The organism is Fodinibius sp. (assembly GCF_034521915.1).
Lineage (GTDB): Bacteria > Bacteroidota > Rhodothermia > Balneolales > Balneolaceae > Fodinibius.
In genome coordinates, this window is sequence record NZ_JAXHLU010000014.1 from 1 (window position 1) to 115,343 (window position 115,343).

The following is a 115,343-nucleotide window of genomic DNA, read 5'->3' on the forward strand; positions in this document are numbered from 1 at the left end:
AGCGAGGCGATACGCTTGAAGACCACCGGAGCATCGGCGCTGTTGGCCGTGCCGGCCACCATGTGCATGCCTGTTCCGGAGAAGTTGGAGTGCTTGGAGATCGGCACGCGCAAAAACTCCTTGTTGTCGTTGTCGGCCTGGCAAGATCACACCGGCGTCTTTCAGGGAGTTCACAATGCCGCGGGCGTCGATGCCGTTGGCCTCATCATCCTCGATGAACTGCTTGGTGACCTCGAAGGAGAGGGCCAGGATGCGACGCTTCAGCTCACCGGGGAAAGGGTTCCCGACATAATTGTTACGGGTGATCTTCCGGGTCGAGTTCGGAGGAAAGAAATTAAGGACCGCCCCGTTTTGTTCTACTTTCTGCGTATCAAAATAGGTTTTGATGCGGGCGCTGGCGGGTACAATTGCTTTTTTGGTAATTTGGTTGCTCATAGCTTGTGTTGTTAAAGAGATTTTAGTTGGGCCTTGCGGCCGTTTTGGCTTATTCCCGTAAGCAGTCTCCGTTCAGTGAGAGCTATGAGTAAAAAGAGTGGGTTATACCTCCACGGTTTCCTCAATGATGTTTTCGATTTGAGAGACGTGGCCGGTCTGCTGGGGAAGCGGGGCCGGAGTGACTACCGCCGCAGGCTCGTTGTCCCACAGGTATTCGCTTCCTTCCATCAGTCCCTGGAAGGCGTCCAGTCGGGCATGACGAACTTGATGAGTTCCATCACGCCTTGCACGCCCAGTCCCATCGCGAGACCACGGAGGTGTTTGTTTTTGGTGAACATGGTAAAGACCATGCCTAAAGTGAGGGGGAGGCCGACGCGGGCCGCTTGCTGGACAGTAGCCGAGCTTCCGCCAAGGATAGCGGGAACGGCCAGCCCATTAAGCTGCGCACCAATTGCCTGGCCGCCCACAATGTATCCGGCAGTGATAAGCTGTTGCTTAAATTCGCTTACCGCTTTTTCGGTTGTTAGTTGTTTTGCCATAGTTGCAGGTTTTGGGGTTGTTGGGTTTTCGATGATATCCAAGTGGGTTGGATTTTTTGCAAATATTCGTTGGGTCATAGGGTGGTGGGTTATGGGGATCAGTTGAGAATACCGCGTCCGTCGATGTTCAGGTTGGTTATGATATACACGTCTCCATATTGGAAGATGGGGCGTTTCCCGTCGTCGAAGTAGTGATAGTACTGGTGGTTGTCGCCTTTCTCGTCGCCGGGGTAGATGACCTTGTCGCTGGCGTACATGATGCGCTCGGCGTGGCCGACCGAAACCAATTCGGCCCCGGTGGGTGGAAACAGTTCATAGTCGTAGTCATCCGGCGGGAAATGGTGAAACTCCTCGTACATTCGGGTGGCTTCGTCGCTGTCAACCGCGCCTTTGAGCAGCTTCATGCGTTGGGTGGGGAAAGCGAACAGCGTGGTTCCGTCCCCGTCTATGATCATGGCTAGCTTCTGTTCTTCCGGTTCAATGCGCTGCATGAAGCCCTTGGCATCGATAAACTCCAGCTCGCCTACGGTTCCCGCATATACCAGGGGATCGCCAAATAAGGTTTTTAGCGGCCGTGGTAGGTTTTGTAGTTGTACATCATGGATGCTTTCAGAGCTATTTGGTCTGACTTCTTTAGCATCTCGATAAATACCGACTTCCCGAACGCGGACGGTTCCTTTTACGCCATAGGTGGGCGCGATGCGATTGAGCTCTTCGTAGAGCTCAGAGCGGTCGGAAAATTTGGTTTTTACGAGTTCGTTGACCACATCCTGGAGTTTGGTTACGGTGTCCTGGTTGGTTTTTAGGTTGGCCTGAGCTTGCTCTAATTCTTTCCGCGTTTGCTCGTGGGTTACTCTCTAATTCCTTCAGGGTTTTCTTCGAGCGGTCCAGCTCGGCGGTGATCTGCTGGATGCGGGTTTCGGCGGACTGTTGCCATCCTTTTTCGAGGGCAAGGAAGAGCTCGGCCAATTTATGCTTTGATGATCGGCAGCCAGCGCTGGGTTTTGTACATGCCCAGCCGCTGCTTTATTTGGTCGTAGGTGACCTCGACCCCGTCCGGGGTGGTCTTGCTTTTCTCGGCCTCCATGTCGATCTCGTAATGGGCGTAGAAATCAGACTCATTCGCAATAATGTTGCCTTTGTTGCCTGCCAGACTTCGCCCCGATTGGACGGGCTCGTCCATGGACCAACCGAATAATTCATTTAGCTGATCGCCCGCCATCTGCTTGATCGAGCTCCACTTAATCTTGTTATAGAAACTTCGGTTGGGCGCGTTCGGATCAGGGATGAGATTAAACAGCACCCGACCGTTGGCGTTGTTTTTGGGCACGTCGAGGGTGAGCTCGTGGCGGAACCGGGGGACGCGTTTGCCGTCCGGGGACAGGTTGTTTTCAATGGAACCGATCTCCCCGCTGTAGTCCAGCCAGCCGATGCGAATGAGTCCGTTCTCAAGGGCTTCGGACGCCCGAAGTAGGCAGCTCAGAATCAATGAGGGTTTGTTCTCGCTGGATGGCGGATTCCATGCGCTCGGTTCGTTTGGTCACATCCCCGCTTGCCTGGGCCAGCGAAGATTCCAGGCGCTGGGTCTCACTGAGCAGCGATTCGATGCGGGCCTTTAGCACCTTGGTTTGGGCTTTGGACTGGAAAAACTCTTTGACCCGGGGGTCGGAGTTGGTGGCGGCGACCATCTGCTCGTATTCCAGGGACTCTCCGTCGGAGTCAGCGGAGGTTTCTCGGCCGTCCCCGAAAAAGAGCTCGTCAATCCAGCTTTGTTTCTTGCTGACCAGCTCCAGGCGGTACTGATCGAAAGAGTCTTTCATCAAGTAGAAATGAATATTGACTTTGCGGTGCTGGTTGCCCTGGCGGAGCCCGCGCCCGTTGCGCTGCTGGATCTGTGAGGGGGTGTAGGGCACGTCCATGTGATGCAGGTCAGTGGTCCATTTTTGCAGGTTCATGCCTTCAGCAATCGACTGGTTGCCGATCAGCACCCGGTACTTGCCCACGTTGAAATCATCCTGCACCTGTTTTTTAAGGGCTTCCTTATCGTCGGAAGAAGAGATGAAATAATCTTCTCCTTTAGCGCCAGTGCCAATAATAGAGCCGTTAATAATGGCAATTTGATCTTTCGGGATTCCAGCTCCCGCCAGCTCCTCTTTGATCAGCTGATGGTAGCTTCCGCCTTTTTGGCCTTCCACCGATATCCAGTCGCAGAAGATAATTTGGTTGCGGAAGGTGGGAGCCGTTGGATTCTCGCGGTCGCTATATAGCGCCTCGACAATCATAACAGCCCGGTCAAAGATTTCCTCTTTCTTGTCGCTTCCGTCGGAGTGTTTTTCGCGTTGCTTCTCGATTTTGTTTAGTAAGAATTGTTTGCCCACCGGCGCCTCGTGGAGGTCGCCTTCGGTGGCTTCGATCTCTCCGGCAACTTCCTCAAAGTATCCCAGGGATTTGAGCTCCTTAATAAGTTTGTGGCGGGATTGGCCTTGGTAGGGGTTCGGGTTTTCTCTGGCAATTGGTCCTTTGGAAAAGAAATCTCCATAGATGCTTTCCGAGATACGTTCGGGGCCAGGATTTTCGCGGGTAGCGTAACTTTCCGCTACGTTTTGAGTCAGAGCCCCCAGCTTTAGGAATTTGCCGTCGACGCCCTTAAAACTGTTGTCATAGACGCGAAGGTCGGTCGCAATCTTGCTGCCGTCGCCGGTGATTACCAGGAAGTTGTCTTTGGTCTGGCACCCGCGCTGGCGCATGCAGTCGAGGATATTATCGGCCCGGAGGATAATATCATCAAAGAGCAGCTTGTGAATCTCGCTGGGCTCGATGACCTGCTGTTTGGTTTCGGCCTCGGGCCGCTTGAATTTTGGTTTGAGTGCTTGGGGATTGTCCTGGTTATCCGTAATGATTTCACCTGATTCGTCCCGAAGGTAGTCGGGATACTTCTCGTAGAACCCCACCAGCTGATCATAGCTTTTGATGTCCATGACTTCATCGATGATGGCCCGCATCTCCGGCAGGTTGTAATACCCGGCCACCACCCGCTCGGTTCGGTATTCGCCGTTGGTTTTTTTGACGATCTTCTCCTCCTCGCGGACGAACTGGTTGATGAAGTTGTCGAGGTTCGCAATCTGGTACTTCTCCAGCAGGTCCGGGGCGCACAGGTTGAGCATGTGCCATACCTCGACTGGGGAATTCACCACGGGTGTAGCGGTCAGGACAAACACGTTCTTGTAACCGACTTTTGAAAACAGCCACTTCGTTTTCTGGAGGGCATCTTCGGCTCGCTGAGACGGTTTGTTTGCCGCAATACCCAGCTTGGCGGCTTTGGCGCTGCCGAGGGCGTTTTTGTAGAAATGGGCCTCGTCAAAGAAGAGGGCGTCTACGCCGAGCTCATCAAAAAAGATATCCGTTTCCAGTCGCTGGGTGCTTGCTACACTGCGGAGCTTGGCCTCCCACTCTTCTTTCATTTTCTCCAGGCGGGTGACCATCGACTTTTTGGCCGTGGAGCTGAGGGCATCGTCTTCTTCGATCAACTCGTCAAAATTCTCGATCATTTGATCGAAGTATTCGACGCGCTCCGAATACATCTGCTGTTGCACGGCCGGGGAAAGGGGTAGACTCTTAAACGCATGGTCGGCGATAAAGATCGCGTCCCAGTGGTAGAGCTGGGCCATGGTCAGTTCCTTGTGGCGGTCGGGACCAGCCATTTTCATGTTGAGAATTTTGGCGTCCGGGAACAGCATCGAATATTCTTCGACCCATTTCTCCTGCACTTTCCCGGGCACCACAAACATCGGCTTGCGGCAGGCGCCCTGCTGGGCCAGCACCTGTGAGGTAATGATCGAGGCCAGCGTTTTCCCGGCGCCCACATCGTGGCAGTTAGCGCCCCGTCCGTTCCAGACTAACTTTTCAGCAACTGCGCGGTTGTGCTTATATACCGCAAAGTCCTTTACCCCGTAAAAGGTATCCGACATGCCGCGCACGCGGAGCGTATTGCCGTCAAACTGCGGGTTGATATGAGCGTTATACTCGTGGTTATACGCCTCTTCGATGAGCTCGCGCATTTCGGTGGACGCTTTGGTGCGCACCCAGTGGTTGAATTTTTGAGGCACCCGCGTTAGCATCTGGTCGTTATGGGTCCGCTGCTTGGCGCGGGATCGCTCGATCAGGGCGGTAAGGCCTTTCTGCTCGGCGTGTTTCAGGGTCATATTTGGGAGGACGTTGTCGTCCTCATCGTAGAAGACCAGCGGGAAGCTGGAGTCCTGGATATAATTATTAATAATCTTGCTGAAGGGCGTCTGTCCCCATCCCTGGTTCCAGTCATCTTGGGTTTCTTCTCCATTTTTAATGTACCGGCCGCCTTTGCGGAGTTTCATGTAGAAGCGATTGCCCAGCTCGGCTTTGTCCTTGACGAGTCCGATATGCACGTCCCGGTAGCCGAGCTCATCAGTAATCCACTGGACAAGCACTTTCGTGGGCAGATAGGTAAAAATATGGCGGGGATCCACGGTGATGCTGTAGGCGTCAATCCATTCGGGAAGGACCGCCTTGAGCGCCTGGATATTCTTTTCCAGCTGGTTGTCTTCGGCCAGCTCCAGCTTCTGGCGAACGTTGCCGGCCAGGTACTGGTAGCGAAACTCGTAGTTGGCTGACTCGGGGTTATAGAAGAAGTCCGGGTGCCCGGCGATCGCTTTGGTGAGCTCGCCCCGACTGGCCGTCCCCCCTTTGTAGGTAGACTGGTAGAAATCCAGCGTAAGGTCTTCGCCAATAGAGCGGCCGTACATAGCGATTTCGGCCAGGTCATCGGAGTCCGATACCGCCGGCACGTAATTGTCGTTGAACATCGAGTCGGCATCAATGATATCGGCGTAGACCAGCTCCGCGCTGATCGGGTCACGTTTCACAAAGGTCGTGAGTTTATACAGGCGGTTGTCATAGCGAAATACCGCGCGGATATCCTCGTCTTCATCGGGAATGCCGTAGGTGTCGATATGGGCCCGGAGCAGCTCCTTGAATTCCTCGCGGAGCGGCTCTTTTTGCCCGCTGTCTTGGGCTAGCGCGGTCACGAAATCATCATAGGTGTCGAGCATCCGGCAGGCCGAGGCTATTTTCTCTCGCAATCCTTCGCTCGCTTTGTCCTTGCTTCCTACAGCAAGAGGCTTAAAATAGTGTCGCTGTTTTTCATAGAAATTGTCTTCGTGGAAGATGATGTTCCCAGCATGATAATCCCGGGTAGTATTTAGTCGCACTCCTTCATCGGGGATCCGGTAGAACGGCGGCCGGTTTGGAAGTGGATAGGGGAACCCCAGATTATCTTCCAGCACGCGGGTAATCATCGCTTGGTCCACTTGGCCTTTTACGCCCATGCGCGTCAGAAACTGCATGTCGTGGCCCTGAATATGCTCCCCTAATACCTGCTCGGGATACTTTTGGAAGTAGGGATTGTAGTAGGCGCTGTATGATTCATCGTTATACTCGGTTGTTGAAACAGCCATGTCCTCATAGGCAAACAGCCGGTTGAGCTCGTTACTGGCGTCCGGATGGGTTTCTCCGTCAACATCGGGGTACTTCTGAAACAAAATAAGATCGGTCGTGACCAGCGTATCGGCATTGTCTTTAAAGGCGGTCGAGGGCAGCCGGTAGGCGCCCACAAATCGGGCTCGCTGGACCATGGCCTGCCGGATGGCCGGATCCTTTTTGTCCATGGTGCCCACCGAGGTGATGACGGCCATAAAGCCGCCCGGCTGGAGGGCGTCCAGGGATTTCAGGATAAAGTAGTCATGGATACGTGGATTCAGGTGGGCCAGCGGGTCGCGCTGGGTGTGAATTTTAATATCTCCAAAGGGGACGTTGCCCACTGCGCCGGTAAGATTATATAGCGATAGGTCGGTCTGAGCAAAGTTTTCGTGTTTAACTAACTGGTTGGGATAAAGCAATCTTGCAATGCGGGAGCTTACCGCAGATCGCTCAACCATCAGCATGCGGTAGTTATCGTGATTCGGAAGGAAACCCGCAAAATTGCCTACGCCTGCCCCGGGCTCTAAAATGTTGCCCGCTTTCACGCCCATGGCCTGGAGTTTGTCCCAGATGAGCCCGACCAGCTGGTAGGAAGTGTAGTGCTCGTTGAGCAGGCCGCGTTCGGTCCCGGTGCGATCTTCACCGTACCCAAGTCCGCCTGCTCCGGTATATTGGCGAAGGGTGTCCAGGTCAGATTCGGTAATCGCTCGATCTTCTTTTTCGAGGACCGCCAGGGCCGCTTCATTGGCCCGGCGACGCTCGGATTTTGAGAGTTTGATCGGAGCAAAATTTGTAAGCTGGAGGCCGGAAAAATCGCTTCCATATTCGGCTTCTCCCGCGCGATCTCTGGGCTGTTGGTATGATCGGTCGTCTTCTTTTTCAGGGGTTTGGGCTTTCTGTTGGGCCGCCGAGAAAATCTGGTCAAAATCGACGCCGATAATCTCCCCGTGCCCCCGAAATAGTTCCACAGCCTCATCGCGATGCTGCTGGGGAAACCGGTCGAGCGAAAAGGCCAGGGCCAGTTTCTTTACTGCCAGAGTGAAGGACTCTTGAAGTTCCTGAAGCTCGCTGGAAGGATTAGTGCGGGTAGTCAATTTGTTCGTTAGTTTCGTTGGATCTTCAAGAAGAGCATCTATTTTGTTAATAGCTTCCTTGTTTCCCTGGTCGGCTTGCCAGGCCAGATCGGTCAGCTGTTGCATTCGGTGGGTGTTCAGCGCGCCAGTTTTATACGGCTCGTGGGCTACTTGGGCGATTTGGGCCATCCGCGCGGTTTTCACCTGCACTTCGACGGGAATATCCCCGGCTGGACCCCCCATTACAATAAAGTGGTGTGCCCGGTAGCCGCCTACCGGCTGGGCGTATTTGTCCTCATGTTCAAAGATGGTTCCAATTGCACCTGACGAGATCTGCCGGGCCACCTGATCCAGTTCGGCTTGTCCAGCCAACACGATCATACACCCGGCCATATCGGTCAGACCTTGGGTATAAAGTTCGTTTGTATCAGCCTGCTTAATATCGGTTTTAATGCGTTTGCGACGGAGTTTATTGATGACCGAGTAGGGAGATTTCACGCGTCCCTTAACCGTGGCATCCGGTTGCAGGGCTTGGAGCTTCGCGATTACCTCATCGAGGGCTTGCTGGTAATCACCGCGCAGATCTATTAGTTGCTTGATTTCTTCGGTGAGTTTAACCTCTTCAACAGTTTCGGTGTCCCCGGCCCGCTGTGGGTTGGGATCGTCGGCGTTGGGGATGCCGTCCCCGTCAAAATCTCCAAAAATCCCGGGGTAATCATCAGTCGTAATATCTTCAAAAGGGGTAACAGTCGGATTGTCTCGCATAGGGTTAGCCCAGTATTTTGGTTAAAAAGGCATCCAGTTTAGCCTGACTTTCTTTGGCGGCTTCGAGGTCTACCGGTGGCCGGGTTTCTTCGTCAGATTGAATATTCTTCTTTGCCGGTTTTTCTTTAGTAGTCGTTTTCTTGGATTGCTTAACAGGAGTGGGTTTGTTTTTGGTAGTTGCTTTCTTTTTCGGCTTTGGCGCAGGTGAATCACCTGCAGTAGACTGCTTTTCCTTTTTAGCAAGCGCTCGTTCCTGTCGCTTGTATTCTTTGGCTCCCAGCACCACTTTGGCGTGATCTTGCTTGTAGATGCGGATTTCCAGGTCGCCGTACTTCTTCACCAGTTTTTTCCAGCACGCTTTCAGCCCGCCTTCTTTTCCTTCCGTGCAGGCTTGGTACTGGAGGTGGCCGTCCAGCAGCAGATCCATGATATATCGCTTTTTGGGGTAGTCGGCCGTATAGCGGATGGACAGGTGGGCGTTTTCAGATTCCCCGGAATGCTTGGGGGCGTAACACGGCATCTTGCTGCCAAACATGGAATTAATGCGTTTCCAGGAGCGGATTTTGTGGAGTTTGTCGAGCTCCTTTAGGGTAATCTTAAACGGCGTATCCACAGGGTTTTCGCGGTTGCCCTCGGAGTTATCTTCTGCTGATGGTTTGGTGGGTACCTGTCGATCATCCGCTGTAAACGGTACGGCAATGGACGTAAGCTCTCGGTACCGGTTTTTCTCGGTTTCGGCCCCGCCTTCTTTGGTGACCTTGATCTCGATATCACACTCGTGGGCGATGCTGGTATTTCCTTTGTACTGCCCGTCTTTGGTGGCATGGGAGACCATCACAAACATGATCCCGTTTTCGCGGCACCACTGGGCCAGCTCCACGGTTTCCTTCGCGTTGGCATCAATTACCGAAATGGAATCTAGGATGCAGGCGAAGGACTGATTCTTAAGTAGCACTTCTTTGAGGGACTGAATAGATTTCCACTTGGTAAAATGGAGGTTCTGGTGGGTGGCTCCGAGTCGCTTGACGCGGTCGACCAGGGTTTTACCAAAATGCTCTTCGGCGGGGATATATTCGATGCGGCCGTGGGCGGCCAGCGCGTCAGCCAGTCCCAGGCTCATCGTGGATTTACCGGCTCCTTTTTCGCCCCAGATAAAAACGACGGCATTTTTCTCGGGTTCGCCCAGAAGCTTTCCATAGGGTTGGGTAATTTTAATGCCTTTGATGTTAAGTTTTGCAAGCTGCTGGGCAGTCATTGATTCCATATTAGCCTTGTTTAGTTCGTTTAATTGCGATTCCAATTCCTATGATAGCGATGGTCCCTATGGCAATGAGAGCTGTTTTCGGGAAGGAGCTATTTCGGGTTACTTGGAGAGATTGTGGGTTTATTCCAAGCTTACTGATTAGCATCTGATCAGCTGTTCCACTTGGTTGTAGTCCTAATTTTTGCTGGGCTTGTTTGACCGCCTGTTGGGTTTCCGGGCCGAAGATGCCATCGACGCCATATTTGGGGAGGGCAATTCCCATAGCCTTTAAGTGCCGATTGCAGGTGCATAACCTGGGGACCTTTGTCGCCTATGTTGAGTGTCATTAATTAAGATCGGTTTCGATTGTAAAAGGTGAGTCCGGCAATGCCGATGGCGATGCCAACGGATAGCATACCGGCGTTTTTGAGGGCGGCCACAGGTTTGCTGGTTGCGATGGTTTCTTCAAGGCCGATGAAATCACTTACGGCTTGTAGGTCCAGGTATTCAAAGTACCGGTTAATGACCCCGGCATGTTGGCTATATACCCTGTTTAGTCCATCCTTATCGGTCGTAAGATCAGCCATGATGATGGCCGTGGTTGCCGCTTTTCCTTTCTTGCCGCTCAGCGTGCGGTCGGCAAGGCCAATGGCTTTGCGAAAGGCGTTTCGGCCGGTCTGGCGCAGGTAACTGCTGAGGTCGCCCATGCCATCATCGACAATTTGATAGTCGCGGCCTTCAATGAGCTCACGCATTCGGTTGTCCTTGTTGGTGTTGCCTGGTTGAGTAGTCTGTTTCATGCTATCTCGCAGACCGGGCATCAGAGGGCCGAGGAAGTACGCTCCGGCGCCGATGCCCACCAGCCACAGGGCTTTGGTAAGCGTGCTGTTGACGCCGCTGAATGCGTGTTGCGGGTTCGGTAAGCTAATATCATACCACGACTCAGTGGGCGGGGCATATACTCCGCTTTGTTGACCTTCCTCGATATCCAGATCCAGCGTCATAACCTTCGACATTGCCAGGGGTTTAGCCTCCGATATCGTAGCCTCCGTTACATTGCCGTGGTGCAGTTCAAAAATAACCGGATGATTGCGGTCCGGACGGAAAGAGCGCCCGAAGACCAGCCGCGTTTGCCCCCGACACCCATCCCACATGCTCGTAAGGATGCGGGATATAGCCAGCACCGTTCGGCTTTGGGGATCCAGGGCGGCCACAACCGCATCCGGACAGGAGATCAGCAGAAACGAGTTCCAGATGTTGCGGTACCGGTCAATTTCGATATCGACCGAAAATGGGGTCCCGGATTTCGGCAGCCCGCGCTCGGGATGCCTGCCAATAATGCGAACTTCCCCCGCCTCAGAGCTGATGATATTCCCGGTGATACCGGCGGATCCTAAGCCGTTGTCGCTATATGCAGAATGGGTCTGGGTCATTGCTGTTTTCGTCTGGTTATGATTCGAAATACGAGATATCCCCCGGCGATCCATCCCAGGGTTTTTTTGTTCCGCTCAAACCACTGGCGTAGCTCTTCGGTCGGTTGTTTGCCGGAGAGTCGCTCGCAGATAGATTGGTTTTCGGGGGCTTCAACCTCGGCGCCTTTGGGAACTTCCTGCAGCTGAATCGTTGGTTGCAGGTAGACGGTTTCCTCCGATAGCGAGGGGTTCGGATAGCGCCCGTTGGGAATATGCCCATCGATAAAGTGGGAAATGCCCACGGGATGGGCTGTAGTTTCAATAGCTTCTATCATATCAGGACTTCTTTTTGAGCAAGGTGTACATGATACCTCCGCCAACGGCGATCACACCGCCGATAAGTAAGATTGATGTCATGCTACTTCCGCCGGATTTTTGGGCTTGCATGAGCGCCATCTGTTGCTCGGGCGTCAGGCCGTTGCCTGACGGGTTGTTTTTTCCGCCATTGATAACCCCGTCCACGGTTACGGCCGTATCGGCCGCCGTGGTTAAAAAGCTGGACAAGTCATTCAACACACTGCCGAACTTGGTTTTCTTTGGCTCCGATTGCATGGGTGGGAGCGTGCTATTGGTCAGGTTATAACGGAACGGACGAGTGGTTTGCAGGAAATCGATTTGATCGAAAGCGTTGGTGCTCATTGTTGTACCTCTACGTGGATTTGGAGTTGGCTTTTTTCTTTTTGGCGATAAGCAGTATAGCTGCCCCGAGGATGGCCACGCCTCCGACAGCCGCCCCGGCAATCATGGCCGTACTGGCGGTCTGCTGTTTTTCGGCAGTGTCGGTCACGTTATGCTGAAGCGCCGTCATGAGCTGCTGTTTTTCCTGCTGGATTTTCTTCTTTTCAGCCAGCTTGCGATCGTGGGCCTTGCAGAGGGCTTGGGATTTTTCACGCTTGCGTCGGCACCGTTTTAGAGCTCCAAACATTTTGCCTTTGCAGCTTTGGTTGGCATACCGGCAGGGATCGTCCTGTTCCCAGCCTCCCAATCCACCAGCCGATCGTAGGTTGGTAGAGATGGTTAGTTGGTCGTCGGCCACTTGGATTGCTATAGGTTGCACGTAAGAGCTACTCATAAAATTATCAGTGGTTAAGGGCCCAGTAGCCGATCCCGCCAAGCGTGAGAACGCCGGCTGAGAGTCCGCCGTAGAGGAGCCATTTTTTGTGTTGGGATTGTTGTTGACCTGCCAGAAAACTGTTGTCCAGACTTCCGAACCGGTTCAGGTGATCAACGGCTGGTTGGCCGTGCTCTTGGATAACCTGAGCGTACTGCTTGAGGATCGCGTTATCTTTTTGGGAAAACGAAATAACATCCGACCGGACCCCTCGGGCCATCAGGTAATCTCGCCACTGGCCGCGCTGGATGCGTTCGTCCTTATCTTTGGCGCCAAACCATTTTGAAAACAGTGGTTTTCATGGTTACGCCCGTTTGCAGGGCTGTGGTTGCGGCCGTTGCCGCCGTAATTGGATCAATGCCCAGGTGATCCGGCATGCGGTTCGATCAGGTGTTTGGACTTTTTGATGAGGGTTTCATCAAATGCGAATCCGGGATATTTGGCGACAGTCGTATCAAAGGATTTCCATCCGCCCGGGGAGCGGAAAACCGTATAAATGTGATCGTAGGTTCGCCCCGTTCGGCTCACAATACGAAAGCCGGTTTGAATGCCCAGGGTTTGCAGCAGCGCCGCCGACAGGATCGCGTGGTCGTCACAGTCTCCGGCTTTTTGCCGCAGGGTGACATCCGGAGACTGAATGCGTTCAATATTCCAGGGGTCGCGGACGTAGTTGATGTTGCTCGTTATCCACTTGTAAATGGCTTCGGCAATTTGGTCTACATTTCGCAGGTCAGGCAGGCCTGTGCTTATATTCCTGGGAACCCTACGAGTGATTTTTAGTGCTAGCTCGCGGATGTCCTCGCGCCCGGTGTACTTGGTGACCAGCTGGGAAGCTAGTCCCAGGACGCCCTCAATACCAGGGTATGGTCGCCGGTGGGCAATAATAGGGTCGGCAGCACCTCCTTGGGGAGAGGATGCTGCCGCCTTTTTGCTCGTCACTGAATCGTCAGTAGTGACTGCTTGTCGGGAAGGGGTGATATGGGGATAGTGGCTGCTCAAGAGCGGTAGGTGATATAGTCGAGCAGGAGTTGCAGGCCGTGCTCGGGGTTGCGCGTTGTGATATCTTGCAGGCGTTTGGCCAATTTCGGGTCCAGATCGCCCAGGCTGATCAGCACGCCCGTAAATTGCCGGGAGCGGGTGATGGTCGTTATGGCCGGGCGGTCCAGGGTATCGTAGATGTTGTCCCGCAGGGTGGTAACGGGTTGTTGGGTAATGGCAGGCATAGGGATGGTCTAAGTTTTAGGTCCGTTGGACGTGACTAATTTTTGCAGCTGGATGATGACTTCCGTGAGGAGCATTTTTACCTGATTACTCACATTCATGCCGGTAAGCCGCAGCAGCTGTTGGCAAGCGAAAGGGGCAGGGATATAGGCAAGCGTATTTGCGTGTTGCCCTAATCCATCCACAAGGGGATATATCGTTTTTGCAATGCGTTCGGCTCCTATATCCCTGCTTATCGCTTCTTCGGAAAGTAGTTGGGCCATGCGTGTCCAGTCGCTGATCGTAATGGGGCGCCCATAGGACTGCATCAGTGCCAGCTGGGATTTGATGCGCTTGGCATAGCGGCCGTAGGGCTCCGGGCGGTCGCCCAGGTATTCGAGCGCCATTTTGAGTAGGGTGATGTGATCGGGATTCATGGCGGGGTTGTTCAACGTCGGTTATATGGTCATGGTTGATTCGGGATGGCCACCTGCATCAGGCGAAGTAAAGCTGCCGTTCAGGGTCGGCCCGTCGGTTTTGTTCAACAAGGTCTCCGGGATATCGGCCTTGTCGGCGGGAAGGTGCCGAGGAGTCTCCTCCCCGGCACCTTTGGATTGTTCGGCTTCTTCGTTGAGGTGGGCATCTTGTTGGGGTAGTGAAGAATTTGGTTGGTCCTGCATGCTGTTGGCTATCGAGGCTTTTAAAGCCTCGGCTTGCTCGGGGGTTAGCTGGCCTTGGCCGCCCTGTTGGGCAAAGAGCCCTGAGATGACGCTAAAAAACAGGGGCGCATTTTCTTCCAGCATATCCAGCATGCGGCTTCCGGCATCACGGCCACCGGCCCGCTGTTCCATCTCCATGCGGAATTTTACCTTTTCCAGTTCGCCGAGCTCTTTTTCGAGGGCTTTAAGGTTGCTACGTTGAATTTCTTTGAGGCGATCAATTTCGTTGCGGTGGGATTCTTTCAGGTCGGCCAGCTCTTTCTGGTGGGTAAGCAGGGTGGTGGTCTTATCTTCGGCCAGCTCCCGCTTGAGGGTCATGATTTCATCGACCTGCTGGCGAATCTTGCGGTCGGCGTCATGGAGCTCCCCTTCCAGCCGCAGAATGCGATTGCTGTAATAGCCTTCGTCGTTGGTTTGGCTGGAGCCCGTTGGTTGCCCGACGAAATCAGTGGCGGCTTCGGCCTGCTTGTTGGGATCGTCTATCCGGAAATTGATTTCGATGTCCTGGTCAGCTCCGGTATGCAGGGTGTAGATGCCCGGCTCCAGGCGACACATGGCCTTGGCCACCTTGAAGGGCGAACGGATGTTGAAGGGAATATCCTTTTCGACGTCGATGTGATCGTCGGTCCGACCGGTAATGCGGCCAAAGATGGGAATCCCGTCTCGCAGTTCCTGGAGGGTGGTGGCGTAGTCGCGGGGCTGGGTATCTATGTGGTTTGACAAAGGTTCAGGCATCGGGCCAGGCTTGGTTAATATGTCGTGATTGTATCAGTTGCGACAATCACCGATGCCAACGTAACACTATTTCAAATCAAGGGAAATACCCCGGGATGGGCTGGAATGGCCTGTAACGGGCTGCGATAGGATGGGACAAGATGGGATTAAAAGAGATGGGTAGAGAAAAAGTATGCTTGTTTATTATGAATTAATACCAATGTCATATTATATCACAATGTTATATCAATACCCTTTGACATAATATTGTGAAATAATATAGATTTTGGACTTTACCCCATTTTTCAAGAAAATAGAGCCATAGTCATAAAAATTTATACACATACCCTAGTTGATATAATTACAGTTAGGCACCTTTTTATAAAAAGATCTTGGCTTAGTCATTATTATTACATTTACAATACTTTCTTTTAATCAAGTGAAACCGGGTTTAAATAATGCCTTTTTTAATATATGGGATAATTGTAATACTTATTTCTGTAATAGTTTTTCAGGCAGACAAACTTAATAGACTTAATAAAAAAGTCGATCAGCAATTCGAAGATATTAAATCTGTACGGTCGGCTTTTAAAGAGTTAGAAAAAAAATTATTTAAAGAGAGCGATTTGGAGGGGTGGAGTATTCATTCTAAGATTTCTGCTATTGAAAGAGACAGTGATAGTATTGATGTAGAAAATTTAAATTATAAAAAATACACTTTTGGAAAAACTAAAGGAGATATCCCATTTAAAATCTTCTTTAATTTCGACAAAAGAAAATGGACAAGTTTAGCACGCATACCTAGACAGACGACCGGTTCCCTAAAAGTATATCTTTCACAGAGAAAAAGGTTGCAGAAATGTATTGATATTACAAATCATAAAATAAGAGAAGTTAATTTTGAGAATTTAAAAAAGATGGTAAAAACTAGAGATGAGATCATTGATGAGATGGAATATCTAGTTGAAAATAACCAAGACTTCTTTAAAAAAAGTTCTAGTAGGGAACCAAATCAAGAACTTATGGAAACAATGGTAGAAATAGATAAAAAAATAAGATATACAGTCTTAAGAGGTGAAAAATTGAATAAAAGGGAAATATTAAAAGCTTTTAAAAAGAGACTCGACATCGAATAGTAAATTTGAAATATAGGTGCCTAACCCGCGCTTTAACTCGGACACACCTCGCCAATTCTTTGCCAACCTTGGTTTTAAGACTCATCTTTCGTTAGTTGCCAAATCAACAACAGTCCGTGTGCCGGTTAAGCGCAATGTCGTTAGGTGTAACTAATTTTAGTCCTTATTAGCTCTTTTAATTCATTTTTTGTAATTATCAATAAATTTAAAAATAAACCCTATCATTATGAGACTATCGTTACTTATAATTTTTGTCGGACTTTTACTTTCAAATTGTTCAGACAACCCTTCCAAAAGTACGTTTGAACAAGTAAATGCTGAAATCTCAAATAGCAATTTAGATATCGCCAACTATTCTGAGGCTACCATTTATTACTTCGCTATTGATCAAGACTTTGCGGCGAAAGCAAATTGGTCTACTAAATCAACCGAAGAAAATGCTATCAAGTCTATGGATATTAAAAAGCTACCCCTCTCAGAAGTAGCAGGTTATAAGCCAGATAACAAAATCATTTTGTACTACTGGACTTCTAAAAATCCTCAGCAAAGTGAGATTAATCACATCTTAGTTAGCAAATAGCCAGCGACGCAGAACTCTTATTAGTTACACCTAACACGCGCATTAACGCGGACAGGCCTCGCCATTCCCTTGCCTCCCTTTCATTTATTAGTTAATCTTTCGTTTTATAATTAATTCAACACTGTTGCGCCTGCCGGTTATGCGCAATGTCGTTAGGCCTACTTAGTAAACTAAATACTCATGAAGCTACAATTTCTAATTTTGCTTTTTAGCTTGTTACTATTCCAAGCCTGTGCTACTCAGAGTATCGTCAAGAAAGGAGAAGTAACTGAGCTTGAGCAATTCTTAGAAAAGAATCGCAACTCCAACTTCCAACTCGTGCTCCAAAATGGAGAAACAGTTAAAACAAATAGTCTAAAAGTGACTTCAAATGACACTTTAGTTTGGTCAAATGGTAAATCTTCTATTCAACAAATACAGAAGGTTAAAGCTAAGAGAATTAAAATCGCGACAGTTGGAGTTCTTGCAGCAGGTCTTGGAACTATTTTGTTTACCTCTTTGCCACCACCTAATTGTAAGAGTGATAGCTGTACCGGTGAACAATTAGGACAGGCATATGGAAATATCCTTTATAAAACATTGGTTGGTTTGGCAACGGTTGGTGGAGTGTTATGGATAGAATCAAATAACCCACAACGCGTTTTTATCCTTAATAAAAAGTAGGCCTAACACGCGCATTAAGTGGGACGTGCCTCGCCGTTGGTTGCCAATTTCGATTTTGTCAGTTTCCACGGTATACTTTAAAAACAAATTCAACGCGACTTTGCACGCCCCTTATGCGCAATGTCGTTAGGTAGCTTCACAAATTTTAATTAAAAAGTTTCGAAGAATGGCTACAGCAGAAATCATCAAAGAGTTTTTTGAAGAGCGATTTAACAATACTTCTCATTTTTTCTATACAAAGATAAGCAGCTGTTGAAAAATGGTCAGTATAAAGAATACGCTGAGGAGCAAATAAATAAAGCCAAAAAAATATTTTGGTCTATCGCTTGGGCTGTATTCTTTTGCTCTTGGTATGGTATCATAAGTTTTATTGAATATGGCGCTCAACCCAATTGGTTTGATCTATTATTGGGAGTCTTTGCTTGGATAGCGCTTGTTGTTATTCTGCTTTATTCCGCAAGAGAATATTACACTATAAGAAGCTCAATGGAATTATTTATAAAACTGCTAGATAATCAAGAAAGGGAATCAGCTACCTAACCCGCGCTTTAACTCGGACGTGCCTCGCCGTTGATTGCTGGTTTTGGTTTAGCCAATTTCTGTAGTACATTTTGTTTTTAATTCAACACTAAACCGCACGCCGGTTAAGCGCAATGTCGTTAGCTGTAGCTTTTTAAATTTCAACAAATAAAATACAATGCCACTATTATCGAGAGTTATTATATCAGTCTCTATTCTTTTTTTCCTGTTAGCCAACCAAATATTTGCGCAAAATGGCTATATGAAATCCGACTCCGCATTTTCCGTTTACATGGACAATGCTGACCAGAAATTAGAGCAGTCAAACAGTGCTGATAGTCTACAGAATAAATATGCATCAATATATTTTAACTATTATTTGAAGAGTCCCAAATCGAGAAAGTAGGTATCAATGCAGGTTGGCAGTCATTTATGTTATGGGCAAATTCTGAATCAGTAACAGAAATTGATGAAGCAATTTCCAAGCTCCCCGCCAACTCTAAATTGTGGAAACAAATTTTTCTTTATGTGAGATCAGCCTATCGCAAAAGTGATGATAGAAATATGAATGACTTTATATCCCTTCTCCATGATTTGGAAGATCGCGTTGAGGGAACTACCAATAAATCAGCTGTACTATATTTCTTAGGTGAATATTACCTAGAGGATGATCAAAAAGACAAAGCAATTAGCTTATTTCAACAAATAGTTAATTTGGACGGGGAAGATTTCTATGTAAATAAAGCCCTTCGTTATATCCATGAAATGGAATCACTCAATATCGGACAACAAGCTCCAAGTTTTACAGCTCAAACCGTTACTGGCGATAGTTTATCTCTTGTTCAATTAAGTGGGAAAGTGATCATATTAGATTTTTGGGCTACGTGGTGTGGGCCATGTATCGCTGAAATACCTACGTTAAAATCGATTCAACAAAAATATAAAGATGATAATGTTGTACTTATCGGTATTGTTTTAAATAAAAATAAAGAGGAAATAAAAAAGTTCATCGAAGATAAGAAAATGACGTGGTCCCATGTTTTACAGCCAAAACATGAAAACGATATTATTACAAAAGCTTATGGTATCAACGGGATTCCAGATTCTTATGTCATTGGTAAAGATGGAAAAATTCATGCTAAGCATTTACGGGGGAAAGAACTCGAAAACAAAATAGAAGAATTGGTTGGTAAATAATAGCTACAGCTAACCCGCGCATTAACGCGGACACACCTCGCCAATCCTCTGCTACCCTTGGTTTTAAGACTTCTCTTTCGTTAGTTGCAAAATAAATAGAATTGCGTGTGCCGGTTATGCGCCAGGTCGTTAGGTACCTCAAATAACTATTAGCTTAATTAAATACTTCATCATGAAAAAAATAAGCCTCTTAACTTTCATCCTTTTCACATTAGCATCATCAACTTTTGCACAAACATCATTGTCTGCTGGACTAAATGCTACTGGTTCTATGAATGTGGGTTATTGGGGAGTCAGTGCAACTATCGAAGCACAACATCAATTAACACCCAGACTTAGTGCAGATATTAGTTTGAACGGATTTCATGATCTAGCTCCACATGAAGAACTACTGCCCAATGTCAAAGTCAGTGATTACCATCGTAGTGTTTATTCTGATCTAGGGCTAAATTTTAAACTCATAGATAGAAAAGTTGATTGGAGTATTGGCGCAGGTGGATCTTATCAAATAGGAAGCGAACAATATCTGCAGAGTGCTAGTTATTATGGCGAAGAACTCACTGACTACCACATTGAGAAAAATAATTTTTCAAGATTTGGAGTATTTGTGAAAAACACAATCGATTTTGGTCAATCAGTAAGTCTTAATATCATAGTTTACAGGTTCGAATTCTGGGGTGAATATATGAGCATTGGACCTTCATTTAGCATTAATTAAAAATTTGCGGTACCTAACCCGCGCATTAAGTGGGACGTGCCTCGCCGTTGGCTGCCGGTTTCGATTTTGTCAGTTTCCGTAGTACATTTTAAAACAAATTCAGCGCTGTTTTGCACGCCCCTTATGCGCAATGTCGTTAAGGTGTATTCAATAATTAATCTACTGTGAAGAAATTACTGACACTACTTACTATTATTACTATTGTTTTTTCGGGCTGTACATTACAGGAAGAATGTGAAGGAAACATTGTTGTAGAAAATCCTCTCCCAGATATAACAATTCACCTTGAGGATGGAGAGCATACAATTGACCTCTCTAATCCTCCGGTATTTGAACATACTGCAAATAAATCTCTTGGCTACTTTACCCAAATTATTGAAGGAGTAGATTATATCGACAGTAATATTAGAGAAGAAGGAGATAGTTTTATTCTCGTCTTAACTCCTCGAGAGCAAGGCATTGGAAGAATTCAGGTAGAAGCCGGTGATGGTTGCCTAAGCGATGTTACAGAAGAATTTCAAGTTACAGTTGAATAAAATACACCTAACCCGCGCATTAAGCGGACACACCTCGCCAATTCTTTGCCGCTCTTGGTTTTAAAGTTCATCTTTCGTTAGTTGCTAATTCAATATTCATGCGTGTGCAGCTTATGCGCAATGTCGTTAGCTGTAAACATGAGTAAATTGATTCATTATTTATGGGACCTTCAAAACCGATTCTCTGGCTTGTACTATTTACAATTTCATTCTTTTTGATTGATTATTACTTAATTGGAAACGAGAGAAGTTTTCTTTACCAAACTTTTTATTCAATACTAGTCGGAGTTTCCGGCTTGGCATTTATTTACGGTTTAGACAAATATTTAACTACTAATTCCAAATAATTAAAAAAATGTTTGGCATTCAACGACTCAAAGCAAAACATATCTCAAAATCCATCTTTGTATATGGTATATTTTTAATTTCTATCTACATTTTTGCAGAAAGCTTAAACACCAATACCTCTTGGAGAATAGGTTTCTCCGCAATTGGCTGTTTAGGATTCTTGGGTATTTCTTCAATTCATACAAATCATCTGTATAAATTGTATAAACAAAATGAGTTTTCAGCTGATTAATTTTTTTACCTAAACAAAATATAGTTTACAGCTAACCCGCGCATTAACGCGGACGCACCTCGCCAATTCTCTGCTGCTCTTGGTTTTAATATTCGTCTTTCGTTAGTTGCAAATTCAACATTCATTCGTGCGCAGGTTATGCGCAATGTCGTTAGGTTGCTTCAACTTAACTTCAGTTTCTTATTAAATTTTTACCCGATAATTCAATAAATATTTTGTAGCAATGGATTCTTCAACTTCGAAAACTCAAGTTATAAGTATGTCAGTTATCATACTTGCAATGTTAGTTGGTCTTGGATTTGAACATGTTGATTCGTTGCAAGACAATTTAATGGTGTTCACCATTTTTGCTGCCTTAGGATGGATTAATATTATTCATTATCGAACTGCCAATAATATAAGTCAGAGTGTAAGTGCTAACTCCAAAACAACTGAAGCAGATTGATTGAAACTGCCTTTACCAAATTATTTAGCAACCTAACCCGCGCATTAACGCGGACGCACCTCGCCTATTCTTTGCCGCTCTTGGTTTTACGACTCTTCTTTCGTTAGTTGCTAATTCAAGATCAATCCGTGCGCAGGTTATGCGCTACGTCGTTAGGTAGCCAACGTAAATAGTATTCAAGTTAGAGTTTTAGAAGTTCATGCAAACTTTTATATCAATTCTTCTTGGAAGTATAGCCATACTAAGCTTTTGGATATACAAAAGGTATCAAAAGAAAAAGAAGATAAGGCAATGGTTTAAGAATAATTGGGGAAAGCCAAAGAATAAAACCTACAATTGGGGACAGATTCGCAGTTATCATGATTATCTGAAAGAATCTTCCACGAATTACCAAATTGATGATGATACTTGGGATGATTTAAACTTAGCTGACATTTATAGCAAAATTGATCATACGATTACCCCCGTTGGACAGCAAGTATTATATGATATGCTTCGTTCGCCGATATTCGATGCCGAGGAATTAGAAAAGCGGAAACAATTTGTCGAAATATTCCGAGACGAAAGTTTTCGCGTTGAACTGCAATTGAAACTTAATGAACTAACTAATGCCCAAATTTGGCGTCTGCCGAATTTATTATTTAATGATCTTCCCCAAATACCGAAATGGTACAATGCGTTATTGCTTGTTCCTTGCCTGGTTCTTTGCTGTATCGGTTTAGGTTTTGTGAATCCTATTTTCTTTCTCGGCTTAGGTATTATCCCAGTGTTGAATATGATTGTTCAATATATCGTTGGTAAAAGAATTAGGCGATATACATTAGCATTGAGCGGTATTTCACCACTTTTAACTCAAGCCAAAGCAATTGGAGAATTAGATTCAAATTGCCAAAATCCTTTAGGTCTCATCGGAGATTCTTTGCGTAGCCAATCACAAAAGCTCTCTAAGTTAAACCGACGTGTTCATACATACCTTCACGAAGGAAACCATAATAGCTTGGGTGGACTGTTTTGGGATTACCTCAATATTCTATTGCTACTTAAAATTAACATGTTCACGCTTTCGGTAAAAAGTATTGCTCGGAATAAAGGCACTCTTAAAAAACTATATTACACTATTGGATACATAGATGCGATGTTAGCCATATCCTCCTTTAAATCAAGTCTTTCTGAATACTGCCATCCCAAGTTTGCCAATAGTAACACTCAGTTAAACTACAACGAAGCCTATCACCCGCTAATAGATCAACCCGTTGCTAACTCAATCAACATTAAACAAAAGGGAATTTTAATTACTGGATCTAACATGTCGGGCAAAACAACGTTCTTAAAAACTATCGGAATAAACCAGCTATTTGCCCAAACGTTAAACTTTTGTTTTGCAGATCAAGCCACACTATCGTTTTGTAACATTATTACTTCTATGCGACGTGAAGACAACCTACAGGAAGGAAAAAGCTTTTACTTGGGAGAAGTTGACAGAGTAAAGAAACTTATTGATTTGGCTTCTGATTCTGAGTATCGCAATCTGTTTTTATTAGATGAAATATTTCGTGGAACAAACACTATTGAACGGATTTCAGCATCGCTGGAAGTACTAAAATGGCTTAGGAATAAGTCTAATTTTGTGTTAGCCTCAACACATGATCTTGAACTTGTCGACTTGTTGGGAGAGGATTATGAGTTTTACCATTTTACAGAAACTGTTGATGGGCAAACCATGAACTTCGATTATAAAATTAAGGAAGGTCATTCATCCACAAGAAATGCCATTAAGTTATTAGCGATCAATAAATATCCTGACGAGATTGTAACGAATGCTTTGAAGGTAGCAGAAATGCTCGAAAAAGAAGGCACGGTAAATTTTACAGCAAATAGAAAATAAACTATATGGCTACCTAACCCGCGCATTAAGGGGACGCACCTCGCCAAGTCTTTGTCGCTCTTGGTTTTTAAGCTCTTCGTTCGTTATTTAACAATTCAACAATTTACGTGCGCACCTTATGCGCAATGTCGTTAGGTATTTAATTAAATTTCAAAAATGATATTTGATAGAAGAGCTTATATAAAACTTGCAAGGACAATCGAAAATACTTTAAGACATTCAGAAATTGATCAATTAGCTAAACTATATGAGCTAGAAGATTACATTGAAGGTGTAAATAAGACAGATAAATCAACTTCTCTCGTTGCAATAGTAGAATCGCGAGTCGATTCAATTTCACATGATTTTAATCTAAAAAATTTTATTGAGGATTATTTTTCTTATCTATCAGAATATCAGATTTCAAATAATCAGTATGTAGAGGAACTTAATAAATCTTTCTTGAATCATATGGCTATTCTGTAAAAGACGGCAAAATTCTTTGAGATAAATCCGGAACCAATTTCTGTAGTTGAAGAATTATCGGAAATTGAAAATAACCTTGATAGTCTGGGCTTCAATATTGCCTTAAATCACTATCAACAGGCAATTGATAACTACTCAAATTCAAACTATGAATCCTGTAATAGCCAAATAAGATCGTTTTTAGAAGATTTTTTTATTCAAATTACCAAAGTTAAAACTGGTGATGATTTTTCTGATCCAAATTCAGCGCTACAACATCTTAAAAACAAGGAAATAATCGATCCTGATGAATGGAATTTAGCTAGAAGTTTATATTCCATGTGTTGCTCTAACGGTTCACATAGAGGTCTAAGTAACAAAGAAGAGGCTTTATTTCGTCTTCATTTTAGCACCTCACTTGCACAGCTATTCATAAAAATATTAAATACCTAACCCGCGCATTAACGCGGACGCGCCTCGCCCTTCCCGCCGATTTTGAAGTTACTCAATTTCTATAGTACATTTTGTTTTTATTCAAGATTCTGGCGCACGCCGTTTATGCGCCAGGTCGTTAGGCCAACTTAATTCATAAATATTTATCTTATAAAAAATCATGAGGAAAAAGCTCAAGAAGTTATCAGAAAACTTATCTTATCCATCAGTTTTTATTCTTCTGCTAATTTCATTAATCGTATCAACAATTACCCAATACAATTATTTAGCATATGATGTGCTTGGATATACTAGTACATCATTTAATTATGATGCAATTAGTATTGCTTATGATGATGGACTGATTTGGGGCCTGCTAGTATTTTTAACAACTGGTCTTTTCCCATTTATCGCAATGCTAATAAAACCAACTGCAAAGGTTGTAAAAAGATCGACAATCGTATGGTATATTTTAGCAATTTTACTATTGCTATTTCTTTGGAATGGAAGTCGTCCTATGGACCTCAATCAGCAATCCCATTACCAAAAGTTAGAAAACAATACAGATGTAAATAGCTTTGAATTAGCCTCAACAAATAAATTTAGTTCAGACACATTAGACAAGAAAATTGGGATAACAGATGATGGTGCAAAAACTATGGGTTCTTCATTAGCATATATTTATTTATGTGAAAGAGATGAATTAATACCGAAAGATACTTTTGGTGATTTTATGTGGTCAATGGAAGAGATTCTCCACCAAAATCATTGGGAAAAGATTAAATCTCAGTATCAAGAATCACTTCATGAGAAAAAGCAATATTCTATTGCAAAAGATCGATGGATACTATTTGAAATTAATCAGGAAAGCTGTAACAGTCTCGAAAAAGCCATACCTACTTTAAAAGCAACAATGATAAATAAATGGGAAAGGGAAAACGATATTGACTAAAATAGTTGGCCTAACCCGCGCATTAACGCGGACGCACCTCGCCAATTCTTTGCCCCTCTTGGTTTTAAAGACTCTTCTTTCGTTAGTTGCTAATTCAATATTAGTCCGTGCGCAGGTTATGCGCAAGGTCGTTAGGCGTAAAATAGAACGCAATCAAATCAATGATTTATGCTCTTTGAATCTGACTTCCAATCAATATTTCTCCCAGCATTAATTGTAGTAGTGATATGTATTATTGGTTATAGCTTGTGGCAGAGAAAACAGAAAAATGAATTGGAAAAGGCAATTTCACTGCTAAAAGTCAACACTATTGCTGTAGGCCTTTTATCAATTTTATTATGGTTTTTGCTTCCTTCAACTCCTTCACTTAGTACTTTTGGGTTCCCCGAAACCGTAAAAGAAATACAATCTAATGAACAGCTGCTCAATTATTTACAAGAATATAATCAAGCTATCGTACGGACCACCCGAGTAGTCTATTGGTTTATTTTCATCTTTGTTTGGTGGTTCTTGGCTTCCGTCTATTCTTTTATAAAAGCACTAAGTAATCAACAAGGCAAAGAGTATTTTAAAAATGTGAAAGAGAAATTTTCCGCCTAACCCGCGCATTAAGCGGACGCACCTCGCCAATTGGTTGCCGCTCTTGGTTTTAAGGTTCCTCTTTCGTTAGTTGCTAATTCAACAGTAATCCGTGCGCAGCTTATGCGCCAGGTCGTTAGGTAGCTCGATTATAGAATTGAAGTATTAATGATCTAATTGCCAGTTTTTAAATGCAGTAATCTTAATTAAAATAAGTACAGATGTGGATCTATTATCTCCTAGAGCCAGCAACCTTACCTCTCCTTTTTGCAATCTGGATATTTTTTGATTCCCAACAACGGAATAATAATCGGGTCAAATGGACATTGGGAGCGTTTTTTCTTACCCCCTTTGTTGTACCCAATTACTTTGCAAAACGTAATCTAAAAGAAGGCGAAGTTAGAAAGGGTGGTAGAAATTGGCATCGGTGCAAGTATTTTACCTTGTATTGGACATTATTTATGGTACTGTTCACATTTTTTAGCCGATTAAGTGAGTTGCGTGTAATGCAACCAATTAGAGAGCAAGCTTTTGAATTGTTTGGCATTCTCATGCTCTGGATTATTCCTGCCGGCGTCGTTCTTCTTGTGGGAATTTTTCTAAAGAAACCTTCAAAAGTAGAAAAAGGACCAACCGGTTCTTTAGCATGAAAATAAAATCTAAAAGATCAAACCTACTCAAATTTACAGAGCTACCTAACCCGCGCATTAACGCGGACGTGCCTCGCCATCACTTGCCACATTTTTGGTTTTTTAACTTTCCGTTCATTATTTAAGTAATCAACATTACTTTGCACGCCGGTTATGCGCAATGTCGTTAGGTATAGTTAAACAAAACTAAAACTTTTCATGTCAATTATGAATACTTCATCAAGATTACTTTTTGCTCTAATCGTAGTTATTTTGCTCATCAGCTGTTCATCTTCTTCTACTTCTGGAGATAGTAAATTAGATCCGGGTACGTTCGTAGCTAAAACGACAGGTGCTATTGAAAATGAATTTGATGGGGAAGCTAAGTTCACTTTTCAAACTCTTAATGATTCGTTAAAACAATTCCGCTTGAGCTTAACTGGTGGAAAAAGAACCTCTTCAGCTGACAGTTCTTTTGCAAGTAATTATGGTCTCTTATTGGTTACGCCTATGACTTCTTCAAATACGTTGTACCTTGATAATTCTGATTCTAATAGTCTCTATGTGGTTCCAAATAGTTTAGAAATAATGTTTATTCGTTATGGTTCAATAAGCTATTCACAGAGCAAAGTGCTAATTTAATATCAGGAACACTAGAAGTAAGTAATTTACCTTCAGGTTCAGAAAAAGTATTGGTAGAAGGAGATTTTAAAGCACAAAAAACAGATGATCCGTTAAACTTTTGACACTATACCTAACCAGCGCATTAAGTGGGACGTGCCTCGCCAATTCTTGCCAACATCTCTTTTTATAGTTACAATTTCATTTGTAAACAATTTCAACACATTGGCGCACGCCCCTTATGCGCAATGTCGTTAGCACTCAAACTTCATTTCATCCAATGATCGCTAAAGTTACATCAATTATTCTAACTATTGTTTGCTGTGCCTGTTCTCCTATTTTTGGTCAATCCTCTCAGCAGGCTCCTGAAGATAACATAAATTGGTTCCTATCAGGTGGAATCGGTACTGGTACAAAATCACTTGCCCTAAATGCTGGTCTATATGTGTTTCCCTACAAAAGACTTGCCCTCGCAGCAAAATATAATCTGAGTTCAGAAGTCTACCTATGGGGGCGTCCAGATGCTTCAGAATCTAGCTATAGTTTCTTAATTGGATTAGCTGACAATAAATTTCAACCTCGCTTCATTCTCCTAGCAGGTTATAGTAGAGTTTTAGTTGTTCAAACCTATGAAACGGCCGATCAAGATGGGTCGTATTTTGAAAGCAAGGAGAGTATAACGAATGGCATTGGAGTAAACCTTAAAGCTGTATTATCAAAAGCTGACCATTTCGGACTTTCCGTAAATGCTTTTGGAAATTATAATCCAATTCAACCCTATGCAGGTATAACCATAAATCTAAATATTGGCCTACTCAGAGATTAGTTTGGTGCTAACCCGCGCATTAACTCGGACGGGCCTCGCCATCACTTGCCAGATTTTGGCTTTTTAGCTTTCCGTTCATTATTTATCTAATCAACATCTACTTTGCACGCCGGTTAAGCGCAAGGTCGTTAGGTAGCTTCACAAATTTTAATTAAAAAGTTTTCAAAGAATGGCTACATCAGAAATCATCAAAGAGTTTTTTGAAGAGCGATTTAACAATACTTCTCAATTTTTTCTATACAAAGATAAACAGCTTTTGAAAAATGGTCAGTATGAAGAGTACGCCAAGGAGCAAATAAATAAAGCTAAAAAAATATTTTGGTCTATCGCTTGGGCTGTATTCTTTTGCTCTTGGTATGGAATCATAAGTTTTATTGAATATGGCGCTCAACCTAATTGGTTTGATTTAATATTGGGGGTTTTTGCTTGGATAGCTCTTGTTGTCATTCTGCTTTATTCCGCAAGAGAATATTACACTATAAGAAGCTCAATGGAATTATTTATAAAACTGCTAGATAATCAAGAAAGTGAATCAGCTACCTAACCCGCGCATTAACGCGGACACACCTCGCCAATTCTTTGCCGCCCTTGGTTTTAAAACTCATCTTTCGTTAGTTGCTAAATAAAACAGAATTGCGTGTGCCGGTTATGCGCAAGGTCGTTATATTTCTTTCTTTTAACTAATTTCAAAATTATGCGACTTTTTCATCAATGGAGTAAATTCTTTGCAATATTAATCACATTATTGTTTGTATCTCTTGCCTCTGCATATGCTCAGGTGACGTTAGAAACAGGATTATCAATTGGTTTCAACAGGCATACCTTTAACGTTGATAACAGTAATGGAATTCTTCAACCAGGATTAGGTTTAGCCTCGACTTATGGACTTCCGATTATTTTAAGAAAGAATAATTGGGAATTACATACTGGTATTTTTGCGAATGACTTATCACAATCCTATTACTTTAATACATCCAGCAATAATTCTTTTGGCCAAAGATCTTTTTCAAGTGGTTTAGAAACCTACAAGATTCCTATTCATTTTGGTCGAAATGTAGAATGGACTGAAAAAGTCAGTCTATCACCACAAATAGGTTTCGCTTGGCTTACAAGTCGCCGAACTGGCTATTTAGGCAGTGTAGAAGGTAGCTATATCACGCCCTCTGAACGTATTGATTATTCTGCTGAAAATAGTTCTGTAAGTAAAAATAAGTTTTTTGCCGAAGCAGGTCTGGATGCTAATATTGCTTTGTATAGGAAAATAGATTTAACGATTGGTGCTCAATATTCCTTGGGGTTACAAAAGATTGAACAAATGGATGTTTCATATCAAATTAACCAGGGGCGTACTTACACTGGAACAGTTTATTCGAAAGGTTCGGGTTGGAAATTTAATGTTGGCATCAAATTTCCTTTAGCTGCATGGTAACACAAAATCATAGAAATATAACCCGCGCATTAACGCGGACGCGCCTCGCCTATTCTTTGCCAGCTTTTTGGTTTTTCAACTCTTCGTTCGTTATTTAGCAATCAACAATATTTTCGCGCGCTCCTTAAGCGCAATGTCGTTAGGTACACCAACTCAAAACTCAACTTTTATGAAGAAACTATTTTCATCACTGTTCATCTTTTTTCTAACAATTTCATCAAGTTTTGCCCAAACTTCGTTTTTTGGTGGTTTAAATGTTGCTGGTTCAACAAATGTAGGTTTTTGGGGACTTAATCCTACTGCAGAAGTTGAACAAAAAATCTTCGGAAATCTAAATGCAGATTTTAGATTAAATGGATTCGTTGATCTCGGCCCAAATGAAAATATTCCTGGAGTCAATACTAAAGATTATCATCGAAGTATTTATTCTGATCTAGGACTAAATTTTAAACTCATTGACAGAAAAGTTGATTGGAGTATTGGCGCTGGTGGATCTTATCGTATTGGTACTGAAAAGTTTGTAGATGAAGTTGGATACAATGGGAATACCTTAGTTCACTACGACACTAGAAAAATTAATTTTTCAGGTTTTGGCATTTTTGTAAAAAATACGATCGGATTTGGAAAAAATGTCAGTTTAAATCTGACTGTTTACAGATTCAATTTTTGGGGCGAATACATGAGTGTTGGTCCTTCATTTAAAATTAATTAAATCAGTTGGGTACCTAACCCGCCCATTAACGCGGACAGGCCTCGCCATCTGGTTGCCTCCCTTTCATTTATTAGTTAATCTTTCGTTTTATAATTAATTCGACGCTCCGGTGCCTGCTGGTTATGCGCCATGTCGTTGTATTTCTTTCAAAATTTAGAATTCATCAAATGCTTTCAAGACGATTACTACCAATATTTTGCTCATTGTTCTTGTTGATAGGATGTATTCAAAATTCGAATAATTCTCCTACAGTTACAGCAACAGTAACTGATCAAAACGGCAAAACCCTATCACATTTTAGTCTTCAATTAATTAAAGCTGCTAAAACATGGACGGGGAAACCTTATAAAGCTCAGGCAAACAAGGGTGATAACACTATAAACTTGCCTCTTCCTGAAGGACAACCCGTTGTTTTAAAATTTGCAGCTCCAGGATATCAACCTCTATATACTTTCATAAATCCAGTAAAAAATGATGTTGAAATTTCTGCGCAACTTGGTGCTCCAACAAAGGTTCCAAATACCCAGCCAAGAGTAGTCGGGGATTTTAATGATTTTGACTCACGATCTGGTAAATTAATGTTGAAAGATAATAATGGCATATGGAAAGCAGAGATTGAATCAAATAAAGATACACTCCGGTATGCCATAAATCGTTATATCATGGGTGGAAACATTACTGGCACATCAGGAGAGATAACTTTTCAGAAAGAAAGTCAAGGAGTTGAAACATCCTATGTTAACACCATAGTCAAATCATCAGATGATAGTCTTTTCCACATTCAATTTGATCCATCAGCTTATCAAGAAATTGTTAACTCTGCCAAACCGGAAGTCCAATTTTTAAATGATGTCCATAAAAGTGTGGAGGGAGTCGCTAACGTTTATACCCTCATGATTGAAGAATACTGGAATATGGTAACTAACCGAGGTTTAGCCCACATGAAGGGTGAAAAATCTTCTGATTATGATTATTCCGAATTCCTCGATAAAATCAACATAATTGAAGATGAATTCGCTGACAGTTCTGTTTCAAAAGCTATTGACATCGCAAAGTTTCGACTTCTAGAATCAGAGTCTATTTCAGTTTCAAAAGCGGAGTCTTTCCTACAAGAACTATCTCCTGATTCTCCTCTTTGGATTATGCATTTTCCCGTTTTAACAAGTGCAGTAAACCGAGCAGGATTAAAAGTAACATCGATGTTCTTACGAAGATTATAAATAAAACCCCCTTTGAGGCACTTCGAGGTGAAGCGTTATATAATCGCCTTCGCTATTATCATGAAAAAGATAAAAAAGAAGAGTGGCACTCAGATTTTACACAACTCGTATCAAACCATCCTGAACATTTTCGGACAGCCTATGTATACGACAGATACGCTCCTGAACAACCTATCAAAAAAGGGGAACCTCTTATATACGACAGCTTTAATGGATTGAAAGAGGGTGAAACAATTTCGTTATCTGAAATTAAAGAATCCTACCTTTTAATTGATTTTTGGGCAACTTGGTGCGGACCTTGTATAGAATCACTACCTGCATTGAAAGAAACATATCAAGAGTTCAGAGAATCTGACTTTGCCATACTAAGTATCTCTTTAGACGAAAATCCAGAACAAGTTGTAAGATTTCGCGAAAATGAAATGGCAATGCCCTGGTATCATGCTTATGAAAAGCGTGGAAGTAAAAAAGTGCGGGAAATGGGTATTGTTGGAATACCATATTATCTGCTATTGGGACCTGAGCGAAAAGTTATTACAAAAGACCAATCCAAGCTTAAGGGCGATAGTCTTGCAATAACTTTGCAAAAATATTTGACCCAATAACAGAACAAAAAAGAAATATAACCAGCGCTTCAAGTGTGACAGGCCTCGCCGTTGGTTGCTTGCAGAAAGTTTTATAACTAAAATTATACTACTAAATAATTCACATTAGTCCGCCTGTACCTTAAGCGCAATATCGTTATATGGCTAAGTACATATCAACGATGTTTTGCATAAGTATTGGTGTTATGACATTGTTGTGCGCAATTAACTTAATCATAAAAATAAGGTGGCATAATCAAAGTAATTGAAATCAGATGTGTTTATGTATGAAATCACGTTAATTGCTACCGCTCATAAAGAACGCGGCATTTGTAACTCGAATGAATTGTACAAAATTATTGAACAAATTAGTCCTGAAATAATTTTTGAAGAACTTACTTCCGACAAATTTACCACAATTTATGAAGGGTCGCACACTGGTAACCTAGAAACAAATACAATCAAACGGTATTTGCAAAAACATCCTATTGCTCATTTTCCGGTGGGCTTAGCCGTAAATGAATTAATTGACGTGCGTCGTTTTAAGAATGATGTTGATAAAATGACTTCCGTATTCAACCAATTCAATGAATACCAAGATTTATATAACCAACATGAAATATGGTCACAGCTATTAGGTTTTCCATATCTGAACAGCAACCGATGTGGAGAATTATTTGAACGATTGCATGCTTTAGAAGCGGATATAGTGAAAATGAAAAATCGTGAAAAATTGTCCCAAATGTTTAAAGACTGGTTGGATATTCAGGACAGACGAGAAAACGAGATAATTAAGAATATTTATAATTATAGCGACCAGAATAAGTACAATAAAGCATTAATTCTTGTAGGGGCAGCGCACAGAAAACCAATAATTGACAAATTGCCAACTTTTGAAAAGAAAAATAAATTAGCTCTTAACTGGAATCTCAATTATTTTGATTGATCTCCATACCACAAGGAAAATCGCCATATAACCCGCCTTTAGATTACTCCTAAGAAAAAATGACTTACTTTGGTGGTATAAAACCGCTACTGGACCCGCCGGGGTGACCTAGATAACCCGCTAGCTTTCGAGCTATCATGCGTATGAGTCCCCGGCGGACACCTAAAGAAAGCTGAATCTGCCGCCACCAACCTTCCGTTTGAAGGAATGTCTGCTAATTAAAAGTACCAGTCAATACCAAGTACTTTTAACATAGGATGTCGTTAGGTGGCTTTGTCAAATCTTACCGTTTAAAATAGCAGAGCTGCTAAAAATTGTTATCCCATTTAATGCTGATGTTGCTAACGTATCTTCACATGTGCCATTCCACGGCGTATCAGCCAGTGATTTAACGGAAAAGCAACTACGGTTTTACCCGATTCAGCTTTGATTGAATTATATTAGTGCTTCTAAAAACAATTTTAAAGTCAAATAGATCCCCCCTTAAATCAGGGGGGCATTTACAACCAACTCAACTAATAATAGGTTGGTTATATTTAGTTTTCGCTTTGCTCTGCTTCTTTTCCATTCTGGCCTTGTCTTTCTCCCATCTCGCGATCCAGTAAGTACATTCCAGAACCGTCTTCTCCAACTAATTTTAGTTTATCAATAATATCTTGCACCATCTCTTCTTCCTCTACCTGTTCATCAATAAACCAAAGTAATAAACTTTCGAGCGGATAATCGTCTTCCTCTCTGGCAAGCTTATACATCTTGTGGATACGTTTCGTAATATGCTGCTCCTGTTCAAGAGCCAATTCGAACGCTTTCCGCGGAGAATCAAATTGCACTTTTGGTTTTTCAATATCTTGTAATATTGGTCGCCCTTCTCTTTGAATCAGGTGATTATAGAACTTCATGGCATGTTCTATTTCCTCTTGCCACTGGGCTTTCAGCCAGCTTGCAAAGCCACTAAGGTTTTTTTCTTCAAACCACGCCGACATTGCCAAATAAGCATACGCCGACTGAAACTCTTCTTGAATCTGATTGTTTATTTCTTCTTCTATATTTGGCTTAATCATAGTATTAAGTATTTAATTTCAATTATTGGCTGATTTTTTTATCTGTTACCAACATACCATTATGCTACTAAATTGTCCCATATATACTTATTATTAAATACATTGTGCAACTCTATTGAAAAGGGCATGTTTAATCTCAGGCATTAAAAATGCCTACTTCCACTTCCAAAAGTCCAGCCACCTAATCTCGCCTTTAGATTACTCTTCTTGGTTTGATTTGTTATTTCGAATTGAACCCTTGCAGTTCATCCCTTCTATTTCAAAATTGGTTTCGGGCTAATTTTTGTGGTAACAGGTGACCACAGTAAACCGAAATCTAAATTTTACGACAGATGGAATACGATAAAGATAAAGTTGACGAGGTGGTACTGGCGCTTCTGTGGCTTACCATGTTTGAAGACAAATTTGGCACCCGAGCTTGGAAAGGGCACAGCTGGGAGCATCTGGATCGACTATATGAAAAGGGCTTTATTGACAATCCTAAATCGAAGGCTAAATCTGTAGTGATCACAGAAGAAGGCGAAAAGCGGTCAAAAGAGTTGTTCGATAAGTATTTTGGAATAGAATCGGAGTAAGTTGAACTCTTTTTAAGGCTGGTGTTGTATTGATTGGATATATTCAGCCTGGTTAGTTGTAATCCCTACCCAAGCTCCCAATCGATAGCTTTAAGTCGTTCGGCAACCCTTTTAATATCTTGAAGTACAGCATCATCTTCCGGGAGCTCACCAATAACAAGTTCCTTAAAAGTGCCGTTATAAACAGGTTTGATCTTATCCCAGGTTTCTTCCGGTTTGTCAAAAAGTAGGGCTGAGGCAGGATGCTCATACAGCCAGTCGTATTGATCGCCGTAACTTTCGATATCATCAGATCCGACTTTAAGCAGCATCTCATCCAGCTTTTGGCTTTCAAAGAAGTCTTGAATGGCGGGTTGCTTTAACAGCATGTGAATATCATAGGTATGCCGGACTTTATTTCCGAGATCCTCATACGGGTTTTCGGCATGTGAAAACCGGACCAGCGACATTATTTTTTCGCAAAAGGTCCGTTCGATTCGCAGGACTTTCACTGGGAAGGGGGCTAAGCCATATTTGGGGATTAATGCTTCCTGGCCTCTCGCTTTCATCATATCGGCAATAAAAGAATGAATTTCTACTTTTTCGTGAGGCTCGAAATGTCCCAGCCTTGAAACCTCAACAATGATTTTATCGCGGACCTGGCCATAAGCCTGGCCGTATTCATGTTTCGCATACTCGTAGGCTACTTTTCTGTTTTTCCCACGCTTCATGGTGATTCCCGGTAATTCCACTTCCTCTAAATCAGTATTATCGACTACTTTGCTAACGTCCCGGACTCTTTTGTCCATTTGGTTGTTGGAGAGCTCCGGATCTTCTAACACCACAAGATCTATATCCTCCGAAAACCGGTTGATCGCCTGGTAACATTTGGAAAGGGAGGTGCCTCCCTTAAATACGGCAACGTCTTTCATGTCGGAATGAAAGATGGCGTGAAGGGCATAGGTTACCCAGTAGTCTTTCTCGATATAGATTTCCCGAATATTCTTATGGTCGGCTGTAGCCCTTATGGCATCCCTAAAAATTTCGCTGTCTTCGTGTAGATTCATCTAAACAATATTCCAGTTTTGGGCTGTGGGCAAGCTACTGCTAAGACTACCGAACTCATAACTCGACAGGGGATTCAAGCTATTCTTCAATTTAGGGAAGGCGCTATTGAACTCCTGGTCGGTAAGCAAGGCTCCCAGCAGCGCACGCACGCGGGGTGGATATTGCAGGGCATAGGTAATCAGCTTATTTCTATCACGATCACTCAAATCACGTATGCGGCCTTGAAGTTGCCCGATAGCATTATCGATATCCAGGTCCGGGATTTTCTTGAAATCCTTTATGGCATCCAGGATCTCCAAGAAACGGATGTTTTCGTCCGTAGGATCCACATAGCTTTTGACCGATTTTACTTTCAGGTTATCGATCTCTGTATTGATCCTTTTTTTATTGCAGGCCAGGGTAATGGTTTTGGGAACCTGGGTCGTAAGCCCCATCCGATTGTACAGGGACAAGCCGGTGATATAAGCAATGCGATTGTCGCCTTCGTACATATAGGGTTTTAGCAGCTGCTCTTCATTAGGCTTTAAATCGCCAAACACCGACTTCTTGGGCTTGTAGAACAGCCCTTTGGAAATCCTTTTTACTACATCGTTGGATATCAACCGCTCGATGGCCTTGGTAGCAGCCACGTATTCGCTATTATCTATGCCAAGCTGGTCATATTTAAAGGTCGTTCCTTCGTCAAAGGAAGAAATTTTATCTTTTATTCGTTTTGCAGTACTCATAATGCTACGTGTTATGCTAATGGCCTTTCAACAGCTTGTATTAATATAGCATTTAATCGGTAGATATGTCAAGTTTTTTACGTTTTTTACTTGACATATTGGAATGTTATAGTTTGGCTATTTTAAAAGAGGGTAAACTTTTGGCTTAACGAGAGATGCCCGTAGATAAGGAGGTTAGGAGTAAAAGCGCATGGCTATTATTCGGTAAAAATATCAAATGCTAATTCTTCAACCTCTTCTTTTGTTAGTAGGTTAGCATCGCTACCTATTAAATTCTGATACTTAAACATTTTTGAATTCTTATTTGCCGTAATAAAATACTCCAATGAATTACGAGCAATAATATCGGGGATAGACTCCTTAGGATTAAAATGCTCTCCCCCTAATAAAAGTTTATTAGGAGATAGTGGAAGTAGTACTGCTTTTAGTTCGACAGTTTTATCTATAAAAGTTGTATATCCCTCTTCGCCAGCTATTTTAAATAATACAGGAGCATCTCCTTGAATTAATTCCTCATTTTCAAATTCAATTATGCGATAACTAAAATCTTCATAGATATCTTTTCTTACTTCTGGAGCAATTGTCTTCTTTAAAATATCTACATGACCTGATTTAACAAGAGACTTTATTTTTTCTTTTGAAAGCTCAGCACTCATTTTCTTCGCAATTTCGGGCAGAAAAGGTCTGACCTTATCTATCATCTCTCCAAGATTTGAAGAATACATTTTCAAGAGGAATCCTGCATTTTTCCTATCATACCCGGTATCTTGAACTAAACGATCGACTAACTCTTTATAGATATATGAGTCTGAATTAACAGCCTGCCTTTTTGCATAATTTAGAAATAAATCTTCATCTGTAATAAAATCGTTAAGTTGCCTGACCAACATTTCAGATATTTTTTGAAAGTTTAACCAAGGTGTCTGGTCCGTAACTTCAAGATGTGCAATAAGCTCAGGAATCAATGGTGCTTTAACAGTAGTAGGCGATTCTTCCCTAAGAAAATGTAATAATTCACCAAACTCCGACTCAGCGTCTGTGATTAGATCATCAGCAGTAGAATCATCCCCAAAAGTATAAAAGTCACCTTCTACACCAATATTTTTAATATTGGGATTAAATGGCTCTCCTTCTTTCCTAAAAACCCAAGTATAAATTTCTTCACCTTCAGAATGACTTGCAAACCCCTTTTGAAGGAACTGAGGAATAAAATGTTGTCGACTACCAGACATTTATACTTTAAATCTTTTCAGTATTTTAGGTTTGGCATTAAAAGATATTATCTGTTGATGAAAGTAAATTTGTTAATTTTCCTAGAAATCATCTCAATTGAAATATCTCTTTGTGCGACTCCCTCTTTAACTCTTTTATGATATGATGGGATTGTATGTTTCGCATTTATGACTCTTCATTAAACTTAAAATTAAAGTAGATATTTAATCCATTTTCCGGAGAAGACATCAAAAAAATCAGCTCTCAGAAACTTGTTTCAAAACTTGAACAGATTCGTTGGGTATGAAGGGATAAGATCTGCACATTATTCCAATCAATTTTTCAACAAGTTCTCCATTATTTTTAAAGCTATTTAAAGCCGGGAATACTTCTTTATATTTTTCTTCTAGAGAATGCCCGTTTTCTAACAAAAAATATTTAGGTAAAGAGACTTTTTTTCCATTCAAATATTCTACTTCCAATCTTTCTGACATATCTGAATTCTGAAAAGAATCTTGAAATTTACTTTCAACCCAACTACTTATTTCTTCCAAGCGTTGAACCGATTCTGTTCCTAATAAATACTGATTATAATGTTCAGCAAAGCCCAATTCATCCCTTACATTATGGGGATTACCCATTTCTAAGAATAAACTGACTAAATAAAATGGATCGAAAAAAAAGTTTTCTATGCTGTACCTATAGTTCTTGCCATGTACCAGGACATGATCTTTATTGTCATTGGTTTTATCCCAATCAATAATACCAAAACAGCTATTATTTCCCCCCTTTCTTAATTGATTAACTATATTAATTACCTCATTACAATTACCTTTACCAGAGGAATTTGAAACAAAGTATAACTTATTCTCAAGTTCCTTTTCTTGAATAAGTTTGTCGGCCAACATTTGATAATATTTTCTATCCGTTGGGCTTTCAACAAATACTTGTTTGTGATTTTTGTAGTCAATACTAAGGGTAGGTATATATTCTGTTAATAATGCAAGCGCATCATCCTTTTGTATTTTTTTTAAGCTCAGTCTCAGGTTCATTTGATAATTGATAAACTGATTCCTCAGGTGTTAAAGCTATTGTAGAGGGAGAATGGGTTGTCATTATAATTTTTATCCCATAATCCCTGACAAAAGTTTCATTTAATACATCAATTAATAGTTTCGACATTTCAGGATGTAAATGAGCATCTGGTTCATCTAAAACTATTAAATCGGGGTACTCAAGCTTTTCTTCGTAAAATTCACTTGTGAAAAGCTTAATAATCAAACCAATTATCACCTCCTCTCCTGATGATAAATCAGAAAATCTTATAGAGGTATCGCTTGATTTTTTTCGAAAAGTGAATTCAACTGTACTATCCGGAGAAAAATCCTCTAAACTTATCCCTTCGAAGTAATAATTAATTTCATGTTCTTCTAAAATCTGATTTATAATTTCCCAAGGTGGATTGTTTTGTTTAACAAATTCAGAATCTGATACAGCAGTTTTATCCCATCCATACTTCTTTCCCCTCAAGTATTCTATCTCATTTAGATATCTTCTTTTAGCATATGCGTAAAAAATATCTTGCAACCGAGAATTGAATAGATCATTAATATCAAAAAAACGTTCTGGCAGTGGTGTGTTTGTAAAGTAGGTTGGTTTAACTTCACTTAGTTTACAATCTCTTATTTGACAAATCTTCTTTAAAACTATTATTAGGTCCCTATATCTAGAAAATAATTTTTTAATTTCTTGGGTAATCCTATCATCAGTTTGATTATTTCTTAACCTTGCATGATTACTTTCTTTTATAACCTGTATTAAATAAGACTTGGAAAACTTCTCATCACACTCAGAGAAGAGTTCGATCAATGACTCAGCTTCTTGAATATCATCAAAACTAACACCTTCTTTTATAACTAAAGAAATTAGCTCTTTTGCATTATCTCCCAGTTCAGAAAATTTGTCTGAAAAAGGCTTCATTTGTTGACTCCAACGATCAGCTCCAACTCTAGGAGTATATGAAGAACTTATACCCTCAATTTGAATTGAAGAGATATTAGAACCTACCTGAAGCTTATTACCATCTTGTAAATTGTTCTGACTTTTATTTTCAAATAATTTTACGAGCTGGGTTTTACCACTTCCATTCTTACCGGTTATTACAGTAAATTCATTTAATTCATCACTTTCGAAACTTTTAAGTGATTTGTACTCTCCTTCAAATTTTATCCGCATTCTTGTAACTAACTTTTAATTATCAATTCCTAATTTACACTCTCTTCCACAATCCCAATCTCCTCCTCACTCAGTCCATAAAGCTCATAGACAAGTTGGTCTATTTCTTCCTCCATCTCACTGGTGTCAGCATCAGGATCTTTTTCTTTGGCCGTAAGAATTTGATCAACTTCACTTTTGATTTTTTTATAGGAACTACTTGCATTACTTACAGGAATTGGTAAATCTCTTATTTCATAGACGAGTAGCTTGGAAAGAATCTTTATGGCTATTAGACTGAAGATATATTATGGTAAAATGCAAATGAGCTTTGAATTTAAATTTCCAACAAATATTCAATTGGTATATCAGATGAGTCTTTATTCTTATACCATCAACTGAGTTTGTAAAAACAAAATCTTCATCCGAAATAGACGCTTGAATTCTTCCACCAGTGGTAATTTCTCTTACAACTATTACTCTGCTATCTTTGAATCCAATCTTCATCCAGTGGCCGACTTACCCAAGGTCCATAATGCTAAGGTATTTATCTTTAAAGTTAATCTCATATCTATCTATATCTCTGCCGCCAATTACTTTTAGATATGTATCATTTTCTTTTTCGTTACTATGAAAAATTTTATTTTTAGAAGCTGATGGTTTTTGTGGTGGAGTTCCTTTTCCTTTCTCATATACTTTGACGCCCCATACAACCTCTGCAATATCATCTAATCTTTTGGTATTATTTTGAATTTTCTTGATTAAACGAAGTTCAAAACGGGATAGATGAATAGGAAATATTTTATGTGATTCCTCAACAAAGTCTTTAGTTTCAAATTTCTTTACATCATCTATATTCTTAATATGGTTGACTATAAACTCTTGTGCGGGAATAGCTTTTTGATATAACAAGATTAATGTTTCAACTACGGCATCTTCAAATGTATTTTTGGGACACACTGTAACCTTTTTTATTCGTAACTCATTGAGAATAAATTCACGAAAACTCTGATCATATTTAGCCCCAATCCAACTTGTAAGTATAATAAAGCTACAGTATGAGTTAGTATTTAATATTGATTTAGATAGTTCAACAAAGATGGAAAAACTATTTATCTGATAGTCTGAGGTTTTAAATTTTTCCCGTAAAAAAGTATCCAGTTTACCAGTAAATAAAGTACCATAAGGCGGGTTCCCAATCACAGCATCAAAGCCGGTAAAATTCCCATCCTCGTCCAGTACTTCGGGGAACTCGAACCGCCATTCAAAGGCTTGATCGAAGAAGGTGGCATTTTCGAGTTCTTCGAGTTCGTCTTCAAGCTTGGCAATCTTTTTCTTGGTCTTTTTGATTTTCTTCTGCTCTTTCTTGCTCTTCTTATCGCCTTCAAACAGGTCCAGCTTGGCCTCTTCTTTGACCAGGAGTTCTCGCTGTTTCTTCAGCTTCTGTCGGACGGGATGCAGTTCTTTGAGTCCCACCGAAAAGCTTTCTTTGATAGAGTTAATCTGCTCTTTTAGTGCTCGCTTGTCCGCCTGGTCGCCGGTTTCCTTATAGCTGCGTACGGCCTGTTTGTATTCCTCAATCGTCAGATCATCGTTGTTGGCCAGAATTTGGGAAAGATCGGCATCCAGATCGAAGCGGCTTACCAGCGAGTTGCCCTGTTTGATGTTGATATCAATATTGGGCAGAACTTCCAGCTGTTGAAAGTCCGTACTTTCCTTGTAGTAGGCATGTTTGAGCAGCTCAATCCACAGGCGCAGGCGGCAAATATTGACCGAGTTGGGATTGATGTCCACCCCAAACAGGCAGTTTTCAATGAGGATATTCTTTTCCCGGAACAGGGCTTTCTGCAGGCGCTGGGTGTCGGGGCCGACCGTACGTTCAATGGTACCATTTTCTTTCCACTCCGAATGCACCCGGTATTCGAAAAAGGGATCTTGTCCCACCGCAATGCTAAGCTCGTCATTGTCCACGCTGATCTCCACATCCCGAATGCGGTGGTTATCCTCATCCACAAAAATGCGGAGATCACTTTTCACAGCTATCAACTCATTCAAGGCCGAAACCAAAAAGTGTCCGGATCCTACGGCCGGATCACAAATGGTGATACTATTTACAACCTCGTTGGCCTTATCGTACGGAACTTCATGGCGGGATATCTTGGCGGCTACATCATCAATGGTCTCGCATTCCCAATCATCGTAGGTCTCATTAAACTTTTGTACCACCGCCCGACGAATGGTTTCCCGGCACATATATTCGGTAATATAACCGGGCGTAAAAAACGAGCCATCTTTATAGCCATTGATCTTTTCAAAGATGCGTCCCAGTACCGAGGCGTTAATGAGTGTCTTGGCCTCTTTCTGGACTTCGGCCGTGCCTTCGGTATTAAAGTTGTAGGCATCGAGAAAGCGCAGCAGGTATTCGAGAGCAGATAGTTTTTCTCCCTTGAGGCGGTCCCCGTCACGGTTTCGGATTTTACTTCGGTTATACACCGGCATTTCAAGTCCGTCTTCCAAAGCTCGAGATACGGATGGCGTCTTGCCTCAATATCTGCTACATCAAACAACGAACTATTCAAGTAGGGGATATGCCCAAAATGCTTGTTGATGCGCTCGGAACGATCCTCCACAGGCACGGCCAATACCTGGAAAAAGAGTTTGTTGAGCCCATCATATTCTTTAATGTCGCGATGGCTTAAAAAGCGAAACCGATCATCTTCTCGGTGATATTTGTAGAGCTGGGCTTCCAGCAGTTTCAAAAAGAGAATACGGTTAATCCAGGTGATCAACAGCTGGATAGCCACATTAAATAGCTGCTCGTCTTCATCGTCTCCAAACTCTTTTCGATTCGGTAGCCGCGACAATACATTCAGACTTTTTAGCTGGGTGATGGTATTTTCAATCAGAGAAGCGTGCTGGCGCTTTTCCTCATCCAGCCGGGTAATATAATGGGTGCCTTTCTCTTTATATTCTTTGAGTCCCATGATATAGAGCAGCTCGCGGTAAAACGCCTTGTTGAGTTCATTGCTGTCGCTGGCAAAGGGTTGCTTTGAGCAGGTGCGTAGGCGTAAACAGTTTAAATACTGGAACTAACTTTTTCTGCTCGTCGCGACTGAGCTCATCCTTTTCCAGCAGTCTTCGATACCTGCTCCAGATCTAATTCTGCTGCCTTAATGTTTGCATCAAGCTCATCCACAAATTCCGAGAGATGATCATAGATAAACTGCGTGCGGGAGCTTACTTTTTGTCCCTGTTTCCACTCTTCATACCAGCCGGTCAGCTTCTTCGACTCATGAAAATGACGTTCAAAATCCTGGGCATCGAAGACATACCAGCTGTACACATCGGTAATGATGATGTGTTTGATATCTTCGTTGCCGTTATCGATACGTTCCCGAAGATAGTAGAGAATGGATTCGTGAAAAGCCTTACGGTTCAGATCTTCCCCGGTAATCATTTCCGAACTGTTGGACGGGCGCTTGGCTTCGATGATCACCCCAACATTCGACTTCCGGGTTTTGCCATTATGGATGGCCAAGTCCTGGCGCTCCTTGGTGTTGATGTAGTGGTCTTCCTCAAAATTGGTGTTGCTGAAGAAGGGTTTGATCAAATTCTTCAGGTGTTCCTCGGATTCGCCTTCCTCGACGGCATCATCGGCCTGATTCAATAGCTTCAACAGCCGCTGGCGAAAGGTTTCGAACTGGGTCTCGGTGATCGACTCTTGTAGAAATGCATTGTCAACAGCTCGTCTTGGGGATATCGTCTCTATCTGCATCAGTATATTGTTAAAAAACCAACTTTTTGTTTGACCTCATTCTAAGAACTGGGAGGGGAACAAGCAAAAAAGGTGGAGGAGATAATTCAAAAAGAACTTTTAATTTATTCAAACCAGATTAGACTAATAGCAAAATCATATAAATCTGAATAAAAACACTGTTCATACATTTGATATTCAGGAGCTCCCTCTCTTAAGTAAAACCAATCTTCAATATCTACTGGTTCTACCCCTGTATATTTACTATCTGCTTTTCTGTAAAATTCTCCTGCTACGGTAGTAGGAGGTAGTTCGCCGCCAACCTCGAATTTAAATTTTAGATAGGGGAAGTCATCGCTCTTGCAAAACCATTTAACTTCATTTTTACTGCTAAACACGGCTAGTATTTCATGGGTACCTATCTCTGCAAATCGAATGACAGCTGAGGTAAGACTTACTTGGAAATCATCTGAGACCTGTTCTATAATTTCAAGTGAGAATTCTCTTCCTCCCGTAAAGTCTCTTAACCTTTTTCGAGGCATTAAGAGAGAAGCAGCAAATACATCTGCTTCTTGCTCAATTCGTTCTGAATGTACTAAGGATAAATTGGATGGATGGGGAGATATTAAGCCTCGTTTTAATCCTTGTCTATGTGGTTCAATGAAATAATGTCCTAACTCATGAGCTAAAGTAAAACGTCCTCTTTTTGTAGTAGGCAGATTACCCTTTGTCTCGTTTAGGTGGATGTGAAACTGTGGTTGATCCCATATCAACATACCATCAAAATGATCTTCGTAATTACCAATGTGGAGGTTTAATTCTTCATCCTCGATGATCTTCAGAAGGTCTGTAACGTTCTCCTTATGAAAGTTTTCCGCTAGAGACTTAGTATGTTTGTCAATCAGTTGTTTAGTTTTCGGATTTATCTCCACCATTATTTTTATGTTTCTTCTTCATCTTTTCAATAATATGTTCTGGCAGTTCTTCAGACTTTCTGGCAGCCATTCTTAGGTCTGAATAGTCTTCCTTTAGATCCTTTGAAACTTGCAAATTAAGGGGTTTTCGCTCCCTTGAATTGTCTAGTATTTCAAAAGGATCCACCTGTTCATCTTTTGTATCTCTTTCGACTTCTGGATACAGTTTATTTAATCGTGATAACTCAATTTGTGTTCGGGGAAATAAATATCCAGTTGAACATAGCCATTCGGTTATATTTTCTAGTGTTATGTTGATTTTGTCTTTGGCCATTATCCTATCCTCTTATCTACAGCTTCAAAAGCCTCTTTTTTATAAACTCTGATTGAGCTTTGAGTAAGGTCTAAATCTTCCCGTAGTTTTTTTAATAATTCCCGCGGGAGCTTAAAACCCTCTTCCTCATAGGCACTATAGGTTAGAAAGATTATTTTATGTTTTTGTGTTAAATGTTCCAGTGCTTTATCAAGCCTTTTCTCTGCTTCCTGCAGAGCTTTCAACTCTTCTGTGGTGTAGCTTTTATCTTCATCAATAAGAGAGGTTCTTATTTTTTCATCTCCTTCATAGGGATAATCTTTTTTATTGTATGACCGCTTCAATTCATTCCGTGCAATTCTATACAGATATAGTATGAAGCATTCAGCGATATCTTTAACTCGGCACTTTGATTTAGAAAAGGTTGGGTATTTCCAGAATCGTTCAAATGTTCTGTTAGCAAGTTCAATAGCATCATCATCAGTGTAGTCCCACTTCCGACAAACAATAGTACATTTGTCGATTATATCAGCTCTGAAGCGAAAAGTTAAAGTAGTAAAAGCAGCTCTTGCCACTTCTTCATAGTCGGGATCTTCTTTGAATTTGACGAATTCAATCAAATCCTCCGTAGTCTCATTTTTTAACTCTTTCCAGTTCATTTCCTCCCTTGTATTTAACTATACCGAAAACCGTTAGTTAACGGTTTAGGTAATGTAAGTGAAAGCTCAACGTAAAAAATTTTGACTAATGAAATTATCCTTCAGGTATTATAAAACAAAAACATTAATAGTGACAATTTTGGCCTTGGCATTCGGAATTGATTTAGGCTTTGAAGTGATTCGGGGCTATCTACATCAGAGTGGTGAATTTGTACTTAGAGCTCCAACTAATACTGCAATAATCGCCAGTTTACTAGTTTTCTATGATAAGTATTTATGGAAATACCCATTACTCAATAAGCTCGTCAGAGTACCAAACCTAAATGGTAGATATACCGGATACATCGAGTACGAGAGAAATGGCAAGAAAAATAGAATGGATACGGTTGTAGAGGTTATTCAAACGGCATCTAAAATTCAGATAAATACTTATTTCAATAGTAAGAACCATGAAAATACTTATTCAAAAAGTCTTGTCGAGGATATAAAAGCAGAAAATGGACACTATGCTATTTACTTCTTCTACTTTAATTCTGGTACGAATATTAACGATTACCTGGATTGTCATGAGGGAGCAAATAAACTCAAGGTCCTTATGAATGGCAATGAACCCAGAAAATTAACTGGCAATTATTTTACAAACCGCCAAGAGCAAACAAGAGGCAAAATCGAAGTAAATTTTGAATCAACAGACCTAAAACACGAATTCTAAACGATATATAACCATGGCAAACTGCGCTGACTTATTATACGAATTTGATTCCACAATAAGGTTGACCAAAGCTAGAAAAGATAGCTTGAAAACTTCCCGTAACGATCTTCGGAAAAAAATACGCAAGTATTTTTCTGAAAAAAGATCGGATGAAATTACTCCCAAATTCTCCGGTCAAGGTTCAATGGAGACTGATACTATTGTAAACCCGATACCTCGGATAGAAGAGATCGATGGTGAAGAACAAACATTATATAAGTACGATATTGATGATGGTATTTATTTTATCGGGGATGAATCAGAAGAAGAAAGAAAAACTATTCAGACCCATCATAATTGGATCTGTGAGGCTGTAGATGGACATACTTCTCAAAACCCAATAGATAAAAATACTTGTGTTCGTGTTGTTTTTTCTGATGGGCATCATATTGACTTGCCTATTTACTATAAAAAAGATGGTACTCCGGAGCTTGCTCATAAGGCAAAAGGTTGGATTTTTAGTGATCCTAAAGAATTTATTGAGTGGTTTGAGGAACAGGTTGGTGACAATGAACAGCTTGTAAGGCTCATTAGATACTTAAAAGCGTGGTGTGACTATAGAGAGTTTAGTAACTCATCGATAAAGATGCCCAGTGGGTTTATTATGACAATTCTTGCGATTAATAATTACTACAGCCATGAACGTGATGATATTGCCTTAAAAGAGACTCTAATCAATATTCAGGCAGAGTTGTTTAGGGAATTTAAATGCGAGCGACCAACTACACCGAAGGGGGAAGACTTATTTGAGGATTATGCTCACAAAGAGTATTTCATGAACATGGTTGCGAATTTCATTAAACGCGCCAAGAAAGCACTTCGAGAGAAAAATCAAAAAGAAGCCTGCAAATACTGGCAGAAGATTTTCGGCGATAGGTTTTCATGCAGTAATGCTAAAGATGAAAACAAGAAGAGAAAATCGGGTACATTAGCAGCTGGGGCTGCCTCCTCAAACCCATGGGCAAAGTAAAATGGGAGAAGGATATTCTACTTTTGTTGATCAATTGGATTCCGCTACAGAGAAGTATCCTCAACTTAAGATAGTTTCTGAGAATGGAGAAAAGTTTCTCCGAGGAAATTTAGAGATTATAGATGAGGAGGGGAAACAGTGGGAGTTATATCAAGTGGAAATAAAATTTAAGGAGGGATTTCCTCATCGGTTCCCTAAAGTATTTGAAACAAGTGATAAAGTCCCCAAAATTGCCGATTGGCATATTTATAAGGATGAATCTTGTTGTATAGACGTAGACCCATCAGAAATAATTAAATGTAGAGACGGTATAACTTTAATAGGTTTTATAGATCATGAATTGTTGCCATATCTGTTTAATCAAACCCACCGAAGAGTTGAGGGATATTATGTTAATTCAGGTTATTCTCATGGTTGGATTGGAGTTTACGAGTTTTATTCTGGAAAACTTGAGACTGGTAATAATGTGCGAAAAACGCTGTCTTTAATTCAGTATATAGCAAATAATTCTAGGTTAAACCGCAGCAATAAATGCTTTTGTGGTAGTAACAACTTGTTTAGAAACTGCCATATGGAAGCGTTTGATGAGTTAAAGAAACTGGATCGAGTTACCTTATTGGAACACATGGAAATTATATATCAACAAAGCGGAATAAAAAATATTGATCGTTTTAAAAGTACTTATCATTTATAATTATTAGTCCTTCAAAATTATAGGCAGGGTCTTTATGCCAATCTGTTTAGCCACAAAATAGGTCGAATTCCCATCGATTATATCAAAAAGACCTTTTTCTGTTGCATTTGGTCTAATAGAAATAGGTTTTCGTCTGGGTATTATTCCCTGGTAGGCTTGTCTCATGTAGATAAATCCATTGGCAATTCCTTTTGGACGTTTTCTTGTCGGGCGAAGCCAGTTAATAGGTATGATGGCAGTAGCTTCATCCATATCGAAGAAACGATCTAGACGATTGGGATCCAGGCAGAACATACGCTGGTAATTCTGGAGGTACGTCCCAACTTGTCCCATATCGAGCCAACCGGTCAGCGGGACCTCAAAATCATCTTCATTTATATAATTCACCTGAATGAGTTGCCCCGTTTCATCTATAGATAGATGAAGTTCGTTGAAATCATGATACTGGCGATTGATTTCATCTACTTTTGCTGTCAGATGCTCAATTGATATAGATGATTTTGCCACCTTTTGTCCGGTAATAGCCATTTCATCTATACGGTTAGACGTTTTCGGCCATGGGGATTCTCCCTGAATAGTCTGAATGATTTTATCCACTTCCGACTTGCGGCATAGCTTAACGGCTGTCACGTCCGGTTACTTTCATTTCGACCGTAACTGCGCGACGGTTATCAGTTTGCGATAGCCACACCGGTAAAAGGTAGTGCGGGAAATGCGTCCCAGCTGCTCACACATGTAGCTGATTGTCTTCGCCAATGGTCATGAATTGTTCATTGTTGGATTGCATGTTGCCTGTCGAATTGGTTGGTATTTTTGAAGATTTTCAAAATTAGACATAGTCTTTCTTATTTTCTTAGACGGCCAGGGTTAAGTGTAGTAAAAACTATCGAGTTAAGTGTCTAAGAAATCGGCAAAGATTCATCTTAGATATCTTAGACCGATCTTAGACGTTCTTAGTCGTTTCTTACGTGGTTTTCTTACATATATTATTATTTACTAACTAACTATTATTATTATACTTATAGGGTGTTGATTTTGGTGAGAAATGGAACGGTTCTAAGAAAATAAGACGCTGTTTTTGAAATTCTTAGATAATCTTAGATTTTTCCAGTTTAGTAAGTTTAAAATGGTGGCAGATATTATTGGTGCTTGTATCGTATATCGGTCGTCGGCTGGTGGGCTTGTTCTTTCATCATGATTGTTCGCTTCTTCTCGTTTGCCAAAGGCCCGCAGCCAGGCTGGCGTTAGGTGTTTTCGGGGAATGCGGTAGCCGTGCCGACTTTCTTTAACGGTTCCTTTCATTGGATCCTCGTAGCTGTAATAATTCGTTTTGGCTTTTCCGTGTAGATGTCCAGAGCTTCGATTTCTTCCCGGACAATATCCTGGCTGATATACTCGCGTCCCTTGTTATAGTTGGTATACGCATCCCAGATGCCACTCCAGTACATCACGAGTCCATTTTTGCTGTTCCAGCCATAATAGCGTTTTGGGAGCTGGCCATTTTCATTGATGATTTCGATGTTAGCCAGGAATTGTTGTAGTGGTGTTTGCTGGATTTCGCGTTCGGCCGAATTTGCTAAAAACTCCACGCTATAGCGAAAGATTTCAGAGTTAATCGCGACTCTCTTTTATTAGGTTCTGCATCTGGTGCAGGTCCGGTTCGTTTACCTTGGCTTTTTCTTGAGCTGATTGTTCAACAAGTTCAGCGAACTGAACATCACTGGGCCGACAGACAAACAGGTCGACAGTAATAAGAGCTGCCATATTTTCGATTTGACGGTCTTTAATCTGGAAACGAACACCTTCCTGGTCACTTCTTCGTTCCAGTTCCTGTTCCACCGCTTCGGTCAGCAGACGTTTCGTCCAGAGCAGTTCGCTTTTGAACAGCTCACGGTTGAAATCATTAAACTTGTACAGCAGAGGACAGGAACAGGCGCTGCATTTCCTTTTTGTGAGTTATCGAACCACCAAAGGTTATCCACTGAGCCTCGTTTGTCTTTGGCATATTCGATCATGATACACCGCGAGCGGAAGTGATCTTCGGTCGGTTTATAGTTGGAGATAAACATCAGCTGCGACCGGACGGGGCTCCAGGCGTTCTTAGATCGATCATGTGAAGCACTTACCCCACGTTGCCGGAGTTCGTACCACATGTTAAATACCTGTGGCGTGATTTTGCCTTTACCGGGCACAAACTCATCCATAATTACCGGAATCTTGCTGTGGTTGGCCAACTTGTTCTCAGCAGATTTTAGCGTAGGGTTGGAATCCACGTCCGTAAACGATTGGCCAAAGAAATTGAGCATGATCTGTGAGAGCTGTCCTTTTCCCGTCGAGGGTTCCCCAAACAGGTACAGAAAGACCACATGTTTAAAGACGTCATAGACCTCATCAAAGAATAGAAACGAGAGCATGTAGGAGAAGATCAGATACCCTTCCGCCTTTTTCTCGGGCTGTTGTCCGGCGATGAGCTCTCCAAATTTATCGCGAACCGTGTCGGTGAAATAGTGGAGCTCTTTACCGGTAAAAAGATGATGTTCCTCATTACTGTAGAATCCATCGGCCGCCGGGGATAAATCTAACAGCGGTGATGGTTCAATGCGGCCCGGTTTTACGTAGAAGGTAGTGTCGGCAGCTACCATGGGGAATAGGCCGGATTCCCGGTCAGGAGCGATCATATACTGCGGTTGGTGAAGGTGATCGTCAGGTATCGTGATGAGGGCATTGCGCGTCAGATAGAACTTGTAGCCATGGTGCTCGACAAAGCCATAGTAGTTAAATTCATACACCGTTTGCGGCTGCCACCGGTTGCACAGGAAGCTCATAAAGAACAGGATCTCATCATCAGACTTAAACCGTGCCGATTGGTAAGAGTGCTTAAAGATCTGAATCTGAAAGGCTTTCTTTGACAGCAGGTCTTCCGGCTCCAGGACAAAAAGCTCGCTTTGGGTAAGGGTTCGCGTTTCCGGAGTCAGCCAGCTCACCTGGCATTCATACAGCGTCGAATCCCACTTTAAGGTCTCGGGATTGTAGCGGATAATCTTGGAATGTATCTCGATATCAAAGCTGCCTATTTTGCGACTGGTGCCATCAGTTTCATTGCGGTACCAACCAAAATCCAGGGGGTCGGAGCTGTCTACATATTCAAACGGTTCTTTTTGCGTATCAGAGGCGGCTGATGGTTCATACTCGGTTGGTTGTTGCCGGTTGTTTGGCGATAGGAGTGTTAGGGGCTCTTCCCGGGGTTTGCTGCTCATTTATTTGTCGTTGAGATATTAAAATTTTGTGTTCGCTCACATGGTTGAGCTTATAGAGATCGTTACCGTAGCCGTAGATAACCCACAGCTCATATCCTTCTACGATTTGGGTTTCGATCATTCGTACGGTTTCTTGTCGTTGTTTCCCTTCATGATCAATGAATGCAATACGATCACCGAGGGTATAGCGGGTGCGTATGGTGGCCATCGTTATGTGACTTGGTTAGTGGATAGTCGAATCCCTTTGGTTTTACTGAGGGCTTCTATGGAAAGGTCGAACTCCCTGGTAAGCTGGCAGGTCAATGTCTGCTCCGAAATACCTAATGCTTGCTCCATGTTGCATAAGCGATCGTCGGAAATGTAGTAGGGTTTCTTGAACCATTGACGAAAGGTATTGAGCTTTATTTTGGGGTAAAGAGTCCGACGAAACTCATCAATGGTGTCGTATTGATCGATTATTTCACCTTTGATGATACTTAGCCGCAGCCTGTTTATGTCATATTTGGTTATAGCTGGATGCACGGAAAAATTATCTTTTTAATATTGTTGGTTAGCAGTATTATAAGCGCGTTATAGGTAAGCACTACCGATACCGTCGGTGCTAATTTAGTGATGTGATAACAACGAAACAATATAAAAATGATGTAAAAACATCGTTATATTGCATAGAGAGAGTTTAAGTACGGCTAAAACAAATACTTAAGTAAGGACAAAAAAGTGAAAGAAATAGATGAAGGTTTACTCCAGGAAAATATTCAGCATTTACTGGAGGAATATTATGATGGAAATGTAACTGAAATGCAGCGCCAAACCGGAGCTAATCGTTCGGTCATATCTGAGCTAAAGAATGGTACGAAGAGTGAGGTTAACAGCTCTACATTACGTCATTTTGCGTTGGCAGGCATAAATATAAACTGGCTCTTGACCGGCGAAGGTCCTCATTTTGTGATAGGCAATGAGGATGAGCTCAAAACGGAATTGAAGCAAAAGCAGCTGCTTGAGAATAGGATGGAAGAGATCAAGGAGTTGGTGTCTAATATCGATCAGCAGTTGGAAGAACATCCGGAACTCAAGCTGGATCCGGATGTTATGTCAGCCTTGTTGGATTTGCTGAAAAAGGCAATTTAGCAAATTGCGGCAGTTCTATTCGTTTTGTTTAAATAACCGCTCAATGACATTTCGTTCGAAGTATTTACGACGGGGACCGGTCTGAAAACTGGGAATATATTTTTTATGGCCGGGACGAAAATTACTTCGGTTTAGTACCGTACGATGAGAAATTCCGTACTCTTTTTGAATTTCTTGAGCGGTCATATATTTCGACTTATCGGGTTTTACCAGTATAGAGTCTAATACGAAATCTAACTTGGCTTCCAGGGTAGCGATGGTTTGGAGTAGCGAATCTTTGGGGTCTTGTTCTGTCATGAATATTCTTTTGGGGCTTTATTTTTTACCGCGAAAAAGAAATGACTTTTCAGAACAAAATGCACTTTTTAAATCAACATTTTTTAATAAAAATCTCTACCCGGTTTGATTCGTTATTAACCCATTTTGGCTGGCGGTATTTAGTAAGTCATTAGCAACCAAGTGGACATATTTGTTGGTTACCTCCAGGCTTTTGTGCCCCAACATGTTCTTGACCTCAATCACATTAAATCCGTTGCGAAGCAGGAAGGTTGCGCAGGAATGGCGAAGGCCATGGAAATGGATCGAGTCTTTTAGATTGGCTTCTTCGGTTGCATAATATTTGAACCGTTTAGATACATAACTACCCCTTAATGCTTTTTCGCCATTGGGAGCGGGCATAGGACTAGTGAAGACAAGTCCTTTATGGGGATTACCATTAAATTCTCTCCACCGTTTAAGTTCGCTGTAAAGATTATCAAAAATGGGGACCGTACGTTCATATCCGTTTTTGGTATCGGTAACTCGTAGAAACCGATCTTTAAGATTAACATGCTCCCAGCGAAGTTGAATAACCTCTTTTCTGCGAAGTCCGGTGTAAAAGGTCAAGGTGATAAGCGGAATAAACCAATGCTGCTTTTGCTGATCTGTCGAAATAGCTCCGGAGTCTTGATGCTTTTTCTGATAGGCTTTGAACTTTTTAAAAATGTAGTTGAGTTGTTCCTCATCAATAATTTTGTCAACGAGGTTATCTCGTGTTTTAGGCAGTCGTATATTATCGCATGGATTGGATTCTAGTATTTCCTTTTCTACGGCCCAGTTAAAGAATGCTTTGATGTGTATTAGATAGTTTCTTTTTGAAGCGTTTGCCAAATGGGGTTTAAGGCAAAACGATTTTATGTCATCAGCATTAACCATGGTAACAGGCATGCTGTATCCGACCTGATCCATGAATTGTTTAATCACTTGCCGGTAAGTATTTTTGGTCTGTTCGGTAACGTTCGTCTTATCTTTTAAGAATTGTTTTTGAAGCGTATTAATGATGGGACTGGTAAGAGACGTACCGTCGAGCTCTTGTTCTTTTTCGTATTTTTGAAGATTCCAGTCGTCATCGAAGGGATTTATTTTGCCGGCATCATAGAGCTTTTGGTATTCCAGCTTTTTTTGCTCAGCAATATTTTTGTATTTGGTACCGAGGGCATAGGTCTTTTTATAAGAGGTACCATTCAAGGTGGTCTTAAAAACTATCGAGTAGTTCCCATTTCTCTTGGTTAAACTGGCCATGATATATTGGATCGGATTAGTTTAAGTGTACACCATCAATGTAGTACCAAATGTAGTACCGAACAAGGAAAATAGGGGCTATTTGGGAAAAGGTTTCCCGAAAAGGGGTAGTGGTAGATATGGTATATACCAACAAAAAACCCCGCTCATAATTAAATAAGCGGGGTTTTTGGAGTAAAAAAGAAGAGTACGCCTGAGAGGATTCGAACCCCTAGCCTCCTGATCCGTAATCAGGTGCTCTATCCAGTTGAGCTACAGGCGCAGTTGAATGAGAGGCCAAAGATACGCCTATATTTATTTCATTTCAACTCTTTTGGATCAAGAATTTCCATAATATTATTTAATAGTTTAAAATAAAATTGTAACCATATCTGTTTGCTATAGATCATTCCTAAGCCAATCAATAAGGCATAAAAACTGTGTAATACTTTAAATAATCAGTAGATATGCTCTGGTTTACAATTCTGTCGGAGCATCCCCAAGACCTGCTGAAAATCTCCAGGCAATTCGGAATCGAATTGAACCATTTCTCCCGTAGTGGGATGTTCAAATCCCAGCGTTTTGGCATGCAGGCATTGACGCTGCAATGATGCAAAAAGGTTATTAAACATCTGCTTGCGGCTTCCGGTGTTGGGACCGTACCGTACTGAGTCCCCGCCATATTTTTGATCCCCGAAAACCCATAGATTATTGTCAGCCAGGTGCACGCGAATTTGGTGTGTTCGGCCGGTTTCAAGTTTTAGTTCGAGCAGAGTCAGATGATCAAAATACTCAAGAACCCTGTAATGGGTGGTGGCACTTTTACCTTTGTCTTCAGGGACCACGGCCATTCGCTTTCTATGATGTGGATCACGTCCGATAGCCCCGGTAATCGTTCCTTCCTTTTTATCCGGAGTACCCCATACAATCGCCCAGTACGTGCGTTCAATATCTTTTGTTCGAAAGTATTCGCTGAGAATGCGATGAGTCTTATCGTTTTTGGCGACTACAAGGAGGCCGCTGGTGTCTTTATCCAGTCGGTGTACAATGCCGGGACGAACGGTATCTTCTTCGGGCTCCGAAAGTTCATCGGTATGCCACATAAGTGCATTAACCAGGGTGCCGGTCCAGTTTCCCTTGGCGGGATGAACTACCATATTGGCACTTTTATTAACGAGCAGTAAATCGTCATCCTCATAGACAATATCCAGCGGCATTTCTTCGGCTTGTACCTCGGGCGGTTTGGGAATGGGGATACGTACATCCAACACATCACCGGCTTCTACCGGGTAGGATGCTTTTTCTTTTTTTCTGTTAACGGTTATATGTCCTTCCGTTAAGGCTTCCTGGATTTTGGTCCGTGAGGTATCTTCTATTTTCGACGCCAGGTATTTATCTAAACGAGTGCCCGAGGTTTCGTCGTCCGGAACTTCCAGATGATATTCTTGAAATTGGTCGCTGTTATTATGGGACATCAGATCGTTTAAATGAGGGTTTATGTTGATTGCCTAAGAAATTACAAAATTCCTGAAATTATTTTGTAAGGATTGCCTTCCTTAAGGGTCTTACTAGTGACTGTTCATTAAGATAGATACCTTGAGGCTACAAACAAATTAGGCTCCCGTTAAAAACGGGAGCCTTTTTTATTTTGAGGTTTTGAATTCAGTACTAAAACAAAATGTAAAACTTACCAGAATAACAGAATGAACAACCCCCTTTAATCTACCTTATGAAAGGGAGATACAGAGGGTTGTATAATATTTTGTCAAAAATCTTTAAAAATAAATTCAACGAACATTAAACCGTGTTCAATTTTTTGTACTTTTAGGGCCTAATAAAACACCGACGGCTATGATACAATCACTTTATATAAAAGATTTCGCACTGATTGATGAGCTGGAAGTCTCCTTTCAGGAAGGGCTCAATATTCTTACCGGTCAAACGGGGGCGGGTAAATCAATTATTGTTGGAGCTCTGAATATGATTTTAGGCGAACGTGCCGATACCGAAGTAATCCGTCAGGGGGCAAGTAAAGCTATTGCCGAAGCGATTATCGAAGTAGGAGAATACGAAGAGGTTAATCAACTGCTCGAAGAAAATGCTGTAGAGAAACGTTCGGAGCTGATCCTCAGACGTGAGATTCGTTCATCGGGTAGCCGCGGATTTATCAATGATACCCCGGTAAATATTTCGGTACTGCGAAAGGTGGGTAACTACCTGGTGGATTTACATGGTCAACACGATCACCAGATGTTGCTGAAGGAGGAAAATCATCGTGGTGTTATTGACGGATTTGCTGATGTGCAGCCTGCCTTGAAAGCGTATGGACAATCGTACCAGGAGATGGTTGAGCTTCGGAAAGAGTTACGCGATCTGCAAAAACGGGAGCGAGAACTGCAGGAGAAGGTGGAGCTGTATCAATTCCAGGTTGAGGAACTTGAAGATGCCGAACTCGACCCGGAGGAAGAGGAAAAGCTTGAAGAGGAAATACACCTGCTCGACAATGCAGAAGAGCTCGATCAAAAAGCAGGAGCGATTGTGGAGATGGGCGATCACAATGAGATAAATGTGATGGAGTTGCTGAACCAGATTAAACTGCACCTCGAAGATATTGCCCGAATTGAACCGGAATTCGAAAGTTATTTAGAAGAAATTTCTTCGGCCCGTATTAGTATTCGGGAGACGGTGCAGTTTGCAGAACGGTACCGCAGTAAAATTGAGTTCAATCCCAATCGGTTGGAGAAGCTGCGAAAGCGTCAGAATAAGTTGAATAGCCTGCAGAAAAAATATCATCGCAGTATACCCGATCTGATAGAGTATCTGCATGAGATTAAAAAAGAATTGAGTTTGGCAGAGAATTTTGATCTTGAGCTTGAGAAGCTGGAAAAAAAGATCAATGATCAGGCTGATGTACTGGCTGAGAAAGCAAAAGAATTGCATAAGGTTCGTGAAAAAGTGGGAGAGCAACTCTCGAAACAGATTGAGGATGAGTTGAGTAAACTGGGAATTCCGCACGCCAATTTTGAGGTGCGCGTGGATTGGATGGTGACATCGGAATCACAGGGATGGATCACGGTTGACGGTCAGCCCGTGGAGTGCACCGAACATGGTTGTGATGAGGTTCGACTGTATATTTCTACGAATAAGGGCGAAGAACCAAAACCGTTGGCAAAGATTGCCTCAGGTGGAGAAATTAGCCGGGTAATGTTGGCGCTAAAATCCATCATGGCTAGAGAGCAGAGCCTGCCGGTAATGATCTTTGATGAAATTGATACCGGTATTAGTGGGGAGATCTCAGAAAAGGTGGGACGAACGATGCGGCGGCTGTCCGAGCGGTGCCAAATTATTGCGATTACGCATCAGCCGCAAATTGCCAGTCAGGCCCACAAGCATTATAAAGTGCAGAAGGTGGAAAGTGATGGACGAACGGTATCCCGTATAATTCCGCTGGATGATAATGAGCACGTAACTGAAGTGGCTACGCTGATGAGCGGCGAAGATATTACTGATGCTGCCCTTGAAAGCGCGCAGGAACTTGATTAATAAAAACACTTTTAAAAATTAGTTTTAATAGGCCACAGATCGACGAAGATTAGAACTGATTTTATAAATTTAAAGTTAGGAGTTAATCTGTTGGATCTGTGTAAATCACTGGGCAAAAACTTTTATTCTCTATGGGAAAACATCACTCGGATCGTTTTGTTACGCTGGTTGATGACGCTAAAACGCGTATTGAGGAAATTACGCCCGAAGAAGTGAGGCGGAAACAGAAATCCGACGACGATTTTGTGCTACTGGATGTTCGTGAGCAGGATGAATGGGAAAAGGCCCGCATTGCGGGAGCCGAATATCTGGGCAGAGGAGTTTTGGAGCGTGATATTGAAGAAGAGTATCCCAATTTAGACGAGGAAATTGTACTATATTGCGGAGGCGGATATCGCTCCGCTCTGGCTGCTGATAACCTGCAGAAAATGGGATACAACAACGTAAAATCACTGGCCGGCGGATTCAGATCCTGGACGGAAGCAGGGTGTCCTATTAAAAAGCAAGAGTAATAAAAAAAGAGGTTGGATGCTTGCGCATCCAACCTCAAAGCAAGGGAACGGGATAATAGAAGTCTGTAGATGCAGATGAGCCTAGGTCTTTTACAACAACAGGGCTAAGTTGTCGAAGACAATCTCTTTTTCTTAACTGGCGGTTATATCACTCTAAGAGTTCATGAGTTAAATTATTACTATTCTTTTTTCAATTTGATGAAAGAGAAACGGTATCAGGACCTGCTAATTTTACTACGTGACACTCATCTCCTTGAAAGATGAACTCCTCGCTAAATTGCAGGCTGTCTTTTACTCCCTCCACAACAACCGTTTCCCCATTGCTGCTAAGATCTTCCAGGAAGCCATCGTGCATTATGGTGTATGTGCCCGGCTGATTTTCCTTACAAAGATATTCGTCGCAAGGATAAACGCTCCCATCCCCTTCATTTATTACGGTTATTTGGACGGAGTCAGCCGGAGTACCATCATGGTCTAATACAGTAACCGAGTGCATGACGAATTCAGTGGTACAATAAGTGGGACCCTCTGGTTGCGAACAGTTTTGAAATATGAAAACGACTATGAAAACAATAGGTACAAGTTTGAGGAATTTCAAAATGAAACGTTTATATATTATATATAAGGTTGAAATATATTTAGTGATTTCAATTAAAGTAACGTGTGGTTATTAATGTTATTGGTATTTAACAATTAATAGTCACCATTTCCATCCGAAGAGGGCGTGCCCGTTTTTATATCATGGTCGTGATCCTGGTTGTTAACCCACACTACTTCGGTGTTGGGCGCTACTTCAAGGTTTTCGGGTACAAACTGGTTGTTTTCCATGCTAACGGTATCTCGATCTACCGGATCCGCACTGCTCGTAACCGTAATTTGTCCGGTCATATTGGGCGTATGTATGGTACAGTAATAATCAACTGTTTCTTCTTCCTCAAAGGTATAGCTAAACGTTTCTCCGGGTGCAATGAGTCCGCTCGAAAAGCTTGCAGATTGATTTTGGTTATTATTCTTTTCGCCAGAATCGGTACTTGAATCGCCGCATCCTGCGATAATCAGAAATAGTGATACAACAATAGTTAGAAGTACATTTCGATGGCTACTTATTAGCATAATAAATCCCCCATATTTGTGATTAGATTGCTAAAGGTCGTTTCTTACCTATACAGCAGTTTTGTTATGAGGGTTGCCTCCGGCATGAGGTTTTTCTCAGGCTAAATCTCCAGCGAGCAGTTGAGCAGGATGCTTAGCCTCTAAGTTAACGCCATCGTAAATCTGATGACGGCACGAAAATCCCGGCGCGCAGATAAGAGCATCCTCCGGGAGATCACGCAGGGCGGGAAACAATCGTTGGCGCCCAATATCCATCGAGACCTCGTAATGGTCCGCTTCATATCCAAAGCTACCCGCCATCCCGCAGCATCCGGTGTCGCCAACCTCAACCTCATAGCCGGCCCCTTCCAGCGCTGTACGGATGGCCGAGTGGCCAATGAGCGATTTGGCGTGGCAATGTCCGTGTACAAATACCTTCTTGTTTTTTGGGGATACAGGAGAGTCTGCCAGAATATTAGCGGCGAATTCCTCAAAGGTATAGCTGCTGTCGGCCACTTTTTGTGCTGAGTGAACCTGGTCTTCGTCACACAAATCGAGGTATTCATCACGAAGGGTTAAAATCTCCGAGGGCTCGAGCCCGATTATAGGTATTCCCTGATCGGCGAAGTTAGCCAGTTTGGGCAAATGAGTATCTAAAATTTCTTTTGCGTGAGTAAGCATTCCCTTCGATATCTGCGGACGTCCCACTTCGTGAAAATCAGGGACAATGACATGATAATCCTGTGATTCTAAAAATCGAACGGCTGCTTTTCCGATTTCCGGATCGTGGTAGTTGGTAAAAATATCAATTAAGAGAACTACCTCTCTTCCAACATCTGAATTTAACGTCGGACGAGTTTTTGGGGCCCTTTCATCCATCGGATCGCGAACCCAGCGACTCGATGGAGATTTACGGCCATCCCACCAATCCATAAATGTTTGTTCAGCAAACTCAGGTAAATTTCGTCGCTTGTCGATCCCCAAAAACTGCTGCAGTAATTCTTTGGTGACCGGCTGACGAATCATCCAGTTTGAAAGCTTTGGAAATAACGAAGCCAGCGGGTAGAGCTTGGCCGCCTGACCAAAGAATCGTTCCCCAAGCGATATGCCGTGTTCTTTATGCCATCCCTGCGTAAATTCGGCTTTCATCTTTGCCATATCCACATTGGCGGGACATTCACTTTTACAGGCTTTGCAGCTCAGACACAAGTCGAGCGCATCCTTTAGTTCCTCGGATTGAAACGCTTCTTTTTGCTTGCCCGAAAAGAGCTGTCGAAAGAGGTTTGCTCGTCCACGGGTGGAATCCTTTTCTTCTTTAGTGGCCATATAGCTGGGGCACATGGTGCCGCCGCTTTCTGATAACTTTCGACAAACACCCGCACCGTTGCAAAGTTCTACTGCGTCCGCAAAACTCTCCTCTTTTCGCCAGTTAAAATGAGTGTCGATCTTAGGCTTTTGATACGATGGAGAATACCGGAGATCCTGCTCCATCGGTTTGGGATCGATAATTTTACCGGGATTGAAAATGTATTGAGGATCCCAGATCTGTTTCACTTTCTTGAGCAGTGGCATCATCTCAGCTCCCAAGACTTTTTCGATATAGGGGGCTCGTGCGCGTCCGTCGCCGTGTTCGCCGGATAGTGATCCGCGGTAACTGCGTACCAGGTCGGCAATTTCACCGGCCATCGTTTTCATTTTTTCGATCTCATCCGGCTTTTGCAGATCGATGACCGGACGCAAGTGGAGTTCTCCAACAGAAGCGTGTGCATAAAACACGCAGTCGGTTTCGTGTTTGTCCATGATCTTCTGGAAGTCATCGATGTAGTCGGGTAGGTCGGGAACGCGGACAGCCGTATCTTCAGCAAAGGTAGGCGTACGACCCTCCGATCCAAGTCCCATTAATAACCCTAATCCCGCTTTACGCAGGTTCCAGACGCGCTCCATTTTGTCCTTATCTGTGATGATGGGAGTAGCATCACTGAGTCCCATCTTCTGTAATTTCTCGGAAAGCTTTTTAGCTTTTTTTCGGAGTTCGTCAGTATTATCACCGTCAAGTTGGACAATCAGAATTGCTTTGGGATCGCCATCCAGAAAGAAACGGTTTTCGCGTTGCTCGATGTTCCCTTTTGTTGCGTTGAGGATGATATCATCAACCAACTCAACGGCGGCAGGATCTTCCTTCACAATTTCTACCGTGGCTTCAAGGGCTTTTCGAATGGTTGAAAAGTGGGGTGCCAAAATAATGGATTCGGGATCGCGAGGTACGAGGTTTAGTTTTGCCGAAGCAGTCATGGCCAATGTGCCTTCGCTTCCGCAAAGCAGTTCCGCCATATTGAACTTTCGTCCATCGGGATTAAATGGTTGCATCTCACAGAGACGATCGAGAGCGTAACCCGTGTTACGCCTGATAATTTCGGGATGCGGATAGTTTTCTAAAATTTGGTCGCGGTGCTTACGAATCAATGAATTTATTTCTCGATAGATATGTCCCTCGAGTGTATCAAGCTCCATCTTGGCAGCCAGCTCGGTTTCGGTAAGGGGCTTGAATATTGCCCTGGATCCGTCACTCAAAACAGCATCAATTTTGAGGATATGCTCGCGGGTTGTTTGGTATTTGATAGAAAAAATGCCGCAAGAATTGTTGCCGATCATCCCGCCGATCATACAGCGATTTGTCGTAGCCGTATCAGGACCAAAGAGCAGCCCATATTTGTTCGCTTCCCGATTTAAGGTATCCCGAATGACGCCCGGCTGTACCTGAGCAAATTGCTTGCCTTCATTAATTTCGATGATCCGGTTCATATTGCGACCCACGTCCATGACAATGCCACCGCCGGTCGTTTGTCCCGCAAGGCTGGTTCCCGCTCCCCTTGCGGTGATGCTCTTACCGTTTTCACGAGCCCATTGGACAAGCTTTGCAATATCCTGTTGCGATTCCGGAAAAGCTACGCCTTCGGGCAATTCTTCGTAGCTTGAGGCGTCGTTAGCATACAGGCGACGCGTTTGTTCGTCGGTATGAATCTTGGGAGCGGAAAGATCAGTAGGTGTATCCATAAGAGACAGATATACCAATATTTGAATGCCTTTGCAACAATTCTGAAGTGTCGTACTCTACTTTTTATTTAAAGATTCCCAAACTTAGGAAGTTTGGGAATCTTTCATAGTAGAAGCTATTACATAAATGCTTTTTCAGCTCGTTTTAGAATCTCATCACCAATAGCTAGTCCGGCGGTGGCAGCAGGACTAGGCGCATTTAGGACATGAATTTCATTTTGGGTAACCTCAAACTGGAAGTCGTCCAGAATTTCACCGTTTGGTTTGAGCGCCATCGCTCGCACGCCCGAGGGAGAGGGTTTCAAATGTTCGGGACGAATGGACGGAATCAGTTTTTGAAGCCCTTTTACAAAAGCTCTTTTGGAAAACGAGCGATACCACTCATCCAATCCCATTTTCCAATACTTTCTGGCCAGATTGTAAAAGCCGGGATAGTTGAGCGTTTCGATGGTTTCCTCCAAATTAAAGGAAAGCTTGTCGTAGCCTTCGCGCTTGAACGCAAAAACGGCATTGGGTCCGCATTCAACTGCGCCGCGGACCATCTTGGTAAAATGTACGCCCAGAAATGGGAAGGCGGGATTGGGCATGGGATAAATCAATCCGTTAACAAAATGCTCGACTTCTGGCTTGAGTTCATAGTATTCGCCGCGGAAGGGCACAATTTGAATATCGGGACGAACGCCGGCAGACTCAGCAACATGATCGCTATACAAACCGGCACAGTTTATCAGATATTTGCCGTGAAAAGTATCGGTCGTTGATTTTACGGATAGCCCACTATTGTTTTGATCTATTTTAGTAACTTCCTGTCCGCATGCAACCCGGTTCCCGTTTTTTTCGATAAGTGTTCGCAATTGTTGGCATACGCCCACATAGTCCACAATACCCGAGCAGGGGACATGAATTCCTTTTACGCTATTGGTTACATAGGGCTCGATTTCAGTAACTTCCTGCGGATCAATTTTTTTAATGCCCTCGATTCCATTGATTTGTCCCGTCTCAAAAATATTGTCTAATCGTGGAATATCTTCTTCTTCGGTGGCGACAATCACCTTGCCGCAGATTTCGTAATCCACATCATGTTGCTCGCAAAAATCTACGAGCTGGTGGCGCCCGTCCACGCAGTTTTTTGCACGATAGCTGTTGGGCTTATAGTAAATACCGGAGTGAATAACGCCTGAGTTGTTTCCGGTCTGGTGAGCAGCTACTCGATCTTCTTTTTCGAGTACCAGGATATCCAAATCGGGGTAGGATTCAGAAATTTTATAAGCCGTTGAAAGCCCGACGATGCCGGCCCCCACTATAATGAAATCGTATGTTGTCATGAGCGAAAGTTTGTTCATTCCTAAAATTAGTCGCCTAAAATACAAAAACACAGGCCGGGGATAAATAAAAAAGGCCATCCCAAAATTTATTGAGATGGCCTTTTAAAGATGTGGGGTAATTATCAGTTTATATTTTCATTCTCTGGGATGGGGAACGATACCCAAACATTATCATCTGGACGATCAATGGGCAGTTCATTGAGTCGGTCGTATCTACGCATATCTACCCAGCGGTGACCTTCGAAGAAAAGTTCGTAGCGACGTTGGTTGAGCATCTCGTCGATAACTTCGATTTGACCACCGGTAACGCCACGGCTAAAGTTTCCAAGTCCGGCGGCATTGCGAATGATGTTGAGGTCATCTTCTGCAGCATCGAGATCTCCGGCATTATTGCGCTGTGCTAATGCTTCGGCTCGAATTAGCAGTAGCTCAGCATTACGGAGAATCGGCATTGGGGCAGTTTGCGATTGATAAACAAATAATCCGTAGTCACTGCTTAAATCGTCAAGAGCTGCCGGTTCATCGCGGAGCTGAACTTTCTGGTCAACTCGCAGATCACCGGCTTCGGCATCTTCAACCCAAGAATTATGTGCTACCCAGCTGTCGCCCGATCCGGCTTGTGGATCCGCAAAAACCTGGTTGAGCAGATCGTTGGTAGCTGTTGAGAATATATGGTAGGCCCCAAATCCAAGATCTTCCGTTTCGTCAATAAATGATTCCGGAAGATAATTAGTGAGAACCGCATTCCAGTCGGGCGATGGGCGATACACTTCAACGCGGGCACGTAAGCCACGGTTAAACTCACGAAAAGTAGCCGGAGTATTTAGTCCATCAAATCCGCTGGAAAGATTAAATGGGAAGGCGGAGCCGGCATTAGTGAGGTTGGTTGCAGCCTCGTCCAGTAAATCTGCTATTAGCTGATATGCAGCTTCTTTGCTTAATAATTCGCCGGCGTTAAAGATATCGTCTTCTAACTGTTGCCGAATACCATTTTCGTTGGTCTGTGTCAGGGCCATCAAGTATTGATAGGCTTTCATGGTTCTGGCGTATCCCAACGTGCCATTGAGCTCTTCACCAGAGTATACACCACCATCATTAAGCGTGGTTGCAGCTTGGATGGTAATATTAGCATTGCGAATAACGCGATAGAATGAAGCCCATGTTCGCGTGGTGTAGAACGATCCGGCATCGAGTTGAGCATTTCCTTTACCGAGCAGATCGCCCGTGTTCCGTGGTTCGGCAGCAAGAAATCGGTACATTTCGCGGCCTATCATACCCATATTGATATGATAGATGCGAAGTTCGGTGCGTAACCCTGCTTCGGTTCCGGAAACAAGGGTACTAATATCTGCTCTCGAAGGATTTTCAATAATATTCTGCAGTTCCGAATTATTGGGATCGGGACGGTCGTCAATATCTACCACATTGCATCCTATTCCCCATACCAATAAAACGGTACTGAGCAGTACCATTTTAAGAAGTTGTTTATTTAATTTTTTCATAATTGGAATACCTTGTAGGATTAAAAGTCAATTTTGAAATGGAAATAGTATTGCTTGGATGAGGGATAGGGGGCTACTTCTATTCCCTGTGCAATAGGTTGATTACCAAAGTTTGATGCCTCAGGATCATAGCTGCGATAGGGCGAAAACGTAAAGAGATTCGTCGCCGAAGCCCCCAGCCGAATACCGCGCAGGCCACTGCTGATGTTGCCAAGCAATGAGCTTGGGATATTGTAGTACAAACCTATTTCTCGAAGTCGTAGATACGAGGCATCCTGCACAAATTGATCGGTGCTAATACCCAGTAGACTTAATCGCTTAATACCGTTTGGTGTATCATCAGTAATACCGGCGGCCTGATTTTGATAATCTTTAAAAGTGAGATCAGTGTCATCGTAATCAGGTGTTGTGCCGTTCAAGTCAAATAGCAGCTCGGTGAGGTTAATCATATCGCCACCCTGTTTCCAGTGGAGCAGGAATGAGAAATCAATATTTCTATAGATTTTAAACTCATTGCTCATTGACATCTGGAAGTCAGGTTCTCCATCTCCCAATTTTTTGGGAATGATGACCGGATTACCATTGCCGTCTGTAACAAGGTTACCATTGTTGTCAATCTGGGGGTCAAGGCCTACGATTTGCGTAGCTGATTTCCCCTCTTCGATGCGATAAACACCCAGGGAGGTACCAAATCCACCAACATCAAAGGCGGGTACAGGCAGATCTGTTACTTTAGAGACATTTTTCCAAAAGTTGATGTTGGCATTCCAGTTAAAATTTCGTCTGTTCACGGGCAGGAGATTCAAGCTGACTTCAATCCCGCGATTTCTCATTTCGCCGGCGTTAAAGCTTTCGAAACTGAATCCGGTTGAAGGTTCCAGCTCACGCTGCAAAAGCATGTCTTCAATCTGCTTTTGATAGACTGTTAGTTCTAACGATGCAATACCGTCTTTAAGGGTGATATCAAAACCCCCTTCGATCTCTTTTTGCCGTTCTGGTTTAATATTTTCAACACCGCGGATATTAGTGAGTAACACACCCCCTAATCCTCCAATATTGTTGGGAGCCAAAGAGGTGAACTTTGCACCGAAGGTCGAAAGGTTTCCTGTTTGTCCGTAGGCTACACGAAATTTGAGATTATCAATGGCATCGGTGGACCAGAAGTTTTCGTTGGTTATATTCCATGCCAGTGAGGCTTTTGGATACAGATATATTTTGTTAACGTCGCCGTTTCGATCAGATTTATCTCCTCGTAATCCTACGGTTGCAATATAAGTATCGGCATAGTTTACCTCTTCCTGGAGAAAGAACCCGCGGTCGCGCTGGAATATTTTAGTTTGATCTACCCGCACAGATACGGCCTGATCTACATTAGTCTGTGTGCCCAAAACTCCATTTGATACATTGAGAACCCGATTTTGATCATTATTAAACGAGGTGTATCCGGCCTGTGAAACAAACGAAAGTCGGTCGCTTGCCGTAAAATTGTGAACCAGCAGGGCTGAGGTATTGGTGTTTAAATTATTGGTGTTGGTTTCGATCAATGTACCAGGTGCTCCACTGGCCTGTTCAAACTGCAATTCACTTGGAAATACGAGTTTATTATTTTGACTAAAGTGATCCACGCCGCCGGTAAACCTGAAGTTTAATGCGTGATTTGATTGTTTTATGATGCTGTAATCTACCTCAACCGATGTTAATACTCGATTTACGAATTCACCGTTTGAAAATAGGTCGCGTGTTTGAAGCTGGTTGGCCGAGTTAAATGGATGATTTGGATATACTCCACTGGCATCAGGACGAAGGTCGATGAAGTTTGGTGTCGCCACCATCGATACCCCAAAAGTAGTGCCGGTATTATCATTATTCGTGAGTCCACGGCGTGATTCTGAATGGATATAATTCGAGGATACTTTTATTGTGAGATCATCAGTAAATCGGTGGTCTATATTTGCCCGTATGGACTGCTTTTCATATCCAGTCGTGGGGATGATGCCTTCGTCATCTTGCAGGCTTCCGCTCACATAAAAGCTGGTTGACTCATTGCCAAAGCTGCTGCTAATTTGCGTTTGAGACAGCATGCCTTCTTGGCCGTACATTAACTCTTCGTAATCGAGGAATCTACCTGAACTTTGGGCATCGTTAAAGAGATCCAGACCAGTTGGTCCAAAGGCTGCTTCTGCAGTTTCGGCAGTAAAATCACGAGATCCCAGTTTTTTTATAATCGTATTAAAACCTAGTGATTGAGAAACGCTGAACTGCGGTTGTCCACCGCTGCCTCGTTTTGTTTGGATGATGACCACTCCGCTGGAGGCTCGTTGTCCATAAATCGCTGCAGCTGATGCCCCTTTCAGTATTTCGATGCTTTCAATTTCATCGGGATTAAGGTCAGCAATACGGTTTACGGCGTTGTCCTGATTGGAAGCACTACCACCGGCCGCAGCTGCGGTTACGGCATTAGATCCGTTGGGAATAGCATCATTATTCATATAAATGCCATCTACAATATAAAGGGGTTCCGAAGAACCGTTAATTGTTGTGACACCGCGAAGTTTCATAGAAATACCCCCGCCGGGCGCTCCGGAATTGGCGCTGATGTTAGCGCCGGGAATTTTGCCATAGAGGTCGGAACTCAACGTTTGTGATTGGGTGGTACCTCTCAGTTCATCAGAGGAGATAGAGGTGACCGCATTGGCCAGGTTTTCTCTTTTAATCGAGCTGGCAAGACCGGTAACCACTACTTCTTCCAGATTAGCCACATCAGAAGATAGCTCGATTACGAGATCTTCTGTATTGATGTCAACATTAATATTTTTTGCGATATAACCCACATAACTGATGCGAAGAATCGCTTCAGTGCCGGGCAATTCAATCGAAAATTCTCCATCGACATTTGTTGTCGTTCCTGCACTTGTTTCGGCATGAAATATATTTGCACCCACAAGTAACTCTCCGGTGCGCTCGTCAACTACTGTACCGGATACCGTGAACTGAGCTAAAGCTATATTAGAATACAATAGCATTACAGCCAGCACAAAAAGTGATTTGTAGCTTTTATACATATCCATAAATAATTGTTATTGTTGTAATTGTATGTAATATAATATCAATAACTATTTGGGAGAACTTTTTTTAATTAGGAGCGAGAAAAACAGAAAAAAGTCAAGAATTGAACCTGTTTTCCTAAATTAAGCGAATAAAAAAGACCTTTTTCTTTATTTTTTTACGGTATGATTGTCGCAGGACAACCGCCGATGTGGTTCACAGATAAAATAATTTGAATGCTTATCTTATAGTCTCTGTTTTGTATCTTTGACAAAGCAAAAAAATCAATAAGATTATTATAAGATGAGAAATTATTCCTGGATACTAATACTTCTATTGGCAATGAGTTCAATGGCCTGTGGCGGAGTAGAGGAGCAGCAAGAAGAAGCTTCAAACGCGACCAATAATGCCAATCAAGACGATCAAAATTTAACCGATGCCGAATATGTAGAGCAGGCCACGTTTACCGATTTTGACGGGAATAAAGTATCAATTTCGGATTTCGAAGGGAAGGTGGTATTAATTGATTTTTGGGAGACGTGGTGCAAGCCCTGTCTGGCAAGTTTTCCAACTATGCAGAAAGTACAGGAAGAATATTCTGACAGTTTTGTAGTGCTGGCAGTAACTCCCGGATTTTCGGATACCCAAAAAGATGCACAGGAGTTTGCTGAGGAACACGACTATACTTTTAAATACCTTATGGATTCAAATAATTTGCATCAAAAATTGGGTGTGCAGGGCATTCCCTTTAAGGTATATGTAGACGCAGAAGGAAATTTTATTGAAAAGTCGATGGGAACATCCGGACCACAGGGAGATTACAAGAAGCTTAAAAAGATTATCGAGCAGTATAAATAAAGTAGTATTTGAAGGAATGTATTTTTATTTGCCGGTGTTGAGTAACATCAGCAAATGTTGTATTTTTAGAACTTTCACAAAACGGAAATTAAGCAATAAAATTCATGGCACAGAAGGTAAAAGAGAAACTTCCTTATAAAGTTAAGGACATTGGACTGGCTGATTTTGGCCGAAAAGAGATTCGTTTAGCCGAGGCAGAGATGCCCGGTTTGATGGCGCTCCGCGAAGAATATGCGGATGAACAGCCGTTGAAGGGCGCACGCATTGCGGGCTGCCTGCATATGACGGTACAAACAGCAGTATTAATTGAAACACTTGTTGAGCTGGGAGCAAAAGTACAGTGGTCTTCCTGTAATATTTTCTCAACACAGGATCACGCTGCTGCTGCAATGGCAGAGCAAGGCATTCCCGTGTACGCCTGGAAAGGAATGAATGAAGAAGAGTTTTGGTGGTGTATTGAGCAGACGCTCTTCTTTGAAGACGGTGAACCGCTGAATATGATTTTGGATGATGGCGGAGATCTTACCAAGCTGGTACATGAAGATTATCCCGAGCTGCTTGACGGCATCAACGGAATTTCTGAGGAGACTACGACCGGTGTAAATCGCCTGTACCAAATGGCGAAAAACGGAACGCTTGGTGCTCCTGCTATTAACGTGAACGACTCGGTAACCAAATCGAAGTTTGATAACAAGTACGGTTGCCGCGAGTCTTGTGTGGATGCGGTTAAGCGTGCTACTGATATTATGCTGGCCGGAAAGGTTGCTGTTGTTGCCGGATATGGTGACGTAGGAAAAGGTTCTGCTGCTTCATTGCGCGGAGCCGGTGCTCGTGTGATGGTTACCGAAATTGATCCCATCTGTGCGCTTCAGGCTGCTATGGAAGGGTACGAAGTGAAGAAGATGGATGACGCTGTTAAAGAAGCTGATATTGTGGTTACGGCAACTGGTAATAAAGACATCATCAAGCCGCGTCACTTCAAGATGATGAAGGATAAGACGATTGTCGGTAATATTGGTCACTTTGATAACGAGATTGATGTTGAATGGCTGAAAAATAATGCTGAAAAAACAAATATTAAGCCACAGGTTGATCTTTTTAAGCTTGATGAAAATGGGAACGAGATTATTCTCCTTTCCGAAGGTCGCTTGATGAATCTTGGTAATGCAACAGGGCATCCTTCTTTTGTGATGTCAAACAGCTTTACCAACCAGACGCTGGCTCAGATTGCACTCTGGAATCGTCCGGAAGACTTTAATCTGGAAGTAAGTGTACTTCCTAAAGAGCTGGATGAGAAAGTAGCGCGTCTACACCTCAAGAAAATTGGTGTAGAGCTTGATGAGCTTTCTGAAGAACAGGCTGATTATATTGATGTACCCAAAGAAGGACCATACAAGCCTGATCACTACCGCTATTAATTTTCGATAGCAGTTTGTACTTTTGGCCTCATTCATTTTGCGATGGATGAGGCTTTTTTATTTCATAATGAAAAAGAAATAAAATTAAAATCTGGTCGCAATGCTCTGCGTTGCAATCTATACGTTTCGACGCAGAGCATCGAAACGAGATGAATAATGTCATCCTGAACTTGCTGTGTCTCAACCTTTTCGGGATTTCAGGATTTCAATAACAAAAGTTTTTGAAAGTAATAGTTTAATTTATGTCTGATAAGAAAAAAGAAATTAGTATTACCGTAGAACTCGACGATAATAATGTCCCCGAAAAAATTGATTGGAATGCTACTGACAAAGAGGGGGAAGGGATCGAAAACTGCAAAGCCATGTTTTTATCAATGTGGGATCCCAAAAAACAGGATACCTTGCGTCTGGATTTGTGGACAAAAGAGATGACGAAGGACGAGATGAAAATATTTTTTCATCAGACGCTGGTAACCATGGCCGATACGCTGGAAAATGCCACCGAAGAAGAAGGAATGGCCGAAGATATGCGTGATTTCACCTCCTACTTCGCCGATAAAATGGAGATCCTTGATAAGTAGATAAGCAAAAGGTTTCTGTCATTTCGAGCAGAGCGTAGTGAAGCGAGAAATCCATGTTTTTATTCAGAAAAGTTAATAGCAGTAACCCTGTTAACAGTAGTAATCATAAATATTGAACTTCTATTTTCAACTGATTATTGATCACTGTATAAAATAGAGCCGAAAGTCACGGCACTGTCGCGTTCACACTCATCCCATAAATCGTAGCTTAAAATTTCTCCCTGTACATTGGGCATAGTTTGTAGGAAAGTATATAGCGGTGGAAATCCACAAATACGATAGGGATCATACTCATCTTTCATCAATGCAAGCATTGATTCCCGGTCATTGTTAGAACCATAATCCAGAAAGTGCTTATCGAAATGTTCAATTTCGTTAAACATTGTGGAAGCGGGGGACTCATCTCCAAATTTTTTGCCGATATGAGCTAAGTCGCCACTAATCAGGAAAAAGGTATCTTTATCATCGCCGTATTTTTTATTCATCAATGTTGAAAAGTTTTCAAGTTGCTGACCTAAATACCCATCTTCCATATAATACAAATCGTCCATACCGCGAATAACGAAGGGCACAATTTCGTATTCGTGATCCCAAAGATAGCTTAAAAATAACAGGTGCAGTTCAAGACTATGCTCCATTCGGTGAGCACGATCATTGGAAGAAATCCCCATGTTAGCATCGGCTTGCTTTAATTCCTTAATAGCTTCTTGATCTCGGGGAATGGTTCCGAATGGCATTTTAAAATCCTTGTTGATCAAAATGAAGGGATCATTCTGATATAGATCGGGATAAAGTCCAGCATAATGCGAAGTAGCCAGCATTACCACACGTTTGGGTTTTAAATCACGAATAGAGGTAAAAGCTTTCACGTAACTGTCTAGTGCTACTCGGGGATCGATATGCGGAGCGTAAAGGGCCTTGGCCGTGTCGACGGATTTGATATTTTCATCAGCATGACTCGCAAAAGCCTCATCCAAATAATCTTTTAGCTCCTTGGGATCTGCAGGATAAGAATTGCCGGCGGTTACCGATTTATGAAGAGTAGACTTTTCATATTCAGCTTCAATTTGTTCTGCTTGATGATCAAAAAAATCAGAATTCAGGAGCTTATTCTTATCTAAAAACTGTATGAAATCCAGAAGATCATCTTTGGAAACGTTATTACCCAGCTGAGATTCAAGATCGTTAATACTTTTTCGTCCATTGAACAGAGAAAGCAGTTGACCCGCCTCCCTACGCAGAGCAAAATTGGATGTGGCATATCCGCGTTCATCATGGAAATACAGCAGGGCTGTGCCATTCTCCTTTACAGGAATGATTTGTAAATCCTGTCGCAGCGGCGGAATGGGTTCTGACTTCGAATTGAAAAGCTGTTCATCACTCATGATGTAAAATATCTGTTAGAATCAGTGTTGATCTGTGGCCAGTTTACTTGTTTTATCTCATTTCTTGACACTCACACTTAATTCCATACTTCTTACACAGCGGGTGATCCGGCGGTTCCGAAATACGCGACTTACAAGCATTCCGCCCATGGTGAATCATCAAATGCGAAAGATTGGTCCAGTGTTCCCTGGGAAATAGTGCCATCAGGTCGCGCTCAATTTTATCCGTATTTTTCTCGTGCTCGGTAAGTCCGTACCGGTTGGCAAATCGACGTACGTGCGTATCCACAACCACTCCCACATTAATGTTAAAAGCGTTGCCAAGTACTACATTAGCCGTTTTTCGTGCCACGCCATAGAACTCGAGCAGATCATCAATGTTTTGCGGCATCTCTCCGCCATGCTTTTCTACAATAGCCTGCGCTGATTGCTTGAGGGCCTTGGCCTTGTTGCGATAAAATCCCGTCGAACGAACGAGCTCTTCAAGTTCCTGGATAGGAGCATTCGCCATGGCTTGGGGCGTGGGATAGGCTTCAAAAAGATCCGGCGTTGTTTTATTTACGCGTACATCAGTGCATTGCGCACTTAAAATGGTGGCACATAAAAGCTCAAATGGATTTCGATAGTCCAGTTCGCAAATCGGCTCGTAATGTTTATAGAGTTCGTCTAAAATCTCTTTCGCCCGGGCTTTTTCCTCCTCGGTTTTCTCGGGAAGCTTCGGGAGATCTTCGTACTGCTTGGTTTTTGCCATTTGTGATGATGTTCTTAATTGAAAATACTTGCTGATATAGTTGTTTGAAAAGTTTGGTAAACAGGTGGAAATCAACGTGCAAATTATCCTACCTTTAGCCTCACTAAATAAAGTAAAACATAAGGAATGTCGCTACCAAAACAGAAAGCTAAAGAGCTAGTTTCTTCTCCCTATGCCTGGCTGGTACTGGGATTATTGACGCTTATCTATATTTCCAGCTTTGTAGATCGACAAATTATTGCTGTACTGGCGCCGGCTATTCAGGATGAACTCTCGCTCAGTAATTTTCAGGTGGGGATTCTCTATGGCACCGCCTTTTCGTTTATCTATGCGCTGTGCGGTATCCCGATGGGTCGGCTGGCTGATATCTATTCGCGCAAGCTGATGATTATTGTCGGCTTGGTGGTTTGGAGCTTGATGACCATAGTCAGTGGATTTGCGACTTCTCTTACCTTTTTGATTGTTGCTCGCTTTTTTGTGGGGATTAGTGAGTCGGCCTTAAGTCCGGCGGTGTACTCGTTGTTGTCGGATTACTTTAAGCCCAGCCAACGAGGTACGGTATTTTCAATTTATGCCGCCGGAATTTTTATAGGCATTGGTGTATCGTTCTTAGTTGGCGGCGGCATTGCGGAGGCTTATGATTGGCGTACTTCCTTAATGGCAGTAGGAGCGCCCGGATTATTGATTGCAGCCGTTGCGTGGTTTGTTATTCGCGAACTGCCGCGAGGTATTACCCAATCTGATTCCAATAAACGGTATGATACCGGGCAGAGCTTTAGCGAAGTGGTGCGGTATATCATCCGAAAAAAGACGGTACGGTACCATTTCCTGGGATTTTCTTTTATGGCCTTTGTAGGCTACACTATTTTGGGATTTGTGGGGATTGTGCTCACCGATATTCATGGGGCAGGTTCACTGGTTCCGCAGTATGGCTGGTTTATGATGGCTACGGGATTCAGCGTGGTGGCGTCAGGGAAAGCCGCCGACTGGCTGGCTCGAAAGTTTGATGGCTCAAAGCGTTTTGTAATGGGAATGGTGGCTGCCTTAGGTTGTCTGCCGCTGTACTACTTAGGATTGTTTGCGGAATCGGCGATGACAGCACTGATCTTAATTGGGGTGGCGAATGTGATTTCCTCATCCTATAACGGTATTGCCGCGGCTATTTTGCAGTATTTGGTGAAGCCTAATATGCGGGCATTGGCCAGCGGATTATACCTGTTTGTGATTAGTGTGGTGGGATTTGGCATCGGTCCCCCGCTTACCGGCTGGCTGATGGACACCATTTTTACCGGTGATTACGGTGCGGCTAAGGCACTAATGACAGTATTTACCTGCTGTGGAATATTGGCGACGGGTTTCTTCTGGATGGCCATGCAGTATTATGATCAGGATGAAGAAGAGGATTAACAGTGGCCGCAGATTTGCAGAAATATCCAAGGATAAATATTTGTTCTATCCACCACGCTCTGCGTTGTGAAATGGAATGCTATACAAACGTGACGACGCAGAGCATCGTCACGAGATTTAAATATTCACAGATAAATATATGTTCTAATCTATGGCAAAAGAAGTGATTTAAAATAATTTTGCATTAAAGTGCCAGTCATCTAACTTTAATGCATTCATGAAGTTAGCAAACAAATAATAATACAAATATGAGGAATGATGCTATGAGATCAGGAATAATGAAGCTTGGAAGTTTAGCAATAGTATTAATGCTTTTTGCTGCATGTGGTGGAGAGTCAACTGATACCATTGATAGCGGGACGTATGAAGGAACCATTCAGGAAGTAAATGCCGAGGAATCGGAGATATATGTGAAAATTTCGGATGAGCAAACCTTGGAGCTCTATTTCATTGACGAAACGGAGCTTGTGAAAGATACCACAGCAGTACCGTTTGATAGTTTGGCAACGGGACAAAAAGTGCGCGTTGAGGTCGAAAAAGTAGGTCAGCGTTTGGATCCGCTTCGCGTAGAAATTCTTGAGTAATGGATAGTAAAAAATTGAAATGCAAGAACCGTTAAGTATGTGGCGGGTGGAGTTGATCCACCCGTTTGTTATTCATATCCCTATTGCCCTGCTCATTGTAGGCAGTGTGTTTTGGATTGTTAGCCTCTGGCTGCACAAACGCTATAATTTCTTACGTCCATCGGCACGATTATTACTGTTTATTGGCACAATAGGAGCTTGGATTGCAGTTTATACCGGATCGCTGGCCGACGCACAGGTTGTTCGCTCGCTTTGTGATCCTACCGTGGTGGAACAACACGAAAACTTAGCCTATATCGTCGGTTATTTATTTACCGCTTTTGTGATTATTGAGTGGCTTTCTGTAAAGAACTATCTGACTTTTGTAAGTCGTACCTATCTTCGATTTGGACTGGTTATCTTGTTGATTGTTGGCTGTGGTTTTTTAGGATATGTGGGACACTTGGGCAGTACACTTGTTTATCAGCAATCAGCGGCCGTATATCAGCCTACCGAAGGATGCGTAGAGTTTGAATAGAGGGGGCAGAATGGAGGTTTCAAGATGCAGGATACAAGATACAGGAGTTTAGAATCGGATTTCTTATTTTTTAGCCATCTTAAAGTGAAAAGGTAAGCTTAACCATGTGTTAACCGGTTGGGAGTCTATTTTCCCCGGAGTGAATTTTGTTCCTTTAACAAGGCGAAGAGCCTCTTTTGAGAGCATTGGATGAGGAGAGTATTTAATATAATGCCCAATTCCATTTCCATCTTTGGTAACCAAAAAGTTAACAATAACTTTTCCTTTAATTCCTCTATCCCTGGCTCCTTGAGGATATTCCATTTTCGACAATAAATATTTGTAGCCACCTACCGGCTTAGGTTTCGAATCCACTTCAGCTACGGAATAGGTTTCGAGAGAATCAACAGAGACAGTGTTGTTTCGGGGAATCTGATAGCTTGAACCGCAGCCCCCAATCCAAATACCGATAGCCAGTAATAGTACAAGCAGCGAGATACTTTTATTATACATCGTCCAATGATTTTGCCAAAGACTGCAAGGTTTCTTTCGCATCCCCGAAAAACATTTGGTTCGTTTCTTTATAAAATAGCGGATTGTCAATGCCGGCAAAACCAGGACTCAAACTTCGCTTAAAGATAATCGTTCGATCGGCCTCATCTACATTCATGATAGGCATGCCATAAATGGGGCTGCCTGGTTCCGTTTTTGCAACAGGATTTACCACGTCATTGGCTCCAATAATGAGCACCACATCCGTTGACTTAAATTCAGGATTGATCTGTTCCATATCATAAAGCTGATCATAGGGTACGTCGGCCTCAGCTAAAAGCACATTCATGTGGCCCGGCATGCGTCCCGCTACGGGATGAATCCCATATTTTACCTCTACGCCTTTTTTCTCAAGCTTGTCGGCGACTTCTTTAAGGACGTGCTGGGCCTGAGCAACGGCCAATCCATAGCCGGGGACGATGACTACACGATCAGAATAGGCGCATTGCAGGGCTACATCATCGGGGGTTGTTTCGCGGACTGTTTGGTCGGTATCTGCTGCCGGACCACTTCCCGAACCTCCATCTCCACCGAAAGCGCCAAATAGGACATTGCCGAGCGAGCGATTCATGGCTTTACACATAATGTTTGTGAGGATGAGTCCCGCGGCCCCCACAAGTGCACCACTGATAATGAGCAGGTTGTTGTTAATAACAAATCCAGCCATCGAAGCGGCAATACCTGAGTAGGAGTTTAACAGTGATATTACAACCGGCATATCAGCACCGCCGATAGGAATTACTGTCAAGATTCCGAGCAGGAGAGCGATCCCAAATAAGAGCCAGAATATGAGCTGGCTTGTGGGATCATAAGTGAGCCAGCCGACCAGTCCCAAGGTGCCAATGGTTAATAATCCGTTAAAAATATTGTGACCCGGAAAAGTAATGGGATTACCGCTGATGAATCCCTTGAGTTTTCCAAAAGCAATAAAGCTACCGGTAAAAGTGATAGAGCCGATAAGGATACTGAGTCCGATTGTTACTAAATCCTGCGTTGCAATCGCAGAAGCTTCAAAGCGTGAAAATTCGCCCCAGGCAACCACCGCTGATGCACCGCCGCCGAAACCATTAAAAATAGCAACCATCTCGGGCATAGCGGTCATTTCTACTTTCTTGGCAGCAGTAGCTCCAATAGCTGCTCCTACTACGATACCCGCAATAATGTACTCATAAGTGATAATTTGCTGGTCAAATAACGTCACGACAACGCCAATAAACATACCCAGTGCAGCTAACTGATTTCCCGAACGGGCGGTTGCGGGAGAACCGAGTCGCTTTATCCCGATAATAAAAATACCGGTAGCTACCAGGTAAACCAGCTGGATCAGGTCAGGCAGGATCGATTGAATAGATGGCGGTAGAAAATCACTCATTGTTCTTATCTTTTTTCTTGAACATTTCCAGCATGCGGTCGGTCACCATAAATCCTCCCACGACATTGATGGTTGCAAAAACGATAGCCACAAATCCAATATACTGGGCGATTTGACTATCTATTTGTCCCGCGACAATGAGCGCGCCCAAAATGGTGATGCCCGAAATGGCGTTGGCACCCGACATCAGTGGGGTATGCAGCGTGGGGGGGACTTTAGAGATCAGTTCGAAGCCTATAAATGAGGCCAGTACAAATATAAATAAGTTAAAAATGAGTCCAGACATATTATTTGGTTACTATAATTTTATTGTCATCTCGACCAACGGGAGAGATCTTTGTTTTGGAAAATCTTAAGTGAACAAAGATTTCTCACTACGTTCGAAATGACTACTCCTTATTTAATTATCCTTTAGCATGGGGCTGATAATTTCGCCTTGGTGCGTTATGGTTGTGTTTAACGTTATTTCATCCTCAAAGTCGAATGTTGGTTTGCCCTCTTCATCAAGTAAATGATTCAGTAGCGACATCATATTTTTCGAATATAACTGGCTTGCGTGATAGGCCAGCTGGCTGGGAATATTTAGTGGTCCAATAATTTTTACTTCGTTGGCGATGGCAGTTTCTCCCGGTTCGGTGAGTTCACAGTTACCACCCTGTTCGGCAGCCAGATCTACAATAACTGCCCCAGCGTGCATATCTTCAACCATCTCCTTCGTTACTAAAAGCGGAGCGGGTTTTCCTGGAATGAGGGCCGTTGTTATGATTATATCAGATTTTTTGGCGTGCTCATGGATGACTTGCCGTTGACGTTCCTGTTCATCCTGGGCCAGTTCCTTGGCATAGCCGCCCTCGGTTTCAGATTCATCATCCAAGTCAGGGACTTCTACAAAAGTCGCTCCCAAACTTTCGACCTGTTCCTTTACCGCGGGACGAATATCAAAAGCTTCTACTTTAGCGCCTAATCGTTTTGTCGTGGCAATGGCTTGCAGCCCTGCTACTCCTGCACCGAGCACCAAAATTTTAGCCGGAGCCACCGTGCCCGCTGCCGTCATCATCATCGGCATATAGCGATCTAGTTCATTAGCCGCGATCAGTGCGGATTTATATCCGGCGATAGAACTCATCGAGGAAAGCGCGTCCATACTCTGGGCGCGTGAAATTCGTGGGATGGCGTCCATCCCCAATGCCGTGATATTATGTTCTTGCAAGTACGAAACCGTCTCCTCGTTTTGAAGTGCCCACAGAAAGCAGATCAGAATGCTTTTGGGCTTCATATGATCGAGATCTTCTTCTGGAGGTGTTTGGACGCTGATAAGAATATTGGCATCAGCAAAAAGTTTGGTGCGATCGGTAATAATTTCGGCACCCGCCGACTGGTAGGCATTGTCTAAATAGCTGGAAGCCCTACCGGCATTGGACTCAACCCAAACATCGTGGCCGTTTTCAACAAGCTTTGAAATTGTATCTGGAATAAGGGCCACCCGTTTCTCTCGTTCGACCGTTTCTTTTGGAATAGCTATAATCACAGTAGATACCCGAAAATTTTAGATTAAGGGGTAACTTATTGAAAAGTTAGAGTATTACAAATAGGTAATATGTAAGATTTGATAATTAAATCTCGTCTGATGTTAGTATTAATTGATGAATCCTATAAAGGAGATAGGAAATATCGACTCAATCATTACCACTTATTTTTGTACCTTTAAATGAAATTCAATAAGCCAAAATACTGAGAGTTATTCATGGAAGATATTGCAGGAAAAATATTTGATGTTGTTATCGTAGGAAGTGGTCCCGCAGGATTAACAGCTGCATTGTATGCAGCTCGAGCTGATTTAAATCCGATCGTTTTCGAAGGTCCCGAACCAGGTGGACAATTGATGCAGACGACTGATGTGGAGAATTATCCCGGATATCCTGAAGGGGTGATGGGGCCTCAAATGATGCAGGATTTTCGCGAACAGGCACAGCGTTTTGGTGCCGATACGCGTTACGGCATGGTTACAAATATTGAGTTTGATGAGCGCCCCTATAAGATGACCATTGATGAAGAGGTAGAAATAAAAGCCAAGGCTATTATTATATCTACGGGTGCTTCGGCCAAATGGCTGGGTCTTGATAGCGAACAAAAAATGCGTGGAAAAGGAGTTTCTGCCTGTGCCACCTGCGATGGAGCTTTCTTCCGTGATCAGCATGTAATTGTTGTGGGGGGTGGAGATACGGCCATGGAAGAAGCAACGTTCCTTACCAAGTTTGCCAGCAAAGTTACGGTACTACACAGGCGCCAGGAGCTTCGTGCTTCAAAGACTATGCAGCAGCGTGCATTTAATGATGATAAGATTGAATTTATGTGGGATACTGAGCTCAAAGAAGTGCACGGTGAAGATGCTGTTGATGGGGTAACTGTATTTAATAACGAAACTGGTGAAGAAACAACTCTTGATGATGTGAAAGGGGTATTTATTGCCATCGGCCACAAGCCCAATACTGATCTATTTAAGGGCGTTCTTGAGATGGATGATGTTGGTTACATCCAAACAAAAGGACAGTCAACTAAAACGGATATGCCCGGTATTTTTGCCAGTGGCGATGCTATGGACGCGGTATACCGTCAGGCCGTTACGGCAGCGGGTACCGGTTGTAAAGCCGCACTCGATGCCGAAAGCTATTTGGCCGAAATGAAAGTTTCCAAAGAAGCCGTAGCCGAAGAGCACTGGAAGTAATATTCAGTTGGCAGTTGGCGGGATGCAGGGACATCTGCCAACCGCTTACTGCCTACTCTTTGTCTTTCCCTACCGTTTTATCAGTCTTTTCTTCTGATTGAGATCCTTCGTCTTTATTGGATGTTTCGGTCTCTTCCTCGTCTCGGATTTCGATAAACTCGGCTTCTACCTCATACTCGTCATTACTTTCTTCGGTTTCCTCCTCGGGATAGCGCTCGACAATGATTTTGACGTCGTTCATAAACAGGGCAAACATCCCAATAGCCGAAACGATAGGAGCAATACTTGTCAAAACAGCTGCTCCGCCTACGCCCACGGTAAGTTGAGATTGAAATAACACCTTACCTTTCGAGTTTTTGATCATTACCCGCCGGGCGTTACCTTCCTTGATCAATTTTTTGACCTGATTGATTATTTCAGAAACAGTGCCTTGTATTTCTTCCGTAAATGTTTTTCGGGAGTTTGAAGTATTCATAATGTAAGTTTTCATCTTAATATTTGATGCTGATTACTGAAAATATAAATTCCTTTTGTAAGGAATCATTTGCTTCAAGGTCTTACTACGTTAAATAACTATAAATGATTCATCAGGAGATGTTATGTTATCACGTGTTTATTGTGCTTCTACCATTGGAGTTGATGCCCGCCTCATAGAAGTAGAAACAAATATGTCTACCGGCGTGCCCAAGTATTTTTTAGTGGGATTGCCGGATCGTGCCGTAAGCGAGTCCAGCGATCGTATTGAGGCAGCGTTAAAGAATTCAAATGCCGAATTTCCAAAGGGACGTATTACCGTTAATCTGGCACCGGCCGATCTACCCAAAGAAGGCAGTGCTTTTGATCTGCCTATTGCTGTGACGCTGTTAAATGTATCCGGACAAATTAAGACCGATAAACTTGAGGAGACGCTGATTTTAGGTGAACTAGCGCTCGACGGTAAATTGCGTCCTGTAAATGGGGTATTACCGATGGCCGTTCAAGCGCGTGAAAAGGGATTGGCAAATATGGTGGTTCCGGCATCAAATGGTCCCGAAGCCGCTGTAGTCGATGGAATTGATGTATATGCGTTTGAACATTTAACAGAGGTAATGGGCTGGTTACGTGATATGGATTCCTATCAGCCGTTGAATGTAGATGTGAAAAAGATGTTTCGGCGAAATGGGGAGGGAGAAATACTGGATTTTAGTGATGTGCGCGGACAGGAAAATGTTAAACGGGCATTGGAGGTTGCCGCGGCCGGAGGTCATAACGTAATTATGGTAGGTCCACCGGGATCAGGAAAGACCATGATGGCGCGACGGTTACCCACAATATTGCCGCCGTTAACCCTTGACGAAGCTTTGGAAACAACAAAAATTCATTCCGTAGCTGGATTATTGCCAACGGGAGAAGCCTTGGTAACACAGCGCCCGTTTCGTTCTCCGCATCACACGGTTTCTGATGTTGCCCTTGTTGGAGGAGGAAGTATTCCCATGCCGGGTGAAATCTCCATGGCTCACAATGGTGTTTTATTTTTGGATGAGCTGCCCGAATTTAAACGCAGTGCCTTGGAAGTGATGCGGCAACCGCTCGAAGATGGGTCCGTTAGTATATCGCGTGCGCGCATGAGCGTAAGCTATCCCAGTAGAATTATGTTGGTTGCTTCCATGAATCCCTCACCCACAGGTGACTGGTATGATCCTGCAGATCCCGGCGGGGCTTCGCCATCGCAAATGCAACGCTACCTGAGTAAAATAAGTGGCCCTATGCTCGATCGAATCGATCTTCATATTGAGGTGCAGAAAGTCAGTTATGATGAACTTTCAAGTAAAGCGAAGGGAGAGCCATCAAATGAAATCCGGAAAAGAGTTATTCGGGCGCGTGAGATACAAACCCAACGCTTTATGGGAATTGATGATGTCTATTGTAACGCGCAGATGAATACTAAAATGTCGCGAAAAATATGTGTGCTCGATGATGCAAGTAAGCAGATGCTGAAAAAAGCTATTACTTCGTTAGGGTTATCGGCCCGGGCATACGATCGTATCCTCAAAGTATCCAGAACGATTGCTGATCTTGAGCGATCAGAAAAAATTCGATCCAACCATATCGCTGAAGCTATCCAATATAGAAGTTTGGATCGGGAAGGCTGGCTGGGATAATTTATGAAGCATGTAAATGGTTATTAACAAAGTTATTAAAAAGATGCCTTTTGATGAGTGGTAAATAAATGTGACGAACCGTCTTTACTTGTTGATGATTAGTTTGTACCATTTTTAGTGGATAAATCTAAATCAAAAGAATAGCGTTATGGAATTTGTAAATAAAGGAATAAAATTACTTGTTGTGGCATCATTGTTAGTAATGGCAGGATGTGCAACCAGTAGTACGACAAGCCAAAGGAGTACGGCAGGAACCGAGGGCACTGATACGATGACATTAGAAGATCATCTTCGTCGTTTAAATGGTGTTCAAATTACCGGTAGTGGTAATTATGCTAAAGTCATGTTGCGTCCCAGAGGATTTTCGGGTGCCAGTCGCGGTGTCACTTCTTCAAGTAAAGGTGATCCTGGTTTTGGAGATAGTAATAAGCGCCAGCCGTTATTTGTTGTTGATGGTCAAAAGGTTGGGCGTAACTATCCTAACGTTGCCCAAATGTTTTCTGCGGGTGAGATAAAATCAGTCCGTTTATTACCTGAGTCAGAGGCGGCTCAGTATGGTAGTGAAGCTGGTCATGGAGTGATCGAAATTACTACAAAAGCTGCAAGTAATGATAATTAGAGAATAAATTTGGAAAATATTAGCACCGGGCTATAGATAGGCTCGGTGCTTTTTTTATTGCGTGGGTTTTTTCCTCAAAGATATGTAGGGAATATTGGTAAATTTCTTTTAGATAATAGAATTTAATTAAAGTTTTTATGTTTTAACTGCTATTAAAACATAAAAGAGGTTAAAAAAATGCCTTAGTAAGCTGCAGGCAGGGAAAATGCACTCTCTACAGTACGTTGATTTGAACATATTAAACATTTTTGTTAAAAATTATTGTCCATATTCTAAATAACTAATACGATAAAGATATCGGTATGGAAATAGCATAAGATATTGTTATACAAGCAGATAGGGGTATTTGTATGATATAGATATTATTATAACCCGCTAACGAGTGAGTGTTGTAAAATATTTTCTTCTTTGAACAATTTTATATATATAAAGGAGTGGTAAAAAAACCATTAAGAAAGTGTTAAGTTTAATTACTTGGCACTCTTTTACGATTTATTCTAATCATAACTAAAACAAATCAGGGCTATGGTAAAAAAACTACTATCTCTATTTACGTTATGCCTGATATTTTCCGCTACTGCCTTTGCGCAGTCAGGGACAATAACAGGCACAATAACCGACGAAAGTTCGGGTGAAACATTGCCTAGTGTAAACGTGTACATTGTGGAGTTGCAGCGGGGTGCCGCTACCAACGCACAAGGTGAGTTTACAATCGAAGGGGTTGAGTATGGTACATATACCGTGCGCGCCAGCTTCGTTGGGTATAACACATTCGAACAACAGGTTACAGTTGATCAGTCAACAGTCACACTCGATATTCCACTTTCCTCATCAATGCAACAGCTTGATGACGTTGTGGTAACAGCATATGGGGTGGAGCAAAGTATGAATGATCTCCCCTATTCTGCACAACAGGTAGACGGTGACATTGTTGCTGAAAGTCGAAGTGATAATTTTGCGGCATCTTTGAGTGGCCGAGTTTCCGGTCTTAAAGTAAGCCAGTCTAATGGTATGGGCGGTTCCACCAATATTGTAATGCGTGGTTATACGTCTATTTCCGGAAACAACCAGGTGTTATTTGTCGTTGACGGTGTGCCTTATGCAAACCAGGAATTCAATGATGCAAATACTGAGGCTGGTTTTGCCGGGTACGACTATGGAAATACCGGTGTTGACATTAATCCGGATAACATTGCTTCCGTAAACGTGTTGAAGGGACCTGCTGCGGCAGCGCTCTATGGTTCCCGTGCGTCTAACGGTGCGATTGTGATTGAAACGAAAGGTGGAAGAAAAGGGAGCCGAGCTACTCAGGTTACGTTCAACTCAAGTGCTTCTATCCAAACGATAAACAAAAGCACATTTGTTGATCACCAGATGCAGTATGGCGGTGGTTATTTTCCTTCATTCGGATCCATCGATATTGATGGGGATGGTACAGAAGAAACCATTGGTAACCCCTGGGATGATGGTTCTTACGGTCCCAAATTTGAAGGACAGTCAGTGTACCAATGGGATGCTTTTGTAGAAGGAGGGCCTAATTTCATGACAGCAACTCCCTGGGTTGCTCCTGAAAATACACCGATGGATTTCTTTAAAACGGGTACAGACTTTACAAATAGTATCCAGATCGATGGTGGTTTTGAAGGCGGATATTATAACATGGGTTATAACCAAACAAATACAACCGGTATTATTCCAAATGCAAAGCTTGATAAAAACAAGCTGAACTTTGCAGCTGGGTATGATGTAAGTGATAAACTTTCGGTCTCCGGTAAGATTCAATATTCCCAGACTTCGGGTCATGCACGACCGGCTCGTGGTTACAGTACCATGATGAGTTTATACCGCCAGTGGTGGAACACCTCTGTAGATATTGAAGACCAAAAACGTGCTTATTTCCGTAATCGTACTAATGAAACATGGAACTGGGCACAAGGAAATTTGGGTGGTTCACCAATTTATTGGAATAATCCATACTGGGATCGTTATGAAAACTTCTCTACTGATGAGCGTGATCGTTACTTCGGTAATGTGGAGGCAAACTATCAAGTTGTTGACTGGTTAAGCCTAACAGGCCGAATCAGTGTTGATAGTTATTCTCAGCTTATTGAAGAGCGTAACAACGTGAGTAGTATCGGGCATGGTACCGACTATGCAGGATACTATCGAATGTCAGAGAACTTTACCGAGTTCAACTACGACGTTCTTGCCAATTATAAAAAGCAGCTGAACGAAGATATTCGTGTTAGTGGTGTAGTTGGTATGAACTTGCGCCGTAATCATGAACAGGCTATTTCTGCTCAAACAAATGGTGGACTCGTAGTTCCCGGATTGTACTCACTGAGTAATTCTGTCAATTCCATTCAATATCCAAATGAAACAGACCAGCAATTGGGTGTTAATGGATATTTTGCCAGCTTGAACGTGAATTACGGTGGTTTCTTTACCGTAGAGGCTACGGGGCGACGCGATAAAGCTTCCTCTTTACCTGAGGGTGAAAATGTTTATTATTATCCATCTGTTTCTGCAGGCTTTACTTTTAGTGAATTTGTTGACGCAGACTGGTTGTCCTTCGGTAAAATTCGTGGTAGCTGGGCTCAGGTTGGTAATACAGCTCCTCCCTATAGTGTGACTGACACTTATTCACGTCCGTCAAACTTTGGATCAGCGGGGCTATATACGCTGCCATCTACTAAGAATAATCCGAACTTGAAACCAGAGCGTACTAAGAGTTGGGAAGTTGGTATTCAATTAGGTGTATTTAATGATCGTGCCACGTTGGATGTTAACTACTATGACATGAATACTGTTGACCAGATACTTGCTACTGAGGTATCACGATCTACCGGTTATTCTACTAAGTTTGTAAACGCCGGTAATGTAGAAAACCGAGGTTGGGAGGTATCCGCAACAGTACGTCCAATTTCAAGCCGTGATTTCACCTGGACAATGAATGTCAACTGGAGTAAAAACATCAACAAGGTTAAAGAACTTGCCCCAGGTATTTCAAATTATCAGCTTGCATCTCCACAAGGTGGTGTTTCTATTAGTGCTGCAGAAGGGCAACCATATGGTGCCATTCGTGGTACAGACTTCGTTAATCTCGATGGTGAATCCTGGAGTGAAAACGGTGGTAGAAAGCTGACAGAAGCCGGGTTTTATGCAGTAACATCATCTTCCAATAATATTATTGGAAATATGAATCCCGACTGGACGGGTGGTATTTCAAACCGTTTAAATTACCAGAACTTCTCACTCAACTTCTTGGTTGACGTGCGCTGGGGTGGAGATATTTTCTCACTTGACCAATACTACGGTCAGGGAACGGGTCTGTATCCAATTACTGCTGGAAACAATGATTTAGGCAATCCTAAACGTAACAGTCTTGCAAATGGCGGTGGAGTAATTCTCGACGGCTATAAGGCTGACGGAAGTAAAAATGATGTCCGTGCGTATGCTGATAATTATACGGGAGCTTACGGTTGGGTATCAAACCCTGCTGCGCAGTTCATTTATGACGGAAGTTATGTGAAGCTTCGTGAAGTTGGATTAACCTATAACTTGCCACAGAACTTGCTTGACAAGGTAGGACCTATTAAAGGTGCTTCTGTTTCGGCTATCGGCCGTAACTTGTGGATTATCCACAAAAACCTGCCTCATGCCGATCCTGAGCAGGGAATTGTTGCAGGTAACGTGCAAGGTTATCAAGGTGGTGCTTATCCATCCACACGTAATTTCACGTTTAACTTGAAACTTGAATTTTAGGATTGAATACCATGAGAAAACTATTATTACCTTTATTAGTATTTGCACTGGTACTCGGTTCGTGCAAGGATGATTTGACCAGCTTGAATGAAAATCCGAAAGGCGCAACTGATGTACCGGCAGACCCCTTGTTTTCCAACGCTCTCGTTAGTCTGGGAACGTTGAATACAAGTGTAGATTACAATATTAACATGTTTAAGTTCATGTCTCAGTATTGGGCCGCGACCACTTATGCTGATGAATCTCAGTATAATTTGTCGGGTCGTAGTATTCCTTCTAACTACTGGAGCGAAATCTATCGCGATGTCCTTAATGACTTGAAGGAATCTTCTGCCCTTGTTGCTGAAAATGAACTTATTCCTGATGCACAAAAAACGGTTATGCAGGCTCAAATCGAAGTAATGCAGGTCATGGCATACCATCAGCTCGTTACTGTATTTGGCGATATTCCTTATACAGAAGCTTTAGATGCTGATAATCCATCTCCTGCATACGATGATGATGCCACTATTTATTCAGATTTAATGAGCCGATTAAATGCGGCTATCAGTGATCTGAATTCGGGAAGCTCAGGCTTCTCTGCTGCTGCAGATGTTTATTACGATGGCAATGTTGGCGCTTGGGTTAAGTTTGCCAATTCGCTTAAAATGCGTATGGCAATTCAATTGTCCGATGCAAATGCAGGAGCAGCACAGACTGCAATTGAAGCTGCATCTCCCAATGCATTTCAATCAACTGGTGAACAGTTAGCACTTCAATTCCAATCTGCACAACCTCATACCAACCCCGTTTGGGAAGATGTGATCAGCACAGGTCGTAATGACTTTGTAGCTGCTAACACCCTAATCGAAATGATGAATAACAATGATGATCCTCGTCGTTGGATCCATTTTACTACGGTTGATACAACTTCAGATGGTACGGATAATCCAAGATTCCAAGGTGGACTTTATGGAGCATCTAACGGCTATGTTGACTTCTCCCATATTCAGGGTCCTTTAATTCAGCCAAGCTTTGAAGGAATCCTTCTGGGATACGATGAGGTTGAATTTATCCGGGCAGAAGCTGCAGCTCGCGGCTGGAATGTTTCCGGAACAGCTCAATCGCATTATAATGAAGCTATAACTGCTGATATGAATTATTGGAGTGAAGCTGCACAATCCGGTGGTATTTGGGAACAAGAACCCACTGCTGCACAGAAGGAGATTGATCAAGGTGAAATAACTACTTACTTGACTAACAATCCATATCCTGTTGCAGGATCTTTACCAGATCAGCTGAAAGCAATTGCTGAGCAAAAATGGGTTGGTCTTTACATGCAGGGACTACAAGCATGGACCGATTGGAGACGACTGGATCATCCGACATGGAACTTCGCCGAAAATCCCGGCGCAGATACCGAGGATGATATCCCAACTCGTTTCATATATCCAGTAGACGAGCAGAATCTGAACGAGTCTAACTGGGAAGCAGCAGCTTCTGCTATAGGCGGAGATGAAACAAGTACACTTCTCTTCTGGGATGCAGACTATGCAAGTTCTGTGAACTAGCAGTTAGAAAACTTAGCTTGTCGTTATACGATAAGTATATAATTAGAAGGGCTCCGAGCAATCGGAGCCCTTTTTTTATTTGTATTATGTATTGACTCACAGCCTCAGAATGAATATGCTTTGCAGCAGCTTTAATTTAAAGGAGCCTATGCAAAATCTTATTGTCATCGCGAATGTAATGTGGCGATCTCCTTTTAGGAACATTGATCAGGAGATTACTTCCCAGGCTCGCAATAACAATCTTCATATTTAGGGTTTTGCATAGGCTCCGAATAATGATTGTTTTACAGATGCTAATCCCGAGAGCATTCGGGAAAGCATGACATGGGTAGTTGTGCAAAGGTCTCTTAAAACTAATAATAGATAATCGACTTGTCTTTATACGCAGATATTGTATTTCCCACCGCTGTACGACGGCAGTTTACGTACAGCCTGCCTGAGGAGTATCGGGTCAATGCAGAAGTAGGTAAGCGCGTATGGGTACCCCTCCAAAAGCATAAAAAAATCGGGATTGTGGTTAAGATCCATAATGAACGCCCCGACTTTAATACCCGTCCGGTACAACAGGTGCTGGATGAAAAGCCGATTATTTCTGATGAATTGTTGAAGCTAACCGAATGGATTCATCGCTTTTATTACTGTGGATGGGGTGAGGTAATACAGGCTGCCCTGCCGGTCGGGCTAAATTTTTATGCCCAAAAATATCTGACCACAAAAGAGCGTGAGCTTCCCGATTATCTTAATGATGAGGAAACGGAAATCGTTAAAGAAATTCAACAGGACGAATCCTACCTGTTAGTAGAAGCCCAAAAAAGATGGTGTGATAAAATCATCGATAAGTTGGTAGGACAAAAACTGCTGGAAATTTGGGAACAGCCGGAAATGAAGATGGATCCAAGTACTGATAAATTGTGGCAATGGAAGAGTGAGAAAAGCAGAGGGGAAGCCAGGAAAATTGTGGAGGACCACAAAAAATCAGGTAAGAATTATAAATGGGTGCAAGCATTACAAACATTAACCGAATTGGATCTGCCTGAATTTCAAAAGGAGCTGACAGACTTTGAGTTATTGGAATATTATACGCTCAACAGAATTGCCGAAGAAGGGTTGTTAAAATATGATGAGGTGGAAACCACCAATTTGAGTATGAAGCTGGAGTATGATCCGGCACAACTAAATACCTTGAATGATGAGCAGCAAGCGGCTTTTAATGAGATTAAAAAATCAATTGATAAGGAGACCTTCGGCAGCTATTTGCTGTATGGTATAACGGGAAGCGGGAAAACAGAAGTTTATATTCATGCCTTAAAGAGAGTCTTGGAACAGGGAAAAGGGGGATTGGTTTTAGTTCCCGAGATTGGTCTAACGCCACAGATCGTAAAACGATTTCATCTGATATTTGGCGACGATATCGCAGTACTTCACAGCAGGCTCACCGATCGGGAGCGGTATGATGCATGGAGGGCACTGCAAAAAGGCGAAAAACGAATTGCTATAGGCGCTCGATCGGCGGTGTTTGCCCCGGTGCAGAATCTGGGACTTATCGTGGTGGATGAAGAGCACGATATGTCGTATAAGCAGGAAGATCCGGCCCCACGCTATAACGGTCGCGATGTAGCAATTATGCGAGCTCATATCAATGATATTCCGGTGGTTTTGGGATCTGCAACGCCAAGTATGGTTTCTCTGTTTGGCACAAAGAAGGGAAAAAGCGAATATCTGGAGCTTAATGAGCGACCTTTTGATGCGAAGCTTCCAGAAGTGAAGTTGCTTGATCTCAAACAATATCGATCCGCAATGAAAGGCCCGATTGCCATTCCTCTTTTTGAAGTGATCAAAGAAGCTATAGAAAAGGATGAACAAGCTATTCTGTTGTATAACAGAAGAGGTTTTGCATCATACCTGCAGTGTGCAACTTGCGGAGAAATACCCGAATGCCCGAATTGCTCGGTGAGTTTGACGTATCATAAATCAAAGAAGCAGTTGCGATGTCACTACTGTGGATATTCAGAACGTCAGCCACGACGGTGTAAAGAATGTGGAAATGACACAATAGAATCCAGGGGGAGCGGGACCCAACAGCTGGAGGAGCAAATTTCTGAGTTGTATCCCAATTCGGAAACGTTGCGCATGGATTTTGATACCACTTCGGGAAAGAATGCGCATTCAAAAATTTTAAAAGCATTTGGACGAAAGGAGGCAGATATATTGGTCGGTACTCAAATTGTGGGAAAGGGACTGGATTTCCCCGATGTGACGGTTGTGGGAGTGATTGATGCCGATACCGAGCTCGCTTTTCCTTCGTTCCGTTCTGGAGAACGCATGTATCAGCTGTTGAGCCAGGTAGCCGGGCGTTCGGGCAGGGCCGATAAGGAGGGGAGGGTGTTTTTTCAGACCTGGCAGCCCGATCATCCCGCCATACAGCAGGCAAAAAACCACGATTACAAATCATTTGCCCGGCAGGAGCTGGCCTATCGCAAAATGCTGCAGTATCCACCGTATTCGCGCATTATCAGGTTTGTATTTAAGGGAGAACAAGAAAGTCGCGTTCGGAAAGTAGCTGAAACTTTTACCGATTGTCTGACTGAGGTATTAGGCAGCTTCGATTCGGTATTGGGTCCCTCACCGGCGGCCATTGCCAAAATGCAGAATTTTTATCGATGGGAGAGCTTTATCAAAATAAATCCCAAGAATGGCGCTTCGGCCATTGAGCAAATGCTTGACAGAACGTTTGATCTGTTTGATGATCGAAAACCGAAAGGCGCCAGTTCAGTTCGTATTAATGTAAATGTGGATGCGCTAGAATAATTATCATTTGAAGTGTTTATTAAATTATGAGGAATAAATATTTGTTAGACAAGATGCATAAAAAAGTCAGGATAGAACGCTTGCATTCTGTTCAATAAATTCGATTATTACAACGCAAAGATACCTTTATAATTAAAATGAGGTGCCTATGGGCGAATCCCGGGTAAAATTGGCCGACAGTCAGGAAGAAGTACAGCGCTTTATGAAATATGTGTTGAAGGATCTTCGAGCGCTGGATCGTATGCTTAATGAGGGGGATTGGTTTGAAACTGATCCTATACGGATTGGAGCCGAGCAGGAGCTTTGTCTGGTTGATCAACAGGCTAAAGCCTGGCCGCATAATATGGAGGTTCTTGAAAAGTTGCAGGAGCATGAAGACGGCAACTTTACTACGGAATATGCAAAATTCAATCTCGAAATAAATATGGAGCCCCTGGAATTTAAGGGGGATTGTCTTTCGAGAATGGAGAAAAACCTCCAGGAGCAGATTAATAAAGTTCGAACGGCTACGGAAGATCTCGGAGGAGAGATTATATTAACAGGTATTTTGCCGACAATCCGCAAGGTTGATATTGACCTTAAAAATCAGACTCCCTTGCAACGTTACAGGGCACTTACGCAGGCCATTAATAAACTGCGCGGCAGTGATTATGATCTGCGTATCCAGGGTATGGATGAGTTACTAATGAAATTTGATTCGCCGCTGCTGGAGGCCTGCAATACGGGATTTCAGGTGCATTTGCAGGTTGGGCCCGATGATTTTGTTTCAAAATATAATGTTGCGCAGCTGGTGACGGCACCGGTGTTGGCGGCGACCGTGGGATCGCCCATCCTTTTTGGGAAACGGCTGTGGAATGAAACACGCATAGCGTTGTTTCAGCAGTCAGTGGATACCCGCACGGTGGGGGAGCACCTCCGCGAAAGCAGTCCACGTGTAACGTTTGGCAATGAATGGGTGAATAAGAGTGTTCTCGAAATTTTCCAGGAAGATACGGCTCGATACCGTGTGATGTTGAGCTCGGAAGTAACTGAGGATGTTGAAAAGTTACTGGATGAAGGTACGCCCCCCGCTTTGCATGCATTGCAAGTTCATAATGGTACTGTATATCGATGGAATCGTCCTTGCTATGGTATTACGGATGGAAAGGCACATCTGCGAATCGAGAACAGGGTTTTTCCGTCAGGACCGACGGTAACAGATGAGGTTGCCAATTCGGCGTTTTGGTTGGGATTGATGAATAAGATGGGAGATTACCATCCCAATATAGCTGATGAAATGGATTTTGATGACGCACGAATGAATTTTGTGACGGCTTCGAAAATGGGGCTCGATACGAAATTTCGATGGTTTGATAACCAGCGTATCAATGCAGTGGATTTGGTAACAGAAGAACTGCTGCCCATTGCCAGAGAAGGGTTGGAGGAAGCCGATATTAATGGAAGTGATATTACAGAATATCTGGATATTATTGAGCAGCGCGTAACGGCAGGGCAAACTCCATCGTACTGGATGTTAAATAATTATGCTTCGCTGATGAAGGAAAATGGGTCTAAGGAGCAGACGCTGGCTGCTATAACAACAGCGATGATCAAAAATCAGAAAAAAGGAGAGCCGGTACATAAATGGGGACGTGCCCGCATGGAGGATCTGGAGCACTGGAAGCCTTCAAGCTTAATTGTCGAAGAGTTTATGACGACCGATCTGTTTACGGTACAAAAAGATGATCTGGTGGAGTTTACGGCTAACTTGATTGATTGGCGGCGTATCCGGTATGTTCCGGTAGAGGATGACAAAAAACACCTTGTGGGTTTGGTGACCATGCGGATGGTGTTTAATGCCTATTCCAAGTCCGTCAATCATGATGAAAATGTTGTGGAGTCGGTTGAAGATATCATGATTGAGAATCCTATTACTATTCATCCGGAGGCTTCTATTATGGAGGCGATGGAAATTATGGATAGCCAGCAGATAGGGTGTCTGCCGGTAGTAAAAAATAACAGGCTCGTTGGAATTATTACCGAGCATAATTATATGAGAATAGCACGACGTTTATTGAAAGTATTACATTTGAATAATGAGGAGAATGAGGAATCCGACGAAAAGTAATAGTGCAGCAGAAACGAAAGACGATCGGATATTAGGAGTTGTTGAAGGAGATCCCGGTGGTCCTACTGTAGTGGTGGTAACAGGGCTGCATGGCAATGAGCCTGTCGGCGTAGATGCGGCCAGGAATTTATACGAGATGTTAAAAGATGTTCGTCCGCAGATTAATGGGCGACTGATTATTCTCCGCGCTAATTTACCGGCGCTTGAGCACAATGTCCGGTATCTTGACGAGGATATGAATCGCCTGTGGTTTCCCTCAATCATTGAAAAGGTTCGTAATACTCCTGAAGCTCGCATTAAATCGAATGAGCGCAGGCAGATGAAACAGCTGCTTCCCATTCTGGATGATATTGAAGAGCGTAGTGATACTCCGGTTGTTTTGGCGGATGTTCATACGTTTTCTGCTGAAGGAAGCATGTTTACCATTACAAGCTCTGATCCTCGTCAACGCGAGCTATTATCCAACTTGTATGTGCCCATGGTTTATGGAATTGAGAAATCGCTGCAGGGTACGGCGCTGGGATATTATCAGAATCAGGGATTTATCTCTTTTGGATTGGAGGGCGGCCAGCATGAAAATAATCTCACAGAATATAATATAACGGCTTCGCTTTTGCTTTTGCTGTATGCTGTGGGATCTATCGAAAAACAGTATGTGGAAAAAATAAAGGATTTTGAAAGACACATGAAGGAGCATACAAAAAACCTGCCTGTGGAAACAGAGTTGGTATATCAGCATATTATTGAGGCCGGCGATGGATTTGCTATGCGACCCGGATACGCAAATTTTCAGCCTATAAAAGAAGGGGAGTGGCTGGCTAATGACAATAAAGGAAAAATTATCGCACAAACGGACGGTTATATTTTGATGCCCCTGTATCAGAGACAGGGTAACGACGGCTTTTTTATCATTAAAGAGAATGAAGGGTAAAAAATTTGTTATTTTAGGCCCTTTGTGAAATCAGCCGTAATCTAAAGAAGAGTTTTTCCTATAAGGGGAACAGTTATGCAAGACTATCAATTTGTTGACGGTACACGCCTGTCTTCGGTAATTGAAGCATTAATTTTTGCCAGTCCGGAGCCTATTTCGGAAGAAAAAATTTGTGAGACCATTGCTAAAGGTGAGGAAAATTTAGGATTGGAAGTTGATGCTATAGAACCTTTTGTGGAAAAGCTGAATCAGCGTTACGAAGAAAACGGATTGGCATTTAATATTGAGCACGTGGCCGGGGGTTATACTTTTTCAACCAAGAAGCGTTTTGAGCCCTGGCTCAGTATTTTCCAACACGAGAGTGCTTACCGCAAGCTATCGCAGTCGGCCATTGAAACGCTTGCTATTGTGGCATACAAACAGCCGGTTACAAAGCCCGAAGTGGATGATATTCGCGGCGTGGATTCTGGTTATATGTTGCGTCAGCTCTTGGAGAAAGTGCTTATTGAAGTCTCAGGTCGTTTGGATGCGCCGGGCAAGCCGCTTTTGTATCGCACGACCAAACACTTTTTAAAGCATTTTGGCATTAACTCTATTGATGAGCTTCCGAAACCGCGCGAAATTAATGAGATTCTCAAAGATGATGATATGGCCGAGCATCGTCAGTTTTTATTTGATCGTCAGCTGGAGCTTAAAGAACTGCAGGAGACAGCGGAAGATGAGGACGCCACGGAAACCGCGATGTCACTGATTGAGGCCGTTGAAAAAATTGATGAGGAGGAAGTGCCTGATTTGGATGAGTATACTGCGGATGTGTTACAGCTTGATGATGAGGAGGAAGAAAATGATGAGGACGACGAGACAAAGAATGAATTGGAAAATGAATCGGATAATACCCAGAAAAATTTAGAGGATGAGTCGACGAAGAAAGAAGAGGAATAATCGAGGAAAAATTGAAGAACCTGACCACCAGGTTGACCAGAATTATAGTGAAGACGAGGAGATTCGTCTGAACAAATATATTGCACACTGTGGATTCACCTCCCGGCGAAAAGCAGATGATTATATCGCAGCCGGAAAGGTGAAAGTGAACGATGAAGTTGTTACCCAGATGGGAGTTAAGGTTCAGCGAACCGACAAGGTTGAGGTAGAGGGACAGGTTTTAAGCCTCGAAAAGTTTGTATATATCCTCCTGAATAAACCGAAGGATACCATCACCACAACCGATGATCCCCGCAACCGTGATACGGTAATGGACAAGATTGAGAATGCGACGGGCAAGCGCGTTTATCCCGTGGGTCGTCTTGATCGCCATACCATGGGGTTGTTGATCTTAACCAACGACGGGGATCTGGCGAATAGACTGATGCATCCCAGCTACGAAGTGCGAAAAACATATGAAGTGGAAACCGAGCGGGACCTCAAGGGTGATGAGTTACAAGAGTTGTCTGAGGGCATTGAGCTTGAAGACGGTACAGCACAAGCGTATAACATTGCCCGGACACCGGATGGTTTTGTGCTCTCAATTTTTGAAGGACGAAATCGTCTTGTTCGCCGAATGGTGGAATATTTTGGCACTCAGGTGACGAAGCTAAAACGTATAGAATATGCCGGACTTACACTTAGAGATGTAAAAATGGGTCGCTGGCGTTACCTTAAAAAAAGTGAGATCAACGGCCTGCGTAAGCTAGTTAAACTCGATCCGCTCGATTTTGATTAATTAAAATAATTGCCAGGATGAAGTATCATTTAAAACAAAAATTTTACAAACCATTCAATGAAGGATATAGAAGTCAAAAAGATTGAAGGTTCTGTACCATCTACTGAAAATATTCCCATCTATTATGATTTGTACTATCCGGCAGATAGTGGACAGGAGAATTTGCCTGTAATATTATTTCTGCATGGATTCAAGGGATTCAAGGACTGGGGCGCCTTTCCGGATGGCTGCCGTGAGCTAAGCAAGAGCGGTTTTGCTGTTTTGGCAATAAACTTTTCGTTGAATGGAGTGGGTGAAAGCATGACTGAATTTGATCAGTTGGATCTGTTTGCCCGCGAAACGTTGAGCCAGGATTTAGAGGATGTGGGGACGGTTATTAAGGCGTTGAAAGACAAAAGCATTACAGGCCAAGGTGTTTCTTTGGATGTAAATACAATTGGCGTCTTGGGGCATTCTCGCGGTGGACATACCGCCGTGGCCGCTGCAGCCGAATATCCCGAAATAAAATGTTTGGTCACGTGGTCGGCGGTAGCCGATTACAATGCCCGTTGGAGTGATGATATGATTAATGATTGGGAAGAAAAGGGTGTCACTGAAATTAAAAATGGACGGACCGGTCAAATGATGCCGGTTAAAGATGTGGTCTATAAAGATGCCATGGAAAATGCCGATCTCCTGATGGCAGTAAAGCGCGTCCAGGAATTAAATATCCCGGCCCTTTTTGTTCACTCTAAAGGTGATGAGGCAGTACCCTATAGTGAGGCAGAAAAGTTATATGAGCATTGCAATGCTGAGGACAAGAAAATAGAGTTAATCCCAGATTCGGGCCATACCTTTGATACAGCCCATCCATTTGAGGATGAGGAATTCCCTAAAGCTTTTGCAAACGTTTTGAGTATCACGAGTAACTGGTTTCAATCACATTTAAAATAAGTTGGGATTGGATTAGTTATTACAATAAAAAAGTGAAAACCATCCGCTACTTATTTCTTCTATTCTTTGTATTTACTGTTGCTCATCCGGCAAAAGCGCAAGTCCCCGAACTGATTAATAACCAGAGTTTTAGAACGGATGCAAAGGCCGCTGTGGATTCGGTGTACAATTTGAATTTTGAAGGGGCCGAGGAGCAACTGGCCGCATGGAAAGATAAATATCCGGATCATCCCCTGTGGACTCTTTTTGAAGGTATGCAGCTGTGGTGGACGGTGTTGACTGATCTTCATGATCGCTCTCACGACGAGCAATTTTTTAAGATGATGAAAAAAACTGATTATCGAGCGGGTAAGTTGCTTCATCGACATCCAAAACATGTAGACGGACTGTTGATTCGAGCAATTAGTAACGGATATATGGCTCGTCACTATGCAAATCGTGAAGATTGGATAACCAGTATAAATTATGGTCGCAAGGCGATACAAGCTTATAATTATCTTCTTGATATTCAGCCGGAGCTAAATGACTTAAAACTTGCAGAGGGGTTGAAACTCTATTATCTGGATTATATCCCTGATGAATATCCCGTGGTAAAAACGGTTAGCTGGGCACTGCCTGATGGCGATAAGCAAAAAGGGTTGGAAGCCATAGAGGAAGCATCAGAAAACGCGATTTTTGCGAGAGCAGAAGCCACTTATTTTCTGGGAAACATTCATTACAACTATGAAAATAATTTTGGAGTGGCCGTCCGAAATTTTGAAAAGCTGCATCATCAATATCCGAATAACAGTTATTATGTTCGAATTTTGGTGAAAAGCTATTACAAACAATCTCGTTTTGATGAAGCCTTAGAATTTATTGAAAGCAATTTGGAGAGGTGGAAGCAGAAAAATCTTCCAGATCCGAAAGTGGTGCAAGAGGAGTTGCTGACATGGAAGGGACGCATTTTGGAAAAGAGGGGAAGAACTGACGAAGCTATTGATTGTTATACCAGGGCTTTTACATTGGGGGATGAGCTGCCGGATACGGGAAATCGCTCCTTTTATGTTGTTTCAGGATATTTGGCTGGGAAATTGTTAGCTAAAAATGGGAATAGGGCTAAAGCCAAGGACATATTAAATAATGTGATAGAAGCGGAGGCCGAAAAAGAATATCGCCGACAGGCAGAAGAGTTACTTGCTGAGATAAAGTGATTAGTAAAAAAGCGACACCTTTATTCAAAGTGTCGCTTACATAAAGTGGAAAACATTTTAGAAATCTAATTCCGATTTTGCATTCCCTTCATCATGCCGCTCATATTATTATACCCTTCTGGCACCTTGAAGAGATCATCAGAAAGTGACTTCTCTACAATTTTTGTGGCCTTCATCTGAACGGTGCGTTTCCCGTTTTTGATTTCCACAATTTCAAGGGGCATAGCTTCTTCTTCTGCAAACTTTTGAGCCCAGGCCGGTGCGTTACGTTTTTGCATTTGATTTTGAGGCATCATAAAAGTACCCATGCCCTTTGCCATGCAGGTTTCGAAGGTGCCATCTTCCGATTTCATTCTCCAAACTTCGCACGTTTTTCCTGCAATCGTCTTGGTTTCACCGGTCTTTGTCATGGTTGGCTCAGATGTTGTATCCTTTTCGGTATTGCCGAAATCATTACTAAGATCCATTTCTATATAACCGTTCATCTGCTCAATAATCATCACCATTTTAGATTCTCCCGGGAGCATGAGCATTGCATTTTTTTGGCCCTGGTGGTTTATCTCCATACGACCTTTATTACCTTTAACCATATAAGGCATTTCGCCCATACCCTGTTTGGCTAAATCGGCCATTTCAAAATAAATAACGCCTTCAAAATCTTGAGCAGTAGTGGTGGTTGGCATCCCGATGAAACAGATAATTGATAGTGTTAATACGAACAGTGATAATTTCTTCATAACGTTAGCGCCTCTGTTTAAGATTAAAAGTCAAAAGTGTGATAATAATAGAAATTACTTTTTTTAAAGCCAATAATATTAATTGGATGTTGAAAATTTGAAATCTTGTTTTAAATCTTACAACTATTTACAAAACCTGAAACGAAGTAATAACTATGTTGATAGGACTCATTTCAGACTCTCATGACCATGTTCCGAATATTGAAACAGCCGTTAAAATATTAAGAGAACGTGATGTAGAGCTCGTTTTGCATGCCGGTGATTTCTGTAGTCCTTTCACCATTCCACCTTTCGAAGGAGTAAATCTTAAAGGCGTTTTTGGTAATAATGATGGTGACCATTATTTGATTTTGCAGAAGTTTAGCGAGATAGGAGCGACGCATTTAGGAAGTTTCGGAGAAGTGGCCGTTGATGGCAAAACCATAGCACTGTACCACGGCACCGATGCTCCTATTACTGCAGCACTTGAACAGTCTGGCAAGTATGATATTGTGGTATCAGGACATACGCACGAAAAGAAAGTCGAATTTATCGGTAATACCTTGGCAGTTAATCCCGGTACGGTTCATGGATTTGATGAGGAGGCAACATTTGCCGTCTTAGATACCGAAGCTATGGATGTAAAGTATGTTACGATAGATTAGCAGAGGCCTTTGTAAAACCTTACTGTCATCGCGCCTTGTCCCGCCCATGCGGGGAATGTAATGTAGCGATCTCCTTTTACCAGCTTTGATCGGGAGATTGCCTGCCTATGCAGAAGCTTTTTTACACAGGTGCCATATACAGAAAGGCTCCGCGCAGGCAGGCTTCCCAGGCACGCACAAACTTGATTTTCTGGGTTTTACAAAGGCCTTTAGCAGATAGTGTTTGTCCGCATTTCTTGAAACTTCCTCGCTGATACTTAAACCTATTTTCGGAGATTTTTGCAAACAGCTTCTGTAAATGTTTTTGTAGATCCCTGCCCACCAATATCTGGAGTACAAACTGATTTATTTTCGAGTGTGTAATAAACAGCTTGTCGTATTCGGTCGGCGCGATCATCCTCATCAATATGCTCAAGCAGCATTAATGCCGAGAATAATAATGCGATAGGATTCGCCTTGTTTTGTCCGGCAATATCAGGAGCCGATCCGTGAACAGCTTCAAACATAGCGGCATCATCGCCAATATTGGCAGCACCTGTAAGTCCCAGTCCACCAACAAGGCCAGAGGCCAAGTCTGACAGGATGTCTCCAAAGAGATTAGTGGTTACAATTACATCGAACTGTTCAGGCTGTAAGACCATCTGCATGGCCATATTGTCAACGATCAAATCCTCGTATTTAATGTTTGGATAATCTTTGGCAATCTCTTCACCGACTTCCAGAAATAAACCGCAGGTGAATTTTAAGATATTAGCCTTGTGAACGAGCGTAACCTTTTTACGTCCTTTCTTTTTAGCGTATTCAAAAGCGGCTCGAATAATTTTTTCGCTGGCACTGCGGGTAACGACAGCAATACTTTCGGCGTGATTATTTTCTTTAACCCATTGTTCCTTGCCGATATACAAGCCTTCGGTGTTTTCCCGGAACATCACCAAGTTGACGTCGTCAAAACGACTTTTTATATGAGGTAAGGTTTTGGCCGGACGAATGTTGCTGTATAACTCAAATTTTTTGCGCATGGCAACATTTACAGATCGGAATCCCGATCCGACCGGAGTAGTTAACGGCCCCTTTAATGCAACGCGGTGTTTTTCGATAGCCGCGATGGTATCACCGGGCAGTGGATCTCCCAATTCTTCCTGAGCGGAAAGACCTGCGGTACAGCGTATCCAGTTGATATCTGCCCCGGCCTCATCTAAGATAGTAGTTACTGATTCTGTGATTTCGGGACCAATGCCGTCTCCGGGAATAAGAACAATATCGTGCATGGGAATAAATGAATTTAGAAGAACTCGGATTAATTTTTATCTGCTATTATAGCCCGCAAAGATACAAATAATAGGACTCTATGTCATAACTTATCTGGGGAATTAAGGTTACCCTTCGCTGATGGTCAGTACGGCCGATCCATCAAAGTTGCCGGCTCGTAGATCATCAAGTGCCTGGTTGGCGTGGGTAAGGGGATAGGTTGTAACTTGAGATTCAATCGGGACTTCAGGAGCAAGCTGCATGAACTCAGTCCCGTCGCGCCGGGTTAGATTAGCTACCGACTCGATAGATCGCTCCTCCCAAAGATCGTTATACGGGAAACTGGGAATATCACTCATGTGGATACCGGCACAGATTACCTTCCCCCCTTTTTTAACAGCTTTAAGAGCTTGGGGTACGAGCGGACCAACGGGCGCAAAAATGATAGCGGCATCCAACTTTTGGGGTGGCAGAGTTTCGGATCCACCGGCCCATGCGGCTCCTAAATTTTTGGCAAACTGTTGTCCTTTTTTATCGCCCGGACGGGTAAAAGCGTATACTTCCTTGTTTTGATGGAGGGCAACTTGCGTAAGTATATGAGCAGCCGATCCAAATCCATAAAAGCCGAGATTTTGGGCATTGCCAGCTTTGCGGAGCGATCGGTAGCCAATGAGTCCGGCGCATAGGAGGGGTGCGGCTTGGATGGCGGGATAGGAATCGGGAATGGGAAAACAAAATCGCGCATCAGCTACCGTGTATTCAGCAAAGCCTCCGTTAATATCATAACCGGTAAATTTGGCATTATCACAGAGATTTTCCTGATCGTTTTTACAGAATTCACAGTTTCCACAGGTGTATCCCAGCCATGGAACACCCACTTTATCACCTGTTATTAAATTCCGTTATGTTTTCTCCCACTTTCTCTACTGTTCCTACGATTTGATGACCCAATACAAGCGGCAAATTGGGATCCTCCAGTTCACCGTCAACAATATGGAGGTCGGTTCGGCAAACGCCGCAGGTTTGTACTTTTAACTGCAACTGGTTTTTATCGGGATTGGGAACTGGAATATCCCGTAGTTCCAAAGGTTTGCCTGCGGTATGTAAAACCATTGCTTTCATAGGAATAGAATATACTTAATAACGCCTTCTATTTCTTTTTTGCAGCTTGCGATCGAGGCTGTATTTGCCGGGACCGATAAATAATAATCCTGCCATGACAATAGCAATTTCAATGCTGTGAGAGTAGCTCACAAAGCCATCTCCGGCTCCAATATGTTGGATAGTAGCTACTACCATTACAATAAAGAGAAAAATAACACTGGGCGAAAAAAACAGGCCACCCAATAAGAATATACCTCCGAAAAATTCGGTGACTCCGGCCATAAAACCAAAAAACATGGGAGCAAAATTAATTCCCAGATATTGCATGGCCGATCCCACTTCAACCCAGGTGTCGGGCCCTCCAAACATTTTTGGGAACCCGTGTAAAATAAACATGATACCCAGTCCAACTCGTATAATTAAAAGTCCAATATTGCGATAGATACCTCGTTTTCGAAGTGGTGACATGTAGATGTTTATTTAATTTTTTTGATAGCTAACGCGATAAATTATGCCGTTGTGATCATCAGAGATAAGTACTGATCCATCCGGCAGTTGTAATAAATCGACGGGACGTCCCCATACCGATTCATTATCCTATAGCCAACCTTCAATGAACGGTTCATACGAAGTGGTTTCGCCGTCTTTAAGAGTAACCTTCGTTATACGATACCCAATTTTTTCAGTTCTGTTCCAACTTCCGTGTTCTGCAATTAATATTTGATTGTGATATGCATCCGGAAACATATTTCCGTTATAAAAAATCATTCCCAATGGTGCTACGTGGGGATCCAAAGCTTGGGCCGGTGCTGTAAATTCCTGATCCATTGCTTTTCCCTTGTCGCCAAATTCCGGATCCCAAATATCGTGGCCGTGCTTGTAGGGGTAGCCGAAATGCTGTCCCGTTTCGGATAGATGATTTAACTCGCAAGGCGGACGGTTATCGCCCATCCAATCGCGGCCATTGTCGGTAAACCAGAGATTACCAGTTTGAGGATGCCAATCAAAGCCTACCGAATTGCGAACGCCTTCAGCAATAATTTCTCGATCTGTTCCATCCGGGTTGATCCGAGTGATGCTGGCAAAAATTTCGTCGTCTGGTCTACAAATATTACAGGGTGCCCCAACAGGAACATACAGCTTGTCATCTGGACCAAAACCTATAAATTTCCAGCCGTGATGACCATCCGTCGGATAGTTGTCTGTAATAATTACCGGCTCGGGCGGGCTAGCAAGGTTGCTTTCAATATCATCATATCGATAAATGGTGCTTACTGCAGCCACATAAAGCGAGCCGTTTCGGTAGGCGATGCCGCTGGGCATACGCAGATCTTTGGCAATGGTGTAAACGGTATCAGCCTTGTAATCATTATTTTTATCTGCGATAGCATACACATTACCCGCTTCTCGGCTGCCGGCATAAATGATTCCGTTTTCTCCAATGGCAAGCTGTCGAGCATTGGGTACGTTATCTGTAAAAACTTCTGCTTTGAAGCCTTCCGGCAGTTCAAGTTTTTCCAGGATATGGTTGGTGTTTGGAGATGAGGAGGTACATGCCCAAAGAAGAGTGATAAATAACAGCAAGAAACTGTGTCCGGTTACTCGTATAAGCCTATTGAGCATTCCATTACCTTTTGCAGCCAATTTTTGTAAACGCCATTCACTTAAAGAGCAAGCATTATACAATCCATTCTTATGAATATCGAACGGTTCGGCGGCTTTGTTGTTTAATAGTTGTAAATATGAATATAAGAACACCATATGGCAACGGCGATAGTTTGGTTTCGGAATAATTTGCGATTGCACGACAATGAAGCGCTCCATCGAGCATCAAAATATGATACGGTTATCCCAATTTATGTTTTTGATCCCCATTGGTTTGGAGAAACCACATTCGGGTTTCCGAAGACGGGTTCGCACCGTGCTCGGTTTTTATTGGAAACGCTGCAGAATCTCAGAAATAATTTGCGAAATCTGGGTTCGGATCTGATCGTGAGACAGGGCAAAACGCACAACATATTAGCCGAACTGGCTTCGGCGTATGAGGCGTCCATCATTTTTACGGAAAAAGAGGTTACCTCCGAGGAGCTCGCTATCGAAGAAGCGGTTGAGAAGCATGTAAATGCGGAGGTTGAATACACCAATGGGCGAATGCTTTTTCATCCTGATGACATTCCGTGCAAACCCGGCAGCATTCCGAAGGTATTCACCAATTTTCGCAAACAGCTTGAAAAAAATAGCTCGGTGCGACAGCAGTTCCCGACGCCGGAAGTTTTGCCCGAAATTGCGGTGGATGAACCGGGAGATCTCCCTTCGATTGAAGAATTTGGTCTTTCTATTCCTCCATCGGAAGATCGCGCTGTTTTGCCATTCAACGGTGGAGAAGATGAAGCGTTGAAGCGACTTAAACAGTATTTCTGGGAAAAAGATCAGCTTAAAAATTATAAGTTTACCCGCAACGGTTTGTTAGGATCGGACTATTCCTCAAAATTTTCGCCCTGGCTGGCGAATGGCTCGCTCTCTCCCCGTCGAATCTACTGGGAGGTTAAAAAATATGAAGAGGAACGCAAGAAAAACGTTTCAACCTATTGGATGATTTTTGAACTGATCTGGCGCGACTTTTTCCGCTATTCGGCCATGAAATACGGGAATGCTATTTTTAAGCAGGGCGGTATTCAGCAAAAAGATCGTAATTGGCGCCACGATGAAGACGATTTTAGACGGTGGGCTGAGGGACAGACCGGCATTCCGTTTATAGATGCCAATATGCGGGAGCTTAATAAAACGGGGTATATGTCAAACCGTGGACGGCAGAATGTAGCAAGTTTCTTAGCACAGAACCTGAATATTGATTGGCGGATGGGAGCGGAGTATTTCGAATCGAAACTCATCGATTACGATGTTTGCAGTAATTACGGCAACTGGATGTACAATTCGACCGTAGGTCAGGATCCGCGCAATCGCTATTTCAACATTCCTAATCAGGCTGACAAATACGATAAAAAAGGGGAGTATGTACGGCATTGGCTACCCGAACTGTCTGATGTGCCGGTGGAATTTGTGCATGAACCGCATCGCATGGCACTGGAGCAACAGAAATTGGCGGGTGTAGAAATAGGAAAAGATTATCCGGAACCTATGATTGATTTGGAATCATCCTACGAAGAAATCAGAAATCGTGATTGATGATGTCAAAGCAAAAGTTACAGTCGGTTATTATGCAGTTGGTACGTAAACGGGGATCCAGTAAAACCATCTGCCCGTCCGAAGCGGCACAGGTCATTGCATCCGATGGCAACTGGCGTGAACTAATGGATGATACCAGAGATGCTGCTCGCAAATTACATCGTCAGGGCAAAATACAGATCGAACAGCAAGGAAAGCCGGTAGATCCCGACCAATATTCGGGTCCTATTCGACTGCGTTTAAAGGAGGATAGCGATGAGTGAATTCCCGGCGATCGATGTAGTTTGGTTTAAGCGCGATTTGCGGCTGAGTGATCATGCTCCGCTAAAACAGGCGATTGAATCGCCGCGCCCAACGTTGTTGGTTTATATATTTGAGCCCTCGCTGTTCGAATCAGATCATTACGGTAATCGACACGGACGGTTTATCTGGGAATCACTTTGTGATATGGATGACCAGCTTGATCCCTACAATGCGCATATAGTCAAAGTCTATCACGAGGTCATTCCATTTTTTAAAAAACTGTCCAATCATTATACGATTTCTACCGTACTTAGCCACGAGGAAACAGGAATAAATTTAACCTTTGAACGAGATAAGGATTTTGCTCGATTTTGTGATTCTAAGGGTATTACATGGATAGAGTCGCCAACAAATGCCGTATTTCGGGGACTTATGCATCGCGATGGGTGGCGCAAACGCTGGAAGAAACGCGCCAAACGCGAATTAAATACTCCAAATCTTGCAGCGTTGGATAGCATTGATCTGGCTACTGCGCTACAGCAATACATTTTGAGCCATCCCATTCCCAACGCTTATCAAAAACCGAACTTGTTATTTCAGCAAGGGGGTGAGGCTAATGCCTGGCGCTGTCTCGAGGACTTTGTGTACGAGCGCGGTCGCCACTACAATGACTTGATTTCAAAGCCGTCTGGTAGTCGTTATGGATGCAGCCGCATTTCGCCTTTCCTCACGTGGGGTAATCTTTCGCTGCAGCAAGCATACCAGTTTCTTTGGGATGAATATGATAAGCTGGATTACCAGTGGCCGTTGCGCAGTTTCGGTTCTCGACTTAAATGGCATTGTCATTTTATTCAGAAGTTTGAGGCTGAGCCTCGCATCGAGTTTGAGAACCTGAATCGGGGCTATAATAATATCCGAACAGAACAAAACGAGACATACGTCAAAGCCTGGAAAGCGGGTCAGACCGGCTTTCCATTGGTTGATGCCTGCATGCGGGCGGTGAAAAAGACGGGTTATATTAATTTTCGAATGCGCACAATGCTGGTGTCGGTGCTTACGCATCATCTGTGGCAACCGTGGCAGGCGGGAGCTCAGTTTTTGGGTCGGCAGTTTTTGGATTTTGAGCCGGGTATACACTATTCGCAGTTCCAGATGCAGGCTGGAACGATGGGGGTCAACAGTGTTCGTATCTATAATCCCGTAAAACAGGGATACGATCATGATCCAAAGGGGAATTTTATTCGTCAGTGGGTACCAGAGCTCCGGCAAGTGCCTACCGAGCTAATTCATGAACCATGGAAAATGAGTAAAATGGAGCAATAAATGTATAATTTTGAGTTGGGTAGCGATTATCCAGAGCGGCTGGTAGAACATAAAGCGGCTTATAATAAAGCCAACGAGAGACTTTGGTCGAAGAAAAATGATCCCAAAGTGAAGCAAGAGAACAAACGAATTCTCCAAAAACATGTAAAGTCAAGAGATTAGTACTGGTTATTGTTCCCAGCGTTTCTCAATTTATCATGTTCGGGGCATTGTTATACTTTTTTGGAAAGATCGGTTACAACTTATTAGTTCGCGTTGTAGGTTATAAGTAATGGTTCGGATTTGTTGGTTGCAAAAAATAATATTCATAGATGTTCGGCTTCTAGCTGGGGAAGATACTCTTTAATAGTTAAAAAAAGCTCTAAAGAGTTTCTTTATAATTAGGGAAAGCCCAGAAATAGGTTAAAGTATTGATCCTATTTTTATTTCTTTCCAATAGCACGCGGAACAGGCTCCTACAGGTAGGGAGAAAGACTCGTTGATTAAGATTTATAATTATTTAAAGAGTACCTCTCTCTAATTTTGGGGAGAGGGCAGGAGTGGATCAATCAAATAGTAACAGAGCGCCAACAAGGTCGCCGACGCTTAATTGCACGGCCTTCGCAGCCAAGTGCTTCGGCGTAGTAGGCCTTTAGCGACGTAGCGGTGGGTCAGTACGAAAACAACGTTGCCAACGTACTGTCTTCATGACACTCGAGCAACAGAAATTGGCGGGTGTAGAAATAGGGAAAGATTATCCGGAACCTATGATTGATTTGGAAGCTTCGTATAAAGAGATAAGAAATCGGGAATAAAAAAGGCCGAAGAAAAACTTCGGCCTTCGTGAATGGTATATCGCCGAATAGCGTTTATCCATCACATCGCAAAACATTAGTTAGAATGTTTTGCTCTATCACTATCCTTAATAAAAATACAATGTTCTTATGAAGCTTACAAAAATCTTAACCGTTATGCTGGCATCCGTTGTGCTGCTGGCGTTTACACAAAATCCCGAAAAGGATAAAAAGGTTGACCACCACAATAAAATTATATCCATTGCGCAGGATACCGATCAGTTATCTACTTTGGTGACTGCTGTAAAAGCAGCTGATCTGGTTGAAACGCTAAATGGTGAAGGACCTTTTACGGTATTTGCTCCTACCAATCAGGCATTCAGTAACTTGCCGGATGGTACGCTGGATATGCTGCTGAAAGAAGAAAATAAAGGGCAGCTCCAAAGTATTTTAACCTATCACGTTGTTTCCGGTAAGATCATGTCTTCTGATCTTAAGGACGGTCAAATGGTAGAAACCGTGCAAGGAAATAAAATTAAGGTTTCGTTATCCGACGGAGCAATGATTAATGGCGCCAACGTAGTGAAGGCTGATGTTGAGGCTTCAAATGGCGTTGTTCACATCATTGATGCAGTGATTATGCCATCTGATAATGAGGAGAAAGAAGATATGGAATCAGGTTATTAATATCCTGATCATCCAAAAATTTAAAAGCGAGGAGTGTTTAGCTCCTCGCTTTTTTTATTGTGAATATATTTAATGAGTGATTTTGGTACCCAGCACATCAAGGAAAGCGCTCAGCCATTTGGGATGTCCCGGCCAGGCTGGAGATGTAACCAATTTGCCATCGACTACGACTTCGGTTACTTCCACATCTTTGTAATCGGCACCGGCGGCTTCCATCTCTGGTCCGCACGCGGGATAGGCCGTTAATGTTTTGCCGGTTATTACATCGGCTGCGGATAAAATCTGGAGTCCGTGACAAATAGCTGCAACGGGTTTGTCCTCCTCAAAGAAGTGACGAACCATATCCAATACGCCATCTTCGCGACGCAGGTATTCGGGAGCACGTCCACCGGCAACAACAAGTCCGTCGTAGTCAGCGGGATCAGCTTTATCGAAAGTAGCATTGAGGGCAAAATTATGTCCCGGTTTTTCGGTATAGGTTTGATCTCCTTCAAAATCGTGAATAGCCGTTTTAACAGTGTCTCCCTTCTTTTTGCCGGGACAAACAGCATGCACCGTATGGCCTACCATCTGCAGTGCCTGAAAAGGCACCATAATTTCATAATCCTCTCCAAAATCTCCTACAAGCATTAATAATTTTTTACCATCCATAATAAATTTTGATTAGTTAGAATTAATAGTGTTATGGTAGCTTTTGTATTATCGCTATTGTATTAACTTCAGATTGACAATCAGCGTTCTGTATTCATCTTTCTTATTGTAACAATGATATTAGATAGACGTAATTATAGCTGAATAAGAAATAAGATGGAGATTAAAGTAGGATACGATATGAATAAACAATGTTGGTTTTTGATAGCATTATCGTTGTTGATTCTTGGGCTCAATTCAGGTGATGTTTTTGCACAACAAAATCAGGATAAATCGATAGTTGCAGATATTGATTCCCTGGAAGCGACCGTCGATTCATTACTGCAGGAAAATAATATACCGGGAGCGGGGATAGCGTTGGTGCATAAGGATTCTGTTATCTGGTCTGGCGGGGTAGGCTATGCGGATTATGAGGATAAAAAGCCGGTAACTGCTGATCATCTGTTTCGGGTTGGGTCTATCTCGAAAACATTTGTGGCTATGGGCATTTTGCAGCTTGTGGAAGAAGGAAAACTGAGCCTTAATGACAAGGTTCAGGAGTTGGTTCCCAATATTGAAATTAAAAACCCGTGGAAAGAAACGGATCCGGTACGGGTAAAGCATCTGCTTGAGCACACTTCGGGATTTGATGATATGCACTTTAACGAGTTTTATAATACTCAGCATGATCCCAATATATCGCTTGAAAAAGCGCTGCGTATTAATCCGAAATCAAGAGTAGTACGCTGGCGGCCGGGTACACGGTATTCATATTCCAATCCGGGCTATGCGATAGCGGGTTATATCATTGAAAAAGTAACCGGTCAGTCGTACGAAGATTATCTGCGGAAGAGCATATTAACCCCACTGGATATGAAGAAGTCTTCGTTTGCTTACAGTGATTCTGTAAAAGAAGCATTGGTTACGGGTTACAAAGGAGAATATGAGCCGGTGGAGTATCAGCATATCTATTTGCGTCCGGCGGGCATGTTGCACTCCTCACCCGCTGATATGGCAAAGTTTGTTCAGCTATTGCTAAATGATGGTTCACTTGATGGGCAGGAATTTATTGCGGATAGCTTAGTTGAGAGGATGGAGACAACAGAGACAACGCTCGCTGCCAAACATGGATTTACCAAGGGCTACGGACTGGGAATTACAAACTCTGAAATGGCCGGTTATCCCAACCTGAATCACGGTGGCGGAATCGATGGTTATCTGTCGCAGTATATGTATTTCCCGGAATATGATTTGGGATACGTGCTGTTGTTGAATAGCTCTAATGGGTTTGGTGATATCAGAGAAGCGATCACAAAATTTCTACTGCAAAATGTCAAAAAACCGGAACCACAATCTACCGTTGACCTATCCGAAGAACAGTTGGAGCAATACGAGGGCTATTACGAATATCGCAGTCCACGCAATCAACTTTTTATGCCCCTGAATGTATTATCAGCTGGATTAACACTTGAAGTATTGGATGACACATTGCAATCCATAGGATTTATGGAGTCTCCCAAGCCACTGTTACCTGTTTCGGAAAATAAATTTCGCAGGGAAGGCAAAACAATGGCCTCAACCTTTTTTATGAATACGGAAGAGTACGGGCAGGTAATGCAGCATGATGGTACTTTCTATGTCAAAACTGGAAGCTGGAAAAAGGTTGTCTATCGCGGGGCGTTTTTCGGTGGCCTGGGGATGTTGGCAACCTTATTGTTGTTCAGCTTGTTCTGGATACCGTTTGAAGGTTATCGCAAATACAGCTCAAAGCATTCGCCATTTTCATATCAGTCACTTTTCTGGTGGCCGTTTGCCGCCCTGTGTAGCATTGGATTGTTAGTGTTGGGGGCATCGCAGATTGAACTGTTAACAATCGGAGAACGAACGTTTGCTGCAATGGCAATTACCGCAGCTACCTATTTGTTTGGGATAAGCTCTGTTGGTGCACTGTGGACAAGCTTGCGTAGTTGGCAAAAGGAGATTCATCCTGCTATGAAAATTTACTTCACCATTATTTCAGTAACCTTAATAGGATTCACCCTGTTCTTTATCTACTGGGATTGGATGGGGCTGCGTCTTTGGGCTTATTAATGGAGGTCTTTGTAAAACTCATCCGATGGGTACGAAAGAGTTTTGTTGATCCATCCGGCCGCAAATTCAGCGGGCGGATGTAATAGTAATTGAAAACCTTTTGCTATTCAAGTGGTAAGCCAATTATTGGTTTCGGCTGCAGTAGTCAATGAGGCGGCTGATAAATGTTCGTTGGGCCGGATTGATTTTCTTGCGTGCTTCAAATGGACCGAAGTATTCTATCCGGTCAATTTCGGGGAATAATTCCGTTTTTCCGGAATTGGGCGGCCACTCCATTTTGAACTCATTGGGTGCAAAGATAAAATCGTCGGGGATCTGATATTCCACTGCCCAGCAGTAAACGGTTTTACCACCTTTCTGCTTTACCGAATCCAGTTCAATAAATTCTCCTTTCGGGATAAAACCGAGCTCTTCTTCGAATTCGCGCTTGGCGGCATGGAGCAAATCTTCATCTTGTTCCACTTCTCCTTTGGGGATTGACCATGCTCCTTCATCCTTATCCCACCAGTATGGTCCACCCGGATGAGCCAACAATACTTCTAAACTGGGTTTACGATTGAAGAGCAGTATACCCGCACTTAAATTTGACAAAATTTATAATTCTATGTTGGTTAGTAATTATTAAAGGAAGAGAGAATAAAATAATAATAAGATGTGGTGAAGAGATGAAAAAAATAATTCTGTGGGTTGGGACAGGGATTGTGGTAACGGGAGTGGCTTTCTTTATACCCTCTCAAACGGGCAGCATATGGCCGTCAGTAATAGCGAGCAGTATTGCAGTTTTTGTTTATTTAATTGTCTTAATGGTGGTAATGCTGCCGAAAATTACATCAGGTACCAAACGGAAGATGATGGGTTGGACACTATCGTTGCTTATTATTGGGTCAGCGGTTTCTGCTGCAATAAGTTATGTGAGTACGCAGCGACAGGCCGATACGCTTTCGGAAATTCGATATACCATTGATTCAAAAGTTGCTGAGCTCTATGTAAAAAAACCGATGCTTAAAACCTTGCGGGCCTATCATTCAGAGGACAGAGTTGACGATTCAGCCATTGGGAGCCTTTTTGTGCAGAAATATGATTCCCTTATTACCAAAGACAGCCTATTTGCACATGAAGGCATTAAAGACAATAAGATGCTGACGATTTACCTTGCCAAAGCCAATCAGGACAGTATCGTTCTCATTACCGAATCAAGCTATATTGATGGTAAAAATGCCGATTATCAAAACTTTTCGGGAGCGAGGGGACAATATCAAACAAAGGGTATTTTAACAACAAATGGGGTGCATTATGAGCGAACAAACTAAACAATCTGATACTTACAGTTGGCTGCCGTGGGCTGTTGCGGCCTCGGTTACAATTTTAATTGCGGTAAGCATGGCATTTTTAGATGTGTTACCCGAAAATATTAGTCTAATGCCATGGGATAGAGCGTCCGGAGTAGATACGATGCGAGCCATCAACGAATTTAGTGATGGGAATATCGATATGGGGAACTATTGGAATGCGCGTTGGTGGGCGCTTGGCGGTATAATTCTGTTTTTTATTATCGGTCCTTCAATGTGGATATTTACCGAAATCAATAATGAAAAGAAGCCTGAACCTTCTGATGTCCTAAATAAGGGCCTTGGCTGGTATGTGGGCACAGTGCTGGTCGCTTTGGTGCTATTATATGCTGTGCCGGGCACTGCTGTGAAAGCCTATATTTTTCAAAATACTTGGGAAAGTGCAGATAAAAGCCGTACAGCTGATCAGATTCGAGGTGATTTATTGACAATGGGTTTAGAGCTTTCAGAGCAGTATTATCTTTCGGATGGAAAAGTTGAGACTCTTAACCTTAAACATCTTAACAGTAAACCCAACGATGCGTATACCTATGTATTGGAGAAGGATAATCAAGACTCTGTAATGACTGTTTACGGTATTGGAAATATTGAGGTTGGGAACCCTGAATTTAAGAATGCAAACGGTCAAAAGGGAAAGATGCAGCTTACCTTAGAGGTAGACCCCGATGGTGAAATCATTCAGTTTGTAAACGAAAATACAAACAAGCCTTGATATTTATCTACATTCGGTTCCAGGCCCAGTTCGGTATCAGTTTTACAAACCACCCCACAAGGCGCCAGCGCTTAGTAATATAGGCTTCGTTCTTTTGTTTTTCGATGGCTTCTGCAATTTGTTTTGCTGCTTTTTTTGTTGGTTGTACCCAAAACAGATCCTTTTTACCCTCGGTCATCTCGGATTCTACAAAGCCGGGCATGATGGTGGATACTGCAATATCGGCATCAGAATGGTTGGCCTTTTGGCGGTATCCCTGCAGGTAAGTATTTACAAATGACTTTGAAGCGTTATATGGAATATTTAAACCCCATCCGAAAAGACCGGCTACCGATGAAATTCCAACAATATGTCCGTGTCCCTGTTCTTCAAACAGGTTAAAAGCATAACTGCCAAGATTGGCAAATCCCCGCACGTTCACATCAATTACGTGAAGATCGGGCTCACGTCCCACTGATTCTTGCTGATAATTCGAAACCCCGGAATTCAGCACGATGATATCCAGTCCGCCCATATCTTTTTTAAGCTGATCGAGTTGGGAAATAGCATCATCAAGATCAGTGACATCCATATACTGAATGTAGGTATTTGTTTTTAGCTGATTGCGAAGTTCTTCCAGCCGTTCAAGGCGGCGCCCCGTGGCTCCAACAGTATATCCACGATTGTGCATTTCAACCGCCAGCGCCCGGCCAATGCCCGAGGTTGCTCCAATAATAGCTACTTTTTTCTTCATGGTAATGCGGAAACCATTTGTTGAAATTGATGGTTAGCAAGGTTAATCCACTCGGGATGTTCTTCTTTTCGAAATAGCGATGGATGGATAATCTCAGCCAAGATACGAGCCGAATCTACAAGACGAGGTCCCGGCCGGTTGAAATAGTGATCGCCATCGGCAATATATACCTGCTTGTTTTGTACTGCACGGAGTTGATTCCAACCATCTCGAGAGGTAAGCGTTGAAATTTCTGAAAGGGATTGATCGATGGAGTAACCACAGGGAATAATGGTGATAATATCGGGATCGAGTCGTTGAACGGTATCGAAGGAAATTTGCGGAGAATGATTGCCTGTCTCAGCGCCCACGGGAATACCACCTGCAACTTGTGAACGAGCTCCGGAATCCAGTTTCCGGCCGTCATCAGCGGATCCATCCACTCGATAGAAAGCACCTTGGGCGGAGTAAGCTCAATCGTTTTTTGCTGGATCTCCTGCAGTTCCGATTTCATGCGTCCGGTAAGTTCCTCAGCTGCTTCATTTGCATCAATAGCATCAGCGATAGTACGGATGGATTGTACCCAGCTTGATAAATCCGTGGGAGAAACCGAGACAATTTTTACGTGCTCACCGAGCGTTTGGCGAACGGCTTGTTTTACATCATCAAGCGAAGCAGCGCAAACTTCACAGTGATCTTGGGTAAGAATAATATCCGGCTTTAATTCCGCTAACTTTTCTTCATTCACCCGGTAAACTGAAAGTCCCTCTTGCAATAATGCCTTTACTCGTTGATCGATCTCATAGCTGCTTCCGTCCGGCTTAAACTTCGGCTCGGTACAGGCCGGGAGTGTAGTAATATCATCGGGATAATTACATTCATGGGATCGGCCAACGAGCTTATCCTTTTTGCCGAGAGCCTCAACGATTTCGGTAGTGCTGGGCAGTAGTGAAACTATACGCATAGAGAATATTTCTAGAGTGAAGTACCGATAACTCAACTAAGTAAAAGGAATTTCCGAAACTCTAAAAAGGTTATTTTACTTGAATACTGAAAATAAAGAGTTTTTAGCGTATTGAACGATTGATAAAAAAATTCCTATATTAATTCAGTTTTAAATATACAATTATCAGTTGACAACACTTAAAAAGACATATCGTTTTGCAGCAGTATTTACACTGCTCCTGTTTTTAGGTAACATAGTGTTGCCTGCCGGAGCTGCGGCAATGAACCTGCATTGTGATATTAATAATCATGCGAATACTATGCATGATTGTTGTGATCAAACTGAGATGGCCAATCACTCAGAGACAGAAAATGATGATTGTATGGTACTCTCCTTTTGTGAGCAGGTTGTGAACAGCGAACAATCTGATATCCCAGCGGTCTTACAGCATACAAAAATTGTTCTTGCTGCAGATTTAACAGGTGAGTTCAATATTCCCTTGTCCGACGACGATGACCCTGAAATTTTTAGGGATCAATCTGTCCAACAACAATATGCTCCTCCCATCTTTTTACTGAATAGCGTTTTTCTGAATTAGCGAGTGCCCACACTTCTTGTTAAGCCTGAATTCCTTTAGGCCATTCTTTACGCATCACGCAATACGCATCATGATCGATTTAAAAGAAACGCATTTCGTATTGCGGGTTACACATTATTACAACGCTAATTCAGTAGTACTTCAATGCTCGATAAAATCATACGTTTTTTTCTCGAAAATAAGCTTATAGCCGTTCTCCTGCTGCTCGGCTTTACTGCCTGGGGTTTGGCCACCGCGCCTTTCGGCTGGGATATCGATTGGCTTCCGCAAGATCCTGTAGCCGTAGATGCCATTCCGAACCTGGGACAGAATCAGCAAATTGTTTATACCTCCTGGCCGGGACGGTCGCCACAGGATGTAGAAGATCAGATAACCTATCCACTTACAACTCAGCTTTTGACCGTACCCGGTGTTAAAACCGTCCGGAGCAGCTCAATGATGGGCACCTCCAGTATCTATGTCATTTTTGAAGAAGATGTCGATTTCTACTGGAGCCGCTCGCGCATCCTTGAAAAATTGAATTCATTGCCGTCGGGGACGCTTCCGCAGGGAGTACAACCGTCGCTGGGACCCGATGCCACCGGGTTGGGCCAGATTTTCTGGTACACCTTAGAAGGACGAGATAGTGAGGGCAACGCCACGGGTGGATGGGATCTTCAAGAGTTACGGAGTATCCAGGATTTTTATGTCGGATATGGTTTGTCAGCCGTTGAAGGCGTTGCAGAAGTTGCTCCCATTGGTGGATATGTCAGTGAATATCAGGTAGATGTGGATCCTGAAAAGATGCAGGAGTATGGCGTTTCCATGTCGGAGGTATTCAAGGCAGTAAAAGAAAGCAACGCCGAAGTCGGAGCGCGAACGATCGAGATGAATAACGTAGAGTACTTGGTTCGGGGACTCGGATATATCGAAAATATAGAAGACCTCGAGCAGGCCGTGGTTAAAGTGGTTGACAATACGCCCGTACGCATCAGCGAAATTGCGAATGTCAGTCGTGGACCTTCACTGCGTCGCGGAGCGCTGGACAAGGGCGGAGCCGAAGTGGTGGGAGCCGTCGTTACCGCTCGCGAAGGTGCCAATCCCATGCAGGTGATCGAAAATGTGAAAGCCAAAATCAAGGAAATTGAGCCGGGACTTCCCTCCAAAACGCTGGATGACGGCAC

Annotated in this window: 113 protein-coding genes, 1 tRNA gene and 3 pseudogenes (1 of these 117 running past the window's edge); 57 read left to right on the forward strand and 60 right to left on the reverse strand. The window is 43.0% G+C overall.

Going from position 1 to position 115,343, the window contains the following annotated elements; genetic code table 11:
- From U5J89_RS09270 to U5J89_RS09345, 16 genes and pseudogenes are all read right to left on the reverse strand, one after another.
- Nucleotides 1–435: pseudogene (locus U5J89_RS09270) on the reverse strand (hypothetical protein); the annotation flags it as partial.
- Nucleotides 436–662: 227 nt separating this feature from the next.
- A complete protein-coding gene (locus U5J89_RS09275) occupies nt 663–1,052 on the reverse strand; it encodes a hypothetical protein (RefSeq protein WP_322575340.1) in 390 nt (129 codons plus the stop codon).
- A 20-nt stretch (nt 1,053–1,072) separates the two neighbouring features.
- The gene (locus tag U5J89_RS09280; RefSeq protein WP_322575341.1) at nt 1,073–1,741 is read right to left on the reverse strand and encodes a hypothetical protein; all 669 of its coding nucleotides are present in this window, start codon (nt 1,739–1,741) and stop codon (nt 1,073–1,075) included.
- A 203-nt stretch (nt 1,742–1,944) separates the two neighbouring features.
- Entirely contained in the window at nt 1,945–2,463 is a 519-nt protein-coding gene (locus U5J89_RS09285; RefSeq protein ID WP_322575342.1) for a hypothetical protein, read from the reverse strand.
- The gene (locus U5J89_RS09290; protein ID WP_322575343.1) at nt 2,423–8,323 is read right to left on the reverse strand and encodes a helicase-related protein; all 5,901 of its coding nucleotides are present in this window, start codon (nt 8,321–8,323) and stop codon (nt 2,423–2,425) included. The genes U5J89_RS09285 and U5J89_RS09290 overlap by 41 nt, the downstream gene beginning before the upstream one ends.
- A gap of 4 nt (nt 8,324–8,327) precedes the next feature.
- Nucleotides 8,328–9,587 (reverse strand): hypothetical protein, encoded by a 1,260-nt coding sequence (locus U5J89_RS09295; RefSeq protein WP_322575344.1) that lies wholly within the window; start codon nt 9,585–9,587, stop codon nt 8,328–8,330.
- Nucleotide 9,588: 1 nt separating this feature from the next.
- Nucleotides 9,589–9,849 carry a peptidoglycan-binding protein gene (locus tag U5J89_RS09300; RefSeq protein WP_322575345.1) on the reverse strand — a complete coding sequence of 87 codons (261 nt, stop codon included), beginning with the start codon at nt 9,847–9,849 and terminating at the stop codon, nt 9,589–9,591.
- Between the two features lie 67 nt (nt 9,850–9,916).
- Nucleotides 9,917–10,999: a hypothetical protein gene (locus U5J89_RS09305; protein ID WP_322575346.1), complete on the reverse strand. Its 1,083-nt coding sequence runs from the start codon at nt 10,997–10,999 to the stop codon at nt 9,917–9,919.
- Nucleotides 10,996–11,313, reverse strand: coding sequence for a hypothetical protein (locus U5J89_RS09310; protein ID WP_322575347.1), 318 nt, complete (start codon nt 11,311–11,313; stop codon nt 10,996–10,998). Before U5J89_RS09310 ends, U5J89_RS09305 begins: the two co-directional genes overlap by 4 nt.
- A gap of 1 nt (nt 11,314) precedes the next feature.
- The gene (locus U5J89_RS09315) at nt 11,315–11,677 is read right to left on the reverse strand and encodes a hypothetical protein (protein WP_322575348.1); all 363 of its coding nucleotides are present in this window, start codon (nt 11,675–11,677) and stop codon (nt 11,315–11,317) included.
- Nucleotides 11,678–11,687: 10 nt separating this feature from the next.
- Nucleotides 11,688–12,110, reverse strand: a complete 423-nt coding sequence (locus tag U5J89_RS09320; protein WP_322575349.1) for a hypothetical protein — start codon at nt 12,108–12,110, stop codon at nt 11,688–11,690.
- Nucleotides 12,111–12,117: 7 nt separating this feature from the next.
- Nucleotides 12,118–12,369 carry a hypothetical protein gene (locus U5J89_RS09325; protein WP_322575350.1) on the reverse strand — a complete coding sequence of 84 codons (252 nt, stop codon included), beginning with the start codon at nt 12,367–12,369 and terminating at the stop codon, nt 12,118–12,120.
- 134 nt (nt 12,370–12,503) lie between these two features.
- Entirely contained in the window at nt 12,504–13,088 is a 585-nt protein-coding gene (locus tag U5J89_RS09330) for a transglutaminase-like domain-containing protein (protein WP_322575351.1), read from the reverse strand.
- Nucleotides 13,089–13,144: 56 nt separating this feature from the next.
- Nucleotides 13,145–13,372 (reverse strand): hypothetical protein, encoded by a 228-nt coding sequence (locus tag U5J89_RS09335; protein ID WP_322575352.1) that lies wholly within the window; start codon nt 13,370–13,372, stop codon nt 13,145–13,147.
- Between the two features lie 9 nt (nt 13,373–13,381).
- Complete coding sequence (locus U5J89_RS09340; RefSeq protein ID WP_322575353.1) at nt 13,382–13,786, reverse strand: hypothetical protein; 405 nt, start codon at nt 13,784–13,786, stop codon at nt 13,382–13,384.
- A 21-nt stretch (nt 13,787–13,807) separates the two neighbouring features.
- Nucleotides 13,808–14,803, reverse strand: coding sequence for a hypothetical protein (locus U5J89_RS09345; protein ID WP_322575354.1), 996 nt, complete (start codon nt 14,801–14,803; stop codon nt 13,808–13,810).
- 437 nt (nt 14,804–15,240) lie between these two features.
- On the opposite strand from U5J89_RS09345, the gene U5J89_RS09350 reads away from it, so the two are divergent.
- The 21 genes from U5J89_RS09350 to U5J89_RS09450 all read left to right on the forward strand — a co-directional run bounded on the left by U5J89_RS09350 (nt 15,241) and on the right by U5J89_RS09450 (nt 32,415).
- Complete coding sequence (locus U5J89_RS09350) at nt 15,241–15,918, forward strand: hypothetical protein (RefSeq protein WP_322575355.1); 678 nt, start codon at nt 15,241–15,243, stop codon at nt 15,916–15,918.
- Between the two features lie 226 nt (nt 15,919–16,144).
- On the forward strand, nt 16,145–16,498 hold the full coding sequence (locus U5J89_RS09355) for a hypothetical protein (RefSeq protein WP_322575356.1): 354 nt from the start codon (nt 16,145–16,147) through the stop codon (nt 16,496–16,498).
- 180 nt (nt 16,499–16,678) lie between these two features.
- The gene (locus U5J89_RS09360) at nt 16,679–17,161 is read left to right on the forward strand and encodes a hypothetical protein (RefSeq protein WP_322575357.1); all 483 of its coding nucleotides are present in this window, start codon (nt 16,679–16,681) and stop codon (nt 17,159–17,161) included.
- A gap of 252 nt (nt 17,162–17,413) precedes the next feature.
- Nucleotides 17,414–17,701 carry a hypothetical protein gene (locus U5J89_RS09365; RefSeq protein ID WP_322575358.1) on the forward strand — a complete coding sequence of 96 codons (288 nt, stop codon included), beginning with the start codon at nt 17,414–17,416 and terminating at the stop codon, nt 17,699–17,701.
- 411 nt (nt 17,702–18,112) lie between these two features.
- Nucleotides 18,113–18,877, forward strand: coding sequence for a TlpA disulfide reductase family protein (locus U5J89_RS09370; RefSeq protein ID WP_322575359.1), 765 nt, complete (start codon nt 18,113–18,115; stop codon nt 18,875–18,877).
- A 172-nt stretch (nt 18,878–19,049) separates the two neighbouring features.
- On the forward strand, nt 19,050–19,595 hold the full coding sequence (locus U5J89_RS09375; protein ID WP_322575360.1) for a hypothetical protein: 546 nt from the start codon (nt 19,050–19,052) through the stop codon (nt 19,593–19,595).
- Between the two features lie 164 nt (nt 19,596–19,759).
- A complete protein-coding gene (locus U5J89_RS09380; RefSeq protein ID WP_322575361.1) occupies nt 19,760–20,131 on the forward strand; it encodes a hypothetical protein in 372 nt (123 codons plus the stop codon).
- A gap of 803 nt (nt 20,132–20,934) precedes the next feature.
- On the forward strand, nt 20,935–21,156 hold the full coding sequence (locus U5J89_RS09385; RefSeq protein ID WP_322575362.1) for a hypothetical protein: 222 nt from the start codon (nt 20,935–20,937) through the stop codon (nt 21,154–21,156).
- A gap of 199 nt (nt 21,157–21,355) precedes the next feature.
- Nucleotides 21,356–23,041 carry a MutS-related protein gene (locus tag U5J89_RS09390; RefSeq protein ID WP_322575363.1) on the forward strand — a complete coding sequence of 562 codons (1,686 nt, stop codon included), beginning with the start codon at nt 21,356–21,358 and terminating at the stop codon, nt 23,039–23,041.
- 156 nt (nt 23,042–23,197) lie between these two features.
- Nucleotides 23,198–23,506 (forward strand): hypothetical protein, encoded by a 309-nt coding sequence (locus tag U5J89_RS09395; protein WP_322575364.1) that lies wholly within the window; start codon nt 23,198–23,200, stop codon nt 23,504–23,506.
- A 592-nt stretch (nt 23,507–24,098) separates the two neighbouring features.
- Complete coding sequence (locus U5J89_RS09400) at nt 24,099–24,869, forward strand: hypothetical protein (RefSeq protein ID WP_322575365.1); 771 nt, start codon at nt 24,099–24,101, stop codon at nt 24,867–24,869.
- A 168-nt stretch (nt 24,870–25,037) separates the two neighbouring features.
- Nucleotides 25,038–25,469: a hypothetical protein gene (locus U5J89_RS09405; RefSeq protein WP_322575366.1), complete on the forward strand. Its 432-nt coding sequence runs from the start codon at nt 25,038–25,040 to the stop codon at nt 25,467–25,469.
- 200 nt (nt 25,470–25,669) lie between these two features.
- Nucleotides 25,670–26,098: a hypothetical protein gene (locus U5J89_RS09410; protein WP_322575367.1), complete on the forward strand. Its 429-nt coding sequence runs from the start codon at nt 25,670–25,672 to the stop codon at nt 26,096–26,098.
- 207 nt (nt 26,099–26,305) lie between these two features.
- Complete coding sequence (locus U5J89_RS09415) at nt 26,306–26,719, forward strand: hypothetical protein (protein WP_322575368.1); 414 nt, start codon at nt 26,306–26,308, stop codon at nt 26,717–26,719.
- A gap of 259 nt (nt 26,720–26,978) precedes the next feature.
- A complete protein-coding gene (locus U5J89_RS09420) occupies nt 26,979–27,524 on the forward strand; it encodes a hypothetical protein (RefSeq protein WP_322575369.1) in 546 nt (181 codons plus the stop codon).
- Between the two features lie 169 nt (nt 27,525–27,693).
- Nucleotides 27,694–28,068, forward strand: coding sequence for a hypothetical protein (locus U5J89_RS09425; protein WP_322575370.1), 375 nt, complete (start codon nt 27,694–27,696; stop codon nt 28,066–28,068).
- A gap of 150 nt (nt 28,069–28,218) precedes the next feature.
- Nucleotides 28,219–28,953, forward strand: a complete 735-nt coding sequence (locus U5J89_RS09430; RefSeq protein ID WP_322575371.1) for a hypothetical protein — start codon at nt 28,219–28,221, stop codon at nt 28,951–28,953.
- Between the two features lie 169 nt (nt 28,954–29,122).
- Nucleotides 29,123–29,665 carry a hypothetical protein gene (locus U5J89_RS09435; RefSeq protein WP_322575372.1) on the forward strand — a complete coding sequence of 181 codons (543 nt, stop codon included), beginning with the start codon at nt 29,123–29,125 and terminating at the stop codon, nt 29,663–29,665.
- A gap of 122 nt (nt 29,666–29,787) precedes the next feature.
- A complete protein-coding gene (locus U5J89_RS09440; RefSeq protein ID WP_322575373.1) occupies nt 29,788–30,885 on the forward strand; it encodes a hypothetical protein in 1,098 nt (365 codons plus the stop codon).
- Nucleotides 30,801–31,490 (forward strand): TlpA disulfide reductase family protein, encoded by a 690-nt coding sequence (locus U5J89_RS09445; protein ID WP_322575374.1) that lies wholly within the window; start codon nt 30,801–30,803, stop codon nt 31,488–31,490. The genes U5J89_RS09440 and U5J89_RS09445 overlap by 85 nt, the downstream gene beginning before the upstream one ends.
- A gap of 262 nt (nt 31,491–31,752) precedes the next feature.
- Entirely contained in the window at nt 31,753–32,415 is a 663-nt protein-coding gene (locus U5J89_RS09450; protein WP_322575375.1) for a hypothetical protein, read from the forward strand.
- Between the two features lie 536 nt (nt 32,416–32,951).
- On the opposite strand, the gene U5J89_RS09455 is transcribed toward U5J89_RS09450, so the two are convergent.
- On the reverse strand, nt 32,952–33,476 hold the full coding sequence (locus U5J89_RS09455) for a ferritin (RefSeq protein WP_322575376.1): 525 nt from the start codon (nt 33,474–33,476) through the stop codon (nt 32,952–32,954).
- Between the two features lie 332 nt (nt 33,477–33,808).
- Between U5J89_RS09455 and U5J89_RS09460 the strand changes: the two genes are divergently transcribed.
- Nucleotides 33,809–34,051 (forward strand): DUF6429 family protein, encoded by a 243-nt coding sequence (locus U5J89_RS09460; protein ID WP_322575377.1) that lies wholly within the window; start codon nt 33,809–33,811, stop codon nt 34,049–34,051.
- 65 nt (nt 34,052–34,116) lie between these two features.
- On the opposite strand, the gene U5J89_RS09465 is transcribed toward U5J89_RS09460, so the two are convergent.
- The 10 genes from U5J89_RS09465 to U5J89_RS09510 all read right to left on the reverse strand — a co-directional run bounded on the left by U5J89_RS09465 (nt 34,117) and on the right by U5J89_RS09510 (nt 44,889).
- Nucleotides 34,117–35,097 (reverse strand): nucleotidyl transferase AbiEii/AbiGii toxin family protein, encoded by a 981-nt coding sequence (locus U5J89_RS09465; protein WP_322575378.1) that lies wholly within the window; start codon nt 35,095–35,097, stop codon nt 34,117–34,119.
- Entirely contained in the window at nt 35,098–35,823 is a 726-nt protein-coding gene (locus U5J89_RS09470) for a DUF6088 family protein (protein WP_322575379.1), read from the reverse strand.
- A gap of 197 nt (nt 35,824–36,020) precedes the next feature.
- Nucleotides 36,021–37,055, reverse strand: a complete 1,035-nt coding sequence (locus tag U5J89_RS09475) for a DUF4238 domain-containing protein (RefSeq protein ID WP_322575380.1) — start codon at nt 37,053–37,055, stop codon at nt 36,021–36,023.
- 237 nt (nt 37,056–37,292) lie between these two features.
- Entirely contained in the window at nt 37,293–38,087 is a 795-nt protein-coding gene (locus U5J89_RS09480; RefSeq protein ID WP_322575381.1) for a DUF4435 domain-containing protein, read from the reverse strand.
- Complete coding sequence (locus tag U5J89_RS09485; protein ID WP_322575382.1) at nt 38,047–39,270, reverse strand: ATP-binding protein; 1,224 nt, start codon at nt 39,268–39,270, stop codon at nt 38,047–38,049. The genes U5J89_RS09480 and U5J89_RS09485 overlap by 41 nt, the downstream gene beginning before the upstream one ends.
- Before the next feature lie 498 nt (nt 39,271–39,768).
- Entirely contained in the window at nt 39,769–41,766 is a 1,998-nt protein-coding gene (locus U5J89_RS09490) for an Eco57I restriction-modification methylase domain-containing protein (RefSeq protein ID WP_322575383.1), read from the reverse strand.
- A 601-nt stretch (nt 41,767–42,367) separates the two neighbouring features.
- Nucleotides 42,368–43,024: a hypothetical protein gene (locus tag U5J89_RS09495; protein WP_322575384.1), complete on the reverse strand. Its 657-nt coding sequence runs from the start codon at nt 43,022–43,024 to the stop codon at nt 42,368–42,370.
- Nucleotides 43,025–43,128: 104 nt separating this feature from the next.
- Nucleotides 43,129–43,938 (reverse strand): ImmA/IrrE family metallo-endopeptidase, encoded by an 810-nt coding sequence (locus tag U5J89_RS09500; protein WP_322575385.1) that lies wholly within the window; start codon nt 43,936–43,938, stop codon nt 43,129–43,131.
- On the reverse strand, nt 43,913–44,251 hold the full coding sequence (locus U5J89_RS09505) for a hypothetical protein (RefSeq protein WP_322575386.1): 339 nt from the start codon (nt 44,249–44,251) through the stop codon (nt 43,913–43,915). The genes U5J89_RS09500 and U5J89_RS09505 overlap by 26 nt, the downstream gene beginning before the upstream one ends.
- Complete coding sequence (locus tag U5J89_RS09510) at nt 44,251–44,889, reverse strand: hypothetical protein (protein ID WP_322575387.1); 639 nt, start codon at nt 44,887–44,889, stop codon at nt 44,251–44,253. Before U5J89_RS09510 ends, U5J89_RS09505 begins: the two co-directional genes overlap by 1 nt.
- Before the next feature lie 88 nt (nt 44,890–44,977).
- Between U5J89_RS09510 and U5J89_RS09515 the strand changes: the two genes are divergently transcribed.
- The 3 genes from U5J89_RS09515 to U5J89_RS09525 are packed head-to-tail and all read left to right on the forward strand — an operon-like array spanning nt 44,978 to nt 47,304.
- On the forward strand, nt 44,978–45,601 hold the full coding sequence (locus U5J89_RS09515) for a hypothetical protein (RefSeq protein ID WP_322575388.1): 624 nt from the start codon (nt 44,978–44,980) through the stop codon (nt 45,599–45,601).
- A gap of 13 nt (nt 45,602–45,614) precedes the next feature.
- Nucleotides 45,615–46,610 carry a cyclic GMP-AMP synthase DncV-like nucleotidyltransferase gene (locus U5J89_RS09520; protein ID WP_322575389.1) on the forward strand — a complete coding sequence of 332 codons (996 nt, stop codon included), beginning with the start codon at nt 45,615–45,617 and terminating at the stop codon, nt 46,608–46,610.
- A 1-nt stretch (nt 46,611) separates the two neighbouring features.
- Nucleotides 46,612–47,304: a hypothetical protein gene (locus U5J89_RS09525; RefSeq protein WP_322575390.1), complete on the forward strand. Its 693-nt coding sequence runs from the start codon at nt 46,612–46,614 to the stop codon at nt 47,302–47,304.
- A gap of 3 nt (nt 47,305–47,307) precedes the next feature.
- On the opposite strand, the gene U5J89_RS09530 is transcribed toward U5J89_RS09525, so the two are convergent.
- The 6 genes from U5J89_RS09530 to U5J89_RS09555 form a co-directional block, all read right to left on the reverse strand.
- Entirely contained in the window at nt 47,308–47,934 is a 627-nt protein-coding gene (locus U5J89_RS09530) for a hypothetical protein (protein ID WP_322575391.1), read from the reverse strand.
- Nucleotides 47,935–48,360: 426 nt separating this feature from the next.
- Nucleotides 48,361–48,606 carry a hypothetical protein gene (locus tag U5J89_RS09535; RefSeq protein ID WP_322575392.1) on the reverse strand — a complete coding sequence of 82 codons (246 nt, stop codon included), beginning with the start codon at nt 48,604–48,606 and terminating at the stop codon, nt 48,361–48,363.
- Entirely contained in the window at nt 48,603–48,893 is a 291-nt protein-coding gene (locus U5J89_RS09540) for a hypothetical protein (protein ID WP_322575393.1), read from the reverse strand. The genes U5J89_RS09535 and U5J89_RS09540 overlap by 4 nt, the downstream gene beginning before the upstream one ends.
- A gap of 22 nt (nt 48,894–48,915) precedes the next feature.
- Nucleotides 48,916–49,143, reverse strand: coding sequence for a hypothetical protein (locus U5J89_RS09545; protein ID WP_322575394.1), 228 nt, complete (start codon nt 49,141–49,143; stop codon nt 48,916–48,918).
- Between the two features lie 8 nt (nt 49,144–49,151).
- On the reverse strand, nt 49,152–50,561 hold the full coding sequence (locus U5J89_RS09550; RefSeq protein ID WP_322575395.1) for a hypothetical protein: 1,410 nt from the start codon (nt 50,559–50,561) through the stop codon (nt 49,152–49,154).
- On the reverse strand, nt 50,488–50,769 hold the full coding sequence (locus tag U5J89_RS09555; RefSeq protein WP_322575396.1) for a hypothetical protein: 282 nt from the start codon (nt 50,767–50,769) through the stop codon (nt 50,488–50,490). The genes U5J89_RS09550 and U5J89_RS09555 overlap by 74 nt, the downstream gene beginning before the upstream one ends.
- 509 nt (nt 50,770–51,278) lie before the next feature.
- Between U5J89_RS09555 and U5J89_RS09560 the strand changes: the two genes are divergently transcribed.
- Nucleotides 51,279–51,689, forward strand: coding sequence for a hypothetical protein (locus tag U5J89_RS09560; RefSeq protein WP_322575397.1), 411 nt, complete (start codon nt 51,279–51,281; stop codon nt 51,687–51,689).
- A 15-nt stretch (nt 51,690–51,704) separates the two neighbouring features.
- Here the strand turns inward: U5J89_RS09560 and U5J89_RS09565 are convergent, their stop codons facing one another.
- The 4 genes from U5J89_RS09565 to U5J89_RS09580 all read right to left on the reverse strand — a co-directional run bounded on the left by U5J89_RS09565 (nt 51,705) and on the right by U5J89_RS09580 (nt 54,703).
- Complete coding sequence (locus tag U5J89_RS09565; protein ID WP_322575398.1) at nt 51,705–51,986, reverse strand: hypothetical protein; 282 nt, start codon at nt 51,984–51,986, stop codon at nt 51,705–51,707.
- A gap of 96 nt (nt 51,987–52,082) precedes the next feature.
- The gene (locus U5J89_RS09570; protein WP_322575399.1) at nt 52,083–53,249 is read right to left on the reverse strand and encodes a tyrosine-type recombinase/integrase; all 1,167 of its coding nucleotides are present in this window, start codon (nt 53,247–53,249) and stop codon (nt 52,083–52,085) included.
- Nucleotides 53,250–53,437: 188 nt separating this feature from the next.
- Nucleotides 53,438–53,511, reverse strand: a tRNA-Arg gene (locus tag U5J89_RS09575).
- Between the two features lie 175 nt (nt 53,512–53,686).
- A complete protein-coding gene (locus U5J89_RS09580) occupies nt 53,687–54,703 on the reverse strand; it encodes an RluA family pseudouridine synthase (protein ID WP_322575400.1) in 1,017 nt (338 codons plus the stop codon).
- 376 nt (nt 54,704–55,079) lie between these two features.
- Here U5J89_RS09580 and recN point away from each other — a divergent pair, with 376 nt between their 5' ends.
- The gene (gene recN / locus U5J89_RS09585) at nt 55,080–56,771 is read left to right on the forward strand and encodes a DNA repair protein RecN (RefSeq protein ID WP_322575401.1); all 1,692 of its coding nucleotides are present in this window, start codon (nt 55,080–55,082) and stop codon (nt 56,769–56,771) included.
- Nucleotides 56,772–56,902: 131 nt separating this feature from the next.
- Entirely contained in the window at nt 56,903–57,283 is a 381-nt protein-coding gene (locus U5J89_RS09590; RefSeq protein WP_322575402.1) for a rhodanese-like domain-containing protein, read from the forward strand.
- Nucleotides 57,284–57,473: 190 nt separating this feature from the next.
- On the opposite strand, the gene U5J89_RS09595 is transcribed toward U5J89_RS09590, so the two are convergent.
- The 6 genes from U5J89_RS09595 to U5J89_RS09620 form a co-directional block, all read right to left on the reverse strand.
- A complete protein-coding gene (locus tag U5J89_RS09595; RefSeq protein WP_322575403.1) occupies nt 57,474–57,779 on the reverse strand; it encodes a hypothetical protein in 306 nt (101 codons plus the stop codon).
- Between the two features lie 197 nt (nt 57,780–57,976).
- Nucleotides 57,977–58,396: a cupredoxin domain-containing protein gene (locus U5J89_RS09600; protein WP_322575404.1), complete on the reverse strand. Its 420-nt coding sequence runs from the start codon at nt 58,394–58,396 to the stop codon at nt 57,977–57,979.
- Nucleotides 58,397–58,492: 96 nt separating this feature from the next.
- A complete protein-coding gene (locus U5J89_RS09605) occupies nt 58,493–61,429 on the reverse strand; it encodes an FAD-binding and (Fe-S)-binding domain-containing protein (protein ID WP_322575405.1) in 2,937 nt (978 codons plus the stop codon).
- Between the two features lie 119 nt (nt 61,430–61,548).
- Nucleotides 61,549–62,754, reverse strand: a complete 1,206-nt coding sequence (lhgO, locus tag U5J89_RS09610) for an L-2-hydroxyglutarate oxidase (RefSeq protein ID WP_322575406.1) — start codon at nt 62,752–62,754, stop codon at nt 61,549–61,551.
- Nucleotides 62,755–62,876: 122 nt separating this feature from the next.
- On the reverse strand, nt 62,877–64,256 hold the full coding sequence (locus U5J89_RS09615) for a RagB/SusD family nutrient uptake outer membrane protein (protein ID WP_322575407.1): 1,380 nt from the start codon (nt 64,254–64,256) through the stop codon (nt 62,877–62,879).
- A gap of 20 nt (nt 64,257–64,276) precedes the next feature.
- A complete protein-coding gene (locus U5J89_RS09620; RefSeq protein WP_322575408.1) occupies nt 64,277–67,324 on the reverse strand; it encodes a SusC/RagA family TonB-linked outer membrane protein in 3,048 nt (1,015 codons plus the stop codon).
- Nucleotides 67,325–67,604: 280 nt separating this feature from the next.
- Here U5J89_RS09620 and U5J89_RS09625 point away from each other — a divergent pair, with 280 nt between their 5' ends.
- The 3 genes from U5J89_RS09625 (at nt 67,605) to gldC (ending at nt 70,158) form a co-directional block, all read left to right on the forward strand.
- Nucleotides 67,605–68,159, forward strand: coding sequence for a TlpA disulfide reductase family protein (locus tag U5J89_RS09625; RefSeq protein WP_322575409.1), 555 nt, complete (start codon nt 67,605–67,607; stop codon nt 68,157–68,159).
- A 104-nt stretch (nt 68,160–68,263) separates the two neighbouring features.
- Nucleotides 68,264–69,577: an adenosylhomocysteinase gene (gene ahcY / locus U5J89_RS09630; RefSeq protein ID WP_322575410.1), complete on the forward strand. Its 1,314-nt coding sequence runs from the start codon at nt 68,264–68,266 to the stop codon at nt 69,575–69,577.
- Between the two features lie 242 nt (nt 69,578–69,819).
- Nucleotides 69,820–70,158, forward strand: a complete 339-nt coding sequence (gene gldC, locus U5J89_RS09635; RefSeq protein WP_322575411.1) for a gliding motility protein GldC — start codon at nt 69,820–69,822, stop codon at nt 70,156–70,158.
- 134 nt (nt 70,159–70,292) lie between these two features.
- Here gldC and amrB read toward each other — a convergent pair whose 3' ends face one another.
- Together amrB and nth are read right to left on the reverse strand one after the other, a co-directional pair.
- On the reverse strand, nt 70,293–71,543 hold the full coding sequence (gene amrB / locus U5J89_RS09640) for an AmmeMemoRadiSam system protein B (protein ID WP_322575412.1): 1,251 nt from the start codon (nt 71,541–71,543) through the stop codon (nt 70,293–70,295).
- Nucleotides 71,544–71,595: 52 nt separating this feature from the next.
- Nucleotides 71,596–72,294 (reverse strand): endonuclease III, encoded by a 699-nt coding sequence (gene nth / locus U5J89_RS09645; RefSeq protein ID WP_322575413.1) that lies wholly within the window; start codon nt 72,292–72,294, stop codon nt 71,596–71,598.
- Between the two features lie 126 nt (nt 72,295–72,420).
- Here nth and U5J89_RS09650 point away from each other — a divergent pair, with 126 nt between their 5' ends.
- The 3 genes from U5J89_RS09650 to U5J89_RS09660 all read left to right on the forward strand — a co-directional run bounded on the left by U5J89_RS09650 (nt 72,421) and on the right by U5J89_RS09660 (nt 74,802).
- Entirely contained in the window at nt 72,421–73,701 is a 1,281-nt protein-coding gene (locus U5J89_RS09650) for an MFS transporter (RefSeq protein ID WP_322575414.1), read from the forward strand.
- Between the two features lie 263 nt (nt 73,702–73,964).
- Complete coding sequence (locus U5J89_RS09655; RefSeq protein ID WP_322575415.1) at nt 73,965–74,285, forward strand: hypothetical protein; 321 nt, start codon at nt 73,965–73,967, stop codon at nt 74,283–74,285.
- A gap of 19 nt (nt 74,286–74,304) precedes the next feature.
- On the forward strand, nt 74,305–74,802 hold the full coding sequence (locus tag U5J89_RS09660) for a DUF2231 domain-containing protein (RefSeq protein ID WP_322575416.1): 498 nt from the start codon (nt 74,305–74,307) through the stop codon (nt 74,800–74,802).
- 63 nt (nt 74,803–74,865) lie between these two features.
- Here the strand turns inward: U5J89_RS09660 and U5J89_RS09665 are convergent, their stop codons facing one another.
- The 4 genes from U5J89_RS09665 to U5J89_RS09680 form a co-directional block, all read right to left on the reverse strand.
- Nucleotides 74,866–75,294, reverse strand: a complete 429-nt coding sequence (locus U5J89_RS09665; protein ID WP_322575417.1) for an energy transducer TonB — start codon at nt 75,292–75,294, stop codon at nt 74,866–74,868.
- Nucleotides 75,287–76,705: an NAD(P)(+) transhydrogenase (Re/Si-specific) subunit beta gene (locus U5J89_RS09670; protein ID WP_322575418.1), complete on the reverse strand. Its 1,419-nt coding sequence runs from the start codon at nt 76,703–76,705 to the stop codon at nt 75,287–75,289. The genes U5J89_RS09665 and U5J89_RS09670 overlap by 8 nt, the downstream gene beginning before the upstream one ends.
- Nucleotides 76,698–76,991, reverse strand: coding sequence for an NAD(P) transhydrogenase subunit alpha (locus U5J89_RS09675; protein WP_322575419.1), 294 nt, complete (start codon nt 76,989–76,991; stop codon nt 76,698–76,700). The genes U5J89_RS09670 and U5J89_RS09675 overlap by 8 nt, the downstream gene beginning before the upstream one ends.
- 114 nt (nt 76,992–77,105) lie before the next feature.
- Complete coding sequence (locus U5J89_RS09680; protein ID WP_322575420.1) at nt 77,106–78,233, reverse strand: Re/Si-specific NAD(P)(+) transhydrogenase subunit alpha; 1,128 nt, start codon at nt 78,231–78,233, stop codon at nt 77,106–77,108.
- A gap of 216 nt (nt 78,234–78,449) precedes the next feature.
- On the opposite strand from U5J89_RS09680, the gene trxB reads away from it, so the two are divergent.
- A complete protein-coding gene (trxB, locus tag U5J89_RS09685) occupies nt 78,450–79,430 on the forward strand; it encodes a thioredoxin-disulfide reductase (protein WP_322575421.1) in 981 nt (326 codons plus the stop codon).
- Nucleotides 79,431–79,482: 52 nt separating this feature from the next.
- Here the strand turns inward: trxB and U5J89_RS09690 are convergent, their stop codons facing one another.
- Entirely contained in the window at nt 79,483–79,920 is a 438-nt protein-coding gene (locus U5J89_RS09690) for a DUF4342 domain-containing protein (RefSeq protein ID WP_322575422.1), read from the reverse strand.
- 109 nt (nt 79,921–80,029) lie between these two features.
- Here U5J89_RS09690 and U5J89_RS09695 point away from each other — a divergent pair, with 109 nt between their 5' ends.
- From U5J89_RS09695 to U5J89_RS09745, 11 genes are all read left to right on the forward strand, one after another.
- The gene (locus U5J89_RS09695; protein ID WP_322575423.1) at nt 80,030–81,571 is read left to right on the forward strand and encodes a YifB family Mg chelatase-like AAA ATPase; all 1,542 of its coding nucleotides are present in this window, start codon (nt 80,030–80,032) and stop codon (nt 81,569–81,571) included.
- 148 nt (nt 81,572–81,719) lie between these two features.
- Entirely contained in the window at nt 81,720–82,190 is a 471-nt protein-coding gene (locus tag U5J89_RS09700; RefSeq protein ID WP_322575424.1) for a TonB-dependent receptor, read from the forward strand.
- A 525-nt stretch (nt 82,191–82,715) separates the two neighbouring features.
- Nucleotides 82,716–85,955: a SusC/RagA family TonB-linked outer membrane protein gene (locus U5J89_RS09705; RefSeq protein ID WP_322575425.1), complete on the forward strand. Its 3,240-nt coding sequence runs from the start codon at nt 82,716–82,718 to the stop codon at nt 85,953–85,955.
- 11 nt (nt 85,956–85,966) lie between these two features.
- The gene (locus U5J89_RS09710; RefSeq protein ID WP_322575426.1) at nt 85,967–87,505 is read left to right on the forward strand and encodes a SusD/RagB family nutrient-binding outer membrane lipoprotein; all 1,539 of its coding nucleotides are present in this window, start codon (nt 85,967–85,969) and stop codon (nt 87,503–87,505) included.
- 372 nt (nt 87,506–87,877) lie between these two features.
- Complete coding sequence (gene priA / locus U5J89_RS09715) at nt 87,878–90,313, forward strand: replication restart helicase PriA (RefSeq protein ID WP_322575427.1); 2,436 nt, start codon at nt 87,878–87,880, stop codon at nt 90,311–90,313.
- 148 nt (nt 90,314–90,461) lie between these two features.
- Nucleotides 90,462–92,420, forward strand: coding sequence for a CBS domain-containing protein (locus U5J89_RS09720; RefSeq protein WP_322575428.1), 1,959 nt, complete (start codon nt 90,462–90,464; stop codon nt 92,418–92,420).
- The gene (locus tag U5J89_RS09725) at nt 92,398–93,351 is read left to right on the forward strand and encodes a succinylglutamate desuccinylase/aspartoacylase domain-containing protein (protein ID WP_322575429.1); all 954 of its coding nucleotides are present in this window, start codon (nt 92,398–92,400) and stop codon (nt 93,349–93,351) included. The genes U5J89_RS09720 and U5J89_RS09725 overlap by 23 nt, the downstream gene beginning before the upstream one ends.
- Nucleotides 93,352–93,426: 75 nt before the next feature.
- Complete coding sequence (gene scpB, locus U5J89_RS09730; protein WP_322575430.1) at nt 93,427–94,293, forward strand: SMC-Scp complex subunit ScpB; 867 nt, start codon at nt 93,427–93,429, stop codon at nt 94,291–94,293.
- Nucleotides 94,265–95,071, forward strand: a complete 807-nt coding sequence (locus U5J89_RS09735) for a pseudouridine synthase (protein ID WP_322575431.1) — start codon at nt 94,265–94,267, stop codon at nt 95,069–95,071. The genes scpB and U5J89_RS09735 overlap by 29 nt, the downstream gene beginning before the upstream one ends.
- A 57-nt stretch (nt 95,072–95,128) precedes the next feature.
- On the forward strand, nt 95,129–96,004 hold the full coding sequence (locus U5J89_RS09740; RefSeq protein WP_322575432.1) for an alpha/beta hydrolase family protein: 876 nt from the start codon (nt 95,129–95,131) through the stop codon (nt 96,002–96,004).
- A gap of 32 nt (nt 96,005–96,036) precedes the next feature.
- Entirely contained in the window at nt 96,037–97,197 is a 1,161-nt protein-coding gene (locus tag U5J89_RS09745; RefSeq protein ID WP_322575433.1) for a hypothetical protein, read from the forward strand.
- A gap of 65 nt (nt 97,198–97,262) precedes the next feature.
- On the opposite strand, the gene U5J89_RS09750 is transcribed toward U5J89_RS09745, so the two are convergent.
- Nucleotides 97,263–97,934, reverse strand: a complete 672-nt coding sequence (locus tag U5J89_RS09750; protein WP_322575434.1) for a DUF4412 domain-containing protein — start codon at nt 97,932–97,934, stop codon at nt 97,263–97,265.
- Between the two features lie 155 nt (nt 97,935–98,089).
- Here U5J89_RS09750 and U5J89_RS09755 point away from each other — a divergent pair, with 155 nt between their 5' ends.
- Nucleotides 98,090–98,578: a metallophosphoesterase gene (locus tag U5J89_RS09755; RefSeq protein WP_322575435.1), complete on the forward strand. Its 489-nt coding sequence runs from the start codon at nt 98,090–98,092 to the stop codon at nt 98,576–98,578.
- A 263-nt stretch (nt 98,579–98,841) separates the two neighbouring features.
- On the opposite strand, the gene U5J89_RS09760 is transcribed toward U5J89_RS09755, so the two are convergent.
- The 4 genes and pseudogenes from U5J89_RS09760 to U5J89_RS09780 form a co-directional block, all read right to left on the reverse strand.
- Nucleotides 98,842–99,846, reverse strand: a complete 1,005-nt coding sequence (locus U5J89_RS09760) for an isocitrate/isopropylmalate dehydrogenase family protein (protein ID WP_322575436.1) — start codon at nt 99,844–99,846, stop codon at nt 98,842–98,844.
- 108 nt (nt 99,847–99,954) lie between these two features.
- Nucleotides 99,955–100,948, reverse strand: a pseudogene (locus U5J89_RS09765) (zinc-dependent alcohol dehydrogenase family protein).
- 15 nt (nt 100,949–100,963) lie between these two features.
- Nucleotides 100,964–101,398, reverse strand: a complete 435-nt coding sequence (locus U5J89_RS09775) for a DoxX family protein (protein ID WP_322575439.1) — start codon at nt 101,396–101,398, stop codon at nt 100,964–100,966.
- 129 nt (nt 101,399–101,527) lie between these two features.
- On the reverse strand, nt 101,528–102,553 hold the full coding sequence (locus U5J89_RS09780; protein WP_322575440.1) for a PQQ-dependent sugar dehydrogenase: 1,026 nt from the start codon (nt 102,551–102,553) through the stop codon (nt 101,528–101,530).
- 138 nt (nt 102,554–102,691) lie between these two features.
- On the opposite strand from U5J89_RS09780, the gene U5J89_RS09785 reads away from it, so the two are divergent.
- The 5 genes from U5J89_RS09785 (at nt 102,692) to U5J89_RS09805 (ending at nt 107,142) form a co-directional block, all read left to right on the forward strand.
- Nucleotides 102,692–104,116, forward strand: a complete 1,425-nt coding sequence (locus U5J89_RS09785) for a DASH family cryptochrome (RefSeq protein WP_322575441.1) — start codon at nt 102,692–102,694, stop codon at nt 104,114–104,116.
- The gene (locus U5J89_RS09790) at nt 104,116–104,379 is read left to right on the forward strand and encodes a DUF3253 domain-containing protein (protein ID WP_322575442.1); all 264 of its coding nucleotides are present in this window, start codon (nt 104,116–104,118) and stop codon (nt 104,377–104,379) included. The genes U5J89_RS09785 and U5J89_RS09790 overlap by 1 nt, the downstream gene beginning before the upstream one ends.
- Nucleotides 104,372–105,682 (forward strand): cryptochrome/deoxyribodipyrimidine photo-lyase family protein, encoded by a 1,311-nt coding sequence (locus tag U5J89_RS09795; protein WP_322575443.1) that lies wholly within the window; start codon nt 104,372–104,374, stop codon nt 105,680–105,682. The genes U5J89_RS09790 and U5J89_RS09795 overlap by 8 nt, the downstream gene beginning before the upstream one ends.
- The gene (locus U5J89_RS09800; RefSeq protein WP_322575444.1) at nt 105,683–105,844 is read left to right on the forward strand and encodes a hypothetical protein; all 162 of its coding nucleotides are present in this window, start codon (nt 105,683–105,685) and stop codon (nt 105,842–105,844) included. It begins immediately after the preceding gene.
- Nucleotides 105,845–106,605: 761 nt separating this feature from the next.
- Nucleotides 106,606–107,142 (forward strand): fasciclin domain-containing protein, encoded by a 537-nt coding sequence (locus U5J89_RS09805; protein ID WP_322575445.1) that lies wholly within the window; start codon nt 106,606–106,608, stop codon nt 107,140–107,142.
- Between the two features lie 69 nt (nt 107,143–107,211).
- Here U5J89_RS09805 and U5J89_RS09810 read toward each other — a convergent pair whose 3' ends face one another.
- Nucleotides 107,212–107,793 (reverse strand): DJ-1/PfpI family protein, encoded by a 582-nt coding sequence (locus U5J89_RS09810; RefSeq protein WP_322575446.1) that lies wholly within the window; start codon nt 107,791–107,793, stop codon nt 107,212–107,214.
- 156 nt (nt 107,794–107,949) lie between these two features.
- Between U5J89_RS09810 and U5J89_RS09815 the strand changes: the two genes are divergently transcribed.
- Nucleotides 107,950–109,863, forward strand: coding sequence for a serine hydrolase domain-containing protein (locus U5J89_RS09815; RefSeq protein WP_322575447.1), 1,914 nt, complete (start codon nt 107,950–107,952; stop codon nt 109,861–109,863).
- A gap of 123 nt (nt 109,864–109,986) precedes the next feature.
- Here the strand turns inward: U5J89_RS09815 and U5J89_RS09820 are convergent, their stop codons facing one another.
- Entirely contained in the window at nt 109,987–110,454 is a 468-nt protein-coding gene (locus tag U5J89_RS09820; RefSeq protein WP_322575448.1) for an NUDIX domain-containing protein, read from the reverse strand.
- Between the two features lie 74 nt (nt 110,455–110,528).
- On the opposite strand from U5J89_RS09820, the gene U5J89_RS09825 reads away from it, so the two are divergent.
- Both U5J89_RS09825 and U5J89_RS09830 read left to right on the forward strand, forming a co-directional pair.
- Nucleotides 110,529–111,173 (forward strand): hypothetical protein, encoded by a 645-nt coding sequence (locus U5J89_RS09825; protein ID WP_322575449.1) that lies wholly within the window; start codon nt 110,529–110,531, stop codon nt 111,171–111,173.
- Nucleotides 111,157–111,924 carry a hypothetical protein gene (locus U5J89_RS09830; protein ID WP_322575450.1) on the forward strand — a complete coding sequence of 256 codons (768 nt, stop codon included), beginning with the start codon at nt 111,157–111,159 and terminating at the stop codon, nt 111,922–111,924. The genes U5J89_RS09825 and U5J89_RS09830 overlap by 17 nt, the downstream gene beginning before the upstream one ends.
- 7 nt (nt 111,925–111,931) lie before the next feature.
- Here U5J89_RS09830 and U5J89_RS09835 read toward each other — a convergent pair whose 3' ends face one another.
- The 3 genes and pseudogenes from U5J89_RS09835 to U5J89_RS09840 all read right to left on the reverse strand — a co-directional run.
- Complete coding sequence (locus U5J89_RS09835; protein ID WP_322575451.1) at nt 111,932–112,657, reverse strand: SDR family NAD(P)-dependent oxidoreductase; 726 nt, start codon at nt 112,655–112,657, stop codon at nt 111,932–111,934.
- Nucleotides 112,654–113,079 (reverse strand): ABC transporter substrate-binding protein, encoded by a 426-nt coding sequence (locus tag U5J89_RS15985; RefSeq protein WP_416208516.1) that lies wholly within the window; start codon nt 113,077–113,079, stop codon nt 112,654–112,656. The genes U5J89_RS09835 and U5J89_RS15985 overlap by 4 nt, the downstream gene beginning before the upstream one ends.
- Nucleotides 113,025–113,600 (reverse strand): annotated as a pseudogene (locus U5J89_RS09840) (ABC transporter substrate-binding protein); the annotation flags it as partial. The pseudogene U5J89_RS09840 and the gene U5J89_RS15985, both read right to left, overlap by 55 nt.
- Nucleotides 113,601–113,769: 169 nt before the next feature.
- Between U5J89_RS09840 and U5J89_RS09845 the strand changes: the two are divergent.
- Nucleotides 113,770–114,180: a hypothetical protein gene (locus U5J89_RS09845; RefSeq protein WP_322575453.1), complete on the forward strand. Its 411-nt coding sequence runs from the start codon at nt 113,770–113,772 to the stop codon at nt 114,178–114,180.
- A 144-nt stretch (nt 114,181–114,324) separates the two neighbouring features.
- Nucleotides 114,325–115,343: the 5' portion of an efflux RND transporter permease subunit gene (locus U5J89_RS09850; RefSeq protein WP_322575454.1), read on the forward strand. 2,755 nt of this gene lie beyond the right edge of the window; the window shows 1,019 of its 3,774 coding nt (coding positions 1–1,019); it begins with the start codon at nt 114,325–114,327; the stop codon falls past the right edge of the window.

Bases quoted from the DNA above. Each gene is read 5' to 3' on its own strand.
- U5J89_RS09760 (WP_322575436.1), bottom strand. From the start codon at position 99,846: ATGCACGATATTGTTCTTATTCCCGGAGACGGCATTGGTCCCGAAATC.
- U5J89_RS09835 (WP_322575451.1), bottom strand. From the start codon at position 112,657: ATGAAGAAAAAAGTAGCTATTATTGGAGCAACCTCGGGCATTGGCCGG.
- U5J89_RS09300 (WP_322575345.1), bottom strand. From the start codon at position 9,849: ATGGGAATTGCCCTCCCCAAATATGGCGTCGATGGCATCTTCGGCCCG.
- U5J89_RS09725 (WP_322575429.1), top strand. From the start codon at position 92,398: ATGAGGAATCCGACGAAAAGTAATAGTGCAGCAGAAACGAAAGACGAT.
- U5J89_RS09605 (WP_322575405.1), bottom strand. From the start codon at position 61,429: ATGGATACACCTACTGATCTTTCCGCTCCCAAGATTCATACCGACGAA.
- U5J89_RS09705 (WP_322575425.1), top strand. From the start codon at position 82,716: ATGGTAAAAAAACTACTATCTCTATTTACGTTATGCCTGATATTTTCC.
- U5J89_RS09385 (WP_322575362.1), top strand. From the start codon at position 20,935: ATGGATTCTTCAACTTCGAAAACTCAAGTTATAAGTATGTCAGTTATC.
- U5J89_RS09595 (WP_322575403.1), bottom strand. From the start codon at position 57,779: ATGCACTCGGTTACTGTATTAGACCATGATGGTACTCCGGCTGACTCC.
- recN (WP_322575401.1), top strand. From the start codon at position 55,080: ATGATACAATCACTTTATATAAAAGATTTCGCACTGATTGATGAGCTG.
- U5J89_RS09360 (WP_322575357.1), top strand. From the start codon at position 16,679: ATGAAGCTACAATTTCTAATTTTGCTTTTTAGCTTGTTACTATTCCAA.
- U5J89_RS09310 (WP_322575347.1), bottom strand. From the start codon at position 11,313: ATGATAGAAGCTATTGAAACTACAGCCCATCCCGTGGGCATTTCCCAC.
- U5J89_RS09415 (WP_322575368.1), top strand. From the start codon at position 26,306: ATGAATACTTCATCAAGATTACTTTTTGCTCTAATCGTAGTTATTTTG.
- U5J89_RS09665 (WP_322575417.1), bottom strand. From the start codon at position 75,294: ATGTATAATAAAAGTATCTCGCTGCTTGTACTATTACTGGCTATCGGT.
- U5J89_RS09625 (WP_322575409.1), top strand. From the start codon at position 67,605: ATGAGAAATTATTCCTGGATACTAATACTTCTATTGGCAATGAGTTCA.
- U5J89_RS09340 (WP_322575353.1), bottom strand. From the start codon at position 13,786: ATGAATCCCGATCACATCACCCTACTCAAAATGGCGCTCGAATACCTG.
- U5J89_RS09520 (WP_322575389.1), top strand. From the start codon at position 45,615: ATGGCAAACTGCGCTGACTTATTATACGAATTTGATTCCACAATAAGG.
- U5J89_RS09805 (WP_322575445.1), top strand. From the start codon at position 106,606: ATGAAGCTTACAAAAATCTTAACCGTTATGCTGGCATCCGTTGTGCTG.
- U5J89_RS09400 (WP_322575365.1), top strand. From the start codon at position 24,099: ATGAGGAAAAAGCTCAAGAAGTTATCAGAAAACTTATCTTATCCATCA.
- U5J89_RS09580 (WP_322575400.1), bottom strand. From the start codon at position 54,703: ATGTCCCATAATAACAGCGACCAATTTCAAGAATATCATCTGGAAGTT.
- U5J89_RS09795 (WP_322575443.1), top strand. From the start codon at position 104,372: ATGAGTGAATTCCCGGCGATCGATGTAGTTTGGTTTAAGCGCGATTTG.
- U5J89_RS09800 (WP_322575444.1), top strand. From the start codon at position 105,683: ATGTATAATTTTGAGTTGGGTAGCGATTATCCAGAGCGGCTGGTAGAA.
- U5J89_RS09325 (WP_322575350.1), bottom strand. From the start codon at position 12,369: ATGGCCCGAGGGGTCCGGTCGGATGTTATTTCGTTTTCCCAAAAAGAT.
- U5J89_RS09810 (WP_322575446.1), bottom strand. From the start codon at position 107,793: ATGGATGGTAAAAAATTATTAATGCTTGTAGGAGATTTTGGAGAGGAT.
- U5J89_RS09355 (WP_322575356.1), top strand. From the start codon at position 16,145: ATGAGACTATCGTTACTTATAATTTTTGTCGGACTTTTACTTTCAAAT.
- U5J89_RS09275 (WP_322575340.1), bottom strand. From the start codon at position 1,052: ATGACCCAACGAATATTTGCAAAAAATCCAACCCACTTGGATATCATC.
- U5J89_RS09315 (WP_322575348.1), bottom strand. From the start codon at position 11,677: ATGAGCACCAACGCTTTCGATCAAATCGATTTCCTGCAAACCACTCGT.
- U5J89_RS09295 (WP_322575344.1), bottom strand. From the start codon at position 9,587: ATGGAATCAATGACTGCCCAGCAGCTTGCAAAACTTAACATCAAAGGC.
- U5J89_RS09395 (WP_322575364.1), top strand. From the start codon at position 23,198: ATGATATTTGATAGAAGAGCTTATATAAAACTTGCAAGGACAATCGAA.
- U5J89_RS09790 (WP_322575442.1), top strand. From the start codon at position 104,116: ATGATGTCAAAGCAAAAGTTACAGTCGGTTATTATGCAGTTGGTACGT.
- U5J89_RS09695 (WP_322575423.1), top strand. From the start codon at position 80,030: ATGTTATCACGTGTTTATTGTGCTTCTACCATTGGAGTTGATGCCCGC.
- U5J89_RS09675 (WP_322575419.1), bottom strand. From the start codon at position 76,991: ATGTCTGGACTCATTTTTAACTTATTTATATTTGTACTGGCCTCATTT.
- ahcY (WP_322575410.1), top strand. From the start codon at position 68,264: ATGGCACAGAAGGTAAAAGAGAAACTTCCTTATAAAGTTAAGGACATT.
- U5J89_RS09735 (WP_322575431.1), top strand. From the start codon at position 94,265: ATGAGTCGACGAAGAAAGAAGAGGAATAATCGAGGAAAAATTGAAGAA.
- U5J89_RS09710 (WP_322575426.1), top strand. From the start codon at position 85,967: ATGAGAAAACTATTATTACCTTTATTAGTATTTGCACTGGTACTCGGT.
- U5J89_RS09290 (WP_322575343.1), bottom strand. From the start codon at position 8,323: ATGCGAGACAATCCGACTGTTACCCCTTTTGAAGATATTACGACTGAT.
- U5J89_RS09750 (WP_322575434.1), bottom strand. From the start codon at position 97,934: ATGAAGAAATTATCACTGTTCGTATTAACACTATCAATTATCTGTTTC.
- U5J89_RS09460 (WP_322575377.1), top strand. From the start codon at position 33,809: ATGGAATACGATAAAGATAAAGTTGACGAGGTGGTACTGGCGCTTCTG.
- U5J89_RS09450 (WP_322575375.1), top strand. From the start codon at position 31,753: ATGTATGAAATCACGTTAATTGCTACCGCTCATAAAGAACGCGGCATT.
- U5J89_RS09570 (WP_322575399.1), bottom strand. From the start codon at position 53,249: ATGGCCAGTTTAACCAAGAGAAATGGGAACTACTCGATAGTTTTTAAG.
- U5J89_RS09755 (WP_322575435.1), top strand. From the start codon at position 98,090: ATGTTGATAGGACTCATTTCAGACTCTCATGACCATGTTCCGAATATT.
- U5J89_RS09430 (WP_322575371.1), top strand. From the start codon at position 28,219: ATGCGACTTTTTCATCAATGGAGTAAATTCTTTGCAATATTAATCACA.
- U5J89_RS09410 (WP_322575367.1), top strand. From the start codon at position 25,670: ATGTGGATCTATTATCTCCTAGAGCCAGCAACCTTACCTCTCCTTTTT.
- U5J89_RS09525 (WP_322575390.1), top strand. From the start codon at position 46,612: ATGGGAGAAGGATATTCTACTTTTGTTGATCAATTGGATTCCGCTACA.
- trxB (WP_322575421.1), top strand. From the start codon at position 78,450: ATGGAAGATATTGCAGGAAAAATATTTGATGTTGTTATCGTAGGAAGT.
- U5J89_RS09815 (WP_322575447.1), top strand. From the start codon at position 107,950: ATGGAGATTAAAGTAGGATACGATATGAATAAACAATGTTGGTTTTTG.
- U5J89_RS09440 (WP_322575373.1), top strand. From the start codon at position 29,788: ATGCGCCATGTCGTTGTATTTCTTTCAAAATTTAGAATTCATCAAATG.
- U5J89_RS09615 (WP_322575407.1), bottom strand. From the start codon at position 64,256: ATGAAAAAATTAAATAAACAACTTCTTAAAATGGTACTGCTCAGTACC.
- U5J89_RS09420 (WP_322575369.1), top strand. From the start codon at position 26,979: ATGATCGCTAAAGTTACATCAATTATTCTAACTATTGTTTGCTGTGCC.
- U5J89_RS09465 (WP_322575378.1), bottom strand. From the start codon at position 35,097: ATGAATCTACACGAAGACAGCGAAATTTTTAGGGATGCCATAAGGGCT.
- U5J89_RS09335 (WP_322575352.1), bottom strand. From the start codon at position 13,372: ATGCCTGCCATTACCCAACAACCCGTTACCACCCTGCGGGACAACATC.
- amrB (WP_322575412.1), bottom strand. From the start codon at position 71,543: ATGAGTGATGAACAGCTTTTCAATTCGAAGTCAGAACCCATTCCGCCG.
- U5J89_RS09740 (WP_322575432.1), top strand. From the start codon at position 95,129: ATGAAGGATATAGAAGTCAAAAAGATTGAAGGTTCTGTACCATCTACT.
- scpB (WP_322575430.1), top strand. From the start codon at position 93,427: ATGCAAGACTATCAATTTGTTGACGGTACACGCCTGTCTTCGGTAATT.
- U5J89_RS09480 (WP_322575381.1), bottom strand. From the start codon at position 38,087: ATGAACCTGAGACTGAGCTTAAAAAAAATACAAAAGGATGATGCGCTT.
- U5J89_RS09830 (WP_322575450.1), top strand. From the start codon at position 111,157: ATGAGCGAACAAACTAAACAATCTGATACTTACAGTTGGCTGCCGTGG.
- U5J89_RS09720 (WP_322575428.1), top strand. From the start codon at position 90,462: ATGGGCGAATCCCGGGTAAAATTGGCCGACAGTCAGGAAGAAGTACAG.
- U5J89_RS09305 (WP_322575346.1), bottom strand. From the start codon at position 10,999: ATGACCCAGACCCATTCTGCATATAGCGACAACGGCTTAGGATCCGCC.
- U5J89_RS09425 (WP_322575370.1), top strand. From the start codon at position 27,694: ATGGCTACATCAGAAATCATCAAAGAGTTTTTTGAAGAGCGATTTAAC.
- U5J89_RS09785 (WP_322575441.1), top strand. From the start codon at position 102,692: ATGGCAACGGCGATAGTTTGGTTTCGGAATAATTTGCGATTGCACGAC.
- U5J89_RS09510 (WP_322575387.1), bottom strand. From the start codon at position 44,889: ATGAACTGGAAAGAGTTAAAAAATGAGACTACGGAGGATTTGATTGAA.
- U5J89_RS09780 (WP_322575440.1), bottom strand. From the start codon at position 102,553: ATGCTCAATAGGCTTATACGAGTAACCGGACACAGTTTCTTGCTGTTA.
- U5J89_RS09500 (WP_322575385.1), bottom strand. From the start codon at position 43,938: ATGGTGGAGATAAATCCGAAAACTAAACAACTGATTGACAAACATACT.
- U5J89_RS09700 (WP_322575424.1), top strand. From the start codon at position 81,720: ATGGAATTTGTAAATAAAGGAATAAAATTACTTGTTGTGGCATCATTG.
- U5J89_RS09470 (WP_322575379.1), bottom strand. From the start codon at position 35,823: ATGAGTACTGCAAAACGAATAAAAGATAAAATTTCTTCCTTTGACGAA.
- U5J89_RS09515 (WP_322575388.1), top strand. From the start codon at position 44,978: ATGAAATTATCCTTCAGGTATTATAAAACAAAAACATTAATAGTGACA.
- U5J89_RS09375 (WP_322575360.1), top strand. From the start codon at position 19,050: ATGAAAAAAATAAGCCTCTTAACTTTCATCCTTTTCACATTAGCATCA.
- U5J89_RS09670 (WP_322575418.1), bottom strand. From the start codon at position 76,705: ATGAGTGATTTTCTACCGCCATCTATTCAATCGATCCTGCCTGACCTG.
- lhgO (WP_322575406.1), bottom strand. From the start codon at position 62,754: ATGACAACATACGATTTCATTATAGTGGGGGCCGGCATCGTCGGGCTT.
- U5J89_RS09405 (WP_322575366.1), top strand. From the start codon at position 25,038: ATGCTCTTTGAATCTGACTTCCAATCAATATTTCTCCCAGCATTAATT.
- U5J89_RS09345 (WP_322575354.1), bottom strand. From the start codon at position 14,803: ATGCCTGAACCTTTGTCAAACCACATAGATACCCAGCCCCGCGACTAC.
- gldC (WP_322575411.1), top strand. From the start codon at position 69,820: ATGTCTGATAAGAAAAAAGAAATTAGTATTACCGTAGAACTCGACGAT.
- U5J89_RS09320 (WP_322575349.1), bottom strand. From the start codon at position 12,110: ATGAGTAGCTCTTACGTGCAACCTATAGCAATCCAAGTGGCCGACGAC.
- U5J89_RS09505 (WP_322575386.1), bottom strand. From the start codon at position 44,251: ATGGCCAAAGACAAAATCAACATAACACTAGAAAATATAACCGAATGG.
- U5J89_RS09600 (WP_322575404.1), bottom strand. From the start codon at position 58,396: ATGCTAATAAGTAGCCATCGAAATGTACTTCTAACTATTGTTGTATCA.
- U5J89_RS09390 (WP_322575363.1), top strand. From the start codon at position 21,356: ATGCAAACTTTTATATCAATTCTTCTTGGAAGTATAGCCATACTAAGC.
- U5J89_RS09590 (WP_322575402.1), top strand. From the start codon at position 56,903: ATGGGAAAACATCACTCGGATCGTTTTGTTACGCTGGTTGATGACGCT.
- U5J89_RS09435 (WP_322575372.1), top strand. From the start codon at position 29,123: ATGAAGAAACTATTTTCATCACTGTTCATCTTTTTTCTAACAATTTCA.
- U5J89_RS09475 (WP_322575380.1), bottom strand. From the start codon at position 37,055: ATGTCTGGTAGTCGACAACATTTTATTCCTCAGTTCCTTCAAAAGGGG.
- U5J89_RS09550 (WP_322575395.1), bottom strand. From the start codon at position 50,561: ATGAGCAGCAAACCCCGGGAAGAGCCCCTAACACTCCTATCGCCAAAC.
- U5J89_RS09565 (WP_322575398.1), bottom strand. From the start codon at position 51,986: ATGACAGAACAAGACCCCAAAGATTCGCTACTCCAAACCATCGCTACC.
- nth (WP_322575413.1), bottom strand. From the start codon at position 72,294: ATGGCAAAAACCAAGCAGTACGAAGATCTCCCGAAGCTTCCCGAGAAA.
- U5J89_RS09775 (WP_322575439.1), bottom strand. From the start codon at position 101,398: ATGTCACCACTTCGAAAACGAGGTATCTATCGCAATATTGGACTTTTA.
- U5J89_RS09690 (WP_322575422.1), bottom strand. From the start codon at position 79,920: ATGAAAACTTACATTATGAATACTTCAAACTCCCGAAAAACATTTACG.
- U5J89_RS09495 (WP_322575384.1), bottom strand. From the start codon at position 43,024: ATGCAGATAGAGACGATATCCCCAAGACGAGCTGTTGACAATGCATTT.
- U5J89_RS09650 (WP_322575414.1), top strand. From the start codon at position 72,421: ATGTCGCTACCAAAACAGAAAGCTAAAGAGCTAGTTTCTTCTCCCTAT.
- U5J89_RS09655 (WP_322575415.1), top strand. From the start codon at position 73,965: ATGAGATCAGGAATAATGAAGCTTGGAAGTTTAGCAATAGTATTAATG.
- U5J89_RS09825 (WP_322575449.1), top strand. From the start codon at position 110,529: ATGAAAAAAATAATTCTGTGGGTTGGGACAGGGATTGTGGTAACGGGA.
- U5J89_RS09370 (WP_322575359.1), top strand. From the start codon at position 18,113: ATGTTATGGGCAAATTCTGAATCAGTAACAGAAATTGATGAAGCAATT.
- U5J89_RS09620 (WP_322575408.1), bottom strand. From the start codon at position 67,324: ATGGATATGTATAAAAGCTACAAATCACTTTTTGTGCTGGCTGTAATG.
- U5J89_RS09660 (WP_322575416.1), top strand. From the start codon at position 74,305: ATGCAAGAACCGTTAAGTATGTGGCGGGTGGAGTTGATCCACCCGTTT.
- U5J89_RS09485 (WP_322575382.1), bottom strand. From the start codon at position 39,270: ATGCGGATAAAATTTGAAGGAGAGTACAAATCACTTAAAAGTTTCGAA.
- U5J89_RS09535 (WP_322575392.1), bottom strand. From the start codon at position 48,606: ATGAAAGGAACCGTTAAAGAAAGTCGGCACGGCTACCGCATTCCCCGA.
- U5J89_RS09350 (WP_322575355.1), top strand. From the start codon at position 15,241: ATGCCTTTTTTAATATATGGGATAATTGTAATACTTATTTCTGTAATA.
- U5J89_RS09455 (WP_322575376.1), bottom strand. From the start codon at position 33,476: ATGATTAAGCCAAATATAGAAGAAGAAATAAACAATCAGATTCAAGAA.
- U5J89_RS09555 (WP_322575396.1), bottom strand. From the start codon at position 50,769: ATGGCCACCATACGCACCCGCTATACCCTCGGTGATCGTATTGCATTC.